Source organism: Clostridium sp. YIM B02555, assembly GCF_022320955.1.
In the GTDB taxonomy this organism is placed as follows: domain Bacteria; phylum Bacillota; class Clostridia; order Clostridiales; family Clostridiaceae; genus Clostridium; species Clostridium saccharoperbutylacetonicum.
The window spans coordinates 57,672-171,514 of record NZ_JAKJJY010000010.1; the positions used below are offsets into that span (position 1 = coordinate 57,672).

Here is a 113,843-nt window from a genome sequence, read left to right on the forward strand (position 1 = left end):
TTTTGGCTATTAATATAATTTTCCACATCTAATTTATCTATTCTTAATTTTTTACCAACTTTATAACCAGGGAGTTCTCCACGTTTTACTAACTCATACACTGTGTTTTTTGTTATTTTAAGCATTTCTGCAACTTCAATTGCCGTTAGGGATTCTTCCATTTCCATAGATTTCCCTCCTTCTTCATAATATATAATTTTAACATTTAGAAGTAAGATTTTCTAGCAATTTAATAATTAAATCTCAACCACAAACCATTATTTTACATTTTAAATTGTTCATTTAATTCTATTAATAGTTTATTTATATCATTATTATTAATGAAATCCCATCCTAGCCAGTTTAATTTTAAATTGTTTTCCTGCAAATATTTTAAGTAATCTTCTGGTGCAGGTAATGATGCAATTTTGCATATTTCTTTTACTTCATTGCTTATAAAATAATTTGCAACCCTTTCTAAATTCTTTGAAATATCCCTTTGAACTAACAAGGTTACAGGACTTACAATAGCACCTTCTTCAGGCCATACAATCTTGACATTCTTATTATTTTTTAGTATTTTGGCATAAAAATATGGAACAATACTGATTGTTGGAGAATTTTTAACTCCTTTACCTATATTTATTAGCATTTCAGCTGGATGTCCTCCAAAGCCCACAAGCTCTCTTAATTTTTTTATCCCATTTATTCCATAATCTTTATATATACCAAGAAGAGTTGTTTCACAGTACTTTCCTTTCTTTCCTCTCATAGCAATTTCATTCTTAAAAGAGCTATCTAATAATTCTTTCCAAGACTTTGGAATTTCCCTATCATTTAGCTTAGTTAAATCTATTACCATAACTAAATAATTCAATGCCATTATATTGTAATTCCCATCTAAATCCATTAATTCACCTTTATTTGCTTCTTCTTCAATGTTATTTATTTTTTTAAAATAATTATCGTTTATAGCCTTTTTTCTAAAATCTCTTCTATAAAAGCTATTGATTCCAGCACTAACTATTATCTTTGGCAATTCATTTTTTAGAGGAACATGTGAAGATTCATCCATCCACATAACATCATAATTTGCATTTCCTTCAACAAGATATTTAAAATCAAGTTCCTCTATTAAGTTATCAATCATATAATTAAAGCCTTCTTCAATAGGTACTTTTATTGGACATGGTAATAATCCAACTACATCATATTCTGATTTATCAATAATATTTTTTATTTTACCCATAACATTTACTCCTATAATTTTACTTTCGTATTTAATAGTTTTTCAGCAGTTTCATCACTTATATCAGCCTTATAAAAAAGTTTGTAGTAGTCCTTAATTTCTTTTTTCATATCCATTCCACTGTATTCTGGATATAATAAGTTTACTAGCCATTTTAAACCTATGATTCTATTACTTGACGGCGGAGTATCAGCCCAATTATAAGGTTCATCTGGAGCACTAAATACTTTACCATTTTTAACAGCATTTATTCCTGACCATTCTTTACTGGTAAATACTCCATCAATATGATTATCATAAATTGCTTCAACAATCACATCTGGATTCCAAGTAATAACTTGTTCCATTGATACTTCACTTCGTCCTCCACCTGCTTTAAAATCTACTACATTCTTTGCCCCTGCATAATCTAACAATTCTGCATGCCAATTTCCTATTGGAGCTGTTTCAAGACCTTTTTCTCCACCTGCATAATAGACACTTACTTTTTTATCAGCTGGAATTTTTGCCGTTATTTCTTGTACTTGCTTCATGGTAGCTCGGCAGTACTCTGCTAATTCATCAGTCACTTTCTTTTCATCAAGTAAATCTCCAAGAAAATCATAACTATTATCTAAATTTTTTAAACTACTGTCTACAACAACTACTGGAATTCCTATATCTTTTGATAATTTATCTGCATTTCCAACTGTGCTATCATCTATAGTTCCCATGGATAATATTATTTCAGGGTTATATGATAAAAGTTGTTCTTTGCTTACTGTTCCATTCTTACCTTGCATAGCTCCTATTACAGGTAAATTTTGATATTTGGGATTCAAATACTTTTTTTCATAATCTCTAAGTTCAAAGCACCATCCTGCAAGTTTATCTAAATTAATATTATGCATCATAACAATTCCTGGTTGACTATTGCAATATACCTTTGTAATTTTTTTTGGCACCTCCATAGTTCTTCCTGCCATATCTGTTATTGATTTTGATTTTTCTTTTTCACTAGCTTGTACAAGATTTGTTGTATTTTTTTCTCCAGCACTATTATTTGAGACACTATTCCCACAGCCTACTAATATTGATGATATAATAATAAAGATTAAAAATAATGTGTTATATCTTTTCAATACAACTCCTCCCCTCATATTCCCATTCATTATAGAAAATTTCTTCAATTTCTTTAATACGAGTTATAATATTTTTCTCATAAATAAAATCCCAGCTTAACCATTGTAGTTTACCATTATCAGGAATTCTATTATCTACCTTACAATTAATATGTGGAAAGTACTTTTTAGCTAATTCTTGTCCTAAATCTTCACTATAAATATAATCAATTAGCTTATTTAAATAATTTTTCCTTTCCTTTTTAATTAACATGAAAACTGGACATAATAAACCTCCCTCTTTAGGCCATATTATTTGTAAATAATTTTTTTTAGGAGTTGCTTTAGCAAAGAAATATGGAATTATATAAATAGCATTATTACTTCTTTGATTTTCAGCAGCTGTTTTAGCCATTTCTATATTTCCCATTGGAGTATTTACATTTCTAGCTAAAGCTTTAATACCTTCTTCGCCAAAATTTTTATACATATATAAAAGTACTATTTCATTTATATCCTCTTCTGTATGGCCCATTGCAATGCTATTTTCATATTGTTCATCTAGAATTTCTTCCCAACTTGATGGAATAGGCCTATTGTTAAGTTTGCGCGTATCCACCAAAAATACATAAGGAAAAGAAGAAAAGATATTGTAAAATCCTTTAGGATCACTTAAAGCACAATCTTTATAAGTTTGATTCAAATCCCCTTTGAAATTAACTTTTTCAAAATCTCCACTTTCCAAAAATCTTTCCATAAAATCTTTATCAAAAAATTCAGAAAAACCCGAGCTTGTTACTACACTCGGAAATTTTTTTATATCTTTTATCTTATTAACATTAAAATATTCATCTTTTCCACATGCGCCCATAGGAACTACAGCTTTTATTTTGTTACCATCTTTAGCTTCTTCTAATTCTACAAACTTTTGTATCTTACTTGAAAATGCTTCTTTAGCTGGACAATATATATATCCTAACAAATCCAATTCTTCTCTCATTTCATCTGGAACTAATTTAATTTCTGGATACTTTTTCATTGTTATTCCTCCCATGCAAAATATTCTTTCATATTCCAATTTATAATTTTTCCATTTCTTAATGAATTTCTAAGCTCTAACATTTTACTATCTATTTGCCTCATGAGTTTTAAATTATCCTTTTCTTTAGGATCAGTTGTAATTACTTTACTTATAGCACCATTTTTAATAATGATCCTCTTATGTCCAAGTAAAGCTAATATTGGATCATGAGTAGAAACAAAAACTATTTTCCCTTCCTTAACTAATAATTCCAAAGCTCTGCTTCTATCTACCCCAGCATTTTCTATTTCATCAATAAGAACTATTGGAGAAATACTTAAATATGCTGTGTCTGCTATCATTAATGCTCTTGATTGACCACCACTTAAAGAGGTTACAGGCGTATCATAAGAAAATCTTTCACCAGCTAATTCATTTGCAGTTGTTATTATTTTTTCAGTAATCTCGTTGATTTCCATAATATTTCTGCTTTTAGCATGCATTTTCACAAATTCTTCTACAGATATATCCATTACAAAATTCATATTTTGAGATAATTGAGCTACCAACTTATTATCATTTAAATTTTCACCCCTTATTTTTATTACTCTTCCTGTAGGAGTATCACCATTTGCAATACATTCGATATCTTCAAGTAATCTGCTCTTACCTGAACCTGTTGGTCCAACTATGCAAATTATCTCTCCGGAATTAATTGTAAGCTCAGCATTTTCTTTTATCCCATTTTTATCATGCCCGCCTAAAATAGTAAGAGAATTAATAATAGTTACATCTTTTATTTCCACAAATTTAGTAGTTTCGTCTAATGCAAAACGGTTAGAAAACTTTGCTTTATTCTTTGCTTCGCTAAAATTTATTTTTTTAGTGTTACCAGTTTGATAATCTTCTCCAATTATTGTTTCGCCTAAGCAATAGGAACATAAGGCTGATGGCATTGTAAATCTTAATTTTTCACCATCAAGAGTTTCAATCGATCTAGAATTTTTTAAATAGGTACTTAATTCATAGGCACCTTGACCTGTTAATCCGTTAACCTCTAAAATTTTTGCTTTTGGATTAGCTTCTCTTACCATAAGGGAAAACACTTCTCTTTCTGCTTGAGAAACAATATCTCCTTTAGTTATTACAACAATATCTGCAAACTTAAGCATAGGACCTATTTTTTTTGGAGTGTTAACACCAGAAAGACTATCAATTACACATATAGCCAAAATATCTTTTATGTGCGGTGAACATCTATTGCATAAACCAGCACTTTCACTTATTAATAAATCAAAACCCTTTTCGATACCATATTTAACACAATCATCAATATTACTAATATAAAAATGATCTGGACAGAGATTTCCTGACAACCCTACCATTACATCAACGCCAGCTTTTTTGTAAAGATAATCATCATACGTCGTGAGGCAATCAAATTTTATTACTCCAAATTTTTTCTTTTCACTTCTAAGGCAATTGATCACTTTCAAAATAACTGAGGTCTTCCCAGAAGATGGTGGACCTGAAAATGTAACAAACTTCAAATTTATCCCTCCATTCTTTTAAACTTGTACCTATTCTTTTTTTATAATTATCCACAATCCCTCTTCATCATCTTTAATTCTATATTTTTTTATGCCAGCTTCTTTTAAAATTTTAGTATAAAACTCAGCATCATTTCCTTGAGTGAATTTTTTTCTTCTACTTCCCCAATCTTCTCCATTTAATTCACTCATTTTTTTATATATTTCTTTCTTTAATTTTTCATTACCAAAGCCACCTCCTATATATGCTATTCCATCTTTTGTGAGTACCCTATAAATTTCTTTAAAACTCCCTATTTTATCTTCCCAAAACCATACAGAACCTCTGCTTACAATTAAGTCAATACTTTCATTTTCAAGCTCAATATTTTCAACATTTCCCAATAAAATGTTTGTCCTAGTTTCAACCTTAAGAGCTTTGCTTCTCTGTTTTGTAATATCTAAGGCATATTTATTATTATCTAAAAAAATAAAATCCAAATCAGTAATATTCATAAGGGCAAAACCTAGATGTCCTCCACCGCAGCCTATATCCATGCATACTCCATCTACAATTTGAGCTTCAGTTTTAATTTGCTGCGCAATAAGAGGATAGATAGGAAAAAATACATTTTGCGCAATTTCATCAAATTCATATGCTTTATTCATAATTACAATCTCCTTAATTAACTTATTATTGGAATACAAGTTTTAATTTTCTCTCCATTATCTTTATTAAATTCAGCAAGTTTAACTGTTATACCATAAGCCTTTTTCATATTTTCTTCTGTTATTATTTCATCTGCACTTCCAAAGTTAATATCACCATTTTTCTCAATCAAAGCAATTTTTGCAGAACATAAAAAAGCATGTTCTGGATAATGTGAAGTCATCACTATACTTATTCCAATTTTAGATAGCTCATTAATTTTCTTTAGAACCCTAATCTGATTCCCAAAATCTAAATTTGAAGTAGGTTCATCCATTATGAGAATTCTAGGATCTTGTATAAGTGCCCTAGCAATTAAAACCAACTGCCTTTCGCCTCCACTAATTTCTGTATAAATTAAAGCTTTCAAATAGCCTACGCCTAGTTTTTCTAAAATTTCTTCTGCTTCTTTATAATTTTTTTTTGAAGGACTTTCAAAATATCCTAAATGGGCGGTTTTTCCCATAACTACAACATCTAAAACTTTATATGGAAAAGGTGGTGTATGAACTTGGGGAACATAAGCTATATACTTTGCTAATTGAATATTAGATAAATTATTAATTTTTGTTCCATTTAAAATTATTTCACCTGATATTATTTTTAAAAATCCAAGTATACTTTTTAATAAAGTTGTTTTTCCAACGCCATTTGGCCCTAATATACATAAGATTTCCCCTGCTTCTATTTCAATATTTATATTTTTCAAAACAGGCCTTTTCTTATAACCACAACAAAGATTTTTAATTTCTAAACTCATAACCACCCCTTCCTTCCATTAAAAAGCAAATAGATGAAAAATGGTGCTCCAATCATTGATGTAAGTATCCCTATAGGTAACTCCATTGAAAATAAGCTTCTTGATATATTATCTACAATAAGCAAAAAACTACTTCCAATGCTTATGGATACTGGAATTAATTTCTTATAATCTGGTCCAGCTATAAGTCTCGATAAATGAGGAATTACAAGCCCAATCCATCCAATCATTCCACTAATTGAAACTACTGCTGAAGTCATAATAGTTGATGCAAATATAACTATAAAGCGTATTTTTATTGTATCTACTCCCATTGATTTTGCTTCGTCTTCTCCAAAGGATAAAACATTTAATTTCCATCTAAGAAGTATTAACGGTAGTAATCCTAAAATAATTGGTATTATTAGCAGTATTAAATCGCTCATATTTATTGATGATAATGAGCCCATTAACCAAAAAGTTATTGCTGGAAGCTTACTAGTAGGATCTGCAACATACTTAATTAATGACAAAAGTGATTGGAACAAGGTAGAGATAACCATGCCAGAAAGTATTAATGTCAATATTGTATTACTTTTTCTTTCAATAATTGAACTTATTAAGTAAGCTAGAGTAACAGCCCCTAAGCCAAATATAAAAGATGTAATTTGTATTCCCACTACATTGAATGATAACAATATTCCAAGTCCAGCGCCAAAACCAGCACCTGCTGATGCTCCTAATATATCTGGTGATACCATTGGGTTCCTAAATACACCTTGATAAGAGGCCCCAGAAGCAGATAAAGCTCCCCCAATTAACATAGCTGAAATTATTCTCGGTAATCTTACATTGAAAAAAATCGTTTCAATATTGCTAGGCAAATTACTATCAATTCCTTTTAATTTACTAAATACCAAGGTTATCAGCTCTTGAATAGTTATTGAATATCTGCCAATTGTAATTGATACTATAAAAGTGATTATTGGTAGAAGCAAAAATCCAATCCTTATAAATTTTTCTTTGTTAACTTTCCTATTACTTTTATAAACCACCTCTGTTCTATTCTCTATTTCCATAGACACTCCCCTCTCTATTAATATTTACAATAGAAAAAGCCCCCAAAGAGATTTATACATTTTTGTATTCTCCTCTTTGAGAGCTCATATTAATCATTCATAACAAAACATAACAAAACGTAACTATATATTATTATATTATTCCTTTAGAATATTTTGTCAATAGTATTAAAATAATATTTCCACATTTTTTTGTGTGTTAAATAAAATATTATATTGTATTTTTATAAAATCAATGTTACTATAAAAAAAATCCAACAAAACATAATAAAACGATGTAAAACATAACTATAATCAAATAATGAATGTGAGGTTTTATTTATGAAAAAAAGAATTATTCTTTCAACATTAACTACTTTAATCTTATCTGCTTTTATTATTTCCTGTAGTTCTCAAAAAGATTCAAATTCCGCCCCAAAAGATACAACTAACCAATCAGAAAAAGCAGTAGAGCTAAATATATCTGCTGCAGCTAGTTTAAAAGAAGCAATGACTGATATTCAAACTGAATTTAAAAAGGTTAAACCCAATGTAACCTTAACAGTTAATTTTGGTGCCTCAGGCTCTCTTCAGCAACAAATTGAACAAGGAGCTCCTTGTGATATCTTTATTTCTGCAGGCCAAAGTCAAATGAAAGCTTTAGATAGTAAATCTTTACTTCTTGAAGATACTAAGAAAGATTTAGTAAAAAATGATTTAGTACTTGTTGGACCAAAAGATACTAAATTGACTGGATTAGCTGATTTAAATACTGATAAGGTCAAAAAAATTGCTGTAGGTGAACCTAAGAGTGTGCCTGCTGGACAATATGCAGATGAAGTATTTACTAAGCTTGGAATAAAAGATGCAATAACTTCGAAACTCGTATTTGCAAAGGATGTAAAAGAAGTACTTGCCTGGTCTACTTCTGGAAATGCTGATATAGGTTTTGTTTATAAAAGCGATGCTTTAAGTAGTAAAGATGCAAAAATTATTGAAACTGTTCCTGAGGACAAGCATTCACCTATAACATATCCAATTGGAGTAATTAAAGCCAGCAAAAATGCGGATACTGCAAAAGCTTTTGAAGACTTTTTATTTACTGATACATGTAAAAAGATATTTGAAAAGTATGGTTATGGTTTAGCTTAACCATATACAATTATCAGTTCACAATTGAATTTTGATAGTTGATACTTTCAGCAAATGCAATTGGGCACATTAGAAAATTTCTAATCTGGAGAAGGTTGTTAATTTTTCAAATGTGCCTTATTATCAATAAATTCACCTATTCTTTAATTACTTTTTAAGGGGGACTTAATATGGATTATGCACCTTTATGGATTTCTGTAAGAACAGCTATTATTTCAACTATCATAACATTCTTTGTAGGAATTTTAATTTCTTATTGGATGGCAAATTTCAATGGAAAAGCTAAAGGAATAATAGATGGACTTTTCACCTTGCCTTTAATTCTTCCTCCAACTGTCGTAGGATTCTTTTTGTTATTACTCTTTGGAAAAAATGGTCCAATAGGAAAGCTATTAGAACTTTTTAACACTTCAATAATCTTCAGCTGGAGTGCTACAGTAATTGCAGCAATAGTTGTATCATTCCCAATGATGTACAGAACTACACGCGCTGCTTTTGAGCAAATAGATATAAATATAATTTCTGCTGCTAGGACTCTAGGTCTTAGCGAATTTAAAATATTTTATAAAATAGCTATTCCATTAGCAATGCCAGGTATAATTGGAGGACTAGTTCTATCTTTTGCTAGAGCTATTGGTGAATTTGGTGCTACATTAATGATAGCTGGAAATATTCCTGGTAAGACTCAAACGATGCCACTTGCCATCTTTTTTGCAGCTGAAGGTGGAGATATGGAAAAAGCATTGCTTTGGGTTATAATAATTGTATTATTATCTTTGATATTAATATTATTAATGAATTATTGGTCAGAAATTCAACTTAAACTAATGGGAAGAAGGTCATAAATATGTCATTATACATAGATGTTGAAAAGGAATTTTCTTCTTTCAAGTTAAACGTAAACTTTAAGCATGAAAGAGGAATTCTAGGTTTTTTAGGAGCCTCTGGCTGTGGCAAAAGCATGACCTTAAAATGTATTTCAGGTCTAGTTACTCCATCAAAGGGAAAAATTATTGTAAATGATTCAACTTTTTTTGACTCAGAAAAAAGGATAAATTTATGTCCACAAAAAAGAAAAGTTGGTTACTTATTTCAAAATTATGCCTTATTTCCTCATATGAATATAATAGATAATATTGAAGTTGGTATTTCTAGTTTACAGGATAAAGAAAAAAAAGCTGTATGTAAAGAGTATATAGAACGCTTGGGAATTTCTGGATTAGAAAAGCATTATCCCTGGCAACTATCTGGAGGACAACAGCAAAGAGTAGCTTTAGCTAGAGCACTAATCACTAATCCTGATACCTTGCTTTTAGATGAACCTTTTTCAGCACTGGATCAACATCTTAGAAACAATTTAGAAAAAGAATTATTGTCTATATTAAAAAGCTATAAAGGCAATGTTATTTTTGTGACTCATGATATAGCTGAAGCATATAGAGTTTGTGACGATATCATAGTATATGAAAATGGAAAATCGTTAGAAAAAAGAGAAAAGAAAGCTTTATTTAAACGCCCAAAAACACTTTCTGAAGCAACTTTAACAGGTTGCAAAAACATTTCTAAAGCTAAGAAGACAGGTACATATACTATTTACGCTGAAGATTGGGGATATGAATTTGTAATGGCTGAGGAGGTTCTTGACAATGTACAATATCTTTGTATACGCGCACATGATCTAGAGGTTTACAATGGTGAGAAATTAGAAAATACTTTTTCTTTTGTTATTGAAAACATAATAGAAAATCCCTTTGAATTCACTCTATTTTTGAAGAATAAAGCGGTTCCTTCTTCAAGTCAAATTGAATATAAACTTGAAAAAAAGTATATGAAATATTGCATAAATGAAATAATCTCGTTAACTTTTCCTAAAGATAGTTTATTTTATTTTTAAATAACCACTGTATAGGTTATATAGCAAAAAAGTAATGAAGGATTTCTGAAGAATTCTTCATTACTTTTTTTATGTTCATATTTCATCAAAAGTTGCTTAAGCCATTACCATAACTGATGTAGCTTTAATGACTGCAGTAGCATCTGAACCAACTTTTAAATTTAATTCTTTTACAGCCTCCATTGATATAGTAGATGAAATAACTATATCTTTAGCTATTTCTATTTTTACAGATGCATTTACTGCTCCTTCCTTGATTTCTACCACTTTTCCAGCGAATTGATTTCTTGCACTTAACTTCATAATATTCCTCCTCAAATGTAATTTCTATTATTTTAATTATAAGTATATTTAATCCATATTTCAATCAAATTTGCTAATATTTCATCAATTTTCTATATATTCCGAAAAAAAGAAAATTAATTTTCAAAAGACTCTATAGATATCTAATTTAATAATCAAACTTACAAATGGAATATACATGAATCATTGAGAAATTATAGCCGTAACACTACACTAGAAATCATATACATTTTTCTGGAAGCTGGCATGTGAAATTGAGCTATTGAAGGTTGTTAGTGGAAGGTTGTTCCATTTTCTGCTTGTCATAAATTTACTTTAGGAACATGCAGAAATGGGTGCAACCTTCCACTTAGAACCTTCCAGCGAAAATTTCACTAGTCCTGTGGAAGATAAATGTATCTGATTTCGGTAATTGTTGCATAAATCTAATTCTCGTTTTGGATATCTATATTTTCGAAAAATTTTTATTCAAATTTAACATATTCGCATTTATTTATATTTTCTATTATTTCATGTTCTACAAGGTTTATATTTGTTTTTCCTATATATCCGAATTTACATTTATTGAATTTAATATAATTCATAGCTTTATAGAAGGTTGAATGGTTCATATATTTTGTATAAAAAAATATGTAATCAGAATTATTCAGTGTTGCAATATCAAAGTTTTCATTAAATCCGTTTAAAGTTCTTATTCCTGGATACTTTATTCTAAATCGTCTTCTCCATTCTTTATCCCCACCAATTATTATAATTTTCCTATTATTAATATATTCCTTTAGCTCGTTATCTATAGGAATTTTTTCAGAATTATCTATAGAATTATATTGATATTCTTGGAAAGACTCCAATTCCAACCTAAGCTTCTTTTCTTCCTTTAATCTATTTTCAAGTATTGCAATTCTATTTTCCATAATTTTAATTTCTTGCTTGTGAAGATTATTGAGTTTTTTAAGTTCATTATTTAAACTCTTTTCATAAACCAATTTTTCTTTGATTAAGTCTGTAACTTCTACTTTTAAAGTATCATTTTCTTTTTCAATATAATTTAATTTAGCTTTTATATCATCTAATTCACATTGCTTTACTTCCCCATTGTTTTCCATATATCTTTGTCTTGTATTTTTGTATTCATTAATAAGAGATTGTATAAATATGCCACTTACAATACTAGGCATAATTAAATCTTCTTTCTTATTTTTGCTTCCCCTTATATAAGATAAAATTATTTTATCAATATCAATAAATTCAGATTCAACAAAGGTGTGATTTATATTTATTTTATTAGATATAAACAAGTCATCCATAAAGTCTCCCAAATTATGAATGTCCTCATTTCTATGGCTTAAAATATCTTTGTAACTAAAGAATTTTCCATATTTATTTTTAATTAATGTTTTAATTTCTTGTATTTGAATTTTATATTTCTTCAGCTCATTTTCAACATCTTGATTGATTAAATTTCCAAATTCAAACTCCTCTATATCATTTAAAATAGACATTACAAACCCTTGATCCACCTTTTCAGGTGATATATACACTGCAAAATATAAATAAAGGGCTGCATCAAATTTAGCTTCTATATTTCTTGTTAAAATATCCATTTTCATATACTTATTTTTTAATTTTTCTTTATCATGTTTTTTTACAGTTGTATATATAATAGGATAGTATTTTCTAAGGAGCTTAAGTAATTTATTTCTTAGGTTAACTTCATATTCAGCTTCCAATAGTATTCCTAAAACTTTTCTTGCAGATATCTCATGTTGAAGAGTTCCTTGACTAATAATGATATTATCAGCACTTGCAGGATTAACAATTATATTGTGATACCTTTGAAGTGTATCAGAGTATAGTTTATCAAGCTCTTTTTTAATATCATTCCTTTTAGCTATACCAAGACTTATATTAGCAAAAATATAATTTTTTATTATATCACTATCTATATTTAAATTATTTGAAATGATTTCAGAAAAGGAACTAATACTTATTTTATTTAAACTGGTATTTTCTATATATTCCATCAGATTTCCTCCTTTCTTAATTTGTAGGATTCTATAATTTAAAGTTAAAATCTATAATTAATCTTGTAGTTATCTTCTTATATATCTTAATTATTATGATTAATTAAGATAATATAATCGTTTTGTCCTGTTTTTGAAAATTCATAATTCAAATTTTGTGTTTTCAATTCAGGTTCTAACCAATTGGGAATATGACTGCAAATTACAATTAATTCATTAAAGTTATTATTATTTAAAAAAGGTCTCAAGGCCTGTTTAGTTGTGGTCCCAGTGTTGTGTTTTTGTATTTCTTTTAAACTTAAAATATAATATCCTTTTTTGCCAATCTCCTTTGGATAAATAGTACGCCTTTTTTCATTATATTTTGAAGTTATTATAAATTTAATTTCTTCTTCCTCTTCCTCTTCTTTTTTAGAAACATATTCAAGAATTTCATTTTGCTTTCCTTCCATTTTCCATATACTGATCCCAAAGTTATTAAGCATTTCATGAATTAAATCAGGTATTTCTTTTGAAACAAAAACTTTACAATTATTCAAAGCCTCTGAAAGATTTAAAGTATTTAAAAGTATATTTTCATCTAAATTAAAAATCTCTACTGATGTTTCTTCTTCTACACTCCATTTATCATTATTCTTAGAATAAATTCTAACAAATCCATTTGCACTTAAATCAGTTATTTCTCCCAAATTATTTTCGTATATTGCAATTTTTTTAATCATAACTCTCTCCTTTTATACATTATTTTCATTCACGGTATATTAATACTTTGTGAAATAAATCATCAATAACAATTATTTAGTCTTTAAAAAATAATATAAAAAAAGCCCAATTAATATACCTATAAGTATAAAAATTAGACTCCATAGTCAAATATTTAATAAAATAGAAGAATCGATAAATAAAGTATTATAAGTTACTTATTATTATAATTATTAATAATACTTTTTTCAATATTTTATCTATATAAAATAGGATAATTATCTACTAATAAAAGATTTTCACATCATAAGATCTACATAAAATTATGACACATATCTATTATTTATTTAAAAAACTTCTTTTAATACCAAAATTTATACATTTAAGGTAATTATACTTTACATTTCGCCAAAATAATATAAAATTAGAAATTAAAAGGAGGTTTTGTATAAAAATACATTTAATAAAAATTAATTAATATTGTTTTTGAAAGGGGAAAATCATGAAAAAAAATATAATATCTCGTTTTATTGCTACAGCATTAGTATTTTCAACATTAGTAATTGGAAACACTACAGCCGCACAAGCTAAAACATTAAACCCAAACACTGGGAAATCTAACACTACAGTATCAAATTTAAATGGAAATAATGGACAAGCATTAAATACTAGCTGGGGATTAGGTTCAAAACAAACCGAATATGTTAGTAATAACAAATCCTATGATTGGTATATAGATCAAGGACACACAGGTCAAGATTCAAATAATAATTGCGGTCCAACTAGTACTGTTATGGCACTTAAGTGGCTTAATCCTAATTTCATTGGAACTGTTGAAGCTGCAAGAAACACTTATCCTGAAAATGATGGTTGGTGGTATACAAACGATGTTACAAACTTCCTTGATTTAAATAACGTAAAAACATATGCCGTTAAACAAAATGTTACAGAAAATCTTTTAAAAAGTGAATTAAAAAAAGGTAACATAGCTATACTATGTGTTAAAATGTCTTACATACCTTACAATAAAAATAGTGAACAAAGAGTAGGACGATTCTATAGTTATGATGGTGGACATTTCATTGTAGTAAAGGGTTATAGAGTTGTAGATGGAAAAACTTATTTTGAAGTTTATGATCCAAATAATTGGGATGAACAATATAACGATGGACAAGAAAAAGGAAAAGATAGATACTACTTATCAGCAAATTTAGTAAAAGCAGCAAGTGTTTGGTGGAATTACTCTATCGTGATACAACCAAGTTCAAACTATTAATTTATAATTAATAATGTTCTGATAGAACATTAGTTGTTGGCTTTTTTATTGTGTGCATATATTTTACTCACAATAAAAATTGCCACCTACTTAAGAATATAGGTGGCAAATAGCTGGTAATAAAAAAATATTATATTGAGTACTATTTATTTAATACTTTAAGATTAAGATTAAAATTAAGCTCTTGGGTGGGTATGCATATAAATATAATTTATCTTATCATTATTAATAATCTCATAATAGGTATCCATATAAGTTAAGACTTGATTACCAAGCAACTTTTGAACTGCTCGTACATTTGCTCCATTTTGAAGTAAATGAACTGCAAAAGAATGCCTGAAAGTATTTAAATTTACATCTTTATCTATTCCAGCTTTTCTTGAATACTCTTTTACAATTCTCCAAATACCTTGTCTAGTAAGTTTATTTCCATTTAAATTTACAAAAAGATTAGCTACTCCACATTGTGCAATTTTATATCTTATACTTAAATATTCTTCTAGGGCTTTACAAGCACTCCTTCCAATTGGGATAAGCCTTTCAAAATGTCTGTTGTCAGTGCATCTTACAAAATTTAAATCAAGGTTAACATCTTCAACATTCACTGAAATTAATTCAGAAACTTTCATTCCAGTAGCATACATAAGTTCTAATAATGCATTATCCCGTATCCCTTTAGAACAATCCTTTTCAACGATTCTAATTATTTTGTCAACTTCTTCAACTGTTAAGATTTGCGGCAATTTTCTATTATTCTTAGTACTTTTATATTCAATTTTAGGGACTTCTTTTATTAATGTTTCATTTTTTAAATATGAATAGAAATTTCTAAGACTAATTACAATTCTATTTATAGATCTTTCTGATTTTCCCTGATTGATTAAATTATCAATGTATGACATTACTGTTAACTTATCACTACTGTACAAATCTAAATCCTTTTTAGTTAAGAATTTAAGATAAAGGCTTACATCAGTTACATATGCATATATTGTATTCTCACTTTTCCCACTATCAAACAAATAATTTTTATAATTATTTATACAATTTATCATTACTATCTCCTATACCATTGATTATGAATATTATTTGACATATTTGTCAAATTTCCTTTAGTTATCGTTATGTGCGTATTTTATAAATAGAATTTTTGTGCCACAAATCGTATTAAAGATGGTGAAACATAAGTTTCAATTAATATACCCATTGCAAAAAGTATTATGATTACGATTAACTTAGAAAAAACACCATCAAAAAATTGACTTTGAATCTTTACTCGTTTAATAAATTTTCCTTTGAATTTTTCTGTTGACATGGATAAACTGATAACACTCAATGCTATATAACAGGGAATATATATTAAGTTTTGAGGAATAACAGATGCCAAGGCTAGTCCAAGACCTTTTCCTTCAAAAGTTATAACAATAAAAGAAAAAGTATACCCTAATGTAAAACCTTTTAGTAAATCTAAAATCAATATAACCGGGGCTCCAAAAAATGTTAAACCTAATAAAAATATAGGTATAATTAGTAATATATTTTTCTTTATGACTTCAAATAGTAAATTCCCATAATTAGTAGGTTGACTGCCAATGGAATTAGCAAAACTAGAAAAATAATTAGTTAAATCTCTTTTATCCGATGTCCCCATATATTTTACAGTATAAAGTCCAAAGGATATTCCTAAACAAAACATTATTAATACAATAAAAAAATAGGCTTTTTTATCCCTAAAAGTAGCATTTAGTTTATTAAGTAAATAATTCATCTCTTATTCCTCCTTCAGTTACTCTAAAATATACTATGTTTAATATTCTAAATTTATTCCGATACCTAATTATAGATATGTAAAACAATAAGATATATTTTTTGTGCACAAAGACAATTTATAACAATATACATAAGAATTTTATATTTCTTACCTTATTAATAATTTATTTCTTAGTTCATGTATTATGAAAATGTTGAAATATAGAAAAAAATATAGGTAAAATTATTACCTATATTTCAAAACCATATTAATTAGCTGCTTGTAAAATTTTAAGTTTTTCATAAGCTTTTTGTGTATATGGGGTTGGCACTCCTACCGCTTTTCCCATACGACATAAGTCACCACAAAACAGTTCTAATTCAAATTTTCTGCCTGAAATCACATCTCTATGCATAGAGCTGATACTCTTTTTTGATAACTTTTTTAAAGTTTCAATTGAAACTTCATATATATTCTCAGCAAGTTTTATCCCCTTTGATCGACCTACTTCTTCGCATTCTTTTGCAACATTACAAAATGTTTCAAATTTCATTTTATCCTCTAATATACCTTTTACTCCAACGTCATAATATGAATCTGTTATATTAAATGCACAGTTAAAAACATATTTATTCCATGCAAAAACTTCAACATCTTTTTTTATTTCACAAATTATACCTGCTTTCGTTAAAACATTATAAATCAATTCTAAATATATTTTATAAACAGGACGGTTTTTGTTCGTGGATATAACTATTTTATTACTCTTAATTATTTCTTTTCTATCATTTACAACTTTTGAACTAGTATACATTGCTGCATCTAATATTTTACCTTTTCTTAAGTAAGAAAATAATTTGTATCCAATATCGACACCATTAACAATAGGAATGACCAGAGTATGTTCATGTACCATTTTCTCTATAGCCTTTGCAGCAGCTTTTAATGAATAACCTTTTACACAAATAAATACGATATCCATGATTCCAGCTTCTTCTGCATTATCTGTAATTAAAGTTGGAAATACTGATAATTTTTCATTTTCATTATTATCTAAAACTATTCCATCCTTCTTTAATTTTTTTAAAGCTTCTCCTTTTGCAATTACATAAACCTCTTCATTGTTTTTAGAAAGCATTGAACTAATATATTCGCCTATTGCTCCCATTCCTATTATTCCTATTTTCATAACAACTTCTTCCTTTCTTGAATCTTATACATTCAATAATTCCTTTTCGTATTTACATTGTATAATGTTTTTAGATATAATTGAAATATATATTAGTTATGAATACTATAAACAGGAGTTATGATATGAGTATTGATTTAAATCTTTATAAAGTATTTTTCATAGTTGCAAAATGTAAAAATATATCACGTGCTGCTGAGGTTCTTTATGTTTCTCAACCGGCTGTAAGCAAATCTATCCGCACCTTAGAAAACTCTCTTAAAATTAGTCTTTTTTCTAGAAGTTCCAAAGGTGTAACTTTAACGCCAGAAGGACAAGTATTATTTGAACATATAAAAATAGCCTTCGACCAATTTTCATTAGGTGAGCACATTTTAGAAAGATTAAAAAATAAAGAGATGGGAAATATTAATTTAGGAGTTAGTACAACTATAGGAAAAAGTTATTTCTTACCTAAATTTCAGGAGTTTTCAAAACAATATTCTGCTTTTAAGATTAAGATAATTAATAAACCTACTTTAGATACAATAAAACTTGTAGAGGAAGGAAAATTAGATTTAGGCATAATTGCAACCACATCTAATAATTTGGAATTAGAATTTATTAAAATCAAAGAAATACATGATATTTTCGTTGCTAGCAATAATTATATAAAAAAAATAAAAATATCATCTACTGATGATATTTTTAAAAAAGGTTCCTTTATGTTATTAGAAAGTCCTAATTCAACCAGGGAATACATTGATAATTATTTAATATCTCAAAATTTAAGCATTACTCCAGATATTGAAGCTAGCAATATGGACTTCTTAGTTGAAGGTGCAAAATTAGATCTTGGAATAACGTCGGTTATAAGAGAATTTTCTCTTACAGATTTGCAAAATAGACTTCTTGTTGAACTACCACTAAGAACACCAATTCCTTCAAGATATATAACTGTCATTTACAAAAATTCTACAGATTTATCCATTGCTGCTAAAACGCTTATAAATTGCTTGAAAGTCTAATTGATTATTATGAGCTGATGAAATTTAGTTATATATCACACTTAATTCATCAGCCTATTTTTGATGGAACTAAGAGATTTCAGTCTAAACCAATTAATCCAGTGCTTAATTATTAATTTTAGGATTAATGCTTCTCAATATTAATGTTGACCAATCACTATTTTTATTCTCTATCCAATCACAATTTACATCTAAGAATTTAAGCCAAGCGTTAAGCCCATGGCTTTTTTTACTTACATTTGGTGATTTTCTTCCGTGAATTTCTTTTATATCTTCTAAAAGACTAACTTGCTCATCTTTATATAATTCTTTATTTAATAAATCTCGAATTATCTTTACACATTCTAGGTAAGCTATTCCATCACCTAAATATAATTCATCTGCATATACTTGACGTTCCTTATTTAATAAATCAGTTATTTCATTAATTTCATCTTTATTCGATAAGTATTGTTTAACTCTTTTTAAAGCATCAATATCATTATCCAATTTATTAATTGTTTTTTCTAACTTTTCAAATCTCATTTAAACTACTCACTTTTCATATTAATTTAATCTTCACATAAAATGATGAAGTCTATAACATTATAACATAATAATGTTTTTTTATTTTATTTTTGCATTAATTCCATCATAAAGATATTGTAAATATTCAATATTAACTTTATTCTCTATTAATTTATCCATCCTTGCTTTTGCCATCTTTATTGTACTTTTTGCTTCCTTAAAATCTTTATCCTTAATGCAATTACTCGTATATGTTAGTAAGTAATCTATTTTTAAAACATCTTCTGCTAAGTCATCTTTATTTTCATTTACTAAATCAACTAATAATGAATATACTTTAGGTGAAGTTGTATTTTTACTTTCACTTAAAATATCTGTATTTCTACTATTTTTCTTTGCCATAATTTAAAAACACCTCATTTCCAAAAAATTATAGCACAATTTTTGAAATAAAATAATAGAATTTTTATTATTAATTAATTTAGTATAAACCGTCCTTCAAATCTCTTATAAATTCAATCACTGGTTGCTTGCCTTCTGCCATCCTTTTTACTATTGCACTACCAACAATTACTCCATCACAGTAATCTTTAATTTCTTTTACGACTTCTCTTGATGAAATGCCAAAACCAATGCACATTGGTATGTTTACTATTTTTCGAACTTCAGCTAAATATTCTTGAGTTCCGCTGTCCAAAGTTGTTCTTTCCCCTGTTGTTCCATTGGTAGAAACACAATATACAAAGCCTTTAGCATCCTTTGTTATTGCTGCTATTCTATCTCTTGATGTTCTTGCTACTAATGGTATCAAATATATCCCATTGATCTCGCAAATCTTATTAAGTTCTCCTCTTTCTTCAAGAGGAACATCTGGTACAATTAATCCATCTGCACCACTCATTGCTGCTTCTTTAATAAAATTTTCTATCCCATTAAAATAGACAACATTGAAATAAACCATTAAAACAACTGGTATTTGTGATTTTTCTCTTACTAATTTAACACAATTAAATACATCTCTTAATTTAGTACCGTTATTTAAGGCTTTAGTATATGCATTTTGTATTACTGGACCATCAGCAAGAGGATCACTAAAAGGAACTCCAATTTCAACTAATGTGCTTCCTTCCCTATCTAATTCTATAATTAATTCTGCTGTTTCTTCAATTGTAAGATCTGCTCCACAAGTTACAAATGGTATAAGTGCTTTTTTATTATTTTTTTTAAGTTCATTAAAAGATATATCTATTCTATTCATTATTCTTCACCAAGATATGAAAGCACAGCATCCATATCTTTATCTCCTCTCCCTGATAGATTTATAATCATTATCTTATCCTTGCTCAAAGTTGGCGCAAATTTTTTTGCATAAGCGATTGCATGTGCTGATTCCAAAGCTGGTACTATTCCTTCAATTTTAGTCAAGTACATAAATCCATCTCTTACAGCTTCATCATCTGTTACACTAACATAAGTTGCTTGATTAGTTTCACAAAGATAAGCATGTTCAGGACCAACACCAGGATAATCAAGACCTGCTGATATGGAATAAGCCTCGAGTATTCCACCATCATTGTCTTGAAGAACATAGCTTAACATTCCATGAATAATTCCCTTTTCCCTTTTTGACATAGTTGCAGCATGCTTATCAGTTTCAAGACCTTTTCCTGCACCCTCAACTCCTATTAGAGTTACTTCTTTATCATTTATAAAAGGATAGAATATTCCTATAGCATTACTTCCTCCACCAACAGGAGCTAGGATATAATCTGGAAGTTTTCCTTCCAGTTCTAAAATTTGCTTTCTAGCTTCATCTCCTATAACCCTTTGAAAATTTCTAACCATTGTAGGATATGGATGTGGTCCTAAGGCTGAACCTATAATATAAAAGGTGTCTTCAACATTGGAAGCCCAATACCTTATGGCTTCAGTTACTGCATCATTTAAGGTTCTAGCACCATTTAATACTGGAACCACTTCTGTTCCTAAAAGCTCCATTTTTTTAACATTAATTGCCTGCCTCTTTATATCTTCCTCTCCCATAAAGACTTTGCATTCCATTCCAAATTTTGCTGCAACTGTAGCTGTAGCAACGCCATGCTGACCAGCACCAGTTTCTGCGATAACTTTCTTTTTCCCCATTCTTTTAGCTAAAAGCACTTGTCCTAAAGCATTGTTTATTTTGTGAGCTCCTGTATGATTTAAATCTTCCCTTTTTAAATAAATTTTCGCACCATTTAAATCTTTAGTCATATTTTCAGCATAGTATAAAGGACTAGGTCTTCCAGTATAATATTTTAAATAATACATATACTCGTCCATAAATTCTTTATCATCTTTTACCTTATTATAAGCATCTTCAAGTTCAATAAGAGCAGTCATTACAGTTTCAGGAACATATTGTCCACCAAACTCATTAAATCTTCCTTCCATTTTCATACCTACCTTTCATATTTTAGTCATGTACAATCCATATTTAATAATTGATTTAATTAATATATTTTGTAAAAATAGTTATTCAAAACTTAAATATCTCCATTTAAAATCAACTTAATTGATCATTTGGCATTGAATATTGATAATTGAAGTTTATCATCCTTAATCATTTAAAGCTCTGACCTTTTCAATAAGATCTTTCATTTTATCAAAAGATTTCGTTTGTTTTTCATTATCATCTACAATCTCAACTCCAGAGGAAACATCTATACCAATAGGATTAGCTTTTTCAATTCTTTCGACTATATTTTCCGGAGATAATCCTCCTGCTAAAATGAAATTATTCTTTTTGTTATTAGTATTTTTCAAGGATTGTTTTCCAAAGTAATTTTTAATTTTTTCTAAAGAAAATGTTTCCCCGCTTCCTGGATTAGAACCATCAATAAGAAAATTATCAACTAATTTATCTTCTCTATTATTATTTTTTAAATTATAATTTTCAATTTGTTCTATATTATTTATTGATAATGCTTTCCAGATTTCAATTTGTTTATTCAAGCTACCTTTTAAGCTGCTTATATAATTTTCATTTTCTTCTCCATGAAGTTGAATAGCATTGAGATTTATCTCTTTAATAACTTTTAAAATCTCATCAATTGGATTATCTTTAAATACTCCAACTGTTTTAATATCTTTATTTAATAAATTAATTAATATTTTGGCCTTATTTACATCAATTTGTCTCTTACTCTTTGTAAATAAAAAACCTACATAATCTGGTTTTAAAATATTTAAATATTCTATTTCTGTTTCATTAGTTATTCCACATATTTTAATTTTAATCATATATACTCCTCACATTTGCTGCTAAAAATCATAAGGAACATTGAAAATAAATAACAAGTCGTAAATTGCTAATATAAGTTCTTATGTTGCAGAATAGCTGCTCCTTTTAAGATTGATCCGTATTGCAGCATAGCTGCTCCTTTTCTAAGGTGCATAGCTGCTCTTTTTTAAGATTGATCCGAATTGCAGCATAGCTGCTCTTTTTTTAGGTGTATAATTTCTTTATTTTTTTGGTTGTTGTTTCTAAAATTTTTATATTGATTTTTAAAAGCTTTATTGTCTATATTCCTCATAAACAATTCTCCTATCAATACTCCATTAGCTCCAAACTGACTTATGGTTTTTAGATCTTCAATACTCATAATTCCACTTTCAGCTATAATTATTTTATCTTTTGGTATATAGCTAATAAGTTCTTTTGTTGTATTAAGTGCTACATTAAAGGTCTTTAAATCCCTATTATTTATCCCAATAATTTCACAATCAAATTTTAAGGCCAAATCTAATTCTTCTTTATTATGAATTTCAACTAAAGGTTCTAAATTAAATCTCTTTGCTTCCTTATAAAATTCTCCTAACTTATCACCTAAAACACTTACAATAAGTAAAATACCACTTGCTCCAAGAACTTTAGCTTCATAAATTTGATAAAAATCTATTATAAAATCTTTTCTAAGAATAGGTATATGTGAAGCTTTTCGTATTTCCTTAAGATAGTTATCACTACCTAAAAAGAAATCTTCTTCAGTTAAAATCGAAAATACATCTACACCTATGTAGGTATAATAATTTAATATTTCTTTTATATTAAAATTTTCAACTATTATACCTTTTGATGGCGAAGCTTTCTTAAATTCTCCTATTACAGATAAGCCATCATTAACTAATTCAGCTCTGAAAGGATTGATATAATTTGATTCTTTTTCAGCTTTAACAATTTGTAGAGCTTGCTTTTCTAATTCTTTTATTGGAATTTCTTGTTTTCTCTTATTAACTCTTATTTTTTTCTTTGCTATAATATCATCTAAAATCAAAATATCACCTCACATTAACTTATATTCACAAGTTCTTTATATTTCTCAAATGCAATTCCTGAATCAATAAGCTCATTGGCTTTTTCTATGCCAACTTTTATTGAATCAACAAGTTCTGCTACATAAAGTGCTGCTCCAGCATTTAAAGCAACAATATCTCTAGCGGGCCCTTTTTCACCTTTTAAGATTTTTAAGATAATTCTTGCATTTTCTTTAGCATCTCCACCTTTTATTTCTTTTAATTCAGCTTTTTTAAATCCAAGGGTCTCAGGATCTAATTTATAAGATATTAATTTCCCATTTTTAATTTCACAAACATTTGTTGTTGTAGTTGTTGTTATTTCATCTAGCCCGTCATCACCACATACTACCATTGCTCTATTTAATCCTAAATTTAATAAAGCTTCTCCAATAGGTTGAATTAATGTTTTATCATATACTCCTAAAAGTTGTCCAGTTAATGGTGCTGGATTTGAAAGTGGTCCTATTATATTGAAAATAGTTCTTGTTCCTAATTCTTTTCTTTCATTTGCAACGTTTTTCATTGCTCCATTGTACATTGGTGCAAACAAGAATGCCATTCCATTTTTTTCGATTATTTCTCTGCTTTGATTTTCATCAAAATCAATCTTTATACCAAGTTCATTAAGAACATCAGCGCTTCCACTTTTGCTTGAAACTGCACGATTTCCATGTTTAGCAACTTTTGCACCACCACTTGCAGCTACTATTGCTACTGCAGTGGAAATATTAAACGTCTTAGCACCATCTCCACCAGTTCCACAAGTATCTATCAAATGCTTTGGCTTTACAATTTTTACTGGTGTAAAATTATCCCTTAATGCTTTAACAGCACCTAAAATTTGACTTGGAGTTTCTCCATTAATCTTAAGACCTATTAAGAAAGCACCTATTTGTGCTGAAGTTGCTTCTCCTCTCATTATTTGATTAATTACAGCTCTAACTTCATCTTCTGATAAAACTTCTCTTGAAGTTAATTTTTTTATTGCAATTTCTATTGTCATTTTATCTTCACCCTCTTTCATTTAATTTTCTAATGTATCTTTACAGATGTTAATTACAAAATTTCCAATCATATGTTTACCTTTTGGTGTATATATTGATTCAGGATGAAACTGAAGCCCAAATACATCAAATTCTTTATGCTTTATAGCCATAATGTCATTTTTCTCAATGGTAGCTGCTATAACTTCAAGACAATTAGGAAGTGAGCTATTTTCAACAATTAAGGAATGATATCTCATCACATCTATTTTTCTTGGTACTCCTTCAAAAATATCTTTTCCCTTAACTTGTACCTTTGAAGTTTTCCCATGAAAAATTTCATCAGCTCTAATGACCTTACCACCATAAGCAGTTGCTATACTTTGATGTCCAAGACATATTCCTAAAATAGGGATTGTTTCCCCTAACTTTTGTATAACTTCTATAGAAATTCCAGCATCTTCTGGTACTCCAGGTCCTGGTGATATTACTATACCTTTAGGACTAAGCTTTTCTAACTCATCAATGGTAATTTCATCATTTCTAAATACTTTAGTTTCAGCATACTCACTTAAATATTGATATAAATTAAATGTAAAGGAATCATAATTATCAATTAAAATTATCATCTCAAAACCTCCTTTAAAACCATCAATTTATTTTGAATTTCCTCAAATTCTTTTTCTGGCACTGAATCATATACAATTCCTGCTCCAGCTTGGAGATATGCTGTTTTAGCTTTTAAGATTATAGTTCTTATAATAATTGCCATGTCCATATCTCCACCATAAGAAAAATATCCCACTGAGCCTGAATAAATACCTCTTTTACATTCTTCAAGTTCCTCTATTATTTCCATAGCTCTTATTTTGGGGGCTCCTGAAACTGTACCCGCTGGAAGACATGCTGCTAATGCTTCAAAGCCATCTTTATTATCTAATATATCTCCAACAACTTTTGTGGTTATATGCATTACATGAGAAAATTTTTCAACTTTCATAAAATCACTTACATTAACGGTTCCTATTTTACTAACTTTACCTATATCATTTCTCCCAAGGTCTACAAGCATAACGTGTTCTGCAAGTTCCTTTTCATCTTCCATAAGTTCTTTTTCAAGGATGCTATCAATTTCTGGTGTTTCTCCTCTTTTTCTAGTACCTGCTATTGGATTAGTAGATACTTTGCCATTTTTAACTGATACCAGACTTTCTGGAGATGATCCAACAACCTGATAATCATCATAATCAAGTAGGAACATGTAAGGAGAAGGATTTTCTTCTCTTAATCTTCTATATATTTCTAAGTATGACTTTTCAGTTTGGCACTTCATCCTTTGAGATAAAACAATTTGAAAAATATCTCCAGCTAAAATATGTTCTCTAGCTTTTTTAACATTTTCAATAAATTTTTCTCTAGAGGTATAGAATTCAAAGGAAACTTCCTCTCTATCATCAGGTTCTTCTGCTAGAACTGGCTTATAAAGAAGACTGTTTATATATTCTTTTTGTGATGCAATTATTTCATCATATTCTCTTTGATCATTCTCCATAATGTTATCTACAATATATACCTTATGAGTAAAATGATCATAACAGAGATATCTATTATAAAAATTGAAACGTATTATAGGCATTTTTAAATCATCTGGATTTTTAAAATTTAGTTTTTTTTCATATAGTTGTATAGAATCATATCCCATATATCCAATAGCTCCGCCATTAAACGAAAATGGATTTGTACTTTTATCAAAACTAACTCTAATTTCCTTTTTTAATTGGTCTACTTCTCCTTGACCGTCGCCACAAATTTCCTTATATGGATTTTCTCCCATATATGAATATCTACCAAAATAATTTTCCTTACTTCCACTTTCAAAAATAAATCTTCTGCTACCACTAAACCCTCTTAGTATTTTTATTGGTGTAATTTCATCACCTCGAAATTCACTTATTACTGAAAAAATAATATTTGATTTTTTCTTTTCAATAAAACTTTCTTTTGAAATATTGATCATACCCTTACCTCCTTTAATCTTGGTCATTTTATTTGTTTCAAATACCAGCTAAATAGACCTCAATAGTAATTTATCTATATTTTTTAGAAATATAAAAAGCCACTCCGTCCATCAAATTGGGACGAAGTGACTCGCTGTGCCACCCAAATCTTAATATCAAGTGATACGAATTATTATATATAAAAATTTTAATCAATTTGTATAAAAATAAAACTTTATCCCAACACACCTATTGATTAATAAATTTATATATACAAAAAGCACTTCGTCCAAATAGGACGAAATGCTATAATTCCGTTATACCACCTAATGTATATACTATCAGATACTAAAATTGAGAAAATTAACTATACTTCTAAGCTAAAAATATTTCCTATTATAAAAATACTATTTAACTCTCAAAATTTATATCCTGTCATTTTAACGGCTGACTCCCGTATATCCCTACTCTTAAAATTTCAAGATATCACCTCAAAGACCCATTCAATAACATCTTTAGCATTCGATTCTCACCAAACATCGAATTCTCTTTATACTTAGTTTTATTATCTACTATTCTTATCAACGGTTTTAACTTGTAAAAAATATAACATATTTTCCTATCAGTTACAAGGCTTTTTTAAAAAATTTTCGTAAAATTCATTCAATTGGAATTATTTTTTATATTAGCATCATAAAGTATAGGCATTAAATATAATACATATCTTCTTTTTTGTATTCTTTATAATTATTCACTAAATCTTCTAATGTCATAGAATTAAAGAAATTAACTATCTTATTATTTATTACATTCCATAAGTTTTCACTTATAAAATTTTCTATATCATTTTCATCGCGTTCAATATCAATCAGCAATAAATCACCTTCTAAAACACTTAAAATATCTCCTATTCTAAAATCTTTAGGCTTCTTTGCTAAAAAATATCCTCCTTGAGCTCCTTTTTTAGCATTAATTATTCCACCTTTTCTTAAAGAAGAAAATATTTGTTCCAAGTATCTTTCTGATATCCCTTGTCTCTCAGATATGCTTTTTACAGTAACCATATCTGATGAAGAGAATAAACATATATCAATTAAAGCCCTTAATCCATATCGACCTTTTGTTGAAATTTTCATAAAATCACCATTTTTCCTTTCAATTTTTAATGGAAGTATATTATTTAGTCAGTTTATTAACTAAGATTTATTTACAATTCCCATATTATTAGTATATATTCTAATTTACCACATTTTTTCTTTTTATAAAACTGTTTTAAAATAAATATTTATATATAATATTAAATATTTTCCTTTAATAAATTAGATTCTTATATTATTATTAGTATTGATAATTAACTAAAAAGCATTTATCCTATTAACTTATAGGAATTAATTGTATACATATGATATTTATATAAGTTCTAATTAACATTGTACATCTTAATTTTAATAATTCTCAAAGAAAAGTGAATGTCCAAATTTTATAGATATCCAAATTAATAATCAAACTTATAAAAGGAATATACATACATCATTGAGAAATTATAATCGTAACACTACACTAGAAATCAGATACATTTTTCTGGAAGCAGGCATGTGAAATTGAGCTGATGATGGTTCTTAAGCAGAGAGCCCAAATCTGTGATTTGGTGTGAATCGCTTACTCAGCGAACGAACGTGAGTCGAGTTTCCTCTATGGCTTGTTTCATTTCAGCTTGTCCAGATTTTATATCTGGAACACGCTGAAATAATGGCAAGCCCACATTTAGAACCTTCCAGCGAAAATTTCACTAGTCCTGTGGAAGACAAATTTATTGGATTTCGGTAAGTTCCGCATATGTCTAATTCTTGCTTTGGATATTTATATATTTGGAGACATGAACCTTCTCCGTGGAACTTGCTTTATTAATTGAACATCGTTAATTAAAATATATATCTATATGTACTTAAAGAAAGGTATGAAAAAATGAATTTTAAACAACTTAATATCAGTCCTGAATTAATTAGTATTTTAACTAAATCTGGAATTAATGTTCCTACTCCTATTCAAGAAAAATCTATATCTCCTATAAAAGAAGGAAAAGATATAATAGCAGAAGCTGCAACTGGAACAGGTAAAACTTTAGCTTTTTTATTACCATTAATTGAAAACATAAATTCAAAATCAAATGATATACAAGTGTTAATCTTAACTCCAACAAGAGAACTAGCTATTCAAATTACTAATGAAGCGAATAAGTTAAAAGATGCTAAAGAAATAAATATATTAGCGGCTTATGGAGGAAAAGACATTTCCTCTCAACTAAAAAAATTGAATAATAATATTCATTTGATTATTGCAACTCCTGGAAGACTTTTAGATCATATTGATCGCAAAAGTATTGATTTAAGTAAATTAAAAACCTTTGTTTTAGATGAAGCTGATCAAATGTTATTTATGGGCTTTAAAAATGAAGTTGAAAAAATTTTGGCTTCAATGCCAAAGAAGAAACAAATGCTTTGTTTCTCAGCAACAATGGATTCGGCAGTAAAAAAATTAGCTTATAGATATATGAAAGACCCAATTGAAATTTCTATAAAAAAAGAAGAAATTACTTTAGATTCAATTAAACAAGAAGTTGTTGAGACAACTGATAGAAATAAACGTGATGCCTTATGTAAAGTATTGGATGAAGATAACCCTTTTATGGCAATTATATTTTGTAGGACAAAGCGAAGAGTCGATGAATTAGAGGCTGTTCTACATACTCGTAATTACAATTGCTTAAAGTTACATAGTGACATTCCTCAAAATAAAAGAGAAAGAATAATGAAATCTTTTAGAAATGCTGATATACAGTTTTTAATTGCAACTGATGTTGCAGCAAGAGGCTTAGATATTACTGGAGTAACTCATATATATAATTATGATATCCCAGAAACTGTAGAAAGCTATATTCATCGTATAGGAAGAACTGGTAGAGCTGGAGAAACCGGCTATACTTGTCTGTTTATAGATCCAAAGAATCTTAGAGCTCTTAAAGAAATTGAAGAAACTATTGGTTTTGAAATTACTAGACGAGATGTGATTTTATAGATATTTTAAACCAATTTATTCCAAACGAGGTTAGATATAATATATTAAAAAATCTATATATTATATCTAACCTTGTTATTTTTCATTGTAACGTAAGTTGTATAATTTTATCATCATTTATATTAGGATTACCTCTCCCATCCATATTACTTGTAGTTAAGAAAATCGACCCATCTTTTCCTTCTATGACTTCACGTAACCGTCCATATTCACCTTTTAGTAACGACTCAACCATAGTTACAGCTACTCCTTTTTCATCTAATGTAATTAGTATTAATTGTTGTCCACGTAAATTAGCCATAAGTAACTTATTTTTCCAAGTCCCTTGACTTATAAACGTTATTCCAGATGGTGCCCATGTTTCATTTCCACTTTGGATTAATGGTTTTTGTATAATATTAGTTGTTGTTTCCTCATTTCCTTCAACTATAGGCCAACCATAATTTTTCCCAGGCTCTATTATATTAATTTCATCATGAGCAATTGATCCATGTTCTGATTCATATAGAACATTTTCAGAATTCCATGCTAAACCTTCTGGGTTTCTATGACCTAAGCTATATATTGGAGAGTTAGGAAAAGGATTATCTTTGGGAATACTGCCATCTAAATTTATACGTAATATTTTACCTGCTGTACTAAGTGGATCTTGTGCCAGTGATGGATTTCCCGAATCTCCAGTAGTTATATACAATTTGTTGTCTACACCTATCTTTATTCGTCCTCCATTATGAATTTGTCCTCCTGGAATTTTATCGATAAGGATCTTATCCATGAACAATCTATCATTATTTTCAATTAATCTAGCTACACGGTTATAAGTTTTATGATTTTCTGCAAAAGAATGCATAACATAAACAAAATGGTTTTGAGAGAAGTTCGGATCTAAAGCAATTCCCATCAATCCACCTTCCCCTTGACTTACAAATGGCGTACTAAATAAATATAGTGGATCAGGTAGAAGTTTTTCATTTTTAATTTTTCTAATTGCTCCAGACCTTTCTGTAAAGTATAAGCTGCCATCTTCTGATATAGCTATAGCCCATGGTACATATAGTTTTTCCGCAATAACTTGAATTTTATATGGAAATTGTCTATATAAATATATTTTCTTTCTTAACTCAAATAATTTTTCAGATGATGAGTAAGTATTATAAATATAAATTAGTTCTGATATTATTTTCTCTACTCGCATAGCATAAACTCTTTGTACCTTGATTACAACATTAACATATGTAAATATTATTAATATGTGCATGTTTAAAACTTGAATTTACTTAAATTGAAAATGCTCATAGTGTAACTCACCAATATTTAAATGACTATTGGCAAATTGTTTTCTTAAACTTTCCCTCATAGGAGCTGGTCCACAAAAATATATATCAATCGTATCTTTAGTATCTATATATTTTTCAATTTCAGATACTGATAAAAATCCCTTTTCTTTTGAATTAAAAAGGTGTACTCGCAAGTTATCTCTTTGCAATCCTTCTAACTCTTCACTATAAGCACTTTCTTCTTCATTATTAAAAGCATAAAAGAAATCAACTAAAAAATCTTTTGGAATTTCTGCTTGTGAAAAGCTTCTAAATGGTGTAACTCCAATGCCACCTGCTATCCACACTTGCCTTTTTCTACCAGATTTATAATCAAACTTCCCATGAGGACCTGATACTTCAAATTTATCTCCAACTTTCAATGTATCAAATAATTCTTTTGTATGATCTCCTAACCCTTTAATTGTAAATTGCAATTCCCCTTTTTTGGGTGCTTCACTAATTGTAAATGGATGTGATACAAATTTATTATCATTCTGTAGTGTTTTTATAAATGCAAATTGTCCTGGCTTATAATCTATATCTTTTTTAAGTGCACTTCCTGTAATCTCTAAGGTACCATCAGCAACTATATTTAGGCTTGAAACCTTATATTTATATTTAAAAGATATTTTCTCATATAGGAAGATGCTATAGATAACAGATGATATTCCTATAAGATTAACAATATTTAACCATATATTAAAGGGTTTAAAAGAAAAAACAGCATAAGTTGCACTTCCATAATAATGATAAATACCCATAGCATATGGAATGATCATAAATTTATGAATTGCTTTCCATCTTTCGTAATTTAACTTTTTTGCTATTATCGCTATAAGTACAAGAATTATAAATAAATACATACTAAAAGCTCCATACATTGCATAGGGATCACGAGGAATAGGTATTCCTTGAGATCTTTCAAGACCTTTTCCTAGTTCAATTGTAATATTATGAATTATAACTAACACAAGTGCTGAAATACTTAGATATTTATGATATATATATGATTTATCTAATCCATCAAATAGTATATCCAAAATCTTATGACGTGTTGATATGAAATTTATTAAAGCAAATGCAACCAATGCAAAGGATGCTAGTAATTGAGAATATTCACTTAAGGTAGAAATTTCTCTTGTAGGATTAATGAATATCCACAAAACCCAAGTAATTATCATAGAGAATAATATTAATAAAATTCCTGACTTCTTTTTCATAGTTTACCTCTTTCTAGATTATTATTTAATTTGTAAATTTTAAAACAATCCTTTATTCTACTATAGGAAGAATACATTCCTGCTATAAATATCATAGACAAAATGCATGAAAATATAGAATTTACAAAGTGCACATTTAAGCATTTACTGATACAAACAATTCCAGGAATGATTAAAAAAGTGGCTGATACAATTCTCCCAACCTTATCAAAAACAAAAGGCTTGTCTGATAACTTAATATTATTCTTTATAAATTTTGATGTTAATACAAACTCAGAAAATTTAAATATAATAAAAAGCAAAAACCATATAGGTATAATTTTAAAACTCACTAATGCTATGTAGGAAACTGTTATATAAAATAAATCAGCAAATACATCGAGTTTTGCTCCAAGTACAGAAACAGAATTTGTTTTTCTAGCAATTTTACCATCTAAAAAATCTGAAATACAAATCATAAAGAATAATATAAATAGAGTATGTGTATTATCTTGTCCATTATTATATTGACGAATTATTCCATTAACAAAGAAGATACACATAATAATTCTAGTCAGACTAATAGTATTTGGTACATATTTAATTAATTCCATCAATGGTATCACCACCCTCCAATCCGTTAAATTTTAATTTATTAAGTAATAATAATTAAAATATTTTCTTATTTAATAATAATTATTAAAATAATAACATAATTCATATATAAATACTAGACAATTTTGGTAAATTTTTATTTATATAAATCCCCAGCTAAATATAACAATTTCTTATAGTCTTCTATTACATATTCTTTATTATTCTTTTTCAAAATACCATCAGAACAAAACTTATTTAAAGTTCTATTTAAATGTCTATAACTTGAACCAAGTAATTCTGCAATTTCATTATAATTCTCTTTGAAAATAAACTTTTTAATTTTATCATCACTTATTTCTGCAAATGCAAGTATATAGCTAGCAAGTCTATTTTCAAGAGGATAAAGTAAATTAATAGAACTATTATTACTTCCATTTTTAAGTTTTTCCGACATATAATCACATAGATTTATTAAGAATTTACAATCATTCAAAAGATTACTCCTAGCATAATCGAATTTAATACCTATACAATAAGTATTTTCTATAGCCTGTACACTGCAATCTGTAGGATTGTTTCTTATGAGCTCTACATCTCCTATTATCTTTAATGGAGAATAAAAAGAAATTAGTAATGATTTTCCATTTTCTAAATGCTTAGATACTTTTGCTTTTCCTTTAGCCAAGAAATATAAATTCTCCAAATATTCATTTTCCTTACATATATATTCATTTTTAATAAATTTGTATAAAGTCATATTTTCCTTCATATCTTCCGTAAATAAATTTTCAAGTTTGAACATTCGTATGCATTTTTCAAGTTTTATATTATTATCAATTAAATCCACTCTTTTTTACTCCTTAATTTGTATTATTTTTTCAAACATGACATATGTCCTATTTGTATATTATAATAATATCCTAAAATATAGAGAGTAATCAAATTTATATCTATTGTTTGAAAAAACATTTTAATGGAGGCACAATATGTACAATCTTTTATCCTTATTAATTGGTATCCTCATTTCTATTATGATAGCATTTAATGGGAAATTATCTAATGGTGTTGGTAGCTATACTTCATTACTTATAATACATGCAATTGGATTTTTTGCTATTCTAATATTGCTGTATTGCAAAAAAATAAAAATATCTTTTAGAAATAATATACCTTTATATTTTTATATTGCAGGGGCTATAAGTGTATTTACGGTTATGTTTAACAATTTAAGCTATTCTGCATTAGGAGTTTCTCTTCCAGTTGCTTTAGGACTTTTAGGTCAGCTAATAACTTCCTTAGCTTTTGATCATTGTGGATTTCTAGGTATTCCAAAGGTAAGTTTTAATAAAAAGAAATTTATTGGATTATTATTTATAATAATAGGAATTTCAATTATGGCATTTAATTAATTAGGAGGTGAAATAATGTTTTATATTTTAATTTCTGTTATAGCAGGTGCTATTGTCGTAGTTTCAAGAATTCTTAATACTAAACTTTCTGAAAAAGTTGGATTAATTGAATCTAGTTTTTTTAATTATTTTACAGGAGTATTAGCATCTTTAGTATTATTTATTATTTTTAAAGAAAATTTTTCATCTAATAATTTTAGTAATATTCCTTTTTATGCTTATTTCGGTGGAATATTAGGGATAGCAATTGTAATCTTAAACAGTGTAATAACACCTAAAATGTCCTCATTTTATGCTACGTTAATAATTTTTGTTGGACAGCTTTTTACAGGTATTTTACTAGATTGTTTGACTCTAAATTCAGTATCTATAACTAAAATTTCTGGAGGAATACTAGTTGTTATTGGACTTACATACAATTTATATGTCGATTCTAAATTAGATGAAATTTCAGTTTTGTAAACTATAGCATATTCAATAAAAAAATAAGGCTCCATATTTATATTTTAATATGAAGCCTTATTTTTATTGTGTTAAATAATTACTAATTTAATAATTTATTATTATTTCGAATTATAAATAGATATCAGAGAATTGAACTTTTATCTCACTCACCAATCTGTCTTCAACATCAAGACGTCCATTATTTTCGGTACTTACTAATTCATTATTGGTAGGAAGTATTATTGTAAAAGTGCTACCTACTCCTAGTTTACTACTAACATTTATAGTTCCACCTAAATTATCAACTAATAATTTTACAAGAGACAATCCAATTCCAGTACCTTCAGCCCTCCTAGATAAATTACTATCAACTTGACCAAATCGTTCAAATATAACATCAATCTTATCTTCTGGGATTCCTATGCCAGTATCAGAAATTTCAATTTGTATAGAATCTGAATTTATACTATCTGATAGCTTTATAGTAATATTTCCTTCACTTTCTGTAAATTTAATAGCATTTGAAAGGATATTTAATATTATTCTCTCAACTTTTTCATCATCAATAACTATCATCTTACTAGTAATATTTGAATCAAAATTAATACTTATATTTTTCTGATTTGCGTACAATTCAACTGATTCACAAATAACCTTAACTAAAAATACAACATCTATTGTCCTCATATTTATTTTAATTTGCCCAAAATTCATTCTAGTAATATCTAGTAGATTGTTAGCTAATCTTAATTGTCTAAAGGTATTCTGCTTAATATTTCCTATAAGTTCTTGCACCCGTTCAGGAATTTTACTCATATATACACATTCGATTAATTGAATAGCTGAATAAATAACATTAAGTGGTGTTTTAAGTTCATGACTGATTAATGAAATAAATTCATCTTTCATAGCAAGCGTTTTTTCAAGAGTTTCACTTTTCTCTTTTTCTGATTGAATTAAGAGTTCTTGTTGTTCTTTTATTTTAAACTCATTTTGCTTTCGTTCTGTAATATCTTGAATACTGATCTCAAAAAAATCTGCATGCTTTTGATAATCATAAACGACATGGCTATTTATTTCAATCCACATAACTTTTTCATTATTATTTTTTATCTGAATTTCATAGTTATTTAAGTTAAATATATTCTCTATTAAAAATTCCTTTTGATCTTTATCTATTAATGCTTCAACTAAAAAATTTGTAATATTTATGCCTACTGTTTCTTCAATTTTATCATAACCTAATATCAGTCTTGCCATTGGATTAACATATACTATTTCACCATTTAATTCTGCAGTAAAAAGTCCTAATGGAAGTCTCTCAACTAAGCCTCGATTACTATTTTCACTTTCTTTCAAAGCAATTTCGCGTGATTGAAGATTATCGCTCATCATCTGAAAATCAACCATAAGATTATGTATTTCAATGAAATTTGAAGAAATTAATGGTAGGGTACTACCATTACTAAAATCACCAACCGCCAAAGAAGTTGTTCTATCAGTCAATTGTTCAAGTGGAGTTATAATATGATTTTGTATTTGCTTCCGAAAGCTAAATATTACAGCTACCATTAAAACAAATATGGCAAACATTCCAAAAATGAATAACCATTTATAGGAACTTATAACCGATGTTAAAGGTATTTGAGAAACAACTATCCAGCCAGTTGTTTGAAGTTTAACAGAACTTCCCAGCATTAGCTTATCATTATATATATAGATGCTACTATTTTCTCCGCGAACAGTATTTTTAACTATTTCTAAATTATTTATATTTGTTTGTTCCTTAACTAAGGATAAATCAGGATAAGATATTAGTGTTCCTGATTGATCAACGATAAAAGCAAATTGATCTCCTTGTATTTTTGTAATATTTTCAATTTCATGTTGAAATACTCCTAAATTCAATTCCCCAATAATGTAGCCTCCTTGAGATAACGGTCTTATTAAATAAACTATTGGGTCACCTGTCCTAAATGAAATGAAAGGACGCGATATAATAAGATTATCTTGATTATGTGAACTTTTTATGTCAGGCAAATTAGACATATCCAATCCAGTATAAATTGGATCCGAAGGCGCCATTATTGAAATTTTATTTTCTTTATCCAAACAGTATATTGTTTCAAAATAACCATATGCCTTCCATGTAGTATTCATAAATGCAGATATATCTGCTTTATCCGAGGTTTCAGCCATTTTAGCAATAGCATCTAATATTCTACCACCGTGATCAAGATAATATTCCACAATATTCCCTATTGACTGGACGACCTGCCTTTGGTTACTTTGAACATTACGTTGACCTAAGGATTCAGCACAAATACCTGCAACTATGGCTAAAATAATCAAAGGAATAAACATGCGAAGCAACAATATACGAAAAAATACTTGACGTAGATAAGGATAACCTTTTGTATTTTCCATTTTTCACTCACCTCCAGATTCTACTGTATTGAGCTTCGCAATTCTAATAAATTTTCCATTTTTGATAGAACTTAAATAACTATTTCTTTGGATATCTCCAAATTTATCAAAGGATAAATTATCCGTTAACCCTTTAAAATCATGGATTTCTAATAAGGCATCTTTAAGACTAAGATTAGTCCCATAGGATTTTTTTATAGCTTCAATAAGTACCACTGTTGATTCATAACTATATGCAGCACCAAAAGATGGATCATTTCCAAATCTCGCTCTATATTTCGATTTAAATTCAACAAAATTTTCTGAATCATTTTCTAAATCATAAGCTTGTTCAATTATCATTCCTTCAACAGCCTGTCCGCCTTTATCAATTAAGGTTTTAGTTTGGGCCCAAGGAGATGAAAACATAGGGTTTGACCAATTCATAAGCCGCGCTCTTTGCGCAATAAGTGCCGTATCCATATCAGAAGCAACTATAAGTACTCCTTCAGCTTTAGATTTTTGTAGTTCCGAAATAAATTTTGAAAAATCTGGTTGAGCAACTGAAGAAAAATCAAGCAGATTTGTAACTTCCCCTCCAAGAGCTTTAAATTTATCAGAAAAAATATCACTATAATTTTGAGAATATGCTAGATTATCTTTATCAAAGATAACTGCAATGTGTTTAATTCCTTTTATTTCAAAAATGTATTTAGCAAAATTTTGAGAGCTTTTTTCAAATGATGGATGAATTCTAAAAAAATAATCATCTATTCCACTTAGCTTGGGTGTTGATACAGTTGGTCCCATCATTATTACTTTAGCTTTGTTTGCTTCAGCAATACCAGCCAAAGTTTGTGCCGTTGTTGCATGACCAATAATCGCTACTACACCTTCTCTTATCAGTTCCTTATCTGCATTTTGCGCCTCTTGTGGAATTCCAAGATCATCATGAACAATTAAAGACAACATGTGTCCATTAATTCCTCCATCATTATTCGCCTTTTCTATAGCTAGCTGTGCACCATTTCGCTCTTGAACCCCCAATTCAGCTTGTCTGCCAGTTAATTGCGCTGAAAACCCTACATTAATAACTTCGTTTTTCTTTTTATTTGAAGAAATTATTATTGCAATTAGTGTTATAACACTAATAACTACAATACATAAATTTCTGAACATTTTAAACTTGCTTTCATACATTATGAAATCCCCTTTCTAATCTCATAATTCTCTATCATATATTAAAAACCTTTATATTTTTTATGACATTCTCTGACATAAAAATACATTAAATATATTTTTTATATGTATAAATCCATACCATGTATTTTTAGCCACTCATGTTTCTCTTTATAATTAGGCATTATTTCAGATACCCTATTCCAAAAAAATTTCGAATGATTTCTATGATCCATATGACACATTTCATGTACAACAATATAATCCACTACATCAAGTTTAGCCATACTTATTCTCCAATTAAATAAAATTGCATTTTTCCCTGTACAACTAGCCCATCTTCTTTTTTGCTCTTTAACCTTTATTTCAGTTACTTTGTCCTTAAAATTACTTGAATAAAAAGTTATTCTTTCAGTCACTATTTTTAAGGTTTCAGTTCTATACCATTTTTCTAAAGCACTCCTTAATTTTTCCTCTTCCATAGTGTTTGTATAAATTTCAAATTTATCATTAAATTTTATTAAAATACTTTTTCTATTTGTCTGTAACACTATTTTCAAAGGATACTCTTTTCCTAAATACATAAAAGTATTACCTTCAGAAAAATTTCTAGTAATTCTTTTTAAGCTTCTTTGTGCAACTTCTTTTTTCTTGGCTATTATCCAACTTCCTCTATTTCTCACAACAAGTAAAATATACTCTTTACTAATTTTTAACGGTGCACTAACCATAACTTGTCCTGCTTCATCAATTTTGATGCATATAGTTTTTCTTTTTCTTCTAGTTAATTCAAATTCTATTTCCTGGCGTTCATACTCAAATTTTAATTTCATCTTTTCTCCTATGTAGTTATTCTGATTATAAAATTCTTTTCAAATAATTGTTTAATCTATAAATTCGCAATGCATTGCTTCATCTGCCTTATCCCAAGGAACTAAATATCCTTGACCATGTGAACAAAACACCGATGTAGATGTATATTCTATATCAGCATTTTTATTGTATCCTATAGATTCTATTATTTCTTCACCATTGTGACAAATATCATAACCATCATACATTAAACTAATGTTACCTTTGCCCTTAGTGAAAGCAATTACTTCCATAGAATAATCCATAAATGTCGCAACTGGACCTCTTCCATTAATAATTGTTGTATCTAAATATATTTCTGCTGGTTCAAAAGTTCCATATAATCTTTGAATATCTGATATAACTCTGCCAATATATTCGCTTGAAACTTGTATATTAAATTTATAATATGGTTCTAAAAGTATGTTTTCAACCTTTTCAAGTCCTTGTCTCAAAGCTCTAAAGGTAGCTTCCCTAAAATCGCCTCCGCAAGTATGTTTATTATGTGCTCTTCCTGTTAGCAATGTGATTTTAATATCAGTTATTGGTGATCCAGTTAATAGTCCATGATGATCTCTTTCAAAAATATGTGTTTTCACTAGATTTTGATTTCCAAAAGTTAAATTGTCACTATGACACTTATTTTCAAAAATAATACCACTATTTCGAGGTAATGGTTCGAGCTTTAAGTGAACTTCAGCATAATGCCTTAATGGTTCAAAATGACCACGACCGATTGTTACATCAGTAATAGTTTCCTTATAAAGAATTTGACATGGACCAAATTCAACTTTTAAATTAAATCTTTCCTTTACAACTTCTTTTATAACTTCTAGTTGTATTTTCCCCATTATATGTACATTAATTTCCTGTAGAGCTTCATTCCATATTATGTTCAAGGACGGATCTTCAGCTTCTAATATTTTAAAATATCTTAATACTTCACGAATATTTAATGTTTTATCAAAAATAACTGTTGACATTAGAGTTGGGATCATTTCAAATTTAGTCTTATCTTTTAATAAACCTAAACCATCACCAGCTACAGCCTTAGAAAGACCTTGAACTGCAAATAAATCTCCAGCTTCGACACAATCAACTGTTTTGAATTTACTACCATTGTATATCCTTATGGCAGTGATCTTTTCAGTTATTTCGCTAGCAATAGTATCTCCAATGTTGCTATTTTCAATATATTCTTCATTATATCTAATTTCATCTCTAACTTTCAGTACTCCAGATAAGGCTTTAATAAAAGTAATCCTATTTCCATTTTCATCATAGCGTATCTTATATACTTTCCCTGAAAAGCCATTTTTCTCATTATAATCAGTATAAGTTAAATTATCTAATGTATTAAGAAATTCTATTATTCCCTCATCCATAAGCGCAGAACCTCCAAAACAAGGAAATACTCTATTCTCTTTTATTAGTTTCTTTAACGTGTTTATCCAAATGTTAGCATCATAATTTCCTTCAAGATATTTTTCTAAAAGCTCATCATCATATTCACTTATAAACTCTATTAGTTCCTCACTTAAATTTATTTTATCTATAAAATCATTTACATTATCTACAAAGCAAACATCCTTAGTTAAATCTCTTCTTATTTCATTTATGACTCTATTTTTATCTGCTCCAACTCTATCTAATTTATTTATGAAAAATAAACTTGGAACATTATATTTTCTTAATAAATTCCAAACTGTCTTAGTATGCCCTTGAACCCCTTCAACACTACTCACAATAATAATTGCATAATCCATAATGGCAATTGAACGCTCCATTTCTGAACTAAAATCGATATGTCCCGGGGTATCAACTAAATAATATGTAGAACTATTAAATTTAAATACTCCTTGATCTGAAAAAATTGTTATTCCCCTTTGTTTTTCAATATCATGATTGTCTAAAAATGAATCCTTATGATCTACTCTTCCTCTACTCTTAATACTGTTAGTATGGTAAAGCACTTGTTCTGAGAAAGTAGTTTTCCCAGCATCAACATGAGCTAAAATGCCTATTGTCTTTTTCATAAAATCATCCTTATAACTTAATTTAAATGGTAAATTGGGTAAATTATTGGGTAAACTCATCACTTCAAAAAGGAGAGTATTACATGAATGTAAGAACCAAAACCATCAATAATATAACTTATTATACCACAAGAATAACAAAGAACTGCAAATCTTATTCTATCTATGCTAAAACCAAAAAAGAATTAAAAGAAAAATATGAAAACAAAACCAAAGAATTAGAACTTATGGATAGTCAAGGGATAGTATATAATAACAAAAAATTAAAAGAACACATTAATGACTATATGATATTAAAGAAACCAACAATAAGACCAACCACATATACAACTTTAAATCATTATTTTATGCATATTATTAAAAGTAATTTAGGAAATAAAAAACCCAAAGATATAAATTTATCACAATGGCAACATTTTTTTAATAATTTACTACTTAGCAATAGTTCCAAAAAATCACTAAAACTTGTCACAAGTGGATTATTTAAGTATTTAGAAATGAATCAAATAATATCTCATAACACAATTAGAGGAGTTATTATAAAAACTGATGATACTAACACATTAGATGATAATTATATGGAACCTCAACAACAAGAAGAATTCATTACTAACATTAAGGGTGATAAATATGAACTTGATTTCTTAATACTTTTATATTGTGGATTAAGATATGGAGAATTAAGAGCATTAACAGTTAAAGATATTGATATAAAAAACAGAACTATCAACATAAATAAATCTTGGATTAGATATAGAGAAAATGATGGTTATAGAGATTGTGAAGGACCTTGTAAAAACAAATCAAGTATTAGAATTATTTGCTATCCATCTTTGCTTGATGATTTGGTGAATAAAAGATTAAAATACTGTGATAAGTATCCTTTTCCTTATCATAAAAATACATTAAATCATTGGCTAAAAAGATACGTAAATCTACACTTACATAGTTTAAGACATACTGCTATTAGTAATTGGTTTAATGATGGTATACCACTTGAAATAATACAAAGAATGTGTGGGCATACTGTTGGTAGTTCAACCACATTAAGAGTTTATGCTAAATTGAATGATAAACGTTATATGGATATGATGAAAGATTATTTTAATAAATAGGTGTAAGTACTTATAACACGTGTTTAAAAGGTTAATTACACACAATTCATCATAAGGCATATAACAGCTCCATATTGACCTTAATTATATAAAATGACAAATTATACATTTAATATAATCAAATGCCTATACGGAGCTGTCTTGGCCTATATTAAGCTATATGTTTTACATATATACCCAGTTTATGATATAATATAATCATATAATTAAATAAAATTTAATACATCAACATTTGACAGTACAATGGCTTTTGGAGTAGATTCAAGATGTGGGTCAAAAAATCTACTTCTACCTAAACCTTGTACTATTTCTTTAGACATAAATGCTAATTGTATTTCTCTTAACTTCTTGTTTCTATATGTTCTAAAATTCGATATTTTAACATTCATATTATCAAAATCAATCAGTGATGGTTTTTTATTTTGAATCATATTATATTCAACACTATCTGTTATTCCTATTTTCTCTCCTAACAATCTTATATAACTTGCTGGTGGATATGGGCTTCCTAGCCATATTATATTAAATCCTTTGTATTCATTAAATCCTTCTAAATTCCATATATGTAACGATTGATTAAGTCCAAGATCAAATTTAGCCTTTTCTTCATAATCCCTGTATGTAATTAACAATGTTTTATCTAATTCTTCTTGACTCCAATCTCCAATCATTGTCTTTATTTCTTCTATAGATTTATCATAGTTTTTTCTTAAACCATTCCTTGAAACATTAAATTTTTGATTAATTTGTATAGAAAAATCATCTTTGGGTTTTACTTTGCCAACATCATACATTTTATAATTTGGAATTATATGTTCGATTAATGATGAAGATGTTGGAGTAGCTGTGAACATTACAGTATTTAGCTTTACTCTTTTATCATTATACATATAATGTTGTGGTATTGTTTTATTAATTAAAAAACTTAATTTACCTCTATCTTTTGTAACAAAATCAGCTTTCATTAATATTGCCAATTCCTTATCAGATAAAGGTATTTCTTCAGTGTATATTGTTTCTCTTAATACCTCATTAATATTATCTAAATCTGATATTTTACTTAAATGAATTACTTCACCGTCATCAATTTTTAATGCACTTTGTATCTCGCTTATTCTCTTGGCTATTAAATTTCCTAATGTTATTCTTATCTTATTTTCTATAATTTGTGCATTCGTAAAACTACCTAACTTTATATCAATCTGTGCTATTTTTCTCAGCTTCTTCATAAATACATTTTTGTTCTCTATAGTATGTATATATGTAAATTTATTAATAATATCTTCATCAATAATAATTTTAATCGAGTTACTATTTTTAAAATATTTATTATAGTATTTTATCTTGCCATTATTCTTTTTATCACAAGATGCTACTTTATCAATTAACCTTTTACCTTCAATAGCATATCTAGCATGAGTAGTAACAATAATTCTTTCTTTCAAAATTTCATTCTTGTCCTTAATGTATTTCTCGTATTCTTTATATAATTCAGACTTATTTATTTCTTCTAATTTATATTTTAATATATTCATAGCTTTATTAGGTTCTAAAGCACTCACTTGACTTTTTACTTTATATTCATTATATATTCTACGAATATCCTTCTCCATCTCCTCATCTTCATCTTTATAAGAAGCTATTGGATTCAATGGTATCTTGGGAAATTTATTATAGTTATCATCCTCTGATAATTTATGGTCTGGTAAAACTATAAAATACACATCTTTAGTATTATTTACAATTTCATTAATATTTGTAGATTTTCCAGTACCAGTACTTGCTTTAATTATATTAAAGCCACAATTATTTCTAAGTATATCCTTTGATAATACATTCAGTTTATCTCTTGCCTCAAATAGATTTTGTTTATTTCTATTAATATTTCTATATTGAATAATTGAATTAACTCGTCCCTCTTGAGCTCTATATAAATTACTATGTTCATATTCTTTCAAACAACATCCTTCTTGCTTATAGTATGGACAATCATCAGTGCAATTACATGGCGGTTTATTACCACTAATTCTTCTACTAATACTATCCGTTTCACAATGTTTTTTATTTGGCTTATTATATTCCCTTAAATCATTATTGCCTATTTTAACTATTCCTGAAGCTATAACATTATTTAATGCCTTTTTAAATTCATTTAACAAACTTGTACTTCTTCTTCCTCTATATTTTTTATTATCTTGAATTCTATTCAAGGTTGGTGCAAGCGTTTCTACTATAAAATAACTATGGCTCCATTCATTTATTGATTTAGTATCACATTTCATTATATCTCGAATAGCTCTACATTCTTTCATAATATCTTCCATCGTACTATTAATTATAGGCATCTCACCTAATTTTCTTGTCTCGTCTGAATTATAAGTAATTTTTGTATATCCTGCTTTTTCTGCTATCTTATGAATTTTTCCAATTTCAATAAAATTCCTCTCAATGTTTGTCTTATTATATAATTCTATACCCTCTTTACCTTCTTCATTGATTGGTGGATTAAAATATCTAACTGGGTCCTTACACTTTTTATCAGCTTCATGATTTAGTAAAAACATTAATTCTGAGATTACCTCCCTTATTTCATGAGGATTCGTACAAGGTTCTTTTAAAAACCATATAATTCTATACTTTTCATAATCAGCTTTCCAACTTGGTGAGTTGTATATCAAACTATAATTAATTTTATGTTTCTTCAATAACTTTTTCACTTCATTTTTTTGTAATCCCGAGTCCATATCTATACCAATAATTTGGCAAGATACAAAATTCTCCTCTATTCTTCTATTTTCAGAGCAATATGCAATTGAAAATGCTCTGTGCTTTTTTAATATATCATTAATAAATTCTCTAATTGTAGCAGTTCTAGAACTCCAATACTTTCCCCACTTAGCTATTTCTTGACCAGAAGGTTTATGTTGTAATTCTTCATCATGATACAAAAATTTTATTCTATTTGACACTTTCAATTATAGTCACTTCCTTTCATTCGTTAACTTATCAATCTTATCTAACTTCTAATTTCTTTTTTGCTCTTTGTTTTTTTTTTCTCTCCCTATGTTTAGTTCTCCATTCTTCATTATCCCTTACTATTTTTCTGTAGGCGTAATAACATACCTTTAATTCTTCAATACTTAATTCTTTAGGATTAATCATTCTTCATTTCCTCCTCGTCTTTATATTTACTTTACTTAATACTATAAATTTTTAATAATCAATTGAATTTCATAATAAAATCTCCTTTTCAAATAAATAGAAAAAGTGCAATATTTAATAAATTTGCACAAAAAAAAGAATTAGCAAAATGCTAACCCTTGATATAATCAGTGGTTGAACCACCCATATTTACTTTTAAATATAATTTTACAAATTTATTATATCATAACCTAAGATGTTTGTCAGGTACGATTTTTTAAAATTATTATATTTGTAACTAATTAATTTATTAAAATTAATTTAAGATTTTATGTGCTCTTGAACACTTAAACATAATTATTTATATCTCATTACTTCTTTATTATAAATCTTTTTGCACATAAATTTCTAAGATTCCCCATTATCCAAATTAGAGGTGATTTGTCACACTTTCTTATAATATATATTAATAGACACTGTGACTTTTCACCTCATTTTTGGATAATGATATTATACATATGATTCCATATAAAAGTTATCTGCCATAACTATTTTATTATTACCATTATTAAGTTTATAATACAAATACATAACATCTAAACCACCAGGGTTTGTTGCTAACAAAATCAATTTTAAGACAGTACGCGAGCCCATACAGGCATCTCTACTAATATAAATGATATTTCTTGTTAATTGCCTTAAAAAACTTGTATTATTCTTAAATAAAATATATTACTTTTTTATTCGCGGAAATAGAATTGGTTATCTAAAATATAAGGTTTTCGTTCTTTTACAATCAAGTTTTTTAGTTGAGGATTAAATAATTCAACAATATACCTTGCCATTAATTCTAACATAATATTGACATTGTTAATATGAAAATAATTGTACTGATAATCATATCTAGCATTATATTTTCCGTTTTTACCTGTATGACCATGGGCAGTTGCACATCTTCCATTACTATAAATTATATTTCCAATATCTTTTGTAGATAAATAAACATTCATACTCCATTCTGTTTTTATTTTTGATATTTCCATCTTTAATGTTATAATAATATTTTTTAATTTAGCCTTATCCACTTTAACCACCTTATCTTCTTCAAATGAATAATATCGACCTGTGTCAATATAATATAATGGTATAAATGTATGCTTTAGTGCTTCTTCTAAATAATACTCTATTGCTTTAGACACATCTGTAGTTGCTGAAGCAAATAACTTATTATAATGTTCATTTATAGCATATTCCACAACTCTATATAAAAACACACATTTAGGTAGTGGCTCTACTTGTTTTAAAGCAGCGCTATATAATTCAAGAACTTCTGCATGATCCATTTCAGGTATTTTATGGATTCTATGTATATGGTCTCCTTTTAATATTGGACATATACTAGAATATGACTCGCAATTATTTTCTTTGCTAAATAATTTATTATTTCTTAATCTTAATAAATCAAGTAATTCACATTCACAATATATTTTTTCTAACTTCTCATTATAACTTTGATTTGGCGTATAACAAAAAATAGGTCTTCCAAATAGAAAAGATAATATATTCATCAAATCATTTTTTGTCCCAAAATTTTCACCTTGAGGTGATTTCAATATATATGTATGCGAAAGGCTCTTATACTCTATAAAAATATTATTATACAGTAAAATATATTCTTCAAAATATTGATAGTAATTTTCGCTAATATGTTGCCATTCATAATTATTATTATATATAAATGGAATTTTTCTTACTGCATAATAATATCTAGTTATAGTATCTTTTTGAAATAATAGTGAACCCAGAATCTTATTTTTAATACCAACAAAAAATTCTTCACTATCTGTTTCATTACTTTTTTTCAATTGGCCTTGAATATCAACTTTTATAATAATCTTATTATTTTCTATACCTTCTATTAGTTTTGTAAGTATTAAAGATTTATATTTTAATATATAAGATAATTTTTTTAGTAGCTTCTCTAAATTTTGTTCATCTTTTTCATTTTCAAGTTCTTTGGTTATATCCTTAATGATTTCTTTATACACATTAACTTTATAAATAATAAATTTGGGATTATCTGAATCTATTTTACCTATATCAATTTCTTGAAAATTATATTTACTATATGTTTCCCTAACTATTTTATACATTTTTAATTTTACCTTTCTACTCTACAATCTACTTAATTATCACAACTAAAAAGCAAAAATGCTCAAATTTGTGGTAAATGACAACTTTTTTAGATAACCAAGTTACATTATTACTTCTCTAAAACTTATAATTGGTACATTATTCATAGAATAGCACATGAAATTTATCGCCTCCAATTATCTAAATAACCTCTCTTTTCCCATCTTTCAATTAATAACTTTTCATCTTTATTGTGGTAATTAAAATAATTAACTTCTCTTTGATATTTATTTACAAAGAAAAAAACACACCATTCTTTAATACATTTTGTAGTTCCATCTATTGTTATATTTACATTTGCTCTTGTATTTCTTTGTTGAACCTTTCTAGTAACCCATCTGCAATTATTAGGTTCATAATTACCATTATTATCTTCCCTATCTATAGTTAAATTATCTTTATACCCATTACTTAGAGCCCATTCCTTAAAACTAGAGTAGCTATTAATCCATTCATCACAAACGCTTATGCCTCTTCCTCCATAATTTTTATACTGGCTATTTCTTAAATTAGTACACCTCTGCTTCATATTGGACCATATATTATATATTCTTCCCTCTTTTATTCTTCTATAATTTTTTCTCATATAACTCCTCCATATTTATTACAAAACATTTGATAATTAATCATAATCTATTTATAATATACCATAATTTTCACATTGTATAATATTTTTTATTTTACTATAATTGTAATTAAATAATATATTTAGGAGGTTTATTATGGGCACTAAGAATTCTATTACATTAAAAGAACTAGTAAATGAATTAATTATTAAAGAAAAGATTCGTAGTACTATTACAAGAAAATATATCAGAACTATATTAAGAAGTGATAAAGGCAAGCCTTTAGAAGAAATATCATTTAGAACCACTATGAATGATCGATGGGAATGGCCTATAGAATTAAAGGATGATGTCGAAATTAAATTGCTGGCATTAATTAATCATTAAATCTAGTTAAAACAAAAAGAACAGCATTACTGAATGCTGTTTTCTTTGATTATAGATTTACACCTTGAAAGGACTAAATTAGGTACCTATTTAAACCAGTATAATTTCTATCTAATTATCAAATTAATTCAATAGCTAACATAATTAACTACTTATCTTCCGTGTTTAAATAAGCTTCTTTTATTTTATTTATTCTATCTATATCATTTGCAAAAAATGCCTTTACAAAACCTTTTTGCATTTCTTCATTACATTGTGCTAATTTTAGATAAATCAAATAATGTATTCCAACAGCTATGGTAAGTGATGAATTCCTACTTTGACTAAATTTTTTTAAATAATTTATTGCGAACTTAATAATAATTTCTTTTAACTCTCTTATATCAGCATCTACATCTTTAATTGATGAATACTTAAAATAATTTAACCACTTAATATAATCTAAAGTTAAATAGACTTTTTTATTATATCCCTTTCCACATCCTTTAGCCACATTTTCAAGTATGTAGTATAATTCTTTTGATTTTTTAAAATATTCAATAAGAGTATTCTTATTTATGTCAAGTTCCATATTCTTATTATGAACATTTTCTTTTACATATTTATTGTATTTCTCCATCTTATCAACTATTGTTTGAAATTCATCATCAGCTGATTCCAATAAACTAGCTAATCTATATAGCCGTCTTCTAAACTCCTGTGGAATTTCTACCTTACTTTTATATCCTATATCATGTTCTATTTCAGCCCAAGTATGTTGTAATACAGAACGTATCTGAACTTCAAATTTAACATTTTCAAATCTTCTATATTCTGGTAATAACAATCTTTTATCATCTAATTTACAAACCAAATGTAATGACATATATCCAAACTCATCATCTTTTTTAATTCTTTTATCAATACAATTATCTTTATCAATTTCAAATTCTTTCTTAATTATTTCAGATATTTTATCAACATTATTGGGTAAATATGTTATTATTCTTATTCCAATTATATCTGTAATATCATCTAATCTCTGATATTTATTTTTTAATTCAATTTTTTCTTCTAATGAATTATATTCTTTTACTCTTCCACTAATCTGTTGGGTAGGTATACTTTTTAATACTTGAGTTAACAAATTAATAATAACATTGCTAAACTCTAAATATAGGTTATATTTTTCTCTATATTCAAATAATATTTCTTCTTTCATGATATTTTTCCCCATTCTATAAATATACTTATATGGATATTATATCATATTTTGAAAAAGTTTATTAAACCTTTTAAACTTAAATATAATTTATTAATCTATATGTAACTTAATGTAATTTAATAATACTATGTGAATTAGTTTCCTCATATTATATAACACCACTTTATTGGCTTATATACTAATATACCATCTATTATGGACTTATAGGATTATTCTTAGGTTCTCTTAAAATATTATTATGAAATATAAATATTTGATACATTAAATTTAAGAACAATCTTAGATTAAATATCTATTAATTTTGGTTAGGAGGTATCAATTTATGGAAAATTGTAGAGTATTCAGTTTCACCAATAAAGAAAATTATACTAAAGCCTATGTAATACTTAACTATATGGATGACCATTATGTACAAGTAAAAGGAAAAGCCAAACAAATATTATTTAATGCAATTGGCAAACCAGATAATCAAAATAATATTTCTTTTGAAGAAGAGGCAAATGGAAGAGTTTTCAAAGATGATACGAAAGCACAAGATTTTATTGATTACAAGAGACAATCTGATTATGATGAAGGCATCGATTCATATAATTTAGGCAATCTTATGATTAATGTTATTGATAATACAGTATATTTCCCCGAAATAGAATAGTATAAATACAAATTATAAAGATTAAATTATTTACAATTTTAAGGAGATGATAACAAAATGGCTAAATCTACTACAAACAAAAAATTAAAGGATGTGAGTATTGAGTTAAAAAAAACAGGTCCATCAAAAAAATTACCCAAAGAACCTATTATACTAAAATTAAATAATTCAGAGGATATAAAAAACTCATTAGAAACTATTTGTAAATTAATTTTAACCAATCAAATCTCTTCTAAGTCAGCTAATGTATTAGTTAAATGTTGCAGAGCTGCAATAGATTCAATCTCTTTATTAGAGAATGAAAAAATAATTCAAACATTAAAAGTTGAGATTGAAGAACTAAAAGAATCAATAAAAAATAATAAGTGGTGATAAAATATGACAACAAACGTTTACTCACTTCAAAATCAATTAGAAAAAATAAAAAGAAATCAAAACTCAAATATCATGGAAACTATACAGTATTTATTTATCAGATGTACGTTTATAAATAATAGATTAATCTATTACATAAATGACAGTGTATTCAACATAATAAAAGAAAATGAACTTTATAAGTGTATGATTATTATTCCAGTTTCATTAAAAAAAATTCCTAACGTTAATTTTAAAACGTTTTCTAATATGATTAAGATAACATCAATTCATGAAAATCACTTCATTGTACAATGTCAAGATAATACTCAAATAAAAATAAGGACCTACTTTTATATTAAGTAAGTCTTTATTCATTATTACAAATTAATTAACAAACATTTTTTATCAGAAATTATGTGAAGCTAATTTGCAGAAATAAGCTAGGTATATTTTAACCCAAGTTTGATTTATATATTTTTATTAATATAAATATAACTATAATCTACAATTTTGTTAAACCATTCATTACATTCACAATATCTTTAAATTCTAGATCATCTACATTATTGGTAAGTTCAACTGGCCTTTTATTTTCTAATCTTTTTATAATTACTTTACTATTAATGCCATCTTTGGTATATCTATAGCAATACTTCTTGTTTTTATATTCGAGTATTTCTGCTATGAATTGCTTTTTTATACCTTTTCTATTTATATGAACATATCCTTGTCTTTTAATTGTACACGTTGTCCCATTATAATCACATTCAAAATCTGGTTTATTAAAACATAAGCTCAATTCAAGTACTCCTATTACTATTTAATATCATAAATTTAAATCAAATAAAAGCTTAACTAAATTTTCTGTTTATATATTAGTAAATTAATTAATCCACCTTATTGTAGAATTATGTAAATTTCTTCTAGTTATTTATACAATAGAACAATATTACTAGAGTTCTTTAAAATTAATTTATTTTAAAACTCTATATTCATTTTTATTAAACATATCAGAACAAACATAAAGACACATATTCCCCTTGCGATGTCTAATATCAATAAGAATACTTCCATGTGATAAATAAAAATTATCCCGAGGTGAAGTATGAATTAACTTTAATATTCCATCATCAACTAATGAATCTAATGCCATTTTATATACATAATTTTCTCTAAAATCATATATGATATTTTCTAACTCCTTCTTAGTAACGCTATATATTGACTTAACTTTCTGAGTATATTCTTTTTGTTTTATATCTTCTGAGAAGTATATCTCTTTACCCTGAATTTTCCAAATTATTGTTTCCTTTTTAGTATTTATTTCTTCTTGGTTATAATTCTTAATTTCACTTAAAATAATATCTTTAATTACGCCACTAAAATCTCCTTCAACATACCTTTCACCATATTTATCAGTAAATTCCATTTCTTTTATTTCAAAATTCATTTTTATCCCCTCCATAGTAAATAATTTATGTGAAGTTATATTAATATTATTTAATTAATTCTATTTATGCAACTCTCTATATATTGAAAATACACTAATAATTCAATCTACATTCTACTTTTTAAGATACTATTCTATAATATGATTTACTCTCTTAATAACTCATTAATATATGTTATTATTTAAACAAAACTAAAAATAAAGCTTTCCTTTATATTAATTAAATTTATTTTTTACTCTGACTAATTGGTATAAATGTGGTAAAATATATAATATTAAATATATACAAGTATGATTTACCAATAGTTAACACATTTGTTGCACCCAATCAGTATGGTAAAGCACTTGTTCTGAGAAAGTAGTTTTCCCAGCATCAACATGAGCCAAAATGCCTATTGTCTTTTTCATTATATTTTCCCCTTGCTGCTTATAATTATAAATTATTGTCTATTTCAAAATATATTAAGCATGTAAAATAATTATATCACAATGCCTTAGTTAATTAGCTTACTTTTATAAAAAAGGCGTTGCATAATATTTAAATTATTATACAACACCTTCTAAACAAATTGATTTATTATGTTTAATTATTCAAATTCGTAATAATTATATTTCTTATATTATCAGCTAAATTAGCTTCTTCTTCTTTTGATAAATTTTTGGTTTCTACTGCTTTTCCAAAAACAACTTTTATCTTTGTAGGTACAAAGGTTCTTGTATCTTCAAAAGCTCTAGATGCTCTATCTATACTTACTGGCACTATTGGAGCTTTTGATTTAGTTGCAAGTCTTAAGCTTCCTTTTTTAAAAGGCCCAACTTTTCCTTCTTTGTTTCTTGTTCCTTCTGGAAAAATTACCATTGAATACCCTTCATTAATATTTTTTATAGCTTTATTTATAGATTCAATAGCAGCTCGTGGATTTTCTCTGTCAATAGGAACACATTTGCTATTTCTAAGCCAGTAACCTATTATAGGAGTTTTTAATATTTCCTTTTTAGATATAAACCCTAATGCTCTATCTGTTTTATAAAGTAGTATAGGTATATCCAATATACTTGAATGATTCCCTATAAAAACACAAGCCTCTTTAGGTATATTCTCTAAGCCTGTTACTTCTAAATCTATACCTATAATATCCATTGTAAACTTACTCCATAAATATCCTACTTTTTTTAGATATTCTATAGCTGCTGGCTCACCTTTAGTTTTTTTTATATACCCAAACTTAAATCCCTTAAGTCTAACCCACAGCATATAGAAGCCATAGCATATTTTTTTGAAAAACATATTTTTTATTCTCCTCTTTTCTGTTTCCATAATTAATTCATAATTTATGGTTGTAATTTTTTTATCAAACTTTAACTAAAATATTTTAAAAATCACTTAAAATATAATTTTCTATACTAATAAGTCTAATTCTTAAAACATTATACTATTTTTCTGTTAAATATGCTAATAATAATTTTATATTGTTATTAATATCATCTTATTTCTTACTATTATTTAATTCCAAAATTCTAATTTCTTTCAACAATATTTTATATTCATAATCTAACTTTTCTTTAATCAATTCATTTTTTTCTATTGATATAAGTGAAATTATTTCAGATAGCCTATTTCTTAACACCATTAACTTTTCTTTAATATTTTTTTCATTATTATTACTTTGAGGTTTATTCTTCTCCTTAATATAATTCTTATAACTTCCTTCATACTCTTTTAAAATTTTATCTTTAATTTCAATTATGAAATCACAGATATTTTCAATGAATTTTCTATCATGGGAAACTAAAATAACTGTTTTTTCAGTATTTATTAATGCCCTTTCCAAGGCTTCCATTGCCTCGATATCTAAATAATTAGTTGGTTCATCTAATACTAATACGTTATTATCACTAAGTAAAACCTTACTAAGTGCAACTTTAACTTTTTCGCCACCACTCAATGAACTAACTTTTTTAAAAACATCGTCACCCTTAAACCCAAAATTATCAAGGTTAATTCTTATAAAACCTTGATTAAAAGAGCTAGTTTTTGATACATTCTCAAGAATGCTTTTACCTTCTTCTAAAATATTTTGGTCTTGATCAAAATAACCTATAAGTGCACTATTAGCTACTCTTATACATTCATTATTTCTTGTTAATATTTCTTTTAATAATGTTGATTTTCCACAGCCATTTTCACCTATAATTGCAGCTTTTATTCCTTTTCGAATTCTAAATGAAGCTTCTTTTATTAAAAGTTCATTATTAACATATAAATTTAGCTTACTGATTTCAATTATATTATTTGAAATTATTTCTGCACTTTTTTGAATGTTAACTTTAGTTTCATTTATATTTTTTGGTTTTTCTTTAACTTCTAAATGATCAATTCGACTTTTCATGGCTTTTATATTTTTATCAAGTTTTCTTTTTTGCTTTTGTCCGCCCATTTTATGCAATCTAGCTTCAGAGTTTCCCATTCTCTTAGGAGTTGTTCTCATCTTATTTCTCATATCTTGTTTATCTATAATAGCTTCTTCTAATTGTTTTTTTTCTGTTACATATTTGTTATACTCAATTTCTTCCCTTTTTCTTTCTTCTTGTTTTAATTCTATATACTTTGAATAATTACCTTGATAAACCTTTAATTTACCTTCATCAATTTCTACAATAGTATTACATAATGAATCTAGAAATTCTCTATCATGAGATACTAGGATTAAAGCTCCATTATAACTTAATAGCATTTTTTCAAGGACACTAATACTTGCACTATCTAAGTTTGAAGTTGGTTCATCGGCAATTATTAGTTTATTATCCTCACTTAAAGCTTTTGAAATCTTTAATTTTATTTTTTCTCCACCTGACAAAAATTCATCATATTTCACTGGTGCCTTAAGTATTTTCATTACCTTATTTTCTTCACATTCACCATAATAGTTTTCCATTTGGCTTATATATGAATAACTATCTGTTAAAGAAATCTCTCCTTCTTCTGGAATAATAATTCCCATTAACACTTTAAGCATAGTAGTTTTACCAGCACCATTTCTGCCAACTATCCCAATTCTATCTTTTTCAAAGACTTCGAAAGTATCAATATCTAAGATTAATCTATCCCCATAATATTTTTTTAATTTATTAAATTTTGCTAACAAAAAAATCCCTCCTATTTTGTATAGGAGAGAAGTTATATCTATGTTTAATGTATTATAAAATGTTTTCTTAACTTTCTTATTTGAAAGTGTCAATTACAAATAAGAATTACTAAAGAATTTATAACAGTAATTGATTCATATACAACATTTTATAATAATTTTAGACTTCACTAATACAGCTAAAAATTTTCATATTTTTAGCTCACGCATGATAATCTCCAAATTATAGATTATAATCTACTCTCCTTGAATTAAAATACAACAACAAAACCTATTGACTTAGGTTTATAGGTAAATTTAACTAATTGTAAAACAATTATTAAATTTCTATCATTTTGTCATACTTAAAAATCTGATTGTAAATTACATTCTCATTGTTGAAATTACCTTGCCCTTTCTCTAATATATTAACAATATATCACTTTTTACAAATAATGTCCATATTAAATAATATCATTATAAATATTGAACTATGCTGCAAAATTAGCTTTTTCGTATATTGTCTTTTTTGAAATTTTACCAATAAATATTTGTAATTTTTTAAATACATATGCCAAACAAATTGTTATAAATAAGTAAGCAATAAAAGCTCTAATCGTAACTCCAAGTCCTATTATTTCACGATATTTCCCCCCAATAACACCTTCAAGTAAATATATCTCAAAAGAAATATATCCAAGGAATCCTAGTATTTTTGATTTATAGTCTAACATTGATATCAATGTGATAACCCACAACGTAACACATATTCCTGCAATAGAAATTTCTGTATAATTTGAAAATTCTATTGTATAAGGTGATATAATTAATAAAACAATAATTGCAGTATTATTTATAATTATTCTCGAGTTTTTATTAAATATTATTGGCTTTAGATAACTTATTAATACTCCTATTGGAAAAGTAAAATAATTATATTCCCAATTTGAATTTAAATTAATTGTATTGTGCTGCAGTAAAAAAGCAACCAAAAGCAATATCGCCACTTTTAAGCCTTTATGTACAGGTAATAAGAATATAATAAAGAATACTACATACCAAAATAACATAAAAGTGATATACCACATAGTTGGATCCAAATATGGTTCATAGAGTAAAACACCTAACAATGTTGTAATAACATTTTTTATTGAGGTTGTTTGATGAAAAGCAATAAAATCAACTATAAACCATAAAGCAGAAACAGCTGCATATGGCAGGATTACCTTAATCACCCGCCTTTTAATAAAAGAAATTGATAAACCCTTTTTAAAGAATGATTCAGTTAAACCATAACCTGATAATGTCAGAAAGATTGCTACCCCCCAAGCACCTGCAGTAGTCATTCTATTAGGTATAATATCACTAATTTGAAACCACATTCTCGAATGACCTAAGAGTACAAGTAATATTGCTATTCCTTTTATTTGGTTAGTATCTTCTCTTAAAATTCCAATATTTTGTTCCAAAATTTATCCTTCTTTCTTGTCACTCTTCTTCGAAGTTTAACGTAACTTTATACCTGTCAAAACCAATTATACTATTATTAAATATTACTTTCGCATTATCTACATATTCTTCTGGTTCAGTCATAGCAGTTCCAAAATGAGTTAACAATAAGTTTTTAACTTTCCCATTTTCAGCTAAAGTTGCAGCTTCTGTAAAGGTCATATGTTTATTTTTTATTGCTTTAGGTAAATCTTCATCATCACCATAAGTTCCTTCACATATAAAAAAATCACTTTCCTTAATAAAATCCCTTATGCTATCAATAGGTCTAGTATCAGTTGTTATGCTAATTTTTATTCCTTTTCGTTCCTCACCAAGTACCATTTCATCAGTATAATCTATCCCTTCAAAATTAATTTTTTTTTCATTTTTTTGAAGTCTGCCCCACAAATTTTTAGGCACGTTATTTTGGGTTGCCTTTTCCACATCAAATTTCCTTTGACGTTTGAAATCAAAGCTATACCCAATACATGGTGCTGAATGTTCCAATTCTATAGTAGAAATTATTGTATTCCAATCAGCAAACTCAGTAGCAATATTTATAGGTTTCCTAGGATTTTCTATAATATTAATTTCATACGGAAGCCAATTTGCAATTACTCTTAACTTATTAATTGTATCTTCAATTCCTTCAGGTCCTATTATTGTTATAGGTTCTGTTCTACCACTATTTCCAATAGTTCCAAGAAGACCAGGTAACCCTACTATATGATCACCATGAATATGAGTGATACAAATAACATCTATACTCTTAAAACCAGTATTAGATATTCTCATAGATACTTGAGTCCCCTCTCCACAATCTATAAGAATTTTTCGTCCTTTGTAACTTAACAATGTAGCTGATAAAAATCTATTAGGCATAGGCATTCCTCCACCACAGCCTAATAAAAGCAAATCTACCATTTACCTAACCTTCTTTCTTATATGTTAAGATATTAATCTGCAAATTCTATAATATTATCTCCTAATTTAGCTATTCTAGCCAAGGAATATAAATCATATCCTTTGTCTTTTAGTATTTTGTAGCCAGGTTGAAAAGATTTCTCGATAACTATTCCTATACCAGCCACTTCTGCACCTGCATCTTCAACTAACCTTATAGCACCAAGTGCAGCTTCACCATTTGCTAAAAAATCATCTATTATTAATATTCTATCAGCTTCATTAATATATTTTTTAGCTAAGGTCAATTCATAATCATGTCCTTTTGTAAATGAATGAACTGTAGTTTGATAAAAATCGTTGCTTAATATTTTTGAAGTTTGCTTTTTTAATATTACCATTGGAATATTCATTTGCATTGCAGTCATTACAGATGGCGCTATTCCAGAACTTTCAATAGTAAATATCTTCGTAACACCATGATTTTCAAAATACTTTTTAAAATATGTACCCATTTCAAACATTAAATCAGGGTCTACCTGATGATTTAAAAACGAATCAACCTTTAATACATTTCCTGATAAAGCCTTACCTTCTTCTAAAATTTTTTTATGTAAACTTTCCATCTTCTTCACCTCATATGTTTTTCTTTAGAATAATTTTCTAATACTCTAATTATACATAAAAAATAGAACTTGTCACATTTTTTATACATGCCAAGTTCCATTATGAATTATAACTTATTAATTATACTAGCATTATAGGCTGCACCGAATCCATTATCAATATTAACTACTGTAACACCACTTGCACAACTATTTAACATCGATAAAAGCGCTGCCACACCTCCAAAATTAGCTCCATAGCCTACACTTGTAGGCACTGCTATTACTGGTTTATCAACAAGGCCGCCTATAACACTGGCTAAAGCGCCTTCCATTCCTGCTATCACTATAACAACTTTTGCTCCTCTAATTTCATCAAGTCTTGAAAAAAGCCTATGTATGCCTGCAACTCCAACATCTATTATCTTTTCAACCCTGTTTCCTAGTATTCTTGCAGTTTCATAGGCTTCTTCTACAACTGGTAAGTCAGAAGTTCCAGCAGCAACAATTGCTATATAACTTTCTGTAGTTTTTTGCTCTTTTTTCTTAATTACTATTGTTCTCCCAAGTTTGTTGTACTCTGCTTCCTCACATATTTCTTTTACAGCAGCATACATTTCTTCCGTAGCTCTAGTCCCTAAAATATTATTATTTTTTGTAAGCATAAATGTAATAATATCTTTAACCTGCTCCACTGTTTTCCCTTCACAATATATTACTTCTGGGTAACCAACTCTTAATTCACGATGGTTATCAATTTTAGCAAAACCTAAATCTTTGAAAGGTAAATCTTCTAATTGCTCAAGAGCTTGTACTACATCTATTTTATTATCTTTAACCTGTTCTAGCAAAACTTTTATTTCGTCTTTATTCACTAGCTCTATCCTCCCTAATTCTTAAATTTGTCCCTCTGAAATTTTTGCTATAGTTTCATTAAAACTTCCTACTCTATATCCTTGAAGATCTAAAGATACATATTTAAATCCACATTCTTTTATTTTTTCAGCAATAGTATCTAAAAGCTCTTCATTAAATAATTTGCTTCTATCATCCTTGCTAACTTCAATTCTTGCCAAATCCCCATGGCATCTTACTCTTACAGCTCTAAAACCTATACTCATCATGTACTTTTCAGCATTTTCAATTTTTTCAAAATCTTCTTCTTTTAACTCATTTCCGTATGGAATTCTTGTTAAAAGACATGCATATGGTGGTTTATCCCAAGTATTAAGGCCTAATTCCTTTGAAAATGCTCTTATTTCTGCTTTAGTTACTTTGCATTCTAAAAGAGGACTCCTTACATCTAACTCTTTAAGTGCTTTAAGACCTGGTCTATAATCGCTGATATCATCAAAGTTTGTACCATCAATCACACAATCATATCCTTGAGTTTTTGCTACATCTAATATCATATTAAACACTGCTGTTTTACAAAGGTAACATCTGTCTTCTGGATTAAACTTAATTGAATCAATAATTGGCGCTTTTATAATTTCATGCTTTACTCCTAATTCTTTAACTAGTTCTTCTGCTTCAGCTATTTCCCATTTAGGAATATACGGTGACATTATTGTCACAGCTTTTAAATTCTCTCCTAAAGCTTCCTTACCAACTTTAAGTAAAAAAGTACTATCAACTCCACCAGAAAAGGCTAAAACAACTTTTCCTAATCCTTTTAGATAATTAATTAATTCATTATATTTTTCATTATTAATCATTTAAACTTCAACCTCCAATTAATTTATATTTTTCTTATAAACTGCTTTATATATTTTATCTATAGATATATTTTGTTCCTTTGCTATTCTTCTGCATTCTTCATATTCTGGTTTATATTTTACTAAATTTCCATTATAATAAGATTTTTTTATTGTAATATCTCCATATTCAGTTTCGACCTTTGAAAATTCTCTATTTAACATTATTTTTTCTACCTTATATTTTCTTACTCCAATTGATGTAGTTTCTTCAAATATAATATCTAAAATATCTTTTTCAATTTTCTCATTGATTAAAACACTTAATTTTATTCCTGGTCTTCCTTTTTTCATAAAAATTGATGATTTATATACATCTAATGCACCTGCATCAAAAAGCTTTTCTTCAACATAACCATAAAGTTCTGGATTCATGTCATCTATATTAGTTTCTAATATGTATTGTTCTTCTATTTGTTCTAAGCTTTCAGTTTCTCCTAAATATACTCTTAAAACATTAGGAATTTCTAAATCTTTATGTCCTATACCATATGCAACCTTATTAATTGAAAAATTCATTTTAGAGGTAAATTCCTTTACATTTGCTGCTATTATAGCTGCACCTGTAGGAGTAGTTGTTTCAAATTGAACTATTCCAGTATTTATAGGAATATTCTTTAATATTTCTGTTGTTGCTGGTGCAGGCACTGGCATAAGACCATGGGCACATTTAACAAACCCACCTCCAACTTGTATTGGCGAAGCAATAATTTTATCAACCTTTAAATAATCTATACAAATAGCTGCACCTACTATATCTACAATTGAATCAATTGCTCCAACTTCATGAAAATGTACTTCATATATCTCTTTTCCATGAACCTTTGCTTCAGCCTCAGCAACCTTTATAAACATATCCAAACTAAGTTTTTTTACTTTATCACTTAAGTAACTTGAATTTATTATATCTTCTATGTCTTTTAAATTTCTGTGGTGATGTTCATGATTATGCGAATGTTCACTATGACTATCATTGTGATGGTGATTGCTCTCATCATGCTCATGAGTGTGTTCGTGCTCGTGAGTATGATTATGTTCATGAATATGTCCGGGCTCATATGTGTGGCTGTGTTCATTCGTATTAAAATGATCATGTACATGAGTGTGCTCATGTTTATTATTAGATAAAGCTTCTTCTGGCATTTGAGTATTATTATTCAATAAAACATCAACCCTTGTCCCTGTTATTCCTAACTTTGCAGACTTTTCTATATTAATTTTAAATTCTGAATTCAAATTAAGTTTTGTTAGTTCTTCCAATAAGTATTCTTTAGGTACCCCTAAATCAATTAAAGCTGCTAAATTCATATCTCCACTTATTCCACAAAAACAATCATAATATAAAATTTTCATTGCTATCACTCCACTTCATAATTTTTTCAATTATCGATGTTCAATTTTCAATTAAATGCGAATACACTTCAGTATTAATTTAATTTAAATAATCAATTTCCCAATTAAAAATTAACCTTATAAATATAATATATATGTATTATTGAGATATTATAATCGTAATACTAAACTAGAAATACTATTCATTTTTCTGGAGCAGGCATGTGAAATTGAGCTGATGATGGTTCTTAATTGGAGCTTGTTCCATTTTTAGCTTGTCCAGATTTTACATCTGGAACACGCTAAAATGGTGATAAGCTCCAATTTAGAACCTTCCAGCGAAAATTTCACTAGTCATGCAGAAGACAAATGTATTGGATTTCGGTAAGTTACCACATAATTTTAATTCTCGCGTTTGATATCTATAGGCCTTATATAATATTATATTCACGTAAAAATTCACGATCTTTTAAAACAGATTCATATTTATCATCTCTTATTATTTTATGATCTTCTGAAAATACGATAACTCTATTAAAAATACCATCTATATATTCAAAATCATGAGTTGCACAAATTATTGTTTTCCCACTTTTATTAAGTGCTGTTAATAATTCCTTTAAGAATCGTTTTCCTTTTGGATCTATACCATTCATTGGTTCATCTAAAGTAATTACTTCTGGATTTAAAGCTAATGTACTTGCAATTGCAACTCTCTTTTTTTCTCCACCACTTAAGTTGTAAGGATGTTCATCTTTCAATTTTTCAATATTCAGTAGCTTAAGACTATCGCTTACTCTTAGATTTATTTCAGCTTCTGGTAATTGCATTTGCATTAATCCAAAAGCCACTTCTTCAAAGACAGTAGAACAAAATAATTGAGCATCAGAATTTTGAAAAACAAAACCTACTCTCTTATGAAATAATTTTAAAAACTTATTATTTCTTAGTTTTTGTTCATTTATTTCTTCCTTATCAAAAATATAGTTTCCTTTACTTGCAAAAAGAATTCCATTTAATAATTTTAAAAAGGTTGATTTTCCACTTCCATTTGGACCTATAACAGCTATAGCTTCTCCTTCTTTTATTTCAATATTCACATTATCAAGTGCTACCTTGTTTTTGTATGTGAATGAAATATTCTCAAGTTTTATCATTATATTTCTCCTTGTATTTTTTGTAGGCTACTCAAAAATAGATAAACAAACAAATCATAAATATATTAATAATAAGATATATATAATCTACTTTTTTTAATTTCAAATTTACCTTTGTTGTATATTCTCCTATAAAGCCTCTGCATTCCATGGCATGAAACATTTCTTCACTCATTTTATAAGACTTAAAAAATAAGCTTCCAATAATTCCAGTAAGAGAATTGTATTTATTAGAAGTTATTCCAATTGCTCTAAGTCTTAATGCATACAACAAGTTAATTGAAAATTCGCCTAAAAGTACAATATATTTTAAGGTTATATCCATAATCCATATGAAAATATCAGGTATAAATATTAATTTTAGAGCTTTGCTCATTTCACTCCATTTAGTATTATGAGCTAATAAATTCATAAGTAATATTGATAAAATTAATTTTTGAAAAATCAACATACTATTATATATGTTTCCATAAAACATAGACGGAATCAAAGCAATTAAAGTAATTATTGGAAATAATAAACTTCTTAAAAATATTCTTTTCCTTGCCATCTTTTCCATTAGAAATAAATTGCCTAAAACATATATATCCATTATTAATAAAAATGTACCGCTTCTTGAAATTGATATACAAATTATAACTAAAAAAGTACATACGATTTTTAATGCAGAATTTATTGAGTATATTAATTTATCTTGACTTTTATTCTGCCTAATTATTGATATTGTCCTGATTAAAGAAAAAATACTTTTTTCTATATATAAGTTTTTTTCTTCTTTTGGAATATAATTATCTTTTTCTGAAAGCCATTCTGGAATCATCTATTCTCCTTAATATTTGTTTTAAAATATATTTTCGCTAATACTCTAAAAATTAGTAAAATTAATATTACTCCACTTAGTGCTGACAATATATAACTTAAATGTTCATTCAAAAATTTGAAGTTATAATCTGAAATTGGAGAATTAAATTGAAATCCATTTTCCATTCCTTTTGGTACAAATCCCAAAAGCTTGTAAATTTCATCCGTACCCCATTCTCCCCATGCAGTTCCAGTAGCTATAAGCCCTAAAGGGGTAGCTAAAATGAGAATTCCTATAATAATATATAGATAATTTATCTTTTTTGTTGTGCCTTCATATATTACCTCAGGTGATGCCTTTTTTACATAGCTATATGCTCCAACTGTAATTATTCCTTCTAAAATTCCAACTACTAATAAATGAGGAATCATCATAGCAGGAATTGAAATTGCTAAGCCATATGGGCTATATAAAGGCAATCCTGCAGAATCCCTAAAAAGTAATGGCTGAATCCCAAATTCAATTGCAGCAAATAAAGCTGCTAAATTTACAGATAAGTATCCAGCTAAAAACGCTCCGATATATTCTCCCTTTTCATTCTTAAATAAACTTTTTATAAGCCTGAAAATATAAAATGCTGTAAATGGCATTATAAAGGCCATATTAAAGCAATTTACGCCTATTGCTAAAATACCTCCATCTCCAAAGAATAACGCTTGAATTACAAGGGCTATGGTAACTGCAAAAACAGCAGAATATGGTCCAAGTAAAATAGCTGCAAGTGCCCCTCCAATAGCATGTCCTGTAGTTCCTCCTGGAAGGGGTACGTTAAACATCATTATTAAGAAAGAAAAGGCGGCTGCAACTCCAAGAAGTGGCATTTTCTTTCTTGTTATTTCGGCTTTTACCTTATGGCTTGCTCTTTTCCAAACAGGCAACATAACTACTCCCAAGGTTGCACAAGTTGTAGGACTTAAATAATTATCTGGTATATGCATTTCTTAAACTCACCATCTTTCATAAAGTTAAATATTCTATAAAAAGGTTTTATAATCTTCATAGTTCCTTTTCAAAAGGTTAGGAGTATCGAGTCCATAAGGACAATGTGCTTTACAATTTCCACACTCTATACATTCTTCAATTTTTTTCATCTTAGCTTGACCTTTTTCTGAAAGATGGTCTTTAGCTGGGGATCTACGAAGAAGTAAGGACATTCTTGCACAATTGTTAATTTCTATTCCTACTGGACATGGCATACAATATCCACAGCCGCGACAAAATTCACCGACAAGTTCATTTCTCTCTTTTTCAATATATTCTTTGATTTCTGCTGTCATTACAGGTGGATTTTCTATATATGATATAAATTCATCAAGCTCATTTTCTCTTTGAATTCCCCAAATAGGTAAAGTATTAGAAAATTGAGAAAGATATGCATAAGCTACATCACTTCTTGTTATAAGGCCTCCAGCCAATGCTTTCATGCAAATATATCCAATGTTCTTTTCTTTACATAAGTTTACTAAATCTTCTTCTTTTTTATCCGCCAAATAACTAAATGGAAATTGTAGAGTATCATAAAGACCAGAATCAACAGCCTCCATAGCAACAGCAAGCCTGTGATTTGTTATACCTATAAAACGAATTTTCCCTTGTTCTTTTGCTTCAAGCATTGCTTCATAAAGCCCTGTCCCATCATTTGGTTTAGGGCAAAAACTTGGATTATGAAATTGATATATATCTATATAATCTGTTTTAAGCAAAGTTAGGCTTTTCTCCAAATCACTCCAAAAACCTTCGACAGTTATTGAAGGAGTTTTGGTTGCAATAAAAATTTTTTCTCTTACGTCACTTAAAGCTAGACCTATTTTGTATTCGCTATCACTATAGCTTCTTGCAGTATCAAAAAAATTAATACCGCTATCATAAGCCTTTCTTAATAACTTAATTGCTTCCTCATCAGAAACACGTTGAACTGGAAGAGCTCCAAACCCATTTCTATTCACTGTAATTTTTGTTCTTCCCAATGTAACATTTACCATATTGTCATCACCTTTCTCGTTGTTACCTAAATATATAAATAATATTTATTTTCCTTATTTACTATTATAGTACTTGAAGTTAACTCTAAGTCAATAGATAATACCAAAAATCGTCCTAAAATGAAAAACTAACTTCTTGATTGCAATAGTAAATTCGTGATTACTAAAAATGATATAAAATAAAAATACCCTGTATTATACAGGGCATTTATGTAAAAATGGGTAATAGGGTATTGAATTTATTTATGTGGTAACTAATAATATTCTAAGGGGTGAATATTATTGTATTTTCCACTCACTATATTATACGCAAATAAATTAAATTTTCTGACCTAAAAATAGAAATTTAAGTGGAATTTAATAGAATTTTAAGACCAATTTAATATTATAATTTCCAGAAACAAACAATACTTAAATTCATGTTTATATTTACTCATATATTACTTTTAAACTAATACCCACGAATTAATCTTTGACGACATTCTGCTCTTTGCCGAGGAGACATTCTTAATATATTCATCTCCATCCATTTACGCTGCTTAAGAGAAAATCTATCTCCAAAGAAAAGCATAAACTGATTATCATAAACTTCACCTATTAATCCATAAGTTGATTGAGTAAATTTAATAAAACCTAATGTTTCCAATAAAGCTGTATCATGAAGATAAATTCCTTTAACTTCATCAAATAATTTTAAATCTAACTCTCTTTCTAGCTTACCTGCTAATAGATTATGTTTTGATTCACCACACTCATAAAAATTTCCATCTCTTGATAACCAACCACATATACCTGACTCATTCATTCTGTTTAATAGGATAGATACATATTAACTGCAAAATAATTTTAGTTATATCTTCCTATTTTACACCTCACTTCCTTTGTATAACTCATTACAATTATAATTGATTTTTATGCGAATAGCTATATTAATAGCATCAAATTGAAATTATACAACTTAATTGAAATTACACTAAAAGATAACTAAGAAATGAAAAGTTAATTGAAAATTAATAATTGAACATCGCTAATTAAAATTTATATAATTTAAAAATGCAACCAAAATTATGGCTGCATTTTGAGAGAAATTTAATTTTAGGTTAAAGGGTGTTAGTTCTATGGGATAAGATTATATTAACATATTGTCTATAAATAATCTATATCTTTTGATAATAATTATCCCAATAATTTCCGACAATATTTATGTTTTTTTAGAAAAATAATATTTTAATTAAAATTTCTTACAAAATTATTTTCTCGCACAATTTGATGTTTTTTCATTTAATATTTCTAAACCATGATGCAATTCTGTAATAATATATTCAAGACACTCAGTAACCGCTTTTGGACTTCCAGGTAGATTTATGATTAATGTACTTTTACGAATCACAGCTGCTGCACGGCTTAACATAGCTCTTTTTGTAAACTGCATGCTATAAGCACGCATAGCTTCAGGTATGCCTGGAACTATCTTTTCGCCTATTGCTAATGTTGCCTCTGGCATACAATCCCTTGGTGAAAACCCTGTTCCACCTGTAGTTAGTATAAGATCTGCAATGTTTTCATCACAGATTTTTTTCATTTCTGCGCTTATAAGATCTTTTTCATCTGGTAATAATACTGTATAAACAACTTCATATCCATTTTCTTCAACTATATTTCTAATAACTGGTCCACTTTTATCTTCTCTTTCTCCTCTATATCCACTATCGCTTGAAGTTATAATTGCTACTCTAAACATATTAACTCATCTCCTACTTTAATCTTTCCACCATGAATTACTTTTGCAAAAACTCCTTCTCTAGGCATGATGCAATCCCCAACTCGCTTATATATTTCGCAGTGAGCATGACATTCCTTCCCAACTTGTGTAAGCTCTAAAACAACCTCATTACATTTAAATATTGTTCCAATTGGTAAAGTTTTAAAATCTATTCCCTCAACTAATATATTTTCTCCAAAAGCCCCATCTTCTACAGCTCCGCCTCTTTCATTAAAGTCAAGCACTTTATTATATGACAACAAGCTTACCTGTCTATGCCAGTTTCCACCATGTGCATCATTTTCCAAACCAAACCCCTCTATAATATTGCATTCTCCAATATTCTTTTTTTCAGTTCCCCTTTTTTCACTTATACATATAGCAATAATTTTCCCCATCTTCGCTTCCTCCAAATCTATAATATAGTCCATATTTTAGCCACCTATTTGAGACATAATATTTTCTTCAAACTTTTCACTGCTATTTAAATCTAAAAATCTATTTTCTTTTGGCTTATCATAAATTACTTTTCTAATTACTTCCATAAGTTCGTCGTCACTTTTTCCATTTCTTATAATAGATTTAAGATCTTGTCCTTCATTAAATTGAAGACATGCTTTTAAAAATCCATTAGATGTTAGCCTAACTCGGTTACACGTATCACAGAACTTATGATTAACTGCACTGATAAAACCTATCTTTCCTTGAAAATTATCTAAAGTATAATATTTACTAGGTCCATTTCCTATAGATTTATTATACGGTATAAGTTCTCCATACCTCCCATTAATCATCTTCTTGATTTTATCTTCGCTAATTCCATTTATTTTTTTACCAAATCCAATCGGCATTAATTCTATAAATCTAATATGTATATTTTTATTTTGCGCTAACTTAATTACATCCAAAATTCCTTTTTCATTAAATCCTTCTATTGGAACACAATTTATTTTCACCGCAATATCTTTATATTCTAGGACTTTATTTATACCTCTGATAACCTTATCAACATTCCCTACACGTGTAATATTTTTATATGTATTTTTATCTAATGAATCTATACTTACATTAATTGCATCAATTCCTGCATCGGCCAATGCGTCCATTTGTTCTTCTAACAAAATGCCATTAGTAGTTAATGTAATATTATTAATACCTTTTATGTTTTTAATTCCTTTAATCAACAATGCTAAATCCTTCCTTACTAAAGGTTCTCCTCCAGTAATTTTAACTTTACTTATTCCAATTTTAGCAAACTTTTCACACAAATGAATTATTTCCTCATAAGATAATATCTCTTTAGACTCCAAGCACTTTATTCCTTTTTCTGGCATGCAATAAATGCATCTTAAATTACATCTGTCAGTAACTGAAATTCTTATATAATCAATTTTTCTATTATAATTATCAAACATATTATGTCACCTCCATTTCCCTGTTTATTACTTTATAAAATAACGGAAGTATTAAACATATTACTTCATATATTTTAATTGGAATCATTATTTATAATCCTAATATTCATATAGTTAAATATCTCTTCAATAATTTTCTCTATATCATTAATATCAACAGTATTGATTCCATCAAAACCACAAGTTAAATTTGTTGCTATAGCAATTATTGTTTCTTTCTTACAGACATAACTTCTTGAAATTTCTTCTCTTACAACCTCTATCTTTGGATAATTTGAGAATTTAAATCCTTCTAATAAAATAAAGTCTGCTTCTTTAAAATTCTTTATTAATTCTTTTTCTGTAATACTATTTTGCTCTTTGATTATCATAAACTTTGAATTAGAAAATACTGCAGTTCCATAGGCTCCTGCTTCTTTATGCCTAAAAGAATCAGTGCCTGGTACATCTCCTTCAAAATCATGTCCATCATGTTTTATTGTTGCTACCTTATACCCTAAAGTAGTTAACTTAGTAATAAGCTTGGTTACTAAGGTTGTTTTTCCAGAATTTTTAACGCCACTTATTGCTACTATAAAAGGTTTATTTTTCATTTAAAAAGTCTCCACTTTTTCCACCAGTTTTCTTCAATAAATGTATATCTGAAATCTCCATAGTCTTATCTATAGCTTTACACATATCATAAATTGTAAGAAGTGTAATATTAACACCAGTTAAGGCTTCCATTTCAACTCCAGTTTTTCCTTCAACTTTAACAATACAAATAGCTTCAATGTAATTTTTTTCTTTATTTATATCAAAATCAACTGAACACTTGCTAATCATAAGTGGATGGCACATTGGAATTAAATCTGAAGTTCTTTTAACTCCCATTATTCCAGCGATTCTTGCTACTCCAAGTACATCACCTTTTTTTACTGTTTGATTTAAAACCGCATCCATCACTTCACTGTTAACATAAATCTTCCCTTTTGCTATAGCTGTTCTTTCTGTAACATTTTTTTCTGAAACATCCACCATAATAGCATTTCCCTTTGAATCGAAATGATTAAACTTATTTTCCATTATTACACTTCCTTTGAAATATATTTATCTATAATATAATAATATCAATTTTATCACCTTTACTCAATTTTTTCGTTCCTTTTTTAACGTCTATTAAACAGTTGCACCCAACCATAGACGCAAGCATCCCTGATGAATGTTTATTTTCAAGGAATTTAACCTTTCCATTATTAAAATAAGCACGTATAAACCTTCTTTTTGAACTAGGTTTATTAAATTCATCTTCCATAATTCCATTAACATGAACAGGCTTCAAATTTTTATTGCCACATAATTTAGCTAAAAGTGGTCTTCCTAAAAGTTCAAAAGTTGTAAGAGCTGCAAAAGGATTTCCTGACAGTGATAATATAGGTTTATTTTTATACAATGAATACATAGCCGGAGTTCCTGGTTTTAGATTAACCTTCCAAAAAATCCTATTTGCTTCTATTAATTGGATTACATTATGTAAAATATCTTTTTGCCCTACAGAAACACCTCCTGTAGTTATTATCAAATCCATATCATTGATAACTTCATTTATTCTTTTTCCTACTTTTTCAGGACTATCTTCAATAATTTCTGCAATAACTGGTCTTATTCCTAATTCCTTTAATCTAGAATATATTAAATGAAGGTTGCTATCATAAATTTTACCTTTCATTAATTTTTGTCCTGGTATTCCAATTTCATCTCCAGTAACAATTAAACCTACCTTAGGGGTAACTTTAACTTTAACCTTTGAAACACCCATACTTGATAGTATTCCTTGATGAACATAGGTAAGCTGTTGCCCTTTTTCTATTAATAAATCCTGTTTCTTTATATCTTCACCAGAAAAACAATAGTTATCATATTCACAAAGCTCTTCGTAAATTTCAACTTCATCTTCACCATAATCAGTGTTTTCTTGTCTTATAACACAATTTGCTCCTTTGGGAATTTTAGCGCCTGTCATAATTCTAATAGCTTCTCCTCTTTGAAGCTCTCTTTCACTATACCCACCTGCAAATATACAATCTACAACTACTAACTTTTTTATGTTTTCTCTACTAGCTCCCTTTGTATCCTGAGCTATCAATGCATATCCATCTAAAGGCGATCTATCAAAAGGTGGATTGTTCATAGGCGCATAAATATCTTCAGCAATTATTCTTCCAGCTGCATCAATTAATTCAATTTCTTCAGTTGCCTGAGTTTCTTTAACACTCTCAACAATTAACTCTACAGCTTTTTCAAGTTCTATATTGAGCATAAACTAAACACCCTTTCCAAATCCACAATTAGGATATATACATACTTTGCAGCTAAGACATAATCCACCATGTCCCATTCTTGCTATATCTTTTTTTGATATCTTAACTCCTGCTGCTATCCTTGGTAATACTAAATCAAAAATAGTTGCTTTAGCATACATTACACAACCAGGTAAGCCAACAATAGGGGTTCCATCTTCAAAATAACCAATTAAGAACATAGCTCCAGGTAAAACAGGTGCACCATAGGAAATAATTTTTGCGCCACTATCTCTAACTGCACTTGGCGTTAAATCATCTGGGTCTACACTCATTCCGCCAGTGCAAACAATAAAATCTGAACCATTTCGCTTAAGTTCTAAAATAGCATCAACTATCATTTTACTTTCATCATTAACTATTTTATGTCCGCAAACAGTAATATTATATTGTTTAAGTTTATCAATAACTACAGGCGTAAAAGTATCTTTAATTCTTCCATGATAAACTTCGCTACCTGTTGTAACTATTCCTGCTTTCATTTCTCTAAATGGTAATAATTCCATAAGAGGGTTATTTTCGATAATTTCTTGAGCACGCTTTAACTTAGCTTCTTCAACAACTAACGGTATAACTCTTGTACCAGCTAATTTATCTCCTTTTTTCACTGGATAATTTGTATGTCTTGTCGCAATCATAATTTCATCTAATTCATTTATTTTATCTAATCTATCTACATCTACTCTAAATAAACCATCTATATCAGCAATTAATTCAATCTTACCTTCTTTAACTTCTGAAGGCTTTATATTATCATTTTTACACAAATCATATAAAATTTCTGCCGCTTCATTTTCATGAAGCATTCCTTCATTTTTTTCCCAAACATACAAATGTTCTTTTCCTATAGATAGTAATACTGGAATATCTTCTTCTCTTACTGTATGCCCTTTTTTAAAAGCCACATCCTTAACTACATCTTTTATTATTCTTGTTATGTCGTAACAAATTATGTGTCCTACGGCATCAACAGTAGCTATTTTCTTCATATAAAACCTTCTTTCTAATATGAATAAGTCATGATGAATTCTTCATATTTCATATTTCATCTTTTATAATCTAATATCTCATAGACCTCTCGCATCTCTGAAATTATATATTTTCTATGCATTAAAAAAGCTGTATTATTTCAACCGTACAAAATTAGGTATGAAAAATACAGCTTTATACTATTAGTATTTTGCTCTAAATATCAATCATTATTTACAAAAATAGAATAATCTATTCTTGTAAATAACGCTCCTTCTCTAATACGGAAGGCTAGATGGTTTCCCACGTAACCCAGAAAGCGATAAGCTTAAGGATATTTTCATTCCTATTCTTATTTCACTTTGGCGCAATATCCTAGACTAAATTAACCCTTAGATATTTTTGCACGGAGATTATTTAATTATATTTATAGTTATTACCATATAGATATCCAAATTAATAATCAAACTTATAAATAGAATATGCATACATTCTTGAGAAATTCAAATTACAATACTATACTAGAAATCCGATGCATTTTTCTGGAGCAGGCATGTGAAATTGAGCTGACAAAGATTGTTAAGCAGAGAACCCAAATCTGTGATTTGGTGTGAATCGCTTACTCAGCGAACGAACGTGAGTCGAGTTTCCTCTATGGCTTGTTCCATTTATAGCTTGTCATAAATTTACTTTAGGAACAAGCTAAAATGGCGATAAGCTCCAATTTAGAAGCTTCCAGCGAAAATTTCACTAGTCCTGTAGAAGACAAATGTATTGGATTTCGGTAATTTTCGCTTAAGTCTAATTCCCGCGTTGGATATCTATAAGACTTTTAGTTTATTATAGTCATTTATATCATTAATGTTATCCAAAATATTTTCACTAAAATTGTTTTCTGATAAAGATATAATTTTTGTGTTTGAGCGCTTAATTAAATTCAAAAGCTTATAATCCTCTTCCGTTATCATTTCTTCAATTTTACCTAACAAAGCTTTAGAATATATTCCACCCAAAGGATAAATTCTACCTTTTATATCTTGAGTCACAATACATTCAATATCCTCTGTTAGTGAATCACAAACAAAGTTTATGAATTCCCTATTTATCTTAGGCATATCACATGCAGTTACAAAAATATATTTTTCCTCAATTGATTTTAAGGCTGAGTATATTCCCCCTATTGGGCCTATATCCTTATACATATCTTCAATTAAAGTAAAGCTTAAATGTTTATATCTCTCTTTTTCATCTACAGAAATATAAATATTATCAAAGCCAGCAAACCTATCGGCTATACTTTCAATAAAACTCTTATTTTGAAATTTTAGAAAAGCCTTATTATTGCCGTTCATCCTCCTACTTTTTCCACCTGCAAGAATTAATGCTCCAATATCCATATGAACCACCCTCAGCTATTTTATAAATATTCTTTTTTAGTTTTATTTTATATTAAGTTCATTGTCATATGCAAATTCAAAATTATCTTTGATGTTGAAAAAGTCTGAATAATCTATTTTAAAGATTGTTTTTTTAACCTTTGAAATATCAATTTGATTCTTAATTAATTGAGTTAAAATACCTGCATAAGATAAATCTCCTTGAATTATTGCTCCATAAATCTTACCGTTCTTATGTATGATCTTCTTATAATTTCCTTTATTATCACTTTCAATGTCTACTGTGTAAGTTTCATCTACTGGTTCATTGATTCCAAGTGACATTGTTGGAATTCCTAAAAAGTTCATAGTGGATTTACTAGCAAAGAAGTCTGTCATCTCACTTTTAACTCCTACCATATTATTTGCAGCAATGATTCCTTCTTTTACAGCTGTCGGCCAAATAGGATTTCTTCCAGTAACATCCCCTGCACCATAAATATCTTCACAATTTGTTTGCCCAAAAGTATTTATCAGTAATCCAAATTTATCTGTTTCAATACCTGATCCTTCTAAAAAACTTATATTCGATCTAACACCAGCTGCAACTATTAATAAATCACAAGGTATTTTTTCACCACTTGTTAATAATATTTCAGTAATTTCTCCTTCTTCATTAACAATAAGTTCCTTTATACCTTTTTCATAATATTGTTTTACACCCTTCTTTTCAAAACCTTGTTCATAAGCTAATGCTGCCTTTTTATCAAGCTGTATTGAAAGCATATGATCTTTCATTTCAACAAGAGCAATATTTTTACCTGTATGCGTCAAGCCAGAAATAACATCTATTCCAACAAGACCCGCTCCCATTACTACAATATTATTCCTTGTTTTTGACATTTCCATGATTTTTTCACAATCATCAAAATTACGGAAACCAATAGCATTTTTTGCAGTTTTTAAATTTGGTATAGGTGGAAAGAAAGTATTAGCACCTGTTGCTATAAGAAGCTTATCAAACTGAAATTCTTCACCAGTTGAAACTATAACTTTTTTTTCATTTACATCTATTCCAGTAACTTCAGTTCCCTTTATCCAATTAATTTTATTCTTGTTTATAAAATCATCTTCAACAAATTCGAGTTTTTTTACATCTCGAATTCCTTCCATATAATGATGAAGTATACATCTTGAGTATATTTTATCATCTTTTGATATTAATGTAATTTCAGCTTCTTTATCTAAATTCCTAAGCTCTCTAACTCCATTAACTCCTGATGCTGAAGCACCTAAAACAACATACTTCATAAGACTATCCTCCTGTATTCCTTATTAGTACATAAAGATTATTAATCTCTACGTCTCCTCTAGGGTTATTGCTGCCATTGGACATTTTTCAACGCACATTGGCTTTGGCTCATTATCTTGACTGCGATGTACACACATATTACATTTCATTATTTCTTTATGCTCAATTCTATCACTTTTTAACACTCCATAAGGACATGCCATAATACACATATAGCAACTTGCACAACGTTCTTTATCATATTCAACATAACCAGTTTCTCTATTTTTGGACATAGCTCCTGTCATACATGTATACACACATTCAGGTTTGTCACAGTGACGGCAGAAAATAGGAGCTGCCTTTGAGCTACTATCTATAGTAACTCTGTTTCTTGAATCGCAGCTTTCATGGCTTACAACACAAGCAGTAACACAGGTTAGGCATCCAATACATTTACTTCTGTCAATTTTAATTCTTTTCATGATTACATGCCCCCTTCAATTTTACTTACATTGATAGGAGTTGTTTTATAAGATGGCTCTTTTGAATAAGGATCATACAATGAAGGAGTTAAATTGTTACATTCTAAATAATGTATAGGTGCATATACTTCATCATATCTAACCATGTCTGTAAGCTTAACTTTAAATTCTGAAGAATGTCCATTTATGGATGAAACTTTAATTAAATCATTTTCCTTTATATTCATTTCTTTAGCTAATTTAATATTCATATAAAGATATGCTTCTTTAGCACTAACATCTTCTATAAATGCAACTTCCCTAGTACGAGTTTGTGTATGCCATTGTCCAACACTTCCTCTTCCTGTATTTAATATAAAAGGAAATTCTTTTGTAGTTGGAAGTGGATTCTCACGTACTTCTTCAAATATAAATTTTGCTTTCTTTGATGGAGTATAATATTTATTATCTTCAAACAAACGTCTAAAGTCGTCTTTAAGAATTTCACCTTCTCTAAAAGGCCATTGAATTCCTTTTGAATTTACTAAACCATCATAAGTAACACCTGTCATATCACATGGCATATTTCTTGAACATTCTTTCATTAAATTAAATGCATCTTTTGGTGTTTTCCATTTATCAAGAAGACTTCCCATCCCTAAGGCTTTTCCAATACCATAAATCACTTCATAATCGCTCTTTTCATCTTCTGTTTTTTCAAGGGCTGGACGCATTGCTGATATACGTCTTTCAGTATTTACATATGTTCCCTCTTTTTTTATACCTGGAACAACTGGAAGATAAATATGACAATCTTCTGAACTATCCGTATCTCCATAAATATCTTGAACAACAAAGAATTCTAATTTTTTCATAGCTTCTTTAAAGGTTTTATTGTTTGTCCATGAATGACGTGGGTTTGTACAAATTACCCATAGACCTTTAATTTCTCCAGAAATTATTTTTTCAATGATTGCATTATAAGTAATTGTTGGCTTAGCAGCCAGGTAAGACTCATGAACTCCAAGTACTTCGGCCACTCTTTCACGTCTAGCCATATTATCAAAATCTCCACCACCATATAAAACAGCAGTATTACTATATGCACGTGAACCCATTGCATTACATTGGCCAGTAAGAGAATTAGCACCTGTGCCTGGTCTTCCTATATTTCCAGTCATCAACGCTAAGTTGATAATAGCCTGCGCTGTTCTAACAGCTTCATATCCTTGATTAACCCCCATTGTCCACCAGAAAGATACTCTCTTTCCATTATGTATAAGTTCTACAAGTTCTAAAATTGAAGCTTCGCTAAGTCCAGTTATACTTGCAGCATTTTGCGTAGTATATTGCTTAACAAATTCCTTAAATGCCTCAAAGCCTTCCGTATAATTAGCTATATATTCATTACTAATATAGGAATTTTCAATAAGCTTATTAGCTATAGCATAAAGTAGATATAAATCAGTTTTTCCTTTTAGTCCATACCAATAATCTGCGTTCTGAGCCGTTTCTGATTTTCTTGGATCAATAACAATTAATTTTTTCTCATTATTGCTTCTAATTTTATCCCACAATATAGGATGGGCTATTACTGGATTAGCCCCAATTAATATAATAGTATCAGATAGTTCTGCATCCTTGAGAGTATAAGGAGGTGCATCAAACCCAAAACTTTGTTTATGAGCAACTACAGCTGTAGACATACATAATCTAGTATTACCATCTACATTTGTTTTTAAATAATTTCTCATAACATTACCAAAAATTGCGAATTCCTCTAAAGTTAATTGTCCAGTACTTATACCTGCAATACTTTCTGTTCCATACTTTGCTTGAAGATCTATAAACTTATCAGCCACAATTTTATATGCATCATCCCAAGGTATTCTCTTAAAAGACCCATCTTCTTGTTTTATTCTAGGCAAAGTTGAATCTGTTATTATCGTTTGCTGTTTATCTAAAGATAATCCTTTAATACAAGAAAATCCATTATTTACTGGATAATCTTTAGTTGGTACAACCTTAACTATTTTATTCTCCTCAACATAAAAGTCTAAATTGCAATCTAAAGCACAATAATTACACGTGGATTGAACTTTTTTCATAACTATATCCTTCCTTTCTTAAGTCATAAAAGGTCATTAAGGCATTTATTTTAAGATTGTGTTTATACTTAAAAGATAATACTCTTGATTCTAAATAGTTATCAAAGTTTAATCAATTTGAAACACACTTTAATTCAAAAATGCTTAACCGTTGTTAATAGAATTAAAATTAATTCCACTCCAATATACGCAATCTTTTTTGATTGTTTTTGGTCCTAATTCAACTCCATCAAGTGCCCATTTTTTGTATTCTTCAAAGCCAACTCTATCGATAATATATCCAATATGCTCTTTCCTGCCAGGAGCATCTGGATCAATATATTTTTCAACAAATTTATAAGTATTTAATATTATTTTTGTGATTGTTTCTTCATCCGTCCAAATTAAAAAGTCTTCTGCTAGTCTTGGATTTTTCTTTCCAGTTCTACCCATAATAGCTAACTTATAATACCTCTCTTTACTTCTAGTCCATGCTCTAGTTGGACATTTAGTTATACAAACACCACACCCTACACATTTTTCTGTATTTCTAACAACTTTATAATTTTCAAAGGATAAAGCTCCTACAGATAATTTTTTACATGCCTTAATACAAGCTCCACAGCTAATACATCTATCTGCTTCATATTGAGGTTCAGTCATTCCGATTATTCCAAAATCTTGGGTTCTAGCTTTAGCACAATCATTTGAACATCCTGTAATTCCAACTTTAAAATGTAAATCATTTGGGAAAATGGCTTTATCTATTCTTTTTGCTACATCTGTAGTATTAAAATTAGCAAAAGGACAAACTTTATTACCAACACAAGCTGAAATGTTTCTTGTTCCAGATGCTTCATATCCATTTTCAGTATCAACTTGATTTATTTCTAAACCTTCAATAATACGCTTTAAAAGTGCATTTACTGCATCCATATCTTCAAAACTTATTCCTTCTATTTCAAAGCCTTGTCTTGAAGTTAAATGAACTATTCCATTACCATACTTCTCTGCAATTTCTTGCACCATACCAAGAATTTCAGCTTGTAAATCTCCACCAGGAACTCTGATTCTTGCAGCAGTAACACCTCTAACCTTTGTAACTCTAAAAGCATTCTTTTTAAGTTTCTTTGTATTTATATCCATGCATTTCTACCCCCTAATCAATTAGTTCCTTTCCTTTAGTGTAATTAAATACAGGCCCATCTAAACAAATATATGTATCATCCATCTTACAATGTCCGCATTTTCCAAGACCACAGCACATCTTTCTTTCTTGAGATATCCATATATTTTCTTCTGGTACTCCTCTTTTTAAAATTTCTATAACAGTAAACTTCATCATTATAGGAGGCCCAACTACTACAAAGGCAGTATTATTAACATCCTTAATTTCAAGATCAGGAATGAAAGTCGTAACTAAGCCTGTTTTCCCTGCATAACCATCTTTAGCTTTATCTACTGTTAAGACTAAATTTATATCTTCTTTCCATTGTTTTAAATTAGCCTTAAATAAAACATCATTTGGTGATTTGAAACCACAAATCAAATTAAAACTTTTGCATTTAGTCATGTTATTTGCAAAATAATCAACTACACCTCTTACTGGTGAAAGTCCTGTTCCTCCAGCGACTACAGTAACTTCTTTTCCTTCATAATCTTTTACGTTAAATCCATTACCATAGGGTCCTCTTAAAAATAGCTTATCTCCAACATAATTTGTAAATATTTCATCTGTAACTTTCCCAACTCTACGTATTGTTAAATCTACAGTTCCTTCGCCTATTCCACTTACAGATATTGGAGCTTCTCCAAACTTAGGCAGAGAAACTTCAAAGAATTGGCCAGGTTTAACTTCTCCTTCAAAGGTCATTCTAAATGTATATTCTATATCAGTATGCTTGATAACTTCTTTTATTTCAGATAAAAATGGGATATATTCATTTTTCATTTATTCCACCTCTTTTACAGCATTTTCAAGTTTATTTATACAATTTGAGAAAGATATGTATTCAGGACAAACGTCGTCACATCGACCACACCCTACACACATATGATATCCAAAACGTTTTTTATAATCATAAACCTTATGCATAACCTTAAATCTCATTCTCTCGCCTTGTGGTTTTCTAAAAGTAATTCCTCCAGCCATATCTGTATATCCATCTACCTGGCAAGAAGCCCATACTCTACGACGTTCTCCAGCTTTTCCATTATCTTTGTAGAAAATATCCTGCATGGTAAAGCAAGTACATGTTGGACAGACAAAATTACAACGGCCACAGCCAATACAACGGCTTGTATATTCATCCCACATTTTAGATTTAAAAACTTTTGTATCTAAATTATCTGGTATTTTTACGTTGACTTTATTGTCGTTTACAAATTCAGGTGTAACAGCTTCCTCTTTAAATTTTTCCTGATTTATCAATTCTTCTAGCTTGTCCCATTTACAGTCTATTAATGTAAAATCATCTTGAACTTTAATATAAGCATCATAATCATTAGTTGTATTTGTTTTCATATCAACACAGAAGCAGTTATCAAAAGTTTTACTACATCCCATAAGAATGAATTTAGTATTTTCCCTAAGTCGCTTATAATAAAAATCTTCTGGACCATTATTTAAATAAATTTGATCTAGACGCTTTAATGCATTTAAATCACAACTTCTTAAAAAGACAATAGCCCCCTTCTTAGGTGCAGCTGATACTTTAACTTCGTCCTCAGTAAAATAAAATAAAGTTTCATTGATAGGCATTAGTATTTCCTTAAATGAATAATCAGATTTCCTATCAAAGACAATTTCATCTATTGTTGATACTTCACCATATCTAATAGTATCAGTATCTGAAAAACATCCATCACCTTTAAATACTTTTGGTGCATAAATTAAATACTCTTTTGAAAGAGTACTTAAAAGAGTATTTGCTGTTTCAGTAATTATTTTATATCCCATTTTACCACTCCTATTACTTGTTAATTTTTTCACTTTTCAAGGCATAAAATTTTTTATACGTAATTTTTATCCTCTATACTAATAGAATAAATAAAAATAAAAATAAACACCGTGATATACATCACGATGTCTTAAAATAATCTGAAAGTTTCTGTAAATCAGGTATAACTATTTTTTTATCTTTATAATAAAATAAGTTTTTACTCTGTAATACTTTTACTGCTCTCGAAACAGTTTCTCTTTGACTTCCTAATAAATCTGCAAGGTAGGTAATACTTATGTTCATATCAATAATGATACCATCATTGCATCTAACTCCATAATCTCTTCCAAGTTTATATATTTTTGCTACAAGCTTCTTTTCAATCTTTATTGAGGAAGGTGTGTTCTTCAATTGCCTATACATACGTCTAACTTTATTTGATAAGGATTCTATAATTACTTTTGTTAAATTGAAATCTCTTTCCATTATCTCTATTAAAATATCTCTATTTATTTCAAATATTTCGGCTTCTTCAAAAACTTCACAATTTATTGATTCTGGCATATCCTCAACTATAACTTCATTTATTATTTTTCCATTATCTAATATGAACATAACTTTTTTTTGACCATTTTCATTAACTTTGTATAATGATACAGAGCCACTTACTACTATATATACAAAATTTATCTTCTCTCTTTCTGAAAATAGCATACTTCCATTAGAATGCTTTTTTATTTTCCCATATTTACTTATCAATGCTATTGTTTCATCAGATACATCAGAAAAAATTTTTAGATTTTTAAGTTCTTCTATCATAGTTTAATCCATACCTCCTTTTTATATAGTAATTTTCCACAAATAATGAATACAACTATTATTTTCCTCATTAAAACTCATTCTACCACATTTCTACTAAAATATTAATATAGACTTTATATTTTAAAGAATTTGATATTTAATTAACAAATTCAGAAAAAACGTGATTAATATCACGGTTTAATGAAATTAAATATGATACCCTTATCTCAAAATATATTAAATGGAGGCGCAATATGAATAATATGGAATTAAAGGGCAATTCAAAACAAGGACTTACAGGTGCCACACTTGGTTTTTTTATTGGATTTGCTGCTGTTGCACTTTATGGGTCGACAGTAACCGTTTTTAAACAAAGTTTTGCTGGTATAAATCCAATCTTATTAGCTTTACTAGTCTCAGCACCATCCTTATCTGGCTCGCTACTTAGAATACCTTTTGCCGCTTGGGTTGATACAACAGGTGGTCGTAAACCTTTTCTAGTTTTATTGGTATTATCTATAATAGGAATGTTAGGACTATATATTGTAATGGCATTTTTTAAAGAAAATTTAGGTCAATATTATTGGCTATTATTTAGTTTAGCAATTTTATCAGGATGCGGTATAGCAACCTTCTCTGTAGGTGTAAGTCAAACCTCATACTGGTTTCCACAAAGTAAACAAGGATATGCTGCAGGTATTTATGGTGGTGTAGGAAATATAGCACCTGGAATCTTCATGGTTATTATCCCTAATATAGCGTTACCTCTTTGGGGACTTTCTGGTTCATATTTGGCATGGTTAATATTCTTAACAATTGGTACAATAATTTATTTCTTTATAGGACAAAATGCTTGGTACTTTCAACTTCTTGAAAAAGGAGTAAGTAAAGAAGAAGCAAGAAAAATAGCTGCTAATAAATACGGTCAAGAGTTATTCCCAAACAACAAGGTTAGTGAAAGTTTAGGAATGTCAGCTAAGTCGTGGAAAACTTGGGCTTTAGTTGGAATATATTTTGCTACTTTTGGAGGTTTTATGGCTTTAACAAGCTGGTTCCCTACATATTGGACAAGTTTTTTTAAAGTATCTATGAAAACTGCCGGTTTATTAACAGCTTTATATTCAATTGTTACTTCTATAACAAGAATTTATGCAGGTAAAATAGCTGATAAAAAAGGTGGAGAAGCTACTGCACTTATCTCCCTTAGTGTTATGCTTATAGGTGCTGTATTTTTAACTTTAAGTTCTTCTATTGAATTTTCAGTAATAGGTATATTGATTTTAGCACTTGGTATGGGTGCAACTAATGCAGCAGTTTTTAAAATTGTCCCTAAAGCTGTACCCCATGCAGTTGGTGGTGCTTCAGGATGGATAGGTGGAATTGGTGCATTAGGAGGCTTTATAATTCCTCCAATTATGGCTTCTTTCATTGATAATTCCGGATCAAATTTAACAGGATATTCAAATGGCTTTGTAGTTTTCATAGCATTGGCTATCGCAGCTATTATTATATTAACTGTAATAAATAAAGTAACAAAAAGTAGTTCTAAAAACTAATTATTTACAAAATATAATATTAAAATTAAAAGGTGTTGTAGCATTAGCAGATTAAAATCTTAGTGCGACATCACCTTTTAATTTATGTTATCAATTCTCTCTTGAATTTTAAATTTATATTTAGCAATTTAACATTACCATTTAATCTATAATAAACTTATAGATATCCAATTTAAGAGTTTTACTTAGAAATGTAATAAGCATGAATAATTGAGAAATTATAATTATAATACTAAACTAGAAATCCGATGCATTTTTCTGGAAGCAGGCATGTGAAATTGAGCTGATGATGGTTCTTAAGCAGATAAGTGAAAGTCCAAATCTATGATTTGGTTTCTTGAACTTAGTTAACTCATCATGAGTTAACCTCCTTTAAAAAACTGATTTGGTGTGAATCGCTTACTCAGTGAACGAACGTGAGTCGAGTTTCCTCTATGGTTGTTTCATTTTCTGCTTGTCATAAATTTACATCCGGAACATGCAGAAATGAGTTCAACCTTCCACTTAGAACCTTCCAGCGAAAATTTCACTAGTCCTGTGGAAGATAAATGTATCTGATTTCGGTAATTGTTGCATAAGTCTAATTCTCGCTTTTGATATCTTTATCTATTGTAATCGCTTTAAAACTAAATTTATTAAGCTAGTTTTTTTATACTTAACGCACTTTGAAGATTATTAATTTCTTCACATAATTCAGAAATTTCTTTAATAATCTCAACTGTTCTAAGTTTTATAGAATTTCTTTGTTCCATATTGTTAGCCATTGTTTCATAGATAAGTATCAATTGAGCTAACTCATCATCTTTTATACTTATATGTCCTTTTTCAGAACAATATTGGGTCAATAAGTAACTAATATGCTCCAACGAATAAAATGCAGGCCACATCATTTCAAGCATTTCTTCATTATTAGGAATCTCTCCCAATGCTGTATTATAAGCCATTTTAAAGTTCATGTGATCAATTTCCATTTTTTCTCTTATAGCATTTGTATCATTATCACTGTTATTACTTGCTAAAAATACGAGCACTCTAGAGTGACTACGCAATAATTTTGCCATTAAATCTGGCAATCTACTTGATGCCGATTTGCGACCAATTATATATGTACCAATTAAACCAATAGCAGACCCAACAATTATATCAGTAATACGTGCTGTAGCAAAATAACCTATATTATGAATTTGAGTTGAATTTTCTGCTATAAGTATAGAATTAGGTGTTATAAATATTGCAGCTAGAGCATAATTTCTTGAAATAGCAAGTTCTATTAATGCTGTTAAACACATATTTACTACTACAACCATAAATCCCTGTGGTTGAAAACTTAAGATAGCTATAGCTAATATTATACCAATTATTGTTCCTACAGAACGTTGAATTGCCCTATGAAAAGTTGCCATAATTGTTGATCCACACATAACAGCAGCACAAGATAAAGTTATCCAATATGGTCTTGTAAATGGAAAATAAAATGCTACAATTGCTGATACTGCTAGTACAATCCCATACCTTATTGAATTAACAAAAACTATTGAATCTTTATTTATTGCATTAATAAATTTTATTGTTATTGATGGTTTGTTAATTTCAATACTATGTCCAATATATCTTAATGGTAAATTTATAATAGCTTCTATATCATAAATCACCTCCAAAACCTTATTATATTCAGTATCAAATTCTCTTGATATTTTGTTTATTTTAATAGTTTCATCTTGACTCAAGTCAACACCAACTTGTAATTTTCTTATCATTTCAATTAGTTCTTTTGGTAATTTATTTGAACCTTTTGAATTTAGTTCAAGTAATGCTAAAAATAATTTATTAGCATGTTTATTTAAAAGCACTAACCGATTAAATATAAATGAAACCTTCCAGCTATTATAGCCTACATTAAGAATTTCCTCAGCTTCCCTCAGTGAATTAACAACTCGATTTCGTACTTGACTGATATTTTCACTTCCAATAGCGTCTGCGAATTCTCCCAATGCTAAATATACTCCTTTAATCTTTTTCAGTTCAGGACCATGAGGATTAAAAAAGTATCCAATCAAACTAACTATCCAAGAAAACATACTACTTGCAAATACGACTCCAATAAATATAGGTATATCAGAATTTTCGAGTTTTATCCCTGTTGTCATTGTAAAACTCAATATAAAAAATACTGCAGCTGGCCCAGTTATCTTAAATATCCCAAAAATGAAAGTTGTAATTATTCCTATTAATCCTACTATCAGCACAATTAGAGCTGGATATGGAGCAGCAAAAATCCCTAAGCAAACTGAAGTTGTTATACCAATAGCAATGAAAAATATTTTCTTTACACGTTGTGCATACGGCTCATTAAATACATACAAATATGTAAATCCACCAATTGCACCTAATAATCCATATCTAACCTGATTTAATAGCAGTCCTATAAGTACTGGAAACCCTCCACAAAGAGCTGCACTTAGAGCCTTTTCCCATGGAAAAGGATTTTTATTTAATTTAAACGCTTGTTTTATTATACCTATATTCATATTATCTTCTTTCCTTCTTGTTTTAATTTAAGTTTTTCATCATTTTTTCTAATGTTTTATTAAAGTTTTCAAGTTCCTCCTCAGAAATATTATTTATTGCCTCTATTTCTATACTCGTAGCAGCCTCATACCAACTAGGAAACATATCATAAGCCTTTTCTGTTAATTCAATACGTCTCTCTCGTTTGTCTTTTCCTTCTGTTCTTATTACAATTCCCATCTCTTCCATTCTAACTAAAGTTCTTGTAATTGTTGGTGCTTCAACTCCAAGGTACTTACATAGTTCAATTTGAGTACATTGCTTTTTTTTGTGTAAGTATAATACAATTCCCCATTGTGATGAATATAATCCAAGTGGTGAAATTTTCTCATTCAATTTTTTTGTAAAACTTCTTGCTAACTGATTCACGTTATGTCCATGTAAAATCATCTATAAACCTCCATATACTTACCTAAGTAATTATTACCTAGGTAAGTATAGCATTTTTATTATAAATAATCAAATTAAAAATAAAATAACAAAAAGCCTATATCTTATATTAAATAAGATATAGGCTTTATTTATAATACATTGCATTTATTTAAACTACATCAAAGAAACACATTTGATCACTTTCAGGAAGACCTTTTAAGCAATCAAATTTTCGAAGCAACTCTATACCAGCATTTCCAATTTTAGAACGCTTCTTAACATCATCTACAGAATTAAATTCTTTTTCTTTAGCCGCATTAGCAATTCCCTCAGCTGCTACATTTCCCATTCCAGCTATACTGTTAAGTGAAGGTCTTATTCCACTTTCTTCAACTTGAAATCTTGTAGCATGTGATTTGTATAAATCTATTGGAAGGAATTTAATACCTCTTTCATACATTTCTAATACTATTTCTAGATCATCATACATATCTTTATCTTTAGGGCCTGCATCATTACCCATAGCATTTATTTCTTGCATCTTTGCTTTAACTTTTTCTTTACCAAAGATCATAAATTCTGCATCAAAAGCTTTTGCTCTGATACTAAAATATGTTGTATAATAAGCTCTAGGTATATGAACCTTAAACCAAGCTATTCTAAATGCCATCATTACATAAGCAGCAGCATGAGCCTTTGGAAACATGTATTTTATTTTTTTACATGATTCTATATACCATTCTGGTACTTCATTAGATCTCATTAATGCTTCATATTCTGGCCACTTAGGTTCTTTTAATGCCTTTCCTTTACGAACAGTTTCCATTATTTTAAAAGCAGTATTAGGAGGGAGACCTTTTTTAATTAAATATACCATAATATCATCTCTTGTACATACCGCATCACTTATGCTTGTAATTACTCCATTATCGATTAAGTCCTTAGCATTTCCAAGCCATACATCTGTACCATGAGAAAGTCCTGAAATACATAATAAGTCAGAGAAAGTTTTAGGTTTAGTATCTACAAGCATTCCTCTAACAAATTTAGTACCAAATTCAGGAATACCAAAGGTTCCTACTTCTGAATTAATTTGATCTGGAGTAACACCAAGAGCCTTTGTTGAATAAAATAAGGACATTGTTTCCTTATCATCCATAGGTATATCCTTAGGATCTACTCCTGTTAAATCCTGAAGCATTCTAATAACAGTAGGATCGTCGTGGCCTAAGATATCAAGCTTCAAAAGATTTTGATCAATTGAGTGATAATCAAAATGTGTTGTGATAATATCTGAATTAGGGTCATCAGCAGGATGCTGAACTGGACAAAATTCAAAAATTTCACGTCCCTTAGGTACAACTATTATTCCACCTGGATGCTGTCCTGTAGTTCTTTTAATACCTGTACAACCTAAAGCAATTCTCATTGTCTCTGCTTTATTAACAGGAATATTTTTTTCTTCAAAATACTTTTTGACATAACCAAAAGCAGTTTTTTCTGCAATAGTACCTATTGTTCCTGCCTTAAAGGTAGTACCTTTACCAAAAATAACTTCTGTATACCTATGAGCTTTTGCTTGATATTCTCCTGAGAAGTTTAAATCTATATCTGGTTCCTTGTCTCCATTAAATCCCAAAAAGGTTTCAAATGGTATATCTATTCCATCCTTGTGAAGATTCTCACCACAAACTGGACATACTTTATCTGGTAAGTCAAAACCATTTAAAACACCGTAATCCTCAAAATCTGAGTACTTACATTTTGTACATCTATAGTGAGGTGGTAACGAATTAACTTCTGTAATACCAGTCATATTAGCAACAAAAGAAGAACCAACAGATCCTCTAGAACCTACTAGATATCCATCTTCATTTGATTTCCAAACCAACTTTTGTGCAATAATATACATAACTGAAAATCCATTTTTAATAATGGAATCTAATTCTTTATCAAGTCTTGCCTGAACAATTTCTGGTAGTGGATCCCCATATAACTCATGAGCTTTATCATAAGCTATATCTTTAATAGTTTGTTCACAGCCATCAATATGTGGAGGACATTTTTCTGGTGAAATAGGGCTGATTTGTTCACACATATCAGCTATCTTATTTGTATTTGTAACTACTACTTCATATGCCTTATCTCTTCCTAAATACGAAAATTCCTCAAGCATTTCTTCTGTAGTCCTTAAATACAATGGGGCTTGTTGATCTGCATCCTTAAATCCTTGACCTGCCTCTAAAATACGTCTATAGATTTCATCCTCTGGATCTAAGAAGTGAACATCTCCTGTTCCAACTACAGGTTTATTTAATTTTTCTGCTAAAGTCACAATTTTCTTATTAATGTCTTTTAAATATTCCCTGCTAGGAACTTGCTCTTGTCTCACTAAATAATCATTATTTCCTAAAGGTTGAATTTCTAAATAATCATAGAATTTTGCAATTTCTTCGATTTGCTCATCAGATCTACCTAATAAGATAGCTTGAAATAACTCACCTTCACTACAGGCACTTCCAAGTATTAGACCTTCAGAATATTTTTCAAACATACTTTTTAGTATACGTGGTTTTTTATAAAAGTAGTCCAAGTGTGAATAAGATACGAGCTTATATAAATTCTTTAAACCAACATAATCCTTTGCTAGTATTATTGCATGATAAGTCCTTACCTTCTTATAAGCTACTTTTTGAGCATCTTCATCAGCAGCATATAAATCTATCTCTTCAACACTTTCTGCTCCTCTTTCCTTAAGTATTTCAAGCATTATATTAAATACCTTAACTGTTGTGTCTACATCATCTAGAGCTCTATGAGCAACTTCAACCTTTATACCTAAGTTTTTTGCAATTCTTCCTAATTTATAAGACTTAAAGTCTGGAAAAACATCTTGTGCTAAAGGCAAAGTATCAACATAAGTGAAATCAAAGTCATACCCCAGTACTTTTGCATTGTGCTTTAAGAAATTAATATCAAATTCAGCATTATGTGCAACTAATACACTTCCTTCAATAAACTCAAGCATTCTAGGAAATACCTTTTCTATGGTTTCTGCACTGCTTACCATATCATCAGTTATTTTAGTTACTTCAACAACTCTCATTGGAATTGGCTTTTGTGGGTTTACAAAAGTGCTGAATTTATCTAATATTTTTCCATCTTTAATTTTCATAATACCTATTTCAGTAATTTTTTCTGTTCGTGGCGAAAAACCTGTAGTTTCTAAATCTAAAACACAATATGTAGTATCTATGCTCTGTCCTTTTGAATTAGTGACTGAAGGTTTCTTATCTGGTGCTAAATATGCTTCAACCCCATAAATAACCTTCATATCTTTATTATCTCTTCCAAGAAGCTTATGGGCTTCCGGAAAGGACTGAACAACTCCATGGTCAGTTATAGCTATTGACTTCATTCCCCAACTCATAGCTCTTTTTATTAGATCAGAAGCGCTGCTCATTGCATCCATCTGACTCATTTGAGTATGCATATGAAGTTCTACTCTCTTCATCTCTGAATTATCCATTCTCTTATATCTTCTCATTCCTTCTGCTTCAACTATTGTGTTAGCAATAAATTCAGTTTCATGAGAAAAATTACTATAACCTGCATTTCCTGCAAGCCTAAGTCCCTTAGCTTTTTTTATTCTAGAGAATACCTCATCATATTCACCTGGTTTACAGAAGGCTTTACAAGTCATTGAATTTGTTCCATCGTATAAATCAAAAGAAATCAGCATCTTTCCACTTCTAAGTTCTTTAGCTTCTAAATTAGATATTTCACCTTCTAAAGCTATTCGTCCCTCATCTGGTGTAATGTCATTAATTTTAATTACAGGTTCCTTTATATTAGCGTTTCTTCCCATAATTAATAATGTGTTTTTCTTAACATCACCTTCTGCCTTTGAATCAGTTTTAACTTCCTCAATCTTTTTAGGTGCTTCAGGAGGTGGTGAAGCAATACTTTGTGTATTTTTGATCTCTTTTTTGATATACATCATTTCATTTGCACGTTTTTCTTCTGTCATTTTAGCAATTTCTTCACCACTTATTGTGTCAATAAATTTAATATCATATTGCTTTCCATACATAATTTTTAAAACACTATTAATTTTTTTATCATAATCCATAGTTTTTAGAAAACCTGATACTGGAATTCTCAAATTAAAGTTAATATTTTTATCAATAACCTCATATTCACAATTATTTACAACTGACTTTAATGCAGGATATTTATTAGACAAAGAACATATAATATTTTCTAATTCTTCTTCTATAGGCTTTATATTTGCTGCATCAGTATATTTAACGCGAATCTTCGAATCATTTAAAGAAAATCTTTGCTTAATGAAATTATTAAAACTCTCAATTTCATTCAATTCTATATAGTTATCAGAACTTATTTCCATTTCTAATATTTTTGTTTTCTTACGCAAAACTACTGATTCTATAATTGCTGTATTTAAGTTTCCACGTGATTCATACTCACTAAAAGCTTCATTTACTCTCTTCATACTAATCATTAACCCTCTTTTAAAATATTTAGCATGTTGCATAACTTATTATATATTATTTTTCATTTTAAATCTTAACTAATTTCTCTTTTGTATAAAAATATTTATTAAAAAAGTAATTAAATCATTAGTTATTTTTCATCTATTGATTATCATTCCATAAACTTTTGATATTGTCAATACCGATAATATGTTTGGTGAGATAAGCTTATATTTATACAATAATTTTATCTTCTAATTCTTCCTTAAAGAGTTTAAAATCCATCACTAATTCTTGTGTATCTTTAGCTATCATTAGTTCTTCATTAGTAGGGATAACTAGTACCTTAACTTTTGAATCTACAGTACTAACCTCAAATGCTTGCCCTCTAACTTTATTTTTATCTTTATCAATACTAACTCCTAAAAATTCAAGGTCTCTGCAAGTTTTTTCTCTCACTTCTGGAGAATTTTCCCCTAATCCTGCTGTGTATACAATGCAATCAACGCCACCCATTGCTGCTGCATAATAACCAATATATTTTTTTACTTTCGAATAAAATATTTCTAAAGCCAGATGTGCTCTCTTATTTTCATCTTCATCAGCAGCTTCAATATCTCTAAAATCACTACTTATTCCTGATATTCCATATACCCCTGATTTTTTATTCAAGATATCATCAATTTCAGCAGCTGATAAATTTAATTCTCTGATCATAAATGTTATTATTGCAGGATCAATAGATCCACTTCTAGTCCCCATAGGAATTCCCTCAAGTGGAGTGAATCCCATACTTGTATCAATAGATTTCCCCTCTTTTATTGCAGTTATACTAGCACCATTACCCAAATGACAAGTAATTATTTTTAAATCGTTTATATTCTTATTAAGCATTTCAGCTGCTTTTTCTGAAACATATTTATGAGAAGTTCCATGAAAACCATATTTTCTAATTGAATGTTGAGTATATAATTCATAAGGAAGTGCATAAACATATGCTTCCTCTGGCATAGTTTGATGAAATGCTGTATCAAATACTGCAACCATCGGTGTTGAAGGCATTAAATCCTTGCATACTTCAATACCGATTAAATTGGCAGGATTATGAAGCGGAGCAAGTTTTACGCACGCCTTTATATTTTGTATTACAGTATCATCTACAATTACTGATTGAGAATAAAATTCTCCTCCATGAACAACTCGATGTCCAATGGCATCGATTTCAGAAACATCGCTAATTACCCCATGTTTTTCATCTAACAGTGCTTTTAGCACAAAACTTATAGCTTCTTTATGGTCTAATATAGGGATTTCAATTTTATATTTTTCTCCACTTCTATTTTGGCATAAGACTGATCCATCCATTCCTATTCTTTCAACTAATCCCTTAGCTAATAGAAATTCATTCTCCATATCAATAAATTGATACTTCAAGGAAGAACTTCCACAATTAATTATTAATATTCTCATTCATTCCACTCCTTTAAAATCCCTTATACTTTTTTATATAAGGCAACTATTAATTAATTTATAGCATATTAAGCTTAAGCAATCCTTATCTTTAAAAATGCCTATAAATAAACTCGTTTTAAGTAAAACCTTTACATAATATTATGTAAAGGTTTTACTTAAAATAGATTATCATATTTTAAAGAAAATTACTAACTTTTTTTAATTTTTTTATTGTTTTTTTATTAACAAATTAATACTAACAGATCTCTCTTATTATATAAGAACTTCCAGCAATATGCTTAGCTTCCTTTTTGATTGCAGCAACAAATACACCTACTTCTTCTGGATTCAAAAAGTGACTAAATTCTCCATGCACTCCAGCTATTGAAATCGAAGTAATTGGAAATTTCCCTTTTCTGCCAACCCTATCTATTGCTTCAATATACTTATTATTTTTATCTTCCTCATTGAAAAAATTTAAAATACCTTCATCGAATTTCATCACTATTTCTTTGCATAAATTTTCACACTCATCAATTGAACTTTCAATAATGCTGACAAAATCATCTCCACCTACATGTCCTATAAAGCCACAAAAAGGAAATAACATTTTAACATTTGATTGTATTACTTGAGCAGTATATTTAAGAATTCTATCACCATTTTCAAAACCATAATTATCATTATAAATTTTAAAATTATCTAAATCAAAATATAAAATACAGCATTTTAATTTATTTTTAATAATCTTATTTACATTATCTTGTATAGCTGTATTTCCTGGAAGTTCAGTTAGAGGATTTAGTTGTCTAGCATAATTGCATTCAAGCTTAGTGGTATAATTCAGCAAAGATTTTATTGATACAATACCACAATACTTATCATCTTTAGTTACAATAATATTGTCATAGATTTTTTCTGGTTTTCTAGACATAGCTATCCTTGAAACTTCATTTACTGGGGTATGATAATCTACAATTAATGGCTTAGTGTCCATTACAAGATGTACTGGACGTTTTGTAAAAATAGCTACGCCATATTGTGTAGCAAGAGCTGAATCTAAAGTGTGCTTCATAATTAGACCTACAGGTAAGCCATCTTTTTCAATGCAGGCTCCCATATTTTCACTTGAAGTAAAATATTCTTTAATTTTCCCACATTGAGTTGATACATCAAAGGATTTATGTTGAATTAAAATTTCACCAATATAATTTGATTGAAGGTTATAGTAACTATTTTCTTTAAATCTCCTGCACTTAATAATCAAATTCTTAACAGAGTTTGGTATATCTAAAAAATTTCCTGCTGGACGGCTTAGAAAAAAACCTTGACCAGCGTAGACCCCTAAGTTAATTAATGTCTTTAATTCTTCTTCGGTTTCAATTCCTTCTGCAATTAACTTCATATTAGTTGCTTCTGATAGCTTAACAAAGCATTCTAATAAAGATTGTTTAAAAAAATCCTCATTAACATTTCTTATTAAATCCATATCAATTTTTACATAATGAGGCTTTGTTTCATTTAACATTTTTAGTCCAGAATAACCTGAACCCGTATCATCAATTGCAATTTTATATCCTTGTTCAACATAGTTATTCAATGCTTGTCTAAAACTTTTATAATCTTCTATACATGTTTTTTCCGTAATTTCAAAAATTATAGAATCAGGCGACATATTATGTTGTTCAAGGAATTCCTTTGTAAAGCCTTTCTTGAATTTTTCATCCTTAAAAATATATGGATCAACATTGATAAAAAGATATTTATTCTTATCAATATCAGCAGCTCTTTCAATTGCTTTAATTCTACATAATTGCTCCAATTCCCAGGTTTTATTGTAAACTTGAGCAGCTGTAAAAAGTTTATCAGGGTTCTGAAGCGGCGAATCTTTAGGTCCCCTGCTCAACGCTTCATAACCTATAATTTCACCATCTAATAGTGAAACTATAGGTTGATAAACTGTTGAAATATTTTTATTTTCTATAATATTTTCTAACTCTTCTTCATCATCATGCTTTAAAATACTAGCTAGTTTATCTAACATATTTATTATCTCTCCTTATTTGTATAACCAAATTTTTAGCATTAATATGTTGATTTTTATTGTAATAATCCCTCTTTTAAATTTCATGATACAACTAGTTTGTTAAATTTATCTACATAATATCTTAAAAGAAAGTTAAAAATCCACTCAATTTTAATTCAAATTATCTTCTGGAAATATTATTCCACTTTTATTTCTCGCAATTGTTTGAACTTCACTAACTATTAAACTGTGTTCTAACATTCTATAACAGCTTTCCAAGTCATTATTGCTAATTATATTAATAAATTCTATAAATTCATTAACCATTCTATGTTCATAATTATTTTCATTTATTTCTGAAGTACTTCCATCGTTCATTAATAATTCAAATTTTTCGCATACATTGGCTGGTGTATCTTGATATATACAACCTTTATCTCCTTGTATATTATTGGCAATAGGTGCCTTACAATCCTTTGCTCCAATACACACACATTTAAATATCACATAGTCTAATATTAATATTCCAGAAGTATCTATTCCTTTTTCTATATTTGGATAGTATTCTATATTTTCTGGTTTTCCAAACAAACCAACAACATAATGAATATTATAAATATTTAAATCCATTAAAGCACCACCAGAAAATTCCGGATTAAAAGCAGGCAATATTTCTCCATTGACGAATTTATCATATCTACTAGAGTATTGTGAATAATTCATTTGAACTATTTTTATATTTCCTAAGATTGGGATTAATTCTTTAATCTTTTTATAATTAGGGAAATACTGATTAGTAATTGCTTCAAATATAAATAAATTTCTTTTTTTAGCTAATTCGCTTAATATAACGGCTTGCTTATAAGTTGAGGTCATAGGTTTTTCAATTATTACATTTTTATTAGCTTCTAAGGCTCTTTTTGCAAATTCAAAATGAAGATTATTTGGCAAAGCAACATATATAGTATCAACTTCACTATTTAATAATTCATCATAATCATAAAAAATCTTTTTTATTCCATATTCATTCTTCAACTCATTAATTGATGTTTCATTGTTCTTTCTTCCAAGTATTGCTGTTAGTTCAAAGTTTTTTAAATTTGGAGTGATAGTTAAGAAATCTCTTACTATCATTCCTGCTCCGATAATACCTAATTTCATATTCACGCCTCCTAATATCTAAATAACTTAGCTTTATCTAATACCTCTATCTTGAAATAACTCTAACTCTATTTTCTCCAGAAACTATGATCTTATCAACCTCTTTAGTAAAAATGGAGGTTTCTATAACCCCTGTTATAGTTTTAAGATTATTATTTAATTTATCAAAATCTAATATATTCTCAAATATAATATCTAGTAATAGATTACCATCCTCAGTTATTAAATATCCATCTTTATTAGCACTAGTTCTAACCATAGCTTTACCACCTAACTGTTCAACTATTTTAATTACATAACTTAAGGAATCTTTTAGTATTTCTATTGATATTGGAAGTTCACAGCTCAACTTTTTAGTTAATTTTTTTTCATCTGCAAGCAAAATATAGTTTTTAGCCATAGCCCCTACTATTTTTTCCTTAGTAAATATACCGCCTGCACCTTTTGAGGCACAAAAATTCTCATCAACTTCACCACATCCATCAAAAGCTACATCAATTGTATCTACAAGAAATATTGGGACAACTTCAATTCCATTCTTAATACACAAGCTTTTTGTATTATCTGATGGAGTTATAACTTTCACTTTAAAGTTATTATTCATAGCTTCACTTATAAGCTCTATTAAACAAGCTATATTTCTCCCAGCTCCAAGTCCTATTACTGTATCATTTTTGATATATTCCATGGCTTTTGCAGCACAAAGTTTTCTTAAGACCTCTTCCTTCATTTATCCTATTCCGTTGACAAAACTTTATAAAACTCTATAAAATTCATTCCTTATTCATCGAACCCAATTTTGTAAACTTAAAAGAGTAAACTACTCTTCTTTGATATAGTTCTCCAAAGGCTTAAATTCCCGTACAACTCACGGTACATACTCGTAAATGCTTGTTAGTTCTTAAATTTACGAGGTGTCAACGCTCTCCTTTTCTTAATTATTTATCAAATCTATTTTTACTCTCCACACGGTGTTAAACACCCCCAAGGTTCTATCATATGATTACACGACTTTCGCAATGTATGGGAATCACAATAAGACCACCCACCTCAACGAAATGAGGATTTTATAATAATAAAATTACAAGCAAACATTTTATCTTAAGTTCCTTACTCCTGTTTCAAGTATTTCCATTTGCAATAAAACTTGTTCATCTGTAATAGTCTTATATTTTTTATTTATTATAGCTTCATATAAATCATCGTATACTCGCCCATAATCACCATTAACAGATTTTACTTTTTCTTCGTGCATATCACCTTTATCATCTATATATGTAAGCACACCATAATGTGCAAAAGTATCAACACCAAAATCCTTATTATTAGGCATATAAAATGCTTTTAAATGCTCTTCTTGACGATCTTTAGTTTCTTTTACAAAACATCCTTTTTTACCATATACAACAAAACTAGGTCTTTCCTTTATTCTAAAATAACTTGATTTAACAGATATTTTTAAAATTCCATAATAAAGATCTAAATCAAAGTAATCATTCATTCTACCAGATCCCAATAATTGTCTAACATCATAATGAATATTATCTGGTTTACCAAAATAGCTTATCACTTGATCTAAAGTATGACATCCATGCCCATACAAGTAAGAGGCTGCTGGATCATAACTTGTAATTGCTTCAGGAACTTCTGGTCTATAATAATCAAAGTGCATTTCTATTTCTAATAGTTCACCAAGCTTTCCAGATTCAATAACTTTTTGAACTGTTAAAAAATCACTATCAAATCGTCTATTTTGATAAGGCTGCACAATTAGATTTTTTTCTTTTGCAATTGAAAATAATTCTTTTGCTTGTTCTGAAGTTTCCATAAATGGTTTTTCAACTAAACAATGCTTATTTGATTCTAATACCATTTTTGCATATTGAAAGTGACTACTATGAGTTGTACAAATCACTATTAATTGTATTTCTGGATCATTTAATAATTCATTTAAATCTGTTGTGTAATTTACACCTTCTATTCTATCCCATTTCTCATTTTGAGAATTTCTTTGATAAATTGTCTTTACCATAATATTTTTTCTCTGTAATACAAATGGTAAATGATACCTATTGGTACTTTTCCCATTTCCTATATATCCAATTTTAAGCATAACTTAGCCTCCTTTTAAATAATTAAAATAATTTCGTTTTCTAATCTTATTATAGTCACTTTAATTTTCTCCATGCAAACTAAAATATTTCACTATTGGTAGTGAAATCACTTGAACTGCAAAATTCTTTATAAAAAAATAAATCTTATAATTCAAAATATATATTCTATAAATACTTTGAATTTATAAGATTATTTAAAACTAACTTTATTACTTTCAAGAAATTCTTCTATCATATTTATATCTGTATTTTCAATTTCAGCATTTATTCTCACAAAGGGAATATTAGCAATATCAACAATTGTAGATGTTGTAATTATAAAATCTATTCCATTAAGATTTTCTTCATTTTCATACATAAATTCTTGATAATCATAAACTCTGCATAAATTTATCTTTTCACCAAAATGGTTATTAATCTTATCCTTAATAAAAGTTATTATAGACTCATCATAATCACAAACAAGGATAGTATTTAACTTATATTTCCACAATCCACACATAGACACTAAGTGCATAGTAATATAAGCTAACTCTATTAAGCTTACATTTAAATTCAGTTCCTTCTTAATAATATGTACAAATTCAAAAGCAATTTTATATTCTAGTTTATAGTTATCAACTACTTTTACATCAATTGTATTTGCTATGAAATGTCTATGTCTAATACGATTTATCATGGGAGCCACATATAAAATCAATTTATTTTTATTATCCTGTTCATCCCCCAAATCTATTTTATATTTCTTATAAACTTTATTAAAAAATTCTTCTATTATGCATACTGCTTCTTTTGTTTCAATATTTAAAATATGAGTTTCCTGAAGAAATTGCTTTGATTTAAAACACTGCTGTAAATTTAACCATTCATTATTTGATAAAGTGATTTCATATTTACTTTCCACTTTTTCTTTGATAGCAATAATAACTTCTTCTATACTTCCATTCACATAATCAGATTTTTCTATCTGAAATCCTAGCTGTTGCCGCTTAACTGCTACTAAAATTTCATAACAAAAAAATTGATAACTGTGTCCTGATAAATAATAATTATATTTTTGTGTTTCAGCTTTAACAATATGATAAAGTTCTCTAGCTTCTGTAATAACATTTTCTTCATTAAATAAGTAATTCCAATATTTCAGCACAGTACTAATATTAAGCTTTTTAGCCACAACCCAGCTAATTATATTTCTCTTTTCTTTTTCATTAGCCTTAAGTCTAATTCCTTTAATTAAAGAATAACTTATCCCTAAGTTTAAATCATTCTTTAACATGCTATTAATCAAAACAATATCATTATTTATAGTCGATACAGATACATACAAGGCTTCTGCCAATTCTTCAGCAGTAATATATTTTTTATTTATTAATTTTAGTAAAATATACATTTGTCTATCTACTGGAGAATTTGGCGTTTCAATTATATATTCATAATCCAATACTTTCCGTATAATATTATTTCTTTTTAAAATATCTTTATTCTTCTTATTTAGAAAATAACCACTTTTTACACTAGAATCAATTTCCACATCATATTCTTTTAATTGAACATTAATTTCTTTAATATCGCTTCTTATTGTTCTAATAGTTACATTACAAATTCTAGCTAATTCATTTCCTGTTATGTATTCTTCTGCATTTAAAATTAAATTTAAAATATCTCTACGTCTTCGAGTCAAATTTTATTTTCACCTACCATACATTCAAATAGACCTTCTATTTAATATATTACAATTATCAATGTTAAATCAACAATTGTCAATTTTAGAAGGTCTCAAGAAATGAACTTGCTAGAAATATATTTTATGCTTGAATTTTTATTTTACCTAGTACTACTTTCTAACATTTCTGCAGTAACACCTGGAATAAAATGTTGACAATCTTCAGCTTTGATAAATCCTTTTTCCTTAAATTCATCTTTTAGTTCTAAATTAGGTATCAGTGATTTTGGTGCATCAAGAGGCTTAAATTCAACGATTTTATTGTTCAAGAAAATATGTCAACAACATTCCAAAGTATATATTCATTTTTGATATTCTTCATTTGAAATATGTTCAATTAATAATTTCACCCTTGTTTTTAGCTAATTTTTCGCGCCATTCACGTCGCTCCGTAGTTGTCAGATTCGTCCACTCTGTTTCTTCACCAATAATTCTCAGAGGTTCTTGTGAGCGATAAGAGCGTGTTAAATTGCCAGGGAATTTTTTGTCAGTAACATTTGGGTCATTTTCAAATTCACCTGTTGGTTCTATTATGTAAACACGTTCTCTTCCTTCTCCTTTTGCTAATGTTGCTGCAAGTCCTGCACCATTGACATTAGCAGTGAAATAAATGTGGTTCATTTTAAGCCCAGGTTTGTAATTTGAATTTCCACCCGCGGTCAGTAAATCACCAACCTGCAAATCTGCCTTTGTTCCATGATAAAATGGTCCTTCATCAGAAGGTGCACCCTTATACGAATTTGACAGTTCATAATTTCTTTTTGCATTAGCAGAATCACACAACTCCTCATAACATTTGGCAATGTTTAAATATAAAGTTGAGTATGCACTCCTAACATTTTCATCATCAATATTTAGTGCACACTGTAAAGATGTTTCCATCCATTTCAATTTGTCTGTAATACTCTTTTGTTGACTAGCTAAATAATAAGCAGCAATAAATCTATCATAGTCGTCTGTTGCTTCCTGCCATGCTTTATAAAACATCGTGATTGCTTCTTCAATGTTTCCACTACTCTCCAATGCCATACCACTCATACATAGTTTAATAACGTCATTATTTGGATCAAACTTTATATTCATATAATCTTACCTCCAAATGGTCAAAAATATTACTACTTCAAAATATTACTTTAATTGAGCATTAATCTCTTTAATATCACTTCTTATTGTTCTAACAGACACATTACAAATTCTAGCTAATTCATTTCCTGTTATGTATTCTTCTGCATTTAAAATTAAATTTAAAATATCTCTACGTCTGCGAGTCAAATTTATTTTCACCTACCATACATTCAAATATACTTTCAATTCAACATATTACAATTATCAATGTTAAATTAACAATTGTCAATTTAGAAGGGTCTAGAAAATGAACTTACTAGAAATATATATTATGATTTAATTTTACCCAGTACCACTCCTAACTAGATAAAATTGCTCTAAGGACAATATAGCTTTAATAATCTATATTGTTACTGGTTTGTTTTCAGATATATATTCCAACTGTCCATTTTCTGATGCTTTAACTCTTAAATCACATTGAACATTTTGAGATAAATCTGGATGATCCCTCCACAGATCATAAAGCTTTGGAAGAAAAACTGGCCACATAGCAGCTTCATATTCTGCATGAATTGCTCTATCTTCATTTGTTGGCATTGAATCAAGGGAGTCTTTAATGAAAGATGGAGGTTCACTAATTCTAGTATTTATTGCTGCAGAGGTCACATGAATTATTCCTCCTTCAACATTTTCCCACATATGAATGTTAATATCTACTATTTCATTCTTATCATTAAGAATGCCTTCTACTATCACATGCTCAAGTGCTGTTGTAAACGGAAACCAATTTAAATCAAATCTATTGATCACTACTCCATTTCCACCGAATACAGGTTTTCCAGGAACCATTGCTTCTGAAATCATATGTTTTGAATTTATAAAACCATATTCTACAGGAGATCTTACCCAACTAAATCTCTTATGTGCACCTGGTGCCCATAGATAATAGCATTTCTCCATATTAGCCCAAAACCAATCTAACATTTCTGCAGTAACACCGGGAATAAAATGTTGACAATCTTCAGATTTAATAAATCCTTTTTCCTTAAATTCATCTTTTAGCCTTAAGGTAGGTATCAGTGATTTTGGTACATCAAGAGGTTTAAAATCAAGGATTTTAACCTTAATATTATCTTGAAAAGGCATATAAGTTTGTCCGCCATTAGGTATATAATTCATATTTTGCATATTATCAAATCTCCTTATAATATAATTTAATAGTGCCTCAAAAGTTTAAGAACATGAGTAATTTATAGTGTCTTATAAATTATTAAGAATTTGCAGAAACTATTGACCTTTCAAATTCTTTTTTATTAACAACTTTTTTAACTAGCCAAGGTGTTATAACTGCACTTATCACTACTACAAAAGCTAGTTGTGCTGTTGCCTCATTTACATATTGAAGGTAACTTTTATCGCTTTCAGCCATTAAACTCGGAACTGTCATAGCTAAACCTGCAACACAACTTATTGCAGTTGATGAATGTCCTTTTTGCTTAAGCACCTTTGTATCAATCAAATATAAAGGGATAAAATTAAAGATCATATAAAATATAAATAACAGCATACCTTTTCCAATTGAGTGAATTGCTAAGCCTAGATTAATATTTGCTCCAAGGCAAAAGCCCATAAATGGAATTAATACCTTTACTCCATCCTTCGAAAAGCTTCTTATCTTTGGATCTAGGCATCCTAAAAGCATTCCTACAATTAAAGGTACAATGGTTGCAATTATACTCTTATAATCTAACCCATTTCCATTTGCAAATCCTAAAATACATACTGGTATAAATGGAAGACCAATTACGTTTAACAATACATAATTAACCTTATCAATTTCATCTCCATAATCATTCATAAGAGCTATGTATAATCCAGGATTACAGCTTGTTAAACAGGCAACCCAAGCTAATGTTGATATGCCTAAAATCCCATCCATTCCAAATAGTTTCATTATTAAAAGCCCAAAAGCAATCCCAATAACAACTTTTAAACTACTTAGTATTCCACCTCTTTTTAAGCAAGGAAGTATTTGTCTAGGTTTAATTTGAATGCCAGTAAACACCAGCATCATTCCAACTACGCACATGGTTCCCTTTCCTGTAAAAGTAGCAGTTAATGGATTCCCTACCTGCAAAATACTAGGCATAAATGTATTAATTATTGCTGCAATGGCCATTGGTACGACCATCATTCCTCCAGGTATTTTCTGAACACGTTCTAAAATATTCATTTATTTCCAATTATCCTTCTCTCTTTATTTAATTATATATATCTATTCCAATAATCAATGTTCAAATGCACATTAGCAGGTAGTTTTAATTACCTGCTAAATACTTAATCTCTATATACTAAAAATCACTATTGCTTTCATATCCGAGATTTAACAATTCAATTTTAATCTTATTAATTATCTCGCTGGCTTACTTCCGCTAATAAAATTCTTATAATTTTCCAAACGTTCTTTATATTCCTCTGATGTTTTTAATTCCATACTTATTGCAATAGTCTTCTTTATATCTTCAGCATGAATAAACTTTCCTGATAAAGTATCATGAGCATGTTCTAATTGTTCTTCTGGAAATTCAAAGCTTACCTTACCATCAACAATTTTAACTTCACCTTCAATACCACACATACAACATACAGCATGAGTAGATTCTCTATCTAGGAAGAAATTTCTGCTATGACAATGTGGACAAACTCCTTCTTCACCTTTATAAGTAGCATTTTCAATTTCTTGTGCTGCTTTTGCAATATTAATACCAATTTGATGTACTTTTGCAACTTTATCTTCATCAACGACAATTCCTGTTGACCAAGGGAACACAGCATTATCTATGACCTTCCACATTGGAGTCAAAGCTTGTATTGCTGAATCACATTGGAATCTTGTAATCCAATCAGAACCACCAATTCCTATATAAGAAACAACTTTATCTTTTAATATTCTTGGATCTGGTGCTTTTCCACCTGTTGCTTCTGCAATCTTAGTTGCTACAACATTATTTCCTCTATCCATTCTTGGTCCAAAACGATCTCTAATTGCAAGGAACATACTTGGCGCGCCTTTGCAGAAAATTGGATTTGAGAAAATTACTCCATCTGCATCTAACATCTTATCTAAAAGCCAATCAAAATCATCTTTAAGTACACACATATTTCCTTTTCCACTCATAAGCGAATTAACACAAGCTGTACATCCAGTACAATGCTTTATATCTAAGTCTAATAAATGAATAAATTCAACTTCTGCGCCTATTTCTTTTGCAGCTATTAAAGCTTCCTTACACATGGCATCATTATTGCCATCTTTTCTTCCACCTGAAATACCTAAAATTTTCATATTCATGCCTCCATTTTTTATTCGTGTAAATATTTACACCACTTGTTATTATTTTAACATTTAATATTTACACAAAAAATCTATTATTATAATTTATTAACTGCAAATTTATATTCATTTTGTTTTATAAAACAAACTTCTTTTTCATAAATATTGAATTTTTACAGTAAAAATATTAAAATTATGCAGTTTTGATATTTTTCAAGTGAATTTATTACTCCTAAATGGTATTATATTTATATTAAGAATATTTTTTTAACTATAAGTTTAACAAATTAACTCTCAACTCATAACTGATATATCGGAGGTTTTTATGAATATAAATCATGAACTTGTAAATTTTAAAACATCGTCCCCTTTGCAATTTTCTGTGCTTGCAATTGAAAACCTAGAAAGGTATTGGCATCAAAGTATAGAACTACTCTATGTATTATCTGGGAATGCTCAAGTTTATTGTCGTAATGCTCAATATAATTTGAGTGAAGATGATATTATTCTCATAAATATGTTTGATGTTCATTCAGTGTCTGGTAATAAATGTGAAGTCTTATCTTTAAAAATTGATTTTTCTGCATTAGATCCTGAGATTTCTCATTATTCTCAAAAGCGATTTAATTGTAATTCTTCCATAGAAGCAGATAAAACAAAATTTACACCATTAAAAAAGCTTATTGCATTAATTATAAAAAATAACATCAACCCGGTAGATAGCATAGATCTTTTAAATAAATCTTATATTTATGAATTATTATATTTATTGACTACTTATTTTATAGGAGAAGACAATAATAATTATAAAGATACAAATAAAAACTTTGAAAGAATAAAAAATATAGTAATTTACATAAATGAAAATTATAGAGAAAAAATTTCTTTGAATAGTTTAGCTGAAACGTTTTTCTTATCAACACCTTATATTTCAAAAATTTTCAAAGAATATATTGGCCTTAGCTTTAGTGATTATTTAACAGAAATCAGACTTTCTCATGCTGTAAAAGACTTGGCTAATCCTAATTCAAAAATTGAATATGTTTCCGAAAGAAATGGGTTTTCTAATACACGTTCCTTTGTAGCTGCCTTTAAAAATAAGTATAATTACCTTCCAAGTAAATATCGTAAAAAAGAAGAAACTAATTATGCTCGCCAAAAAAGAAGTATAACGGAAAGTATTAATTACTTTGCTTTAAATCACAATGCCTCCTTTAATCGTTTGGTAAATTATCTTCCTAAAAGAAATATTTCAGCTGAAATAAATAAATCTAATACTGAGATACATGAAATAGAAGCAATAGATACGTCTGTAAAAGGAATACCATTAAGACATACCTTTAAAAATTTAATAGGCATTGGAAAAGCAAAAAATATATTAATTTCTGAAAATCAACATATGCTTAAAGAAATGCAAAAAGATATTGGCTTTAAATATATACGCTTTCATGGCTTATTAGATGATGAAATGATGTTTTATTCAGAAAATGAAGCAGGAGTTCCTGAACTGTGTTTTACTTACATTGATTTAGTCATTAATTTTTTACTTTCAATTAATATAAAACCTTTTATGGAACTTTCTTTTATGCCTAAAGAACTTGCTTTGGATTCTGACCGTACAATGTTTCTTGTTCCATCTGTAATAAGTCTTCCAAAAAGTATGGATAAGTGGAATTATTCCATTGAGATGTTAATTAAACATTTTATATCTAGCTATGGAAGAAAGGAAGTTGAGTCTTGGCCATTTTTTCTTTGGAATGAACCAGATTTAACAAAAATGTTCGGATTTGAAAATAGGAATGATTTTTTTGAATTCTATAAAGAAACCTACAATACTGTTAAGAAAATAAGTCCACTTATTAGCTTTGGAAGTTCTCCAGTATTTTCAGATACAATAGCAGGTTCAAACGATTGGATAGATACTTTTATGGATTATTGTACATCAAATAATTGTTTACCTGATTTTATAAACATGCATTTTTATCCAATAAATCTATCTGGAGAAGATCCGACCACTCTTTCGCAGAAAATTCATGCAGAAATGAGAAGACGCCTTGTATATATGGAATCCGAAAATGCTCTAAAAGAAAATATTCTCCGTGTTAAAAATAGAATAAAAGCTAACAATTGGAACACAAATAAATTATATCTAATTGGTTGGAATTCCTCAATTTCTCATAATGAATTACTAAATGATACGGTGTATAAATCAGCATATATTGCTAAAAATATATTAGAAAACTATGATAGCCTTGAAAGTTTTGGCTATTGGCAGGTATCTGACTTTACCGAAGAAGTAAAAATAAGTGATCAATTATATCATGGAGGTCAAGGCTTTTTTACATATAACAGAATTAAAAAATCTCACTATTACATTTTTCAAATGCTTAGTAAACTTGGTGATAAATTGATAAAAAAAGGAGATGGGTTCTTTATAACAACAGATGGAAATAATATTCAAATAATGCTATATAATTATGAGCATTTTTCAAAACTATATGCATCTGGTGAAATATTTGATCTTACTTTTGCTAATAGATATACACCATTTTCAAAACAAAATTCATTAAAAATAATTCTACCATTAAAAAAACTTTTTGAAAAGAAATATCAGATAACTGAAACTATTGTAAATAAGTCATATGGAAGTTCTTTTGACAAGTGGCTTGAATTAGGAGGTCTTCCTTTAGAGCATCTTGAAGATATTGATTATTTGAAATTTGCATCTCTTCCAAGGATTCAAAAAAGGATAGAAACTGCTGAAAATAACATTTTAACAATAACAGCAGAATTAGAGCCTCATGAAGTTCGTTTTATAGAAATTAAAGCTGCATTATAGTAATTTTATAAAGAAGAAAGAATTCCTATTATAGATATAAAATTAGAATTTGGTTAATACTTAAACTTCACCAAATTCTAATTAATTCTTTTTAAATTTCAAATCTACCAAAATACGCCATTGCCATTCATTGTATTTGCTTTATAATATCTAAAGCAAGTTTTTCTCCTTCTCCCTTTGCTAATACAGTCAGCATAACCTCAAAACATCCATTTTCATAGGCTCTCTGATCAGGTATATAACCTATATATCCGTTACTATAGCATGTGATTAAGATTGTTTTATCCTTAAAAGCTCCTTTAATCTTATCTCCAAGTGATGAAAATAATTCTCCAGGAATATAGACAATATATATATTATCAAAATTAATTATATTTATTCTTACCTCAATTGTCTTTATATCCTTTAAGCTTTCTGCTAATTCTAGATTTCTTTTAGCTCCTTCAAGTTCATAATATAATGGCTTAATTGTATTCTTATCCAAATTATTATCTAAAGCATTTTGAATTTTATTTTTAATTGCAAGAACTTCATTTTCTATATTTTCTTTAGTATTCTTCTCTTTTATATTAAGAAGAATATTTTTGTGGGTTTGTTTTATATTTGAAAAATTTAAGTTGTCTTCTTTATATTTATTAGCAATATTTAATATATTTTCTCCAAGCTCTCTGCCTATTCGTTTTACTTCATTGAACGAAGACTCCCTTTTAGTAAATCTTGTACTTATATTTCCACAAGCACCATTGTAGAACATTGCTAAAGCTATATTATTTGCTTCTAAAAACTTTGAAGTTTCTCCTGGAAAATCTGCTGAAATAAGCTCGTTACTTTTTTCTAGGATCGTTGGGTGACAGGCAAAATTGTATATAACAGCCTGCTTGTTACTCTCAGTTTTTATATGTAAAACCTGCAACAAATTATCTATTTCATTTTCCATATTATTTCTGTCTGTACATATACCTTCTACTACATCTTTGCCATATGAAATAGTGAAATTTTCAGTGGAGCTTATACATCTTTCAACACATAGCATTATCTTATGAATTATTTCTTCAGCTATATATTTATCAAAATCTCCAAATGTTTTTTGATATCTTTTGTTAATAGCCTCTTTTGTATTAACAATCCCACCTATAGCTGAATGTGTATGAATACAGCTAATATTTACATTTTCGTATTTAATATTAAATTGCTCTTTTAAACTCCCTTTGATTAAATCACTAAGATAATAATCAATTGCTAAAAGATCCAATTGTATTAATATAAAAAGTTCCTCTTCACTCTTAAATAAAATAGTCCTTACATATAAATCGTCATTAATTCCTTTTGAAATTCGACCTCCATATCCAGCCATAATTGTTTCTGGTTTTATAGATATCCTTTCCTTTGAGAAAGAAGTTTTAATAGAATCCATCGATATGCCCGTCTCCCTTCTATAATACTTTTATACTCCTATATTTTAATGCACTGTTTGATATAATAATTAAACAGTGCATCTTCTTAATTTATTAGTTTTCCATTTGTTCTGCTTCTTGTTTTAATAATTCTTTATCATAAATTTTAAAGAAAGGATAATATATTACAAAAGCAATTGTAGTTAAAACGCACCATAATATAATTGCTTTATAATCTAAAGTTCCCAAAAATGCATAAATAGGTCCAGGAGTAGTAAATGGTGGCTCTACAACAGCTTTAGCAATAAAACCAAGTTTGACTGCAAAATATCCTATAGATATATTTATCATTGGAATGATGATAAATGGAATTGCCAATATTGGATTCAATACAAATGGTAATCCAAATACTAAAGGTTCACCTATATTAAAAATTGCTGGAAGTAAACTTACTTTTCCAATTGCTTTTAAATGTGCACTCTTACTTTTTAATGCCAAAATTGATGGTGGTATGTTTGTTATTGCAAAGCAATATATAAATATACTTGTAAATATTTGTGTTGGATTTTGTCCACCAGTGGATAATGCCGCATTTGTCATAAGGTTAGCAGTCATAATCGGAGTAAGCAAGCTCATCATAATACTACCACCATGTACTCCTAAAAGCCAAAACAATTTCATTAACAACACACAAATCAATATAAAAGGAAGCGTATCTGCTGCATTAAGTGCAGGTGTTAATAATTTATTTATTACTTGTGGAAACGAAAGATTGAATGTTAACTGACAAAACACACTTATAGAATAAAATATAACAATACAAACTAATAATGGTATTATCGAATCAAAAGATGCAGCTACAGCCGGTGGAACACCATCTGGCATTTTTATAGTAATTTTTCTCTTCTTCAAAAATCTTATTATCTCAACAACAACAAGTGCAATAATTATTCCACTAAATAATCCCTTAGCATCCAAATAAGTAGCTGACAACATAGATTGAGGTACTTCCATGCCCTTAGGTATGATACTTTGTGCGGGTGCACAAATCAATAAAAATATAACCCCAGCTATAACGCTTGCACTTATTTCTTCTAATTCATATTGTTTTGCTAAGCTATATGCTATAGCTATTGTAGCAAAGAAAGCCATTATTGCCATCGTCATTGTATACGGTAACAAAAGAATCCCTTGAACCTTAGGGCTCCATGCAAAGACATCTTTGTTTACAGGTGGTGCTGCAATTATCATAAATAATCCACCTATAATAGTTAAAGGAACTACACTCATCATACCATCTCTAACAGCTTTTAAATGCCTTTGCCTACTAATTTTATCTCCAATAGGCATCAATTTACTTTCCAGAATATCATTAAATTTCTTCATAAAATTATTGTTTTCCATTTATATTCCCCCATGCTTTAGTATAATTTCATAACTTTTATAATTTACTTAACAGCTTGTAATTAATTAATTTTATATCATTGTTTATTAAAAATTTTTTTATTTCATCACTAGTTAATACCTCTAATTCCTTTTTACGGTTGATATTATAGCTTGATATATTTTTTAGATCTTCATCTACAAATCCTGGATGTGTCATTATTTCCAATGTACATTTACTATCTTTATACTTATTTAATATATCTTTCAGGGCATCTTCATTAGCATTCTCACTATAAAATTCCTTATTGAAATATTGAGTCATCATTACTGTCTTTTTTTTTATATTTTCAAACTTATCTGTACTTCTTCTTAATGGTATTTTATATTTTTCAGCTAAATCGAGTATAATTTCAAATATTTTTTTATCTATTGTATTGAATCCATGATGAACATCTAAATGATCAAGCCCAAGACCTGTTTTTAAAAACTTTTTAATTTGTTCCTTAAGTTCATTTTCTATTTCTATGTAATTGTATGGTTTTGGAATAATATTGGGATTTTTGTAAAAGAATCCATCAGAATCTACTATACTCTTTACTTCCTCTATTTTACTTACAGGTCTAAGGGCTGTAATATTTAAATGAACTCCCATTGTTTCTATTCCAGCTTCCTTAGCTAACAAGACACTTGTGTCAAAATTTTTTGAATTAACCATTGCTGAGGTATCTGTTATTATGCCTTCTTTCATTCCCGTAATTATTCCTTTAGATACACCTAATGTTAAACCAAAGTCATCTGCATTAATAATTAAATTCATATTATTTCCTCCAATATTATAGCAAGCTCAAATAAAATCAAATATTATACATTAGCTATAATAACTGTTATTAATTATTCAAAATTTTATTTAATCACTTAATTCTATTTCTAATAATAATGAACTCAATGACTTTCCATGCGGATCTATTGCTAAAGAACGCGTAACTCCTCCTCCTAAAGCATTTTCCATTACAAAGTTCAAAGCTCCAAGACTTTCTATTTCATATCTAGTTATTTTACCTTTTACAATATTCACAAATTGCTTCTTTACCTTTTCTACAGTAACCTCTTCTTTAATTTTCTTATAATTTCTTTCATCATATACAATAACTGAAATAACTGAAATATCTCCCTTATCTCCAGTTCTTGAATGTGCAATTTTTCTTAATTTCATTTTTATACCTCCTCATACTGAACAGATATTTTTATATCCTCTGCTGGAATTAGAATTGATACAATTGAAACTACTTCTCTTACATATTTTCTTGCACCACCACCACCAGCTGGCCCATTTGTGTAAAGTGCTTCTACTTCATTTCCTATAACTATTGCATCCTTTTTAGTTAATGTTCTGGCTGCAACTCTAAGTCTTACTTCATCATAAGAAGCTTTTTCTTTTAAACTAGAGTCATATAATGAATTTACACCAATATAATCTATTTTTAATTCTTCAATAGGGAGCTTTATATATTCCAATCTCTTTTTTATTATTTCTCCTGCTATTTTTGCTCTTTCATAAGCTCCTGTACCGCCATAACTTATTTCACCCTCACCAATGTAGCAATCTTTATAGCCAACACTGGTTTTATATAATTCTGTTGCTGCTTTTCCACTTGCACCTTCAACTAAAATTTCATCTCTTCCTATTTCTTTAACTCTAACTTTAGAGAAATCTGCAATTACATCTGGAGTAAAATACTCTTCTGGATCTTGAATCTCATATAAAATTTGTTCCTTACAAGTATCTACTGTAACTTGTCCACCAGCTTGTTCTAATTTTGAAATAACTATATGTCCTTCTTCATTTATCTCTCCAATTGGAAAGCCTAAATTCCAAAGATCTTTTATTTCCTTATAAGGTGGATCAACAAAATACCCTCCCATTACTTGAGCTGCACATTCTAAAAGATGTCCTGCTAAAGTTCCTTTTCCTAATAAGTCATAATCATCAAATCTCCACTTAAACTCATATACTAATGGTCCAAGTACTAAGGATGGGTCTGCAACTCTTCCTGTAACTACAATATCGGCTCCATTTTCTAAAGCCTCAACTATGCCTTTGCAGCCTATATATGCATTTGCTGATATAATGTTTGAAATTGATTTTAACTTTTCACCTGTTTCAATAACTTGATTTTCTATATATTTCTCAATATTATCACTAATATCATCTCCTAAAACTGCTGCTATTTTTATGCCACTAATCTTCATGTCCTTAGCCATTTCTTTTATTACCTTCATTGCTGAGATTGGATTTGCACTTCCCATATTAGTTATAACTTTTATATTTTTTTCTTTTATTAATGGTAATACTTTTTCCATTCTATATTCTAAAAGTTCATTATAACCTTTCTTATTATCAGAAAGCTTTTGCAATTGTCCAAGTGCAATAGTTCTTTCTGCTAGACATTCAAATATAATATAATCAAGCTTTCCATACTTAATTAAATCAACTGCAGGCTCTATCCTATCTCCTCCATATCCAGCTCCGCCACCAATTCTAATGCTTTTCATTTATATTATCTCCTTTATTTAATTCTTCACTTTTATTTAAAGCAATTATTATGCCAACTTATAATTATTTTATTATTTAGTCTTTAATTCTTGTTATAATGCTAATTCATAAAATCTAATAAAAATATAAAATCCTAAATATTAAAACATAAAATTCTAAAATTTTAGAATTTTATTTATAAATACTTATATAACAACAATTTAAATGTTTACAGAACCCTAATTATAGCTCTATTCTAATAAATTAGAATTCCAATATATAATTTCTAAATTTTTAGAATTAGTATTCTTCTAAAAATTATTAATAAAAAAATAAGCCATTACCCTATAACTTTATATAAGATAATGACTCACTTTTTTATTCTTTAGGCAAGTAATCAAGCAAAATTTTGGGATAACTTTTCGAATTAAAAAAATATAGGAATTTACAATGAAGGATGAAATAAATAATTAAGAGAAATGCCGTGCATTCCTTACCTAAACTGTAAATTGTAAACTAAGAAAGGCGTAGCATTTTGTTCTCCTCTAACGGAGATTTTGCATTTTATTATATAAGGAAGCAAGAGATATTCCTAATGCTTCCGCAGCCTTTTTCTTTCCTTCTAATGTGTTACCATAAATATCAATAACCTTATTAATTTCCTTTTCTTCAAATTCTCTGACCACATCTTTTAATAGTCTTACATTTATAACACTTTCTTTTATACCTTCTATTTGAAGCTTTTTAGGTAAATGTTCAACTCTTATTACATCTTCATCTGTCATCATAACGCCAAACTCAATTATGTTTTTTAATTCTCTAACATTTCCTTCCCATTTATAATTATACAAAACATTAAAGGCTTCTTCTGAAAGTTTAACTTTCTTATTAAATTTCTGTTCTGATTCTCCCAAAAAATAATTTATTAACGGTTTAATATCACCCTTTCTCTCTCTTAAAGGGATTGTATCTATTGTAAAAACTGCTATTCTATAATATAAATCTGCTCTGAATTCTTTGTTAATTATCATATTTTCTAAGTTTCTGTTAGTTGCTGCAATAATTCTAACATCTATAGGTATTTGATTAATAGCTCCAATTGGCCTTATAATATTTTCTTGTAGAACTCTAAGCAGCCTTGCTTGAAGATTATACTCCATTTCTGAAATCTCATCTAAAAAAATAGTTCCACCTTCTGCTTTTTGGAAAAGCCCCATTTTTCCACCTTTTTTAGCTCCTGTAAAAGCGCCTTCCTCATATCCAAAAAGCTCACTTTCGAGAAAATTTGCTTCAAATGTTGCACAATTTATAGCTATAAAGGGTTCATCTCTTCTATCACTTCCATTATGTATTGCTTGAGCTAATAGTTCCTTTCCTGTACCACTTTCTCCTGTGATAAGTATGTTTACCTTCTTTTTTGCTATTTTCCTTCCAAACTTCTTTAATTCCTCTGTTTTAGCATCTTCTCCAATTATACTATCAAAAGTATATTTTGCCTTATCATTTGCTTTTATCTTTTTCTTTAAATCCTTAATAATCCGCTTGGAATTATTTAATTCCTCCATTAGTTTATAAATATCATTTATCTCATTTAAAATGGATATTCCTGCAACAACTTCTCCATCTTCAAATACAGGAACCATATTAACAAAATACTCTACATTATTAACACTTCTTTTAATCCCCAAAAGTTTTTCACCACTTCTAATTACCTCTGGCAATCTACTTCCTATTCTAACATCTCCAATTTTTCTTCCTATTATATCCTTTGCTTCTACTTTAGTTATTCTCGTATATGCTGGATTTACATATACAACATTATTATCTTTGTCTGCAATAAGAACCCCATCATACAAGGAATCAAATATAGAACTATTTAACTCTCCAAATTTCATAGTTATACTCCTCTTATGGCTATAAAATTTTTTTAAACTTATCAGATAATTTTCTTATTATATCCGTTTAAGCTCTTCATTTATTTCGATTTACCAATAACAGTGCCAATATCATAAAAAATCTATACTACATTACTTATCATCAATACTATATTTCCAATTCCAATCATTATGATAAATCATTCTTTTACTCATACCACCATCTATAACAAAAGTTTCTCCCGTAATAAAATCATGCTTACAAAGGAACAGAATCATGATAGATATATCTTTAGGAGTCCCAACTTTACCAGCTGGCAACGCTGCAATATCCTCTTTACTAAAACTTTCACTCTCATCAACATCAATCCATCCTGGCGCTATACAATTTACCAACACATTTGGACCTAAAGACATAGCTAAAGCATGAGTTAGTGCCACAATCCCACCTTTTGTACTAGCATAAGCCTCGCTATCAGGTTCAGATTGAAAGGCTCTTGACGATGCAATGTTTATAATTCTCCCCTTATTTTTTATAAGTTCTTCTTTACATAGGCGGCTAAGCTCATAAGGCGCTTTTAACCCTACTGCTAAAACATAATCAAAACCATCATAATCTAAATCTGATAAAATTCCTTTATTTCCTTTGCAAGCATTGTTAACAAGTACATCTATCCTACCTAGTTTTTCTTTTGCAAATTGAACAAAGCCTTTTAAATTATCTGATTTAGAAACATCTCCATGATAGAAATATAAATTGTCATATTTCTTAGAAAATTCTTCACCCAAGTCTTTGTTAAAATCAATAAAACAAACTTTATCGCCTGCTTCTAAAAAATCTATACATGTTTGTTTTCCAATACCATAAGCACCACCTGTTACTAAAATTCCACGTTCCATATGCGTTTCATAAACTTATCCATATATATTGCAATTGTTAATGTTCAATTATCAGCTAACAGCGAAATCCATTCAAGATTTTTTGAATTGAATTGAATTGTATACTATACTCTTAATTAGAATTTATATATAAATTAAAGATAAGTTTATGCTCCTCCTCTCTTTTCAATTATTATCATTTATTTAGACTTTGTTAAATAAATTCAATATAAGATTTAATTCATTCATTATATAGATATCCAAATTAATAATCAAACTTATAAATGGAATATACATGCATCATTGAGAAATTATAATCGTAAC

Annotated in this window: 104 protein-coding genes and 1 riboswitch (1 of these 105 only partly in view); of the genes, 14 read left to right on the forward strand and 90 right to left on the reverse strand. The window is 28.4% G+C overall.

Annotated features, from left to right (window positions below):
- The 8 genes from L3B98_RS15115 to L3B98_RS15150 form a co-directional block, all read right to left on the reverse strand.
- Positions 1–167, reverse strand: partial view of a helix-turn-helix transcriptional regulator gene (locus L3B98_RS15115; protein ID WP_238917338.1) — the 5' portion only. Its footprint begins 805 nt before the window's first position; the window shows 167 of its 972 coding nt (coding positions 1–167); it begins with the start codon at positions 165–167; its stop codon lies beyond the left edge, outside the window.
- Positions 168–262: 95 nt separating this feature from the next.
- Positions 263–1,228, reverse strand: a complete 966-nt coding sequence (locus L3B98_RS15120; protein ID WP_238917339.1) for an ABC transporter substrate-binding protein — start codon at positions 1,226–1,228, stop codon at positions 263–265.
- Positions 1,229–1,239: 11 nt separating this feature from the next.
- Positions 1,240–2,349, reverse strand: a complete 1,110-nt coding sequence (locus L3B98_RS15125) for an ABC transporter substrate-binding protein (protein WP_238917340.1) — start codon at positions 2,347–2,349, stop codon at positions 1,240–1,242.
- On the reverse strand, positions 2,336–3,367 hold the full coding sequence (locus L3B98_RS15130; RefSeq protein WP_238917341.1) for an ABC transporter substrate-binding protein: 1,032 nt from the start codon (positions 3,365–3,367) through the stop codon (positions 2,336–2,338). Before L3B98_RS15130 ends, L3B98_RS15125 begins: the two co-directional genes overlap by 14 nt.
- A gap of 2 nt (positions 3,368–3,369) precedes the next feature.
- The gene (locus L3B98_RS15135; protein WP_238917342.1) at positions 3,370–4,899 is read right to left on the reverse strand and encodes a GTP-binding protein; all 1,530 of its coding nucleotides are present in this window, start codon (positions 4,897–4,899) and stop codon (positions 3,370–3,372) included.
- A gap of 30 nt (positions 4,900–4,929) precedes the next feature.
- The gene (locus L3B98_RS15140; protein ID WP_238917343.1) at positions 4,930–5,547 is read right to left on the reverse strand and encodes a class I SAM-dependent methyltransferase; all 618 of its coding nucleotides are present in this window, start codon (positions 5,545–5,547) and stop codon (positions 4,930–4,932) included.
- A 17-nt stretch (positions 5,548–5,564) separates the two neighbouring features.
- Positions 5,565–6,347, reverse strand: coding sequence for an ABC transporter ATP-binding protein (locus L3B98_RS15145; protein ID WP_238917344.1), 783 nt, complete (start codon positions 6,345–6,347; stop codon positions 5,565–5,567).
- Positions 6,344–7,405 carry an iron ABC transporter permease gene (locus tag L3B98_RS15150; RefSeq protein WP_238917345.1) on the reverse strand — a complete coding sequence of 354 codons (1,062 nt, stop codon included), beginning with the start codon at positions 7,403–7,405 and terminating at the stop codon, positions 6,344–6,346. The genes L3B98_RS15145 and L3B98_RS15150 overlap by 4 nt, the downstream gene beginning before the upstream one ends.
- A 321-nt stretch (positions 7,406–7,726) precedes the next feature.
- Between L3B98_RS15150 and modA the strand changes: the two genes are divergently transcribed.
- The 3 genes from modA to L3B98_RS15165 all read left to right on the forward strand — a co-directional run bounded on the left by modA (position 7,727) and on the right by L3B98_RS15165 (position 10,430).
- A complete protein-coding gene (modA, locus tag L3B98_RS15155) occupies positions 7,727–8,536 on the forward strand; it encodes a molybdate ABC transporter substrate-binding protein (protein ID WP_238917346.1) in 810 nt (269 codons plus the stop codon).
- A 170-nt stretch (positions 8,537–8,706) separates the two neighbouring features.
- Positions 8,707–9,381: a molybdate ABC transporter permease subunit gene (gene modB / locus L3B98_RS15160; RefSeq protein WP_238917347.1), complete on the forward strand. Its 675-nt coding sequence runs from the start codon at positions 8,707–8,709 to the stop codon at positions 9,379–9,381.
- Positions 9,382–9,383: 2 nt separating this feature from the next.
- Positions 9,384–10,430, forward strand: coding sequence for an ATP-binding cassette domain-containing protein (locus tag L3B98_RS15165; RefSeq protein ID WP_238917348.1), 1,047 nt, complete (start codon positions 9,384–9,386; stop codon positions 10,428–10,430).
- 96 nt (positions 10,431–10,526) lie between these two features.
- Here L3B98_RS15165 and L3B98_RS15170 read toward each other — a convergent pair whose 3' ends face one another.
- The 3 genes from L3B98_RS15170 to L3B98_RS15180 form a co-directional block, all read right to left on the reverse strand.
- Positions 10,527–10,733: a TOBE domain-containing protein gene (locus L3B98_RS15170; protein WP_015393145.1), complete on the reverse strand. Its 207-nt coding sequence runs from the start codon at positions 10,731–10,733 to the stop codon at positions 10,527–10,529.
- A gap of 464 nt (positions 10,734–11,197) precedes the next feature.
- A complete protein-coding gene (locus L3B98_RS15175; RefSeq protein WP_238917349.1) occupies positions 11,198–12,757 on the reverse strand; it encodes a hypothetical protein in 1,560 nt (519 codons plus the stop codon).
- Positions 12,758–12,843: 86 nt separating this feature from the next.
- On the reverse strand, positions 12,844–13,479 hold the full coding sequence (locus L3B98_RS15180; protein WP_015393143.1) for a Fe-only nitrogenase accessory AnfO family protein: 636 nt from the start codon (positions 13,477–13,479) through the stop codon (positions 12,844–12,846).
- A 482-nt stretch (positions 13,480–13,961) separates the two neighbouring features.
- On the opposite strand from L3B98_RS15180, the gene L3B98_RS15185 reads away from it, so the two are divergent.
- Positions 13,962–14,735, forward strand: coding sequence for a C39 family peptidase (locus L3B98_RS15185; RefSeq protein ID WP_077363265.1), 774 nt, complete (start codon positions 13,962–13,964; stop codon positions 14,733–14,735).
- Positions 14,736–14,911: 176 nt separating this feature from the next.
- On the opposite strand, the gene L3B98_RS15190 is transcribed toward L3B98_RS15185, so the two are convergent.
- The 3 genes from L3B98_RS15190 to L3B98_RS15200 form a co-directional block, all read right to left on the reverse strand.
- Entirely contained in the window at positions 14,912–15,790 is an 879-nt protein-coding gene (locus tag L3B98_RS15190) for a tyrosine-type recombinase/integrase (RefSeq protein WP_015393141.1), read from the reverse strand.
- Between the two features lie 80 nt (positions 15,791–15,870).
- Positions 15,871–16,503: a stage II sporulation protein M gene (gene spoIIM, locus L3B98_RS15195; protein WP_077363263.1), complete on the reverse strand. Its 633-nt coding sequence runs from the start codon at positions 16,501–16,503 to the stop codon at positions 15,871–15,873.
- 250 nt (positions 16,504–16,753) lie between these two features.
- Positions 16,754–17,674: a 2-dehydropantoate 2-reductase gene (locus L3B98_RS15200; protein ID WP_015393139.1), complete on the reverse strand. Its 921-nt coding sequence runs from the start codon at positions 17,672–17,674 to the stop codon at positions 16,754–16,756.
- Positions 17,675–17,799: 125 nt separating this feature from the next.
- On the opposite strand from L3B98_RS15200, the gene L3B98_RS15205 reads away from it, so the two are divergent.
- Positions 17,800–18,681, forward strand: coding sequence for a LysR family transcriptional regulator (locus tag L3B98_RS15205; protein ID WP_238917350.1), 882 nt, complete (start codon positions 17,800–17,802; stop codon positions 18,679–18,681).
- Between the two features lie 105 nt (positions 18,682–18,786).
- On the opposite strand, the gene L3B98_RS15210 is transcribed toward L3B98_RS15205, so the two are convergent.
- The 10 genes from L3B98_RS15210 to L3B98_RS15255 all read right to left on the reverse strand — a co-directional run bounded on the left by L3B98_RS15210 (position 18,787) and on the right by L3B98_RS15255 (position 27,642).
- A complete protein-coding gene (locus L3B98_RS15210; protein ID WP_077363257.1) occupies positions 18,787–19,206 on the reverse strand; it encodes a hypothetical protein in 420 nt (139 codons plus the stop codon).
- An 81-nt stretch (positions 19,207–19,287) separates the two neighbouring features.
- Positions 19,288–19,590, reverse strand: coding sequence for a hypothetical protein (locus L3B98_RS15215; protein WP_015393136.1), 303 nt, complete (start codon positions 19,588–19,590; stop codon positions 19,288–19,290).
- Between the two features lie 79 nt (positions 19,591–19,669).
- The gene (gene trpA, locus L3B98_RS15220) at positions 19,670–20,446 is read right to left on the reverse strand and encodes a tryptophan synthase subunit alpha (RefSeq protein ID WP_238917351.1); all 777 of its coding nucleotides are present in this window, start codon (positions 20,444–20,446) and stop codon (positions 19,670–19,672) included.
- Positions 20,446–21,621, reverse strand: coding sequence for a tryptophan synthase subunit beta (trpB, locus tag L3B98_RS15225; protein WP_238917352.1), 1,176 nt, complete (start codon positions 21,619–21,621; stop codon positions 20,446–20,448). Before trpB ends, trpA begins: the two co-directional genes overlap by 1 nt.
- Positions 21,622–21,786: 165 nt before the next feature.
- Entirely contained in the window at positions 21,787–22,470 is a 684-nt protein-coding gene (locus tag L3B98_RS15230) for a phosphoribosylanthranilate isomerase (protein ID WP_077363251.1), read from the reverse strand.
- Between the two features lie 167 nt (positions 22,471–22,637).
- On the reverse strand, positions 22,638–23,504 hold the full coding sequence (gene trpC / locus L3B98_RS15235; RefSeq protein ID WP_238917353.1) for an indole-3-glycerol phosphate synthase TrpC: 867 nt from the start codon (positions 23,502–23,504) through the stop codon (positions 22,638–22,640).
- A gap of 14 nt (positions 23,505–23,518) precedes the next feature.
- A complete protein-coding gene (trpD, locus tag L3B98_RS15240; RefSeq protein WP_015393131.1) occupies positions 23,519–24,529 on the reverse strand; it encodes an anthranilate phosphoribosyltransferase in 1,011 nt (336 codons plus the stop codon).
- A gap of 21 nt (positions 24,530–24,550) precedes the next feature.
- The gene (locus L3B98_RS15245) at positions 24,551–25,138 is read right to left on the reverse strand and encodes an aminodeoxychorismate/anthranilate synthase component II (protein ID WP_015393130.1); all 588 of its coding nucleotides are present in this window, start codon (positions 25,136–25,138) and stop codon (positions 24,551–24,553) included.
- Entirely contained in the window at positions 25,135–26,526 is a 1,392-nt protein-coding gene (gene trpE / locus L3B98_RS15250) for an anthranilate synthase component I (RefSeq protein ID WP_238917354.1), read from the reverse strand. Before trpE ends, L3B98_RS15245 begins: the two co-directional genes overlap by 4 nt.
- Before the next feature lie 687 nt (positions 26,527–27,213).
- Complete coding sequence (locus L3B98_RS15255) at positions 27,214–27,642, reverse strand: Rrf2 family transcriptional regulator (protein ID WP_015393128.1); 429 nt, start codon at positions 27,640–27,642, stop codon at positions 27,214–27,216.
- Positions 27,643–28,471: 829 nt separating this feature from the next.
- On the opposite strand from L3B98_RS15255, the gene L3B98_RS15260 reads away from it, so the two are divergent.
- On the forward strand, positions 28,472–29,581 hold the full coding sequence (locus tag L3B98_RS15260) for a DEAD/DEAH box helicase (RefSeq protein WP_238917355.1): 1,110 nt from the start codon (positions 28,472–28,474) through the stop codon (positions 29,579–29,581).
- Positions 29,582–29,663: 82 nt separating this feature from the next.
- On the opposite strand, the gene L3B98_RS15265 is transcribed toward L3B98_RS15260, so the two are convergent.
- The 4 genes from L3B98_RS15265 to L3B98_RS15280 form a co-directional block, all read right to left on the reverse strand.
- Positions 29,664–30,776 carry a PQQ-dependent sugar dehydrogenase gene (locus L3B98_RS15265; RefSeq protein ID WP_238917356.1) on the reverse strand — a complete coding sequence of 371 codons (1,113 nt, stop codon included), beginning with the start codon at positions 30,774–30,776 and terminating at the stop codon, positions 29,664–29,666.
- Between the two features lie 78 nt (positions 30,777–30,854).
- The gene (locus L3B98_RS15270; protein WP_238917357.1) at positions 30,855–32,120 is read right to left on the reverse strand and encodes a ferric reductase-like transmembrane domain-containing protein; all 1,266 of its coding nucleotides are present in this window, start codon (positions 32,118–32,120) and stop codon (positions 30,855–30,857) included.
- The gene (locus L3B98_RS15275) at positions 32,117–32,713 is read right to left on the reverse strand and encodes a CDP-alcohol phosphatidyltransferase family protein (protein ID WP_238917423.1); all 597 of its coding nucleotides are present in this window, start codon (positions 32,711–32,713) and stop codon (positions 32,117–32,119) included. Before L3B98_RS15275 ends, L3B98_RS15270 begins: the two co-directional genes overlap by 4 nt.
- A 137-nt stretch (positions 32,714–32,850) precedes the next feature.
- Positions 32,851–33,543: a cyclic nucleotide-binding domain-containing protein gene (locus L3B98_RS15280; RefSeq protein WP_238917358.1), complete on the reverse strand. Its 693-nt coding sequence runs from the start codon at positions 33,541–33,543 to the stop codon at positions 32,851–32,853.
- 139 nt (positions 33,544–33,682) lie between these two features.
- Here L3B98_RS15280 and L3B98_RS15285 point away from each other — a divergent pair, with 139 nt between their 5' ends.
- Both L3B98_RS15285 and L3B98_RS15290 read left to right on the forward strand, forming a co-directional pair.
- Entirely contained in the window at positions 33,683–34,105 is a 423-nt protein-coding gene (locus L3B98_RS15285; protein ID WP_238917359.1) for a DMT family transporter, read from the forward strand.
- A 15-nt stretch (positions 34,106–34,120) separates the two neighbouring features.
- Positions 34,121–34,567: a DMT family transporter gene (locus L3B98_RS15290; protein WP_238917360.1), complete on the forward strand. Its 447-nt coding sequence runs from the start codon at positions 34,121–34,123 to the stop codon at positions 34,565–34,567.
- Positions 34,568–34,678: 111 nt separating this feature from the next.
- Here the strand turns inward: L3B98_RS15290 and L3B98_RS15295 are convergent, their stop codons facing one another.
- The 4 genes from L3B98_RS15295 to L3B98_RS15310 form a co-directional block, all read right to left on the reverse strand.
- Complete coding sequence (locus L3B98_RS15295; RefSeq protein WP_238917361.1) at positions 34,679–36,976, reverse strand: ATP-binding protein; 2,298 nt, start codon at positions 36,974–36,976, stop codon at positions 34,679–34,681.
- Positions 36,977–36,979: 3 nt separating this feature from the next.
- On the reverse strand, positions 36,980–38,155 hold the full coding sequence (locus L3B98_RS15300) for an ABC transporter substrate-binding protein (protein ID WP_238917362.1): 1,176 nt from the start codon (positions 38,153–38,155) through the stop codon (positions 36,980–36,982).
- Between the two features lie 101 nt (positions 38,156–38,256).
- Positions 38,257–38,967 (reverse strand): SprT family zinc-dependent metalloprotease, encoded by a 711-nt coding sequence (locus L3B98_RS15305; RefSeq protein WP_238917363.1) that lies wholly within the window; start codon positions 38,965–38,967, stop codon positions 38,257–38,259.
- Positions 38,968–39,018: 51 nt separating this feature from the next.
- Complete coding sequence (locus tag L3B98_RS15310; RefSeq protein ID WP_238917364.1) at positions 39,019–41,022, reverse strand: TetM/TetW/TetO/TetS family tetracycline resistance ribosomal protection protein; 2,004 nt, start codon at positions 41,020–41,022, stop codon at positions 39,019–39,021.
- An 83-nt stretch (positions 41,023–41,105) separates the two neighbouring features.
- On the opposite strand from L3B98_RS15310, the gene L3B98_RS15315 reads away from it, so the two are divergent.
- Positions 41,106–42,137, forward strand: a complete 1,032-nt coding sequence (locus tag L3B98_RS15315) for a site-specific integrase (RefSeq protein ID WP_238917365.1) — start codon at positions 41,106–41,108, stop codon at positions 42,135–42,137.
- A 206-nt stretch (positions 42,138–42,343) separates the two neighbouring features.
- On the opposite strand, the gene L3B98_RS15320 is transcribed toward L3B98_RS15315, so the two are convergent.
- The 4 genes from L3B98_RS15320 to L3B98_RS15335 form a co-directional block, all read right to left on the reverse strand.
- On the reverse strand, positions 42,344–45,106 hold the full coding sequence (locus L3B98_RS15320) for a hypothetical protein (protein WP_238917366.1): 2,763 nt from the start codon (positions 45,104–45,106) through the stop codon (positions 42,344–42,346).
- Positions 45,107–45,149: 43 nt separating this feature from the next.
- Positions 45,150–45,299: a hypothetical protein gene (locus L3B98_RS15325; RefSeq protein ID WP_238917367.1), complete on the reverse strand. Its 150-nt coding sequence runs from the start codon at positions 45,297–45,299 to the stop codon at positions 45,150–45,152.
- A gap of 719 nt (positions 45,300–46,018) precedes the next feature.
- Positions 46,019–47,431: a hypothetical protein gene (locus L3B98_RS15330; RefSeq protein ID WP_238917368.1), complete on the reverse strand. Its 1,413-nt coding sequence runs from the start codon at positions 47,429–47,431 to the stop codon at positions 46,019–46,021.
- 164 nt (positions 47,432–47,595) lie between these two features.
- A complete protein-coding gene (locus tag L3B98_RS15335) occupies positions 47,596–48,057 on the reverse strand; it encodes a hypothetical protein (RefSeq protein ID WP_238917369.1) in 462 nt (153 codons plus the stop codon).
- A 136-nt stretch (positions 48,058–48,193) separates the two neighbouring features.
- Between L3B98_RS15335 and L3B98_RS15340 the strand changes: the two genes are divergently transcribed.
- Complete coding sequence (locus L3B98_RS15340) at positions 48,194–48,424, forward strand: hypothetical protein (RefSeq protein WP_238917370.1); 231 nt, start codon at positions 48,194–48,196, stop codon at positions 48,422–48,424.
- 148 nt (positions 48,425–48,572) lie between these two features.
- Here the strand turns inward: L3B98_RS15340 and L3B98_RS15345 are convergent, their stop codons facing one another.
- Entirely contained in the window at positions 48,573–49,625 is a 1,053-nt protein-coding gene (locus L3B98_RS15345) for a hypothetical protein (RefSeq protein WP_238917371.1), read from the reverse strand.
- Positions 49,626–49,950: 325 nt separating this feature from the next.
- Between L3B98_RS15345 and L3B98_RS15350 the strand changes: the two genes are divergently transcribed.
- Positions 49,951–50,280, forward strand: a complete 330-nt coding sequence (locus L3B98_RS15350; protein WP_238917372.1) for a hypothetical protein — start codon at positions 49,951–49,953, stop codon at positions 50,278–50,280.
- Positions 50,281–50,337: 57 nt separating this feature from the next.
- Positions 50,338–50,652, forward strand: a complete 315-nt coding sequence (locus L3B98_RS15355) for a hypothetical protein (protein WP_238917373.1) — start codon at positions 50,338–50,340, stop codon at positions 50,650–50,652.
- 487 nt (positions 50,653–51,139) lie between these two features.
- Here L3B98_RS15355 and L3B98_RS15360 read toward each other — a convergent pair whose 3' ends face one another.
- The 31 genes from L3B98_RS15360 to L3B98_RS15510 form a co-directional block, all read right to left on the reverse strand.
- Positions 51,140–51,436, reverse strand: coding sequence for a hypothetical protein (locus L3B98_RS15360; RefSeq protein ID WP_238917374.1), 297 nt, complete (start codon positions 51,434–51,436; stop codon positions 51,140–51,142).
- Between the two features lie 174 nt (positions 51,437–51,610).
- Positions 51,611–52,087 (reverse strand): hypothetical protein, encoded by a 477-nt coding sequence (locus tag L3B98_RS15365; protein WP_238917375.1) that lies wholly within the window; start codon positions 52,085–52,087, stop codon positions 51,611–51,613.
- Between the two features lie 306 nt (positions 52,088–52,393).
- Positions 52,394–52,495, reverse strand: a complete 102-nt coding sequence (locus L3B98_RS15370) for a GTP-binding protein (RefSeq protein ID WP_238917376.1) — start codon at positions 52,493–52,495, stop codon at positions 52,394–52,396.
- A 175-nt stretch (positions 52,496–52,670) separates the two neighbouring features.
- The gene (locus L3B98_RS15375) at positions 52,671–53,375 is read right to left on the reverse strand and encodes a lysophospholipid acyltransferase family protein (RefSeq protein WP_238917377.1); all 705 of its coding nucleotides are present in this window, start codon (positions 53,373–53,375) and stop codon (positions 52,671–52,673) included.
- A 199-nt stretch (positions 53,376–53,574) separates the two neighbouring features.
- Complete coding sequence (gene cplR / locus L3B98_RS15380; protein ID WP_238917378.1) at positions 53,575–55,233, reverse strand: ABC-F type ribosomal protection protein CplR; 1,659 nt, start codon at positions 55,231–55,233, stop codon at positions 53,575–53,577.
- Between the two features lie 470 nt (positions 55,234–55,703).
- Positions 55,704–56,681: an acyltransferase family protein gene (locus L3B98_RS15385; RefSeq protein ID WP_238917379.1), complete on the reverse strand. Its 978-nt coding sequence runs from the start codon at positions 56,679–56,681 to the stop codon at positions 55,704–55,706.
- A gap of 19 nt (positions 56,682–56,700) precedes the next feature.
- Complete coding sequence (locus tag L3B98_RS15390; RefSeq protein ID WP_238917380.1) at positions 56,701–57,627, reverse strand: ribonuclease Z; 927 nt, start codon at positions 57,625–57,627, stop codon at positions 56,701–56,703.
- A 32-nt stretch (positions 57,628–57,659) separates the two neighbouring features.
- A complete protein-coding gene (locus tag L3B98_RS15395) occupies positions 57,660–58,232 on the reverse strand; it encodes a xanthine phosphoribosyltransferase (RefSeq protein WP_015393112.1) in 573 nt (190 codons plus the stop codon).
- 107 nt (positions 58,233–58,339) lie between these two features.
- The gene (gene larB, locus L3B98_RS15400) at positions 58,340–59,086 is read right to left on the reverse strand and encodes a nickel pincer cofactor biosynthesis protein LarB (protein WP_238917381.1); all 747 of its coding nucleotides are present in this window, start codon (positions 59,084–59,086) and stop codon (positions 58,340–58,342) included.
- Positions 59,087–59,107: 21 nt separating this feature from the next.
- Entirely contained in the window at positions 59,108–59,929 is an 822-nt protein-coding gene (larE, locus tag L3B98_RS15405) for an ATP-dependent sacrificial sulfur transferase LarE (RefSeq protein WP_077363215.1), read from the reverse strand.
- Between the two features lie 18 nt (positions 59,930–59,947).
- On the reverse strand, positions 59,948–61,321 hold the full coding sequence (gene larC / locus L3B98_RS15410) for a nickel pincer cofactor biosynthesis protein LarC (protein ID WP_238917382.1): 1,374 nt from the start codon (positions 61,319–61,321) through the stop codon (positions 59,948–59,950).
- A 410-nt stretch (positions 61,322–61,731) separates the two neighbouring features.
- Positions 61,732–62,457, reverse strand: a complete 726-nt coding sequence (locus tag L3B98_RS15415; RefSeq protein ID WP_238917383.1) for an ABC transporter ATP-binding protein — start codon at positions 62,455–62,457, stop codon at positions 61,732–61,734.
- Between the two features lie 31 nt (positions 62,458–62,488).
- Positions 62,489–63,277, reverse strand: a complete 789-nt coding sequence (locus L3B98_RS15420; RefSeq protein WP_238917384.1) for an energy-coupling factor transporter transmembrane component T — start codon at positions 63,275–63,277, stop codon at positions 62,489–62,491.
- Entirely contained in the window at positions 63,274–64,257 is a 984-nt protein-coding gene (gene cbiM, locus L3B98_RS15425; RefSeq protein WP_238917385.1) for a cobalt transporter CbiM, read from the reverse strand. Before cbiM ends, L3B98_RS15420 begins: the two co-directional genes overlap by 4 nt.
- A gap of 36 nt (positions 64,258–64,293) precedes the next feature.
- Positions 64,294–65,301, reverse strand: coding sequence for an aldo/keto reductase (locus L3B98_RS15430; RefSeq protein ID WP_238917386.1), 1,008 nt, complete (start codon positions 65,299–65,301; stop codon positions 64,294–64,296).
- Positions 65,302–65,752: 451 nt separating this feature from the next.
- Entirely contained in the window at positions 65,753–66,106 is a 354-nt protein-coding gene (locus L3B98_RS15435; RefSeq protein ID WP_015393104.1) for a hypothetical protein, read from the reverse strand.
- 444 nt (positions 66,107–66,550) lie between these two features.
- Complete coding sequence (locus tag L3B98_RS15440) at positions 66,551–67,042, reverse strand: MogA/MoaB family molybdenum cofactor biosynthesis protein (protein WP_077363203.1); 492 nt, start codon at positions 67,040–67,042, stop codon at positions 66,551–66,553.
- Positions 67,030–67,461 carry an MOSC domain-containing protein gene (locus L3B98_RS15445; RefSeq protein WP_026106386.1) on the reverse strand — a complete coding sequence of 144 codons (432 nt, stop codon included), beginning with the start codon at positions 67,459–67,461 and terminating at the stop codon, positions 67,030–67,032. Before L3B98_RS15445 ends, L3B98_RS15440 begins: the two co-directional genes overlap by 13 nt.
- A 36-nt stretch (positions 67,462–67,497) precedes the next feature.
- The gene (moaA, locus tag L3B98_RS15450) at positions 67,498–68,478 is read right to left on the reverse strand and encodes a GTP 3',8-cyclase MoaA (RefSeq protein ID WP_238917387.1); all 981 of its coding nucleotides are present in this window, start codon (positions 68,476–68,478) and stop codon (positions 67,498–67,500) included.
- Between the two features lie 74 nt (positions 68,479–68,552).
- Positions 68,553–69,071: a molybdopterin-guanine dinucleotide biosynthesis protein B gene (gene mobB / locus L3B98_RS15455; RefSeq protein WP_015393100.1), complete on the reverse strand. Its 519-nt coding sequence runs from the start codon at positions 69,069–69,071 to the stop codon at positions 68,553–68,555.
- The gene (gene moaC / locus L3B98_RS15460; protein ID WP_015393099.1) at positions 69,061–69,543 is read right to left on the reverse strand and encodes a cyclic pyranopterin monophosphate synthase MoaC; all 483 of its coding nucleotides are present in this window, start codon (positions 69,541–69,543) and stop codon (positions 69,061–69,063) included. Before moaC ends, mobB begins: the two co-directional genes overlap by 11 nt.
- Positions 69,544–69,571: 28 nt before the next feature.
- On the reverse strand, positions 69,572–70,777 hold the full coding sequence (gene glp / locus L3B98_RS15465) for a gephyrin-like molybdotransferase Glp (protein ID WP_238917388.1): 1,206 nt from the start codon (positions 70,775–70,777) through the stop codon (positions 69,572–69,574).
- A gap of 3 nt (positions 70,778–70,780) precedes the next feature.
- On the reverse strand, positions 70,781–71,806 hold the full coding sequence (locus L3B98_RS15470) for a molybdopterin-binding protein (protein ID WP_238917389.1): 1,026 nt from the start codon (positions 71,804–71,806) through the stop codon (positions 70,781–70,783).
- Positions 71,807–72,040: 234 nt separating this feature from the next.
- Positions 72,041–72,210, reverse strand: a riboswitch (molybdenum cofactor riboswitch).
- A 397-nt stretch (positions 72,211–72,607) separates the two neighbouring features.
- Positions 72,608–73,183 carry a molybdenum cofactor guanylyltransferase gene (locus L3B98_RS15475; RefSeq protein WP_238917390.1) on the reverse strand — a complete coding sequence of 192 codons (576 nt, stop codon included), beginning with the start codon at positions 73,181–73,183 and terminating at the stop codon, positions 72,608–72,610.
- Between the two features lie 42 nt (positions 73,184–73,225).
- Complete coding sequence (locus tag L3B98_RS15480) at positions 73,226–74,473, reverse strand: FAD-dependent oxidoreductase (RefSeq protein ID WP_238917391.1); 1,248 nt, start codon at positions 74,471–74,473, stop codon at positions 73,226–73,228.
- Positions 74,474–74,521: 48 nt separating this feature from the next.
- Positions 74,522–74,938 carry a 4Fe-4S dicluster domain-containing protein gene (locus L3B98_RS15485; RefSeq protein ID WP_238917392.1) on the reverse strand — a complete coding sequence of 139 codons (417 nt, stop codon included), beginning with the start codon at positions 74,936–74,938 and terminating at the stop codon, positions 74,522–74,524.
- 2 nt (positions 74,939–74,940) lie between these two features.
- Entirely contained in the window at positions 74,941–77,025 is a 2,085-nt protein-coding gene (locus tag L3B98_RS15490) for a molybdopterin oxidoreductase family protein (protein WP_238917393.1), read from the reverse strand.
- A gap of 144 nt (positions 77,026–77,169) precedes the next feature.
- Positions 77,170–78,150 (reverse strand): sulfite reductase subunit C, encoded by a 981-nt coding sequence (gene asrC / locus L3B98_RS15495; RefSeq protein WP_238917394.1) that lies wholly within the window; start codon positions 78,148–78,150, stop codon positions 77,170–77,172.
- Between the two features lie 13 nt (positions 78,151–78,163).
- The gene (gene asrB, locus L3B98_RS15500; RefSeq protein WP_238917395.1) at positions 78,164–78,955 is read right to left on the reverse strand and encodes an anaerobic sulfite reductase subunit AsrB; all 792 of its coding nucleotides are present in this window, start codon (positions 78,953–78,955) and stop codon (positions 78,164–78,166) included.
- Complete coding sequence (gene asrA, locus L3B98_RS15505) at positions 78,956–79,963, reverse strand: anaerobic sulfite reductase subunit AsrA (protein WP_238917396.1); 1,008 nt, start codon at positions 79,961–79,963, stop codon at positions 78,956–78,958.
- Between the two features lie 121 nt (positions 79,964–80,084).
- Positions 80,085–80,765, reverse strand: a complete 681-nt coding sequence (locus tag L3B98_RS15510) for a Crp/Fnr family transcriptional regulator (RefSeq protein ID WP_275298433.1) — start codon at positions 80,763–80,765, stop codon at positions 80,085–80,087.
- Positions 80,766–81,001: 236 nt separating this feature from the next.
- Between L3B98_RS15510 and L3B98_RS15515 the strand changes: the two genes are divergently transcribed.
- Complete coding sequence (locus L3B98_RS15515) at positions 81,002–82,303, forward strand: MFS transporter (protein WP_238917397.1); 1,302 nt, start codon at positions 81,002–81,004, stop codon at positions 82,301–82,303.
- Between the two features lie 635 nt (positions 82,304–82,938).
- Here L3B98_RS15515 and L3B98_RS15520 read toward each other — a convergent pair.
- The 15 genes from L3B98_RS15520 to L3B98_RS15590 form a co-directional block, all read right to left on the reverse strand.
- The gene (locus L3B98_RS15520) at positions 82,939–84,831 is read right to left on the reverse strand and encodes an FUSC family protein (protein WP_238917398.1); all 1,893 of its coding nucleotides are present in this window, start codon (positions 84,829–84,831) and stop codon (positions 82,939–82,941) included.
- 22 nt (positions 84,832–84,853) lie between these two features.
- The gene (locus L3B98_RS15525) at positions 84,854–85,261 is read right to left on the reverse strand and encodes a MarR family transcriptional regulator (RefSeq protein WP_238917399.1); all 408 of its coding nucleotides are present in this window, start codon (positions 85,259–85,261) and stop codon (positions 84,854–84,856) included.
- A 151-nt stretch (positions 85,262–85,412) separates the two neighbouring features.
- Entirely contained in the window at positions 85,413–89,759 is a 4,347-nt protein-coding gene (gene polC, locus L3B98_RS15530) for a DNA polymerase III subunit alpha (protein ID WP_238917400.1), read from the reverse strand.
- A gap of 214 nt (positions 89,760–89,973) precedes the next feature.
- Positions 89,974–91,209: an acetate kinase gene (locus L3B98_RS15535; protein ID WP_238917401.1), complete on the reverse strand. Its 1,236-nt coding sequence runs from the start codon at positions 91,207–91,209 to the stop codon at positions 89,974–89,976.
- A 238-nt stretch (positions 91,210–91,447) separates the two neighbouring features.
- Positions 91,448–93,235 (reverse strand): GGDEF domain-containing protein, encoded by a 1,788-nt coding sequence (locus L3B98_RS15540; protein WP_238917402.1) that lies wholly within the window; start codon positions 93,233–93,235, stop codon positions 91,448–91,450.
- Positions 93,236–93,388: 153 nt separating this feature from the next.
- Positions 93,389–94,378, reverse strand: a complete 990-nt coding sequence (locus L3B98_RS15545) for a Gfo/Idh/MocA family oxidoreductase (RefSeq protein WP_238917403.1) — start codon at positions 94,376–94,378, stop codon at positions 93,389–93,391.
- A gap of 46 nt (positions 94,379–94,424) precedes the next feature.
- The gene (gene rpiA, locus L3B98_RS15550; protein WP_238917404.1) at positions 94,425–95,108 is read right to left on the reverse strand and encodes a ribose 5-phosphate isomerase A; all 684 of its coding nucleotides are present in this window, start codon (positions 95,106–95,108) and stop codon (positions 94,425–94,427) included.
- A 366-nt stretch (positions 95,109–95,474) separates the two neighbouring features.
- Positions 95,475–96,491: an oxidoreductase gene (locus L3B98_RS15555; RefSeq protein ID WP_238917405.1), complete on the reverse strand. Its 1,017-nt coding sequence runs from the start codon at positions 96,489–96,491 to the stop codon at positions 95,475–95,477.
- A 191-nt stretch (positions 96,492–96,682) separates the two neighbouring features.
- Complete coding sequence (locus L3B98_RS15560; RefSeq protein WP_238917406.1) at positions 96,683–98,173, reverse strand: HTH domain-containing protein; 1,491 nt, start codon at positions 98,171–98,173, stop codon at positions 96,683–96,685.
- A 143-nt stretch (positions 98,174–98,316) separates the two neighbouring features.
- Positions 98,317–98,484, reverse strand: coding sequence for a hypothetical protein (locus tag L3B98_RS15565; RefSeq protein WP_238917407.1), 168 nt, complete (start codon positions 98,482–98,484; stop codon positions 98,317–98,319).
- A 64-nt stretch (positions 98,485–98,548) separates the two neighbouring features.
- Positions 98,549–99,298, reverse strand: coding sequence for an NAD(+)--rifampin ADP-ribosyltransferase (gene arr, locus L3B98_RS15570; RefSeq protein WP_238917408.1), 750 nt, complete (start codon positions 99,296–99,298; stop codon positions 98,549–98,551).
- Positions 99,299–99,343: 45 nt separating this feature from the next.
- Entirely contained in the window at positions 99,344–99,499 is a 156-nt protein-coding gene (locus L3B98_RS15575) for a helix-turn-helix domain-containing protein (protein ID WP_238917409.1), read from the reverse strand.
- Positions 99,500–99,682: 183 nt separating this feature from the next.
- Entirely contained in the window at positions 99,683–100,468 is a 786-nt protein-coding gene (locus L3B98_RS15580) for a glycogen debranching protein (protein WP_238917410.1), read from the reverse strand.
- A gap of 82 nt (positions 100,469–100,550) precedes the next feature.
- Positions 100,551–101,513, reverse strand: coding sequence for a 2-keto-3-deoxygluconate permease (locus L3B98_RS15585; RefSeq protein WP_238917411.1), 963 nt, complete (start codon positions 101,511–101,513; stop codon positions 100,551–100,553).
- 177 nt (positions 101,514–101,690) lie between these two features.
- A complete protein-coding gene (locus L3B98_RS15590) occupies positions 101,691–102,626 on the reverse strand; it encodes an NAD(P)H-dependent oxidoreductase (RefSeq protein ID WP_238917412.1) in 936 nt (311 codons plus the stop codon).
- A gap of 313 nt (positions 102,627–102,939) precedes the next feature.
- Between L3B98_RS15590 and L3B98_RS15595 the strand changes: the two genes are divergently transcribed.
- Positions 102,940–105,453, forward strand: a complete 2,514-nt coding sequence (locus L3B98_RS15595) for a helix-turn-helix domain-containing protein (RefSeq protein WP_238917413.1) — start codon at positions 102,940–102,942, stop codon at positions 105,451–105,453.
- A gap of 127 nt (positions 105,454–105,580) precedes the next feature.
- On the opposite strand, the gene L3B98_RS15600 is transcribed toward L3B98_RS15595, so the two are convergent.
- The 7 genes from L3B98_RS15600 to L3B98_RS15630 form a co-directional block, all read right to left on the reverse strand.
- Complete coding sequence (locus L3B98_RS15600) at positions 105,581–106,867, reverse strand: neutral/alkaline non-lysosomal ceramidase N-terminal domain-containing protein (protein WP_238917414.1); 1,287 nt, start codon at positions 106,865–106,867, stop codon at positions 105,581–105,583.
- A gap of 94 nt (positions 106,868–106,961) precedes the next feature.
- Positions 106,962–108,251: a PTS transporter subunit EIIC gene (locus L3B98_RS15605; protein WP_238917415.1), complete on the reverse strand. Its 1,290-nt coding sequence runs from the start codon at positions 108,249–108,251 to the stop codon at positions 106,962–106,964.
- A gap of 37 nt (positions 108,252–108,288) precedes the next feature.
- A complete protein-coding gene (locus tag L3B98_RS15610; RefSeq protein ID WP_238917416.1) occupies positions 108,289–109,050 on the reverse strand; it encodes a carbohydrate deacetylase in 762 nt (253 codons plus the stop codon).
- A gap of 90 nt (positions 109,051–109,140) precedes the next feature.
- The gene (locus L3B98_RS15615; protein ID WP_238917417.1) at positions 109,141–109,446 is read right to left on the reverse strand and encodes a hypothetical protein; all 306 of its coding nucleotides are present in this window, start codon (positions 109,444–109,446) and stop codon (positions 109,141–109,143) included.
- A 2-nt stretch (positions 109,447–109,448) separates the two neighbouring features.
- Positions 109,449–110,786, reverse strand: coding sequence for an acyclic terpene utilization AtuA family protein (locus tag L3B98_RS15620; RefSeq protein WP_238917418.1), 1,338 nt, complete (start codon positions 110,784–110,786; stop codon positions 109,449–109,451).
- Positions 110,787–111,311: 525 nt separating this feature from the next.
- Positions 111,312–112,661 (reverse strand): sigma 54-interacting transcriptional regulator, encoded by a 1,350-nt coding sequence (locus L3B98_RS15625; protein ID WP_238917419.1) that lies wholly within the window; start codon positions 112,659–112,661, stop codon positions 111,312–111,314.
- Positions 112,662–112,793: 132 nt separating this feature from the next.
- A complete protein-coding gene (locus L3B98_RS15630) occupies positions 112,794–113,540 on the reverse strand; it encodes an SDR family oxidoreductase (RefSeq protein WP_238917420.1) in 747 nt (248 codons plus the stop codon).
- Positions 113,541–113,843: the final 303 nt, after the last annotated feature.

What these genes read in the sequence shown, in the direction of transcription:
- L3B98_RS15120 (WP_238917339.1), bottom strand. Translation starts at nt 1,228, where the DNA reads ATGGGTAAAATAAAAAATATTATTGATAAATCAGAATATGATGTAGTT.
- L3B98_RS15130 (WP_238917341.1), bottom strand. Translation starts at nt 3,367, where the DNA reads ATGAAAAAGTATCCAGAAATTAAATTAGTTCCAGATGAAATGAGAGAA.
- L3B98_RS15140 (WP_238917343.1), bottom strand. Translation starts at nt 5,547, where the DNA reads ATGAATAAAGCATATGAATTTGATGAAATTGCGCAAAATGTATTTTTT.
- L3B98_RS15145 (WP_238917344.1), bottom strand. Translation starts at nt 6,347, where the DNA reads ATGAGTTTAGAAATTAAAAATCTTTGTTGTGGTTATAAGAAAAGGCCT.
- L3B98_RS15150 (WP_238917345.1), bottom strand. Translation starts at nt 7,405, where the DNA reads ATGGAAATAGAGAATAGAACAGAGGTGGTTTATAAAAGTAATAGGAAA.
- modA (WP_238917346.1), top strand. Translation starts at nt 7,727, where the DNA reads ATGAAAAAAAGAATTATTCTTTCAACATTAACTACTTTAATCTTATCT.
- modB (WP_238917347.1), top strand. Translation starts at nt 8,707, where the DNA reads ATGGATTATGCACCTTTATGGATTTCTGTAAGAACAGCTATTATTTCA.
- L3B98_RS15165 (WP_238917348.1), top strand. Translation starts at nt 9,384, where the DNA reads ATGTCATTATACATAGATGTTGAAAAGGAATTTTCTTCTTTCAAGTTA.
- L3B98_RS15170 (WP_015393145.1), bottom strand. Translation starts at nt 10,733, where the DNA reads ATGAAGTTAAGTGCAAGAAATCAATTCGCTGGAAAAGTGGTAGAAATC.
- L3B98_RS15175 (WP_238917349.1), bottom strand. Translation starts at nt 12,757, where the DNA reads ATGGAATATATAGAAAATACCAGTTTAAATAAAATAAGTATTAGTTCC.
- L3B98_RS15180 (WP_015393143.1), bottom strand. Translation starts at nt 13,479, where the DNA reads ATGATTAAAAAAATTGCAATATACGAAAATAATTTGGGAGAAATAACT.
- L3B98_RS15185 (WP_077363265.1), top strand. Translation starts at nt 13,962, where the DNA reads ATGAAAAAAAATATAATATCTCGTTTTATTGCTACAGCATTAGTATTT.
- L3B98_RS15190 (WP_015393141.1), bottom strand. Translation starts at nt 15,790, where the DNA reads ATGATAAATTGTATAAATAATTATAAAAATTATTTGTTTGATAGTGGG.
- spoIIM (WP_077363263.1), bottom strand. Translation starts at nt 16,503, where the DNA reads ATGAATTATTTACTTAATAAACTAAATGCTACTTTTAGGGATAAAAAA.
- L3B98_RS15200 (WP_015393139.1), bottom strand. Translation starts at nt 17,674, where the DNA reads ATGAAAATAGGAATAATAGGAATGGGAGCAATAGGCGAATATATTAGT.
- L3B98_RS15205 (WP_238917350.1), top strand. Translation starts at nt 17,800, where the DNA reads ATGAGTATTGATTTAAATCTTTATAAAGTATTTTTCATAGTTGCAAAA.
- L3B98_RS15210 (WP_077363257.1), bottom strand. Translation starts at nt 19,206, where the DNA reads ATGAGATTTGAAAAGTTAGAAAAAACAATTAATAAATTGGATAATGAT.
- L3B98_RS15215 (WP_015393136.1), bottom strand. Translation starts at nt 19,590, where the DNA reads ATGGCAAAGAAAAATAGTAGAAATACAGATATTTTAAGTGAAAGTAAA.
- trpA (WP_238917351.1), bottom strand. Translation starts at nt 20,446, where the DNA reads ATGAATAGAATAGATATATCTTTTAATGAACTTAAAAAAAATAATAAA.
- trpB (WP_238917352.1), bottom strand. Translation starts at nt 21,621, where the DNA reads ATGGAAGGAAGATTTAATGAGTTTGGTGGACAATATGTTCCTGAAACT.
- L3B98_RS15230 (WP_077363251.1), bottom strand. Translation starts at nt 22,470, where the DNA reads ATGATTAAAATTAAAATATGTGGAATAACTAATGAAACAGAAATAGAA.
- trpD (WP_015393131.1), bottom strand. Translation starts at nt 24,529, where the DNA reads ATGACAATAGAAATTGCAATAAAAAAATTAACTTCAAGAGAAGTTTTA.
- L3B98_RS15245 (WP_015393130.1), bottom strand. Translation starts at nt 25,138, where the DNA reads ATGATAATTTTAATTGATAATTATGATTCCTTTACATTTAATTTATAT.
- trpE (WP_238917354.1), bottom strand. Translation starts at nt 26,526, where the DNA reads ATGATCAATATTTCAAAAGAAAGTTTTATTGAAAAGAAAAAATCAAAT.
- L3B98_RS15255 (WP_015393128.1), bottom strand. Translation starts at nt 27,642, where the DNA reads ATGAAAATTTCAACAAAAGGTCGATATGGATTAAGGGCTTTAATTGAT.
- L3B98_RS15260 (WP_238917355.1), top strand. Translation starts at nt 28,472, where the DNA reads ATGAATTTTAAACAACTTAATATCAGTCCTGAATTAATTAGTATTTTA.
- L3B98_RS15265 (WP_238917356.1), bottom strand. Translation starts at nt 30,776, where the DNA reads ATGCGAGTAGAGAAAATAATATCAGAACTAATTTATATTTATAATACT.
- L3B98_RS15270 (WP_238917357.1), bottom strand. Translation starts at nt 32,120, where the DNA reads ATGAAAAAGAAGTCAGGAATTTTATTAATATTATTCTCTATGATAATT.
- L3B98_RS15275 (WP_238917423.1), bottom strand. Translation starts at nt 32,713, where the DNA reads ATGGAATTAATTAAATATGTACCAAATACTATTAGTCTGACTAGAATT.
- L3B98_RS15285 (WP_238917359.1), top strand. Translation starts at nt 33,683, where the DNA reads ATGTACAATCTTTTATCCTTATTAATTGGTATCCTCATTTCTATTATG.
- L3B98_RS15290 (WP_238917360.1), top strand. Translation starts at nt 34,121, where the DNA reads ATGTTTTATATTTTAATTTCTGTTATAGCAGGTGCTATTGTCGTAGTT.
- L3B98_RS15295 (WP_238917361.1), bottom strand. Translation starts at nt 36,976, where the DNA reads ATGGAAAATACAAAAGGTTATCCTTATCTACGTCAAGTATTTTTTCGT.
- L3B98_RS15300 (WP_238917362.1), bottom strand. Translation starts at nt 38,155, where the DNA reads ATGTATGAAAGCAAGTTTAAAATGTTCAGAAATTTATGTATTGTAGTT.
- L3B98_RS15305 (WP_238917363.1), bottom strand. Translation starts at nt 38,967, where the DNA reads ATGAAATTAAAATTTGAGTATGAACGCCAGGAAATAGAATTTGAATTA.
- L3B98_RS15310 (WP_238917364.1), bottom strand. Translation starts at nt 41,022, where the DNA reads ATGAAAAAGACAATAGGCATTTTAGCTCATGTTGATGCTGGGAAAACT.
- L3B98_RS15315 (WP_238917365.1), top strand. Translation starts at nt 41,106, where the DNA reads ATGAATGTAAGAACCAAAACCATCAATAATATAACTTATTATACCACA.
- L3B98_RS15325 (WP_238917367.1), bottom strand. Translation starts at nt 45,299, where the DNA reads ATGATTAATCCTAAAGAATTAAGTATTGAAGAATTAAAGGTATGTTAT.
- L3B98_RS15330 (WP_238917368.1), bottom strand. Translation starts at nt 47,431, where the DNA reads ATGTATAAAATAGTTAGGGAAACATATAGTAAATATAATTTTCAAGAA.
- L3B98_RS15335 (WP_238917369.1), bottom strand. Translation starts at nt 48,057, where the DNA reads ATGAGAAAAAATTATAGAAGAATAAAAGAGGGAAGAATATATAATATA.
- L3B98_RS15340 (WP_238917370.1), top strand. Translation starts at nt 48,194, where the DNA reads ATGGGCACTAAGAATTCTATTACATTAAAAGAACTAGTAAATGAATTA.
- L3B98_RS15345 (WP_238917371.1), bottom strand. Translation starts at nt 49,625, where the DNA reads ATGAAAGAAGAAATATTATTTGAATATAGAGAAAAATATAACCTATAT.
- L3B98_RS15350 (WP_238917372.1), top strand. Translation starts at nt 49,951, where the DNA reads ATGGAAAATTGTAGAGTATTCAGTTTCACCAATAAAGAAAATTATACT.
- L3B98_RS15355 (WP_238917373.1), top strand. Translation starts at nt 50,338, where the DNA reads ATGGCTAAATCTACTACAAACAAAAAATTAAAGGATGTGAGTATTGAG.
- L3B98_RS15365 (WP_238917375.1), bottom strand. Translation starts at nt 52,087, where the DNA reads ATGAATTTTGAAATAAAAGAAATGGAATTTACTGATAAATATGGTGAA.
- L3B98_RS15370 (WP_238917376.1), bottom strand. Translation starts at nt 52,495, where the DNA reads ATGAAAAAGACAATAGGCATTTTGGCTCATGTTGATGCTGGGAAAACT.
- L3B98_RS15375 (WP_238917377.1), bottom strand. Translation starts at nt 53,375, where the DNA reads ATGTTTTTCAAAAAAATATGCTATGGCTTCTATATGCTGTGGGTTAGA.
- L3B98_RS15390 (WP_238917380.1), bottom strand. Translation starts at nt 57,627, where the DNA reads ATGGTAGATTTGCTTTTATTAGGCTGTGGTGGAGGAATGCCTATGCCT.
- L3B98_RS15395 (WP_015393112.1), bottom strand. Translation starts at nt 58,232, where the DNA reads ATGGAAAGTTTACATAAAAAAATTTTAGAAGAAGGTAAGGCTTTATCA.
- larE (WP_077363215.1), bottom strand. Translation starts at nt 59,929, where the DNA reads ATGATTAATAATGAAAAATATAATGAATTAATTAATTATCTAAAAGGA.
- larC (WP_238917382.1), bottom strand. Translation starts at nt 61,321, where the DNA reads ATGAAAATTTTATATTATGATTGTTTTTGTGGAATAAGTGGAGATATG.
- L3B98_RS15415 (WP_238917383.1), bottom strand. Translation starts at nt 62,457, where the DNA reads ATGATAAAACTTGAGAATATTTCATTCACATACAAAAACAAGGTAGCA.
- L3B98_RS15420 (WP_238917384.1), bottom strand. Translation starts at nt 63,277, where the DNA reads ATGATTCCAGAATGGCTTTCAGAAAAAGATAATTATATTCCAAAAGAA.
- cbiM (WP_238917385.1), bottom strand. Translation starts at nt 64,257, where the DNA reads ATGCATATACCAGATAATTATTTAAGTCCTACAACTTGTGCAACCTTG.
- L3B98_RS15430 (WP_238917386.1), bottom strand. Translation starts at nt 65,301, where the DNA reads ATGGTAAATGTTACATTGGGAAGAACAAAAATTACAGTGAATAGAAAT.
- L3B98_RS15435 (WP_015393104.1), bottom strand. Translation starts at nt 66,106, where the DNA reads ATGAATGAGTCAGGTATATGTGGTTGGTTATCAAGAGATGGAAATTTT.
- L3B98_RS15440 (WP_077363203.1), bottom strand. Translation starts at nt 67,042, where the DNA reads ATGTTTAGAGTAGCAATTATAACTTCAAGCGATAGTGGATATAGAGGA.
- L3B98_RS15445 (WP_026106386.1), bottom strand. Translation starts at nt 67,461, where the DNA reads ATGGGGAAAATTATTGCTATATGTATAAGTGAAAAAAGGGGAACTGAA.
- moaA (WP_238917387.1), bottom strand. Translation starts at nt 68,478, where the DNA reads ATGTTTGATAATTATAATAGAAAAATTGATTATATAAGAATTTCAGTT.
- mobB (WP_015393100.1), bottom strand. Translation starts at nt 69,071, where the DNA reads ATGAAAAATAAACCTTTTATAGTAGCAATAAGTGGCGTTAAAAATTCT.
- moaC (WP_015393099.1), bottom strand. Translation starts at nt 69,543, where the DNA reads ATGGAAAATAAGTTTAATCATTTCGATTCAAAGGGAAATGCTATTATG.
- glp (WP_238917388.1), bottom strand. Translation starts at nt 70,777, where the DNA reads ATGCTCAATATAGAACTTGAAAAAGCTGTAGAGTTAATTGTTGAGAGT.
- L3B98_RS15470 (WP_238917389.1), bottom strand. Translation starts at nt 71,806, where the DNA reads ATGAAGAAAATAGCTACTGTTGATGCCGTAGGACACATAATTTGTTAC.
- L3B98_RS15475 (WP_238917390.1), bottom strand. Translation starts at nt 73,183, where the DNA reads ATGGATATTGGAGCATTAATTCTTGCAGGTGGAAAAAGTAGGAGGATG.
- L3B98_RS15480 (WP_238917391.1), bottom strand. Translation starts at nt 74,473, where the DNA reads ATGAAGTATGTTGTTTTAGGTGCTTCAGCATCAGGAGTTAATGGAGTT.
- L3B98_RS15485 (WP_238917392.1), bottom strand. Translation starts at nt 74,938, where the DNA reads ATGAAAAGAATTAAAATTGACAGAAGTAAATGTATTGGATGCCTAACC.
- L3B98_RS15490 (WP_238917393.1), bottom strand. Translation starts at nt 77,025, where the DNA reads ATGAAAAAAGTTCAATCCACGTGTAATTATTGTGCTTTAGATTGCAAT.
- asrC (WP_238917394.1), bottom strand. Translation starts at nt 78,150, where the DNA reads ATGGATATAAATACAAAGAAACTTAAAAAGAATGCTTTTAGAGTTACA.
- asrB (WP_238917395.1), bottom strand. Translation starts at nt 78,955, where the DNA reads ATGAAAAATGAATATATCCCATTTTTATCTGAAATAAAAGAAGTTATC.
- asrA (WP_238917396.1), bottom strand. Translation starts at nt 79,963, where the DNA reads ATGGGATATAAAATAATTACTGAAACAGCAAATACTCTTTTAAGTACT.
- L3B98_RS15510 (WP_275298433.1), bottom strand. Translation starts at nt 80,765, where the DNA reads ATGATAGAAGAACTTAAAAATCTAAAAATTTTTTCTGATGTATCTGAT.
- L3B98_RS15515 (WP_238917397.1), top strand. Translation starts at nt 81,002, where the DNA reads ATGAATAATATGGAATTAAAGGGCAATTCAAAACAAGGACTTACAGGT.
- L3B98_RS15520 (WP_238917398.1), bottom strand. Translation starts at nt 84,831, where the DNA reads ATGAATATAGGTATAATAAAACAAGCGTTTAAATTAAATAAAAATCCT.
- L3B98_RS15525 (WP_238917399.1), bottom strand. Translation starts at nt 85,261, where the DNA reads ATGATTTTACATGGACATAACGTGAATCAGTTAGCAAGAAGTTTTACA.
- polC (WP_238917400.1), bottom strand. Translation starts at nt 89,759, where the DNA reads ATGAAGAGAGTAAATGAAGCTTTTAGTGAGTATGAATCACGTGGAAAC.
- L3B98_RS15535 (WP_238917401.1), bottom strand. Translation starts at nt 91,209, where the DNA reads ATGAGAATATTAATAATTAATTGTGGAAGTTCTTCCTTGAAGTATCAA.
- L3B98_RS15540 (WP_238917402.1), bottom strand. Translation starts at nt 93,235, where the DNA reads ATGTTAGATAAACTAGCTAGTATTTTAAAGCATGATGATGAAGAAGAG.
- L3B98_RS15545 (WP_238917403.1), bottom strand. Translation starts at nt 94,378, where the DNA reads ATGAAATTAGGTATTATCGGAGCAGGAATGATAGTAAGAGATTTCTTA.
- rpiA (WP_238917404.1), bottom strand. Translation starts at nt 95,108, where the DNA reads ATGAAGGAAGAGGTCTTAAGAAAACTTTGTGCTGCAAAAGCCATGGAA.
- L3B98_RS15555 (WP_238917405.1), bottom strand. Translation starts at nt 96,491, where the DNA reads ATGCTTAAAATTGGATATATAGGAAATGGGAAAAGTACCAATAGGTAT.
- arr (WP_238917408.1), bottom strand. Translation starts at nt 99,298, where the DNA reads ATGAATATAAAGTTTGATCCAAATAATGACGTTATTAAACTATGTATG.
- L3B98_RS15580 (WP_238917410.1), bottom strand. Translation starts at nt 100,468, where the DNA reads ATGCAAAATATGAATTATATACCTAATGGCGGACAAACTTATATGCCT.
- L3B98_RS15585 (WP_238917411.1), bottom strand. Translation starts at nt 101,513, where the DNA reads ATGAATATTTTAGAACGTGTTCAGAAAATACCTGGAGGAATGATGGTC.
- L3B98_RS15590 (WP_238917412.1), bottom strand. Translation starts at nt 102,626, where the DNA reads ATGAAAATTTTAGGTATTTCAGGTGGAAGAAAAGATGGCAATAATGAT.
- L3B98_RS15595 (WP_238917413.1), top strand. Translation starts at nt 102,940, where the DNA reads ATGAATATAAATCATGAACTTGTAAATTTTAAAACATCGTCCCCTTTG.
- L3B98_RS15600 (WP_238917414.1), bottom strand. Translation starts at nt 106,867, where the DNA reads ATGGATTCTATTAAAACTTCTTTCTCAAAGGAAAGGATATCTATAAAA.
- L3B98_RS15605 (WP_238917415.1), bottom strand. Translation starts at nt 108,251, where the DNA reads ATGGAAAACAATAATTTTATGAAGAAATTTAATGATATTCTGGAAAGT.
- L3B98_RS15610 (WP_238917416.1), bottom strand. Translation starts at nt 109,050, where the DNA reads ATGAATTTAATTATTAATGCAGATGACTTTGGTTTAACATTAGGTGTA.
- L3B98_RS15615 (WP_238917417.1), bottom strand. Translation starts at nt 109,446, where the DNA reads ATGAAATTAAGAAAAATTGCACATTCAAGAACTGGAGATAAGGGAGAT.
- L3B98_RS15620 (WP_238917418.1), bottom strand. Translation starts at nt 110,786, where the DNA reads ATGAAAAGCATTAGAATTGGTGGCGGAGCTGGATATGGAGGAGATAGG.
- L3B98_RS15625 (WP_238917419.1), bottom strand. Translation starts at nt 112,661, where the DNA reads ATGAAATTTGGAGAGTTAAATAGTTCTATATTTGATTCCTTGTATGAT.
- L3B98_RS15630 (WP_238917420.1), bottom strand. Translation starts at nt 113,540, where the DNA reads ATGGAACGTGGAATTTTAGTAACAGGTGGTGCTTATGGTATTGGAAAA.